We start from the raw sequence: 111,217 nt of genomic DNA on the forward strand, positions 1-111,217 counted from the left end.
TCGGGCGCGAGTGCTTCCTCAACGAGTTGATCTGGGCCTACGACTACGGCGCCAAGGCGCGGCGCCGCTGGCCCACGAAGCACGACACGATCCTCGTCTACGTGAAGGACCCCGAGCGGTACTGGTTCGACTCGTCGGCGGTCGACCGCGAGCCGTACATGGCTCCCGGACTCGTCACGCCCGAGAAGGCCGAGCTCGGCAAGCTGCCCACCGACGTCTGGTGGCACACCATCGTGTCGCCGACGGGGCGCGAGAAGACGGGCTATCCCACGCAGAAGCCCGAGGGCATACTGCGGCGCATCGTGCAGGCCTCGACGCGCGAGGGAGACTGGGTGCTCGACTTCTTCGCCGGATCAGGCACGACCGGCGCGGTCGCGGCGACGCTCGGCCGTCGCTTCGTGCTCGTCGACGAGAACCCCGAGGCCATTGCCGTGATGAAGGGCCGGTTCACGGATGTCGCCGGAGTCGTGTTCGAGGACGGCCGGGTCTCCACGGCGAACTGACGAGGGCTCGCCGCCATCGCCCGGCTCTCGGACGTCGCTGCGCGCCCCACGCCCCGGCATCCGTTGCCGAGGCACGCCGGTCAGGACGGGCGCGAGCGGCGCGTACAGCAGGACCGTGGCGAGTGCCCACGGTACGACGAGTGCCAGCGCGAACACGACCCAGGCCTCGACCTCGAGCCCGCGCATCAGGGCGAGCACGGCGCCATGGGTGAGGACGACCACGAACCCTCCGAGTGCGACGACCGAGACGACGCGACCGGCTCGCTCGGGAAGCCGGGCGAGGGCGGGGCGCGCCACGAGGATCAGCGCCCACGACACGAGGATCGCCGTGAGCACGCTCACGACCGGCGTGCCGAAGTCGCCCTTCTTCAGGTCGAGCGGCGCCGACGCGCCCGACACGATGAGCGCGACCGCGGCTGCGAGCATCACCGTGCCGGTGACGACGGGCCGCTCGATGCGGTGACGGATGACGCGCAGCGTGCGTCCCGCGACGATGAAGACGAGGCACGCGAGCCCGACTCCCGCATCGAGGGGCACCATGGCGATGACCGAGCTCGTCAGGTACCCGGCGGTGAGCAGCGCGAACGCGACCGCCCACTGCCCGGCGAGGGGCATCCGTTCGATCGCATCGGCGGCGACCACCGCCACGAAGAAGGCGGTCACGAACCAGAACGCGGTGAAGCCGCGCGGCGTGTACGTCCCGCCGGCGAGCAGTCGCAGCGGATCGTCGAGTGCGCCGAGCACGACCGCCAGGATGCCGAGCCAGGCGGCGTAGGGCACGAGCAGCGCCCGAGTCCGCCGCCGCAGGAATCCGGCCAAGGCCGCCAGGCCCGCCGCGCGCGTCGACGCCACGTACCCGCTCAGGACGAAGAACACCGGCACGTGCCAGGTGTAGGTCGACAGGTTCACGGCAGGCTCGAACCAGACGTGACCCGTCACCACGGCCACGATCGCGAGGATCCGAACCGCGTCGACCGACGCGTCCCGGCGCGCGACCCGCACCATCCTCCGCACGGTAGGGTTCGGGCCTGCGAACGCCGTGCACGGAGGCTGGGCGACCGGTGTGCGCGGCAGCTCAGGTGGATTCGCGCACCACGAGGCTCGTGGGGAGCAGCGTGACCTCGGGAACCTCCTCGCCCTCGATCAGCCGCACGAGCGTGCGGGCCATCTCGGCGCCCATCTCGACCGACGGCTGGTGCACGGTGGTGAGCGGCGGCATGGCGGTGGCGGCATAGCGGTCGTCGTCGAAGCCGACGACGGCGATGTCGTGCGGCACCGAGCGCCCGGCGTCGGCGATCGCCGAGTACGCCCCGATCGCCATCTGGTCGTTCGCGGCGAACACCGCGTCGATCGCCGGATCGCGTTCGAGCAGGCGACGCATCGCGACCGCGCCCGATGCCGGGCTGAAGTCACCGTGCTCGACGCCCGCCGGGGAGAGTCCGGCGCGCTCGAGCGCATCGGCGAACCCACGGAGCCGGTCGACCCCGGGCGGCATGTCCAGGGGGCCGGCGATCGTCGCGATCCGCCTGCGCCCGCGTTCGACGAGGTGCTCGGCGGCCTGCGTGGCTCCGCGCGTGTTGTCGACGTCGACCGTGTGGTTGACCCGCTCGGTGGAGTCGAGGGGTCGCCCGCCGAAGACGACCGGGAGCGAGCGCGACAGGTTGGCGTACGAGTGGTCGCCCGTGTGGTGGGAGACGACCAGCGTGCCGTCGACGTTGCCGCCGAGGAGGTAGCGGCGGGTCTTGTCGATGTGCGCCTCGGACTCGAGGAGCATCGAGAGCGTGTACTCGGTGTCGGCGAGCGCGAGCCCAACGCCCTGCACGAGGGTCGCGAAGAACGGGTCGTTGAAGACGCGCGCCGTCGACTCGGGCACGACGAGCGCGATCGCGTGCGTGCGCCGGCTCGCGAGCGAGCGGGCCGCCCGGTTGGGCACGTAGTTCAGCGCCGCGATCGCCTCGTGGACGGCACTGGCGACATCGGGGCTGACCTTGGGGGAGCCGTTGACGACCCGCGACACCGTGGCACGCGAGACTCCCGCGCGCGCCGCGACCATCTCGAGTGTCGGTGCCGAACCCGACGTCATGCTCGCGTTCATCGCGAACCCCCTTGTCGCGGTCGTCTTCACACCAAGATAATCGGCGTGCTCACCCGCGTCTGCCCGTTGCGCGAAGACGAGAAGGCGGTCCGGGGCCGGACGAAGGCCTTCGGCGTACACTCGAACGGTGTCCGCAGACGACCGCCGGGTCCCGTCCGATCGCGTGAGGCAGAACCGACGCCTCGCGATCGCCGGCATCCTGAGCCTGATCCTGATCGCGATCGCCGCGGTCGTGGTCGGCGCGGTCTCGGGCGGCGCGAGTGGCGGGTCGGCTGCCGCTCCAGAGACCGAGACGCCGGATCCGCCCCGTCCCTCTCCGGCGGCGGCGCCGCCGCCGGCGAGCGTCGACACGTTCAACCGCGCCGCGTTCTCCATCGACGACCCTGCGAGCCCATGGGTGGTCGTGAACAAGCTGCGGCCCATCAATCCCGAGGACTTCGAGCCCGACGACCTCGTCGAGGTGCCCGTGGAGTACACGAACGAGCCGCTGCTCCGGCAGGAGGCGGCCGACGCCGCGGTCGCGATGTTCGAGGCCGCGTTCGAGGAGGCCGGTCTCGAGCTCGCGTCGAACAGCGCCTATCGTTCGTTCTCCGCGCAGGAGAATGTGTACGACGGCGACGACCTGACGACCGCACGGCCCGGGTTCAGCGAGCACCAGACGGGTCTCACGATGGACATCGGCCCACTGTCGGGGGAATGCTCGCTCGAGGAGTGCTTCGCCGACACGCCCGAGGGCATCTGGCTGCGCGACAACGCCTGGCGATGGGGATTCATCCTGCGCTACCCGGCCGACAAGACCGAGGTCACCGGATACTCCTTCGAGCCGTGGCACTTCCGCTGGGTCGGCACCGACCTCGCCGCCGAGATGCGTGAGACGGGCATCACGACGCTCGAAGAGTTCTTCGGCCTCCCTCCGGCCCCCGACTATGCCTGAGCGGATGCCGCGACGAGCGGCCGGGCGAACGGCGGGGGCCGAGCGACCCGGTCCGACCACGGCGCGCACGTCGCGCCGCGGCGTTTCGCTCGCCGTGCTCATCGTCAACCAGCTGATCGCCGGCGTGGGCGTGGCCTCGGGGATCACGGTGGCCGCGATCCTCGTCGCCGAGCTCAGCGGGACCCCGGCACTCGGCGGACTCGCCCAATCCGCGAACGTGCTCGGCGCGGCGCTCACGGCGATCCCCCTCGCTCGCCTCGCGGTGCGGTCGGGTCGGCACGTCGCGCTCGCCGTCGGCTATGCGCTCGCCTGCATCGGCGCGGTGCTCGTCATCGTGGCAGCGGCCAGCGGTTGGTGGGTGCTCGTCTTCCTCGGGCTGGCCGCGTTCGGGGCGGGGGCGGCCGCCGGCCTGCAGGCGCGCTTCGCGGCAACCGAGGTCGCCGCCCCGGGATTCGAGGCCCGGGCCATGTCGCTCGTGCTGTGGGCCACGACCATCGGATCCGTCGCCGGCCCGCTCTTCTCCGAGGCGGGCGACGACTTCGGGCTGGCGCTGGGACTTCCGCCGCTCGTCGGCTCGTTCATCTTCTCGGGCATCGCGTTCGCGCTCTCGTCCGTGCTCGTCGCGACCCTGCTCCGCAGCCCTCGAGCGGGCCACCTGGCGACGGATGCGTCCGAGGCCGGCCCCGAGCCGGCTCCCGCACCTGTCGAAGGGCGCGACGCCGCGGCATCCGTGGGCCCCTCGAGCGACCCACGTGACGACGTGCGCACCGAGGCCCCCGAGCCGGTGGGCGCCCTGAGCGCACTCAAGACGGCCGCGCGCAACCCCACGGCACTCGTCGCGATCCTCGCGATCGTCTGCTCGCCCACCGTCATGGTGGGCGTCATGGTCATGACGCCGATCCACATGACCGAGCACGGCCTGTCGCTCACCCTCGTCGGCGTCGTGCTCAGCATCCACATCCTCGGCATGTTCGGCGCCAGTCCGATCATGGGCTGGCTCGCCGACCGCATCGGCTCCCTCCGCGTCATCATGATCGGCGCCGGCCTGCTGATCACGGCCACGATCATCGGCATTCTCGCCCCCGACGACGTAATCCTGCTGCCGCTCGCCCTGGGCATCCTCGGCCTGGGGTGGTCGGCGGGTCTCATCGGCGGGTCGACCCTGCTCACGACGACGGTCGACGAACGACTTCGAGTGCCGCTGCAGGGGGCGACGGATGCCGCGATGAACATCGCCGCCGCGGTGTCCGCCGCCTTCTCCGGGCTCATCCTCGGGCTCGGCGGCTACGCTGCCGTGAACGTCGTGGCGATCTTCGTGCTCGTGCCGCTGGCCGTCGCGGCGCTGCGGCTTCGGTCACTCCGTCGCGGCGCGCCCGCCTGATCGCTTCCGCTGGACCGCGCCCGCGCCGAAAACCGCGCGCCGTACGTGATATCGCTCTCACGCCTTTCCCAGCGTTCGGGCGGGAACCTCTCAAACCAGCATGATGGGCTTTCGTGTCCCCCTGACGCCCACACGGAATTTCCCTCGCCTTGCCCGAATCCCCCCTCCTCCCTGACGTTCGTCGCGCCACGTTCCGGGCGCCCGCCACCCCGTCGGCCTGCGCCCGCCGGGCGCGCCCCGTCACCCGAGCAGTCCCCGCCGCCGGCAGCGGTCCGCCGTGGTCCGCGTCATCGCGCGGAGCCGGTGCGCAACCGTCGTCCTCGCGGCACCGCGTTCCGCAGCTCGATCGCGGTCGGCTGCGTGTCGGCGATCATGGGCGTGAGCGCACTGGGCGCGATCGCGGCATCCGCCGACGCATCCCGCACCTCCGAACCGTCGGGGACCATCGGCGTGGCCGGCGCGACCGCTGAGCCGGCCGCACCCGCGGACACCCTGGCCGCCACCCAGGTCGCGCTCGACGACGGACCGGCGGTGACCAGCGAGCTCTCGGTCGCCGCCGCGCCCTTCACCGGAGGCACCCAGGTCTCGGTCGCGGGCGAGGAACTCGACCAGGTGGCTTCCGTCACCGTCGGCGGTGCGCCCGCCACCATCGTCGCGGCGGACGACGGCGCGCTCACCTTCACGGTGCCCGCTGTGGGTGCCGGCTCGCTCGGCGCCACTGCCGACGTGCAGTTCACGGATGCCGCGGGCGCGCCCGTCGACGTCGAGGCCCCGACCGCCGTGGTCGCCGCCGGCACATCCGTGGTGCAGCCGCTCGAGGGTGAGCTCACCGGCGCCCTCGAGGCGCCCGCCCCGACCGCGCCGCGGACCCTCACCCTCACGTACACGAGCGACCCCGCCATCGACGCGCAGGTCGGCTACGTGCTGGCCTACTGGAGCAGCTACAACTCCGACGTGTACCCGGTCATCCACGGCTACGACTGCGCCAACTTCGCGAGCCAGTCGCTCCTCGCCCGCGGTTGGACGATGGACGCCGGATGGTACGTCGACCTGTCGACCGGCGCGATGTCGCCGAGCTGGGCGAGCTCCACGGCGCTGCGGGACTACCTGTACACGCGCACCGACCGGGCCGTCGAACTCGACGATTCCCAGCGCGATCTCGTGAAGGCGGGCGACATCGCCCAGTTCGACTGGGACTCGTCGGGCGACCGCGATCACACCGCCGTCGTGACGAAGGTGGAGCACGCGGCCTCCGGCACGAGGGTCTGGGTCGGCGGACACACGAAGGACGCGGACTACTGGGATGTCGACACCGCCCTGGCCACCGGCGGCGGCTCGGTGACCTACTTCTCGATCAGCTGAGGCCGCTCTGCGGGTTGAGGAGGCGCGCAGCGCCGTCTCGGAACCTGCGACGCGCGGGCATCGGTTCGAGACGCCGGCTTCGCCGGCTCCTCAACCCGCACCGCTGTCGACGACGACGACCGAGCGCGCCGGGAGCACGAGGGCCTCGGCGGTGTCGGGCACGGCGTCGCCCGCGAGCTCGCCCGAGTGCAGCAGCACTCGACCCGCGAGCGTCGTCGCGGCGCCCGCCGGCCCCAGGTTCACCGCGATCACGAGCGGCCCGCGGTGCACGAGCACCGTGCGTGCCTCTTCATCGATCTCGACCCGGGTGCCCGACAGCAGCGGGTCCGTGAACTCGGACCGTTCCCGGCGCAGCCCGATGAGCCGGCGGTACCAGGCGAGCATCCGGGTGTGCAGGCTCGCCGCTGAGGCTTCCGGATACGGCTCGGTCCAGTCGAGCTTCGACCGCCGGAACGTCTCGGGATCCTGCGGATCGGGTACGACCGCCGGATCCCAGCCCATCCGCGCGAACTCCGCGATCCGGCCCTCGGCCGTCGCGCGTCCGAGTTCGGGCTCGGGGTGCGACGTGAAGAACTGCCAGGGAGTCGAGGCCGCCCACTCCTCACCCATGAACAGCATCGGGGTGAACGGCGACAGCAGCGTGAGAGCCGCGGCGATCGCGAGTCCGCCTTCATCGACGGATGCCGCGAGCCGGTCGCCCGTCGCCCGGTTGCCGATCTGGTCGTGGTCCTGGTCGAACACCACGAGCCGCCACGCGGGCGTCGAGGGGTCGAGCGGGCGACCGTGGGTGCGGCCGCGGAAGCTGGACCGGGTGCGGGCGTGGAAGAACCCGTGCTCGAACACCTCGCGCAGCGCGGTGAGCGGCGCGAAGTCCTGGTAGTACCCAGCGGTCTCACCCAACACCGCGACGCGCACCGCGTGATGGAAGTCGTCGGACCACTGCGCGGTCATGCCGAGCCCGTGCGCCTCGCGCGGCCGGATCATGCGTGGGTCGTTGAGGTCGGACTCGGCGATCAGCGACAGCGGTCGGCCGAGGTGCGCCGAGAGCGCGTCGACCCGTTCGGCCAGCTCCTCGAGCAGGTGCACGGCCCGATGATCGACGAGCGCGTGCACCGCATCGAGGCGCAGCCCGTCGACGTGATAGTCCTGCAACCACATGAGGGCGTTCCCGATGATGTGTTCGCGCACCCCGTCGGAATCGGGCCCGTCGAGGTTGAGCGATGAACCCCACGTGTTCCCCGGTCCCTCGCTGAGGTACGGGCCGAATTCGGGCAGGAAGTTGCCGCTCGGGCCGAGGTGGTTGTACACCACGTCCTGGATGACGGCGAGCCCGCGGGCGTGGCATCCGTCGACGAAGCGCTGGTACGCCGCCGGTCCGCCGTAGCTGTGCTGCACCGCATACCAGCCCACGCCGTCGTAGCCCCAGTTCCACTCGCCGTTGAAGGCGTTCACCGGCAGGAGCTCGACGAACGTGACGCCGAGCGCGACGAGGTGGTCGAGTCGCCCGATGGCAGCGTCGAGGGTGCCTTCCGGCGTGAACGTGCCGACGTGCAACTCGTACACGATGCCGCCGGCGAGCTGCCGGCCGGTCCACGCCCGGTCGCCCCAGTGATGCGTCGCCGCGTCGAACACGCGCGAGAGCCCGTGCACGCCGTCGGGCTGCCACCGCGAGCGAGGATCGGGCCGCGGCGTCTCGGAGTCGTCGATGAGGTACCCGTAGTCGCGTCCGTCGGCGGAGACCTGCCACCAGCCTCCGGGCCGCGACCCCATCGGATGCCGCTGGCCGTCGATGTGCAGCGTCATCCGCGTGGCCCGGGGCGCCCACACACGGAAATCGGTCACGAGCGATGCCCTTCGCGCACCAGCAGCGCCACGGGGTAGTCGCCCAGCAGCTCCTCCACCCGCAGCGAGCCGCCCTGAGAGGTGCGACGGCTGATGAGGTCCGCGACCAGCCCGTCGCCGACGTCGACCACCGTGTCACCCCATCCGTTGCGCGCGGCCAGGCCGACGGGCAGTCGCGTCCCGAGCGTGATCGCGCCGCCCCGGTCGAACGCGATGAGGTGATCGGCTGCGGGGCCGGATGCCGCGAGTGGCACGTAGTCGCGGAAGAGCTCGGGCCGGTCGCGACGCAACCGCAGGGCGCGCATCGTGACGAGCAGCTTCGCCGATCCGCTCGAGCCGACGCGGGGGATCTGGCCCGCATCGATCATGGCGAGGATGCGACGCCGCAGCCCGAAGTCGACGGGCCGCCGGTTGTCGGGGTCGACGAGCGACTGCTCCCACAGCTCGCTGCCCTGGTACACGTCGGGCACGCCCGGCATGGTGAGCTGCACGAGCTTGGCGGTGAGGGCGTTCGACCACCCGGGCCCGGTGAGCCGGTCGACGAAGGGGGCGAGGATCTCGCCGACGCCGTCGTCGTCGAACACCGCGTCGACGAGCGCGTGCATGCGCGACTCGAACGCCGCATCCGGTGCCGTCCAGGTCGTCGAGACACCCGCCTCGCGTGCCGCCTTCTCGGCGTAGGCGTGGAGGCGATCGCGGCTGAGCGGCCAGGCGCCGACCACGGCCTGCCACAGCAGGTTCTCGAGCGGCCCGTCGTCGAGCGTCACCACCTCGCGCAGCCGGTCGAGCGTCGCGGCCCACTCGTCGGGCAGCTCGGAGATCGCGGCGATGCGCGCTCGCACGTCCTCGCTGCGCTTGGTGTCGTGGGTCGAGAGCGTGGTCATCGACCGCGGCATCCGTTCGTGTCGCTCTCGCGCCCGCGCGTGGAAGGTCTCGACGTCGATCGAGAACTCGGCCGGGTCGCCCCCGACCTCGGTCAGGCTCGTCAGACGGGTGAAGCGGTAGAACGCGGTGTCCTCCACGCCCTTGGCCATGACCATGCCGCTCGTCTGCTGGAATCGCTGCGCTGCCGGGTGGCCCGGGTCGGAGAGGACCGGAACCAGGCGCTCGATCGTGGCTGCGAGGTCGGGACGATACCGGGACGCGAGCCAGGCCGCCTCGTGCAGGTGCTCGACCCCGAAGGGGAGGTACGAGCGGTACACGGGGAAGCACGCGAGCAGCTCGGCGACGGCATCGGCCACGGTCGCCTCACCGGCCGATCCGCCGAAGCTCGCCGCGAGTTCGCGATCGAGCCGGCGCACCTCCGAGTTCAGGATCCCGTTCGCGACGCCGAGCTTCGTGTCGTGGATCATCGTCGCCCAGTCCGCGGTCTCCCCGCCTCGCAGGCGCGTGTCGAGGTCGGTGAGCGCGGCCTCGGCGGCGGGATCGACGAGCACGCGGTCGACGGCGGCGAGGGCGTCGTACCCGGTCGTACCGGCGGTGGCCCAGCCCGGAGGCATCCGCTCATCGCCCTCGATGATCTTCTCGACGAGCACGAACGCGCCGTCCGTCGCCGCGGCGACCCGGTCGAGGTAGGCGCCCGGATGCCGCAGCCCGTCGGGGTGGTCGACGCGAAGTCCGTCGGCGAGCCCGTCGCGCACCCAGCGAAGCACCTCGACGTGGCTCTCGTCGAACACCCAGGGCACTTCGACGCGGATCGCCGCGAGCGTGTTCACCGCGAAGAACCGGCGGTAGTTCAGGTCGTGGTCGGCGCGTCGCCAGTCGATGAGCTCGTAGTGCTGGCGATCGTGCACGGCCAGCGGGTCGTCGTCGGGCGACGCGGTGCCGGATGCCACGGGGAACCGCTGCCCGTGATAGTGCAGCTCGAACGACCCGTCGTCGGCGCCGGCGGTCTGCACGAGCTCGACGGCGGCGAGATCGTCGTCGCTGCCGAGCACCGGCAGGCGAACGCGGCCGTCGCCGAACTCCCAGTCGATATCGAACGCCTCGGCATAGCGCGAGGCCCGCCCGTTGGCGAGGACGTGCCACCACCAGGCCATGGCCGCCGGGGTCGCGACGCCGACGTGGTTCGGTACGAGGTCGACGAGCACGCCCATGCCGCGCGAGCGGGCCGCGGCAACGGCTCGGTCCAGGCCCTCGGAGCCGCCGCGCGCCGTGTCGACCTGCGAATGGTCCACGACGTCGTACCCGTGTGCGGAACCGGCCTCCGCCTGCAGGAGCGGCGAGAGGTAGAGCCAGTCCGCGCCGAGGTCGTGGACGTAGTCGACCAGCTCCGCCACCGCGTCGAGGTCGAACGACTGCCGCACCTGGATCCGGTACGTCGAGGTCGGCGCGCGCATCACCCCACCGCCCTGCTCGGGGGCGATGGTGCTCCGCCGGAGACGCCCAGGACTGCGGGCGTGGTGGGGCTCGCCTGGCCTCCCTGGCCCGGCGGGCGGACCGTGAGCGATGCCGCCACGGCGGGGTCGGCTTCGGACTCGAGTTCGGCGGGGGCGCGAAGCACGAGCATCGATCTCCCTTCCAGCGCGATCGTGTCACCGCCGCGCCTCAGCTCGCTGTCGGTGGCCAGGCCGGCCGTGTCGATGACGACCTCCCACCGCTGGCGGGTGCGCGGTGGGATGGTGAACTCCGTGGCATCCGGCTCGGCGTTGTAGAAGAGCAGGAAGTCGACGTCGGTGATCGGCTCGCCGCGGGCGTCGCGCTGGCGGATGCCCTCGCCGTTCACGAACACGCCGACCGCACGGCCGAGCGGGGCGTCCCAATCCTCGGGCCGCATCGGGCTTCCGTCGGGACGGAGCCACACGATGTCGGGAAGCGGCGCCCCCTCGGGGCTCTCCTCGCTCTCGACCGGCCGCCCGTCGAAGAAGCGGCTGCGGCGGAAGGTGGGGTGGTCCTTGCGGAGTCGGGCGACCGCCGCGGTGAACTCGACGAGCGGGCGGTCGGCCTCGCTCCAGTGCACCCAGCTCAGCTCGTTGTCCTGTGCGTACGTGTTGTTGTTGCCGCGCTGGGTGCGGCCCAGTTCATCGCCGTGCAGCAGCATCGGCACGCCCTGCGACAGCAGCAGCGTCGCGAGGAAGTTGCGCTGCTGCCGGGCCCGCAGCGCCAGCACCTCCTCGTCGTCGGTCTCACCCTCGACGCCCGAGTTCCATGAGCGATTGTGCGATTCGCCGTCGCGGTTGTCCTCCCCGTTCGCCTCGTTGTGCTTCTCGTTGTACGAGACGAGGTCGCGAAGCGTGAACCCGTCATGGGCGGTGACGAAGTTGATGGAGGCGACCGGGCGGCGCCCGCTGTTCTCGTAGAGATCGGCCGAGCCGGTGATCCGCGACGCGAACTCGCCGAGACTCGACGGTTCGCCCCGCCAGAAGTCGCGCACCTCGTCGCGGTACTTGCCGTTCCACTCCGACCACTGCGGGGGGAAGTTCCCCACCTGGTAGCCGCCCGGGCCCACGTCCCACGGCTCGGCGATGAGCTTCACCTGCGACACGACCGGATCCTGCTGCACGAGCTCGAAGAAGCTCGACAGCCGGTCGACGTCGTAGAACTCGCGTGCGAGCGTGGCGGCCAGGTCGAACCGGAATCCGTCGACGTGCATCTCGAGCACCCAGTAGCGCAGGCTGTCCATGATGAGCTGCAGGGAGTGCGGATGCCGCACGTTGAGCGAGTTCCCGGTGCCCGTGTAGTCGGTGTAGTACCGCTTGTCGTTCTCCTCGAGCCGGTAGTACGCGGCGTTGTCGATGCCGCGGAAGGCGATCGTCGGCCCGAGGTGGTTGCCCTCCGCGGTGTGGTTGTAGACCACGTCGAGGATCACCTCGATGCCCGCGTCATGCAGCGTGCGCACCATGCTCTTGAACTCCTGCGCCTGCTGGCCGGTCTCGCCGGTCGAGGAGTACTCGTTGTGCGGCGCGAAGAATCCGATCGTGTTGTAGCCCCAGTAGTTGCGAAGGCCCTTCTCGAGCAGCGTCGAGTCCTGCACGAACTGGTGCACCGGCATGAGCTCGATCGCGGTCACGCCGAGCCGAAGCAGGTGTTCGATGACGGCGGGATGCGCGATTCCGGCGTAGGTGCCCCGCTGGTCCTCGGGGATGTCGGGATGCAGCTGCGTGAGGCCCTTCACGTGGGCCTCGTAGATCACGGTCTCGGAGTACGGCGTGTTCGGGTGCCGGTCGCCCGCCCAGTCGAAGAACGGGTTGATCACGACCGAGTGCATCACGTGGCCGGCCGAGTCGTCGTCGTTGCGGGAGTCGGGGTCGCCGAAGTCGTAGCTGAACAGCGACTGGTCCCAGTCGAACGACCCCGCCATGGCCTTCGCGTACGGGTCGAGCAGCACCTTGTTGGGATTGGCGCGCTGCCCGTTCGACGGGTCCCAGTGCCCATGGACGCGATATCCGTAGCGCTGCCCGGGCTGCACCTGCGGCAGGTACGCGTGCCAGACGAACGCGTCGACGTCCTGCAGTTCGACCCGGGTCTCGGTGCCGTCGTCGTCGAACAGGCAGAGCTCGACGCGATCGGCGGCCTCGCTGAAGATGGCGAAGTTCGTGCCGCTGCCATCGAACGTCGCGCCGAGCGGGTACGCCGAGCCGGGCCAGGCCTCCGTCGGGGTCATTCGACGCGCAGCGCTTCGGTCACCACGCGCTCGGCCTCGGCCTGAACCCGGGCGAGATGATCCGGTCCCTTGAACGACTCGGCGTAGATCTTGTACACGTCCTCGGTGCCGCTCGGCCTGGCCGCGAACCATGCGTCGGCCGTCTGCACCTTCACTCCGCCGATGGCCGCATCGTTCCCGGGGGCCCGTGACAGCTTCGCGGTGATCGGCTCGCCGGCGAGCTCGGTCGCGGCGATCGCGTCGGGCGTGAGCTTGCTGAGCGCCGCCTTCTGCGCCGGAGATGCCGCGGCATCCGTTCGCTCGTACGCCGGGTCGCCGAACCGTGCGACGAGGTCGGCGTACAGCTCGGAGGGCGACCTGCCCATGACCGCGCGGATCTCGGACGCGAGCAGGCACAGCAGGATGCCGTCCTTGTCGGTCGTCCAGACGGTGCCGTCGAAGCGCAGGAACGACGCGCCGGCGCTCTCCTCACCGCCGAATCCGACCGAGCCGTCGATGAGCCCCGGGACGAACCACTTGAATCCGACCGGCACCTCCCAGAGCCGACGTCCGAGCGATTCGGCGACGCGGTCGATCATCGAGCTCGAGACGAGCGTCTTGCCGATCGCGGCATCCGATCGCCAGTCGGGGCGGTGGGTGAAGAGGTACTCGATCGCGACCGCGAGGTAGTGGTTGGGATTCATGAGCCCTCCGTCGGGGGTGACGATGCCGTGCCGGTCGGCGTCGGCGTCGTTGCCCGTGAGGATGTCGAAGTCTGCGCCGTGCTCGAGCACCGAGGCCATGGCCGAGGGGCTGGAGGGGTCCATGCGGATCTTGCCGTCCCAGTCGAGCGTCATGAACTCCCAGCGCGGGTCGACGCGTTCGTTCACGACGGTGAGGTCGATGCCGAATCGGTCGCGGATCGCGGCCCAGTAGTGCACGGATGCCCCGCCCAGCGGATCGGCGCCGATGCGGATGCCGCTCTGCCTGATCGCCTCGAAGTCGATGATGTTCGCGAGGTCGTCGACGTAGGCGCCCCGGAAGTCGTAGGTCTCGACGCCGCTCGGCTCGGCCTGGTTGACCTCGCGAAGGCCGCCCTCGATGAGCTCGTTGGCGCGGTTCGCGATCCACGTGGTGGCGTCGGAGTCGGCCGGGCCGCCGTGCGGCGGGTTGTACTTGATCCCGCCGTCCTGGGGCGGATTGTGGCTCGGGGTGATGATGATGCCGTCGGCCTCGCCCTCGGCACGCCTGCCGGGATCGTTGTTCCATGCCAGGATGGCCCGGCTCAGGGCGGGCGTCGGCACGTAGTCGTCGTACTCGTCGGCGAGCGCGCGCACCCGGTTGCCCACGAGGACGTCGAGCGCGGTGGTCAGGGCGGGGCCGCTCAACCCGTGCGTGTCGGCGCCGATGAAGAGCGGCCCGGTGACGCCCTGCGCGGTGCGATAGTCGACGACCGCCTGCGTGACCGCGAGGATGTGGTGCTCGTTGAAGCTCGTGGTGAATGCGGATCCGCGGTGGCCCGAGGTGCCGAACACGACCCGCTGCTCGGGCACCGAGACGTCGGGTTGCTGCTCGTAGTACGCCCTGACGAGGGCTTCCACGTCGATGAGATCGGATTCGGTCGCCGGGGTCCCCGCTCGCTCATGCATGTCGACCAGTCTGTCCTGCCTGGGTTTCCGATTCCACAATTCAGGGGCAGGGGCGCGTCACTCGCCATTTCGTGCTAAGGCATTCGGCACCCGGCACCCGGTGGCGGAATTGCACCCCGGAACGCAGGGCGAGCAGGGCGGCTCAGCCGACGAGCGCCTGCGCGCCCGTCGCGATCGTGTAGATGACGAGCCCGGCGAGCGCACCCACGACGGTTCCGTTGATGCGGATGAACTGCAGGTCCCGTCCGACCTGCAGCTCGAGCTTCTCGGTCGTCTCCTGCGGGTCCCAGCGCTCCACCGTCTCGGTGATGACGTCGGCGATCTCGTGGCGGTAGTTGCGCACGACGTAGGTCGCGGCATCGGTCACCCATGCATCGACCTTGGCCGCGAGCTCGGCGTCGCCCGCGAGCCGGATGCCCACCTCGACCACCGCCGAGCGGAACCCGGCGCGCAGCTCGCTGCTGGGATCGGCGAGGGAGGCCGCGAGGGTCTCCTTCACGCTCGCCCACGCCTCGGCGGCGAACTCGCGCCCCCGCGGACTCTCGAGCAGGTCGATCTTCAGTCGCTCGAGCCGCTCGATCGTGGCGGGGTCGCGCTGGAGGTCGGTCGTCAGGTCGGTGAGGTAGCGGTCGATCGCCTGGCGAAGCGGATGCCGCGGATCGTCGCGCACCGCCCGAACGAAGGCGAGCACCTCGCGATGGGCTCGCTCGTCGACGATGCGTTCGACGATGTCGGGCACCCACCTCGGCAGGCGTCCGGAGACCAGGCCGCCGATCGCCTCGGGGTGCGCGTCGAGCCACTCCTCGGTCTTCTCGACCACGACGTCGACGGCCGCGCGGTGCTGGTCGGCGGCGACGAGCCGCTCGCCAAGGCGGCCGATGGCCGGGCCCCACTCGGGCTCGAACAGGTGACGGCGGGCGAGCTTCTCGATGACGTCCTCGACGTCGTCATCGCCGAGCAGCGTCAGGATGCCACGGGCGGCGACGGATGCCTCGGCGGTGAGTCGGTCGGCGTTGGCCGGTTGCGCGAGCCAGCCGCCGAGCCGGCGCGCGATGCCGATCGACCGGAGCTTGCCGAGCACGACATCGTCGGAGAGGAACTCGTGCTCGACGAATGCGCCGAGCGTCGCGCCGATCTCGTTCTTGCGCGTCGGGATGATCGCCGTGTGCGGGATGCGCAGTCCGAGCGGATGCCGGAACAGCGCGGTCACCGCGAACCAGTCGGCGATGGCACCGACCATCGCCCCCTCCGCGGCTGCGCGCACGTAGCCGAGCCACGGCACCTGATCCTGCAGCGCGAACGACACGGCGAACACCACGGCGGCGGCGGCGAGCAGGCTGGTCGCGACGCGCTTCATGCGGCGCAGCGCCGCGCGGCGCTCGTCGTCGGTCGGCATGGGGCGCGCGATCCCCGCGTTCGTACCGGCCGTCGTCTCTTCGGTCACCGTCATGAGCCGGCCCCCTCGCGTCGTCGGGATTGCGGTCGTCTCGACGCTAGCCGCTGCTGCGGCATCCGCTCACTAGGCTTGCGTTCATGACCGCAGGCGCCTCCACACCGCCCGAGGAGACCTATTCCTACCTGGGGCCGGCCGGCACATTCACCGAGGCGGCGCTCAAGCAGGTCCCCGAGGCGGCCGGCAAGCACTGGCGCAGCGTGAACAACGTGGGCGAAGCCCTCGCCGACGTCACGAGCGGCCGCGCCACCGCCGCCATGATCGCGATCGAGAACTCCGTCGAGGGCGGCGTCTCGGCGACGCAGGACGCGCTCGCGACGGTGCCCGGTCTGCGCATCGTCGGCGAGTACCTCGTACCCGTGAACTTCGTGCTGGTCGCCCGGCCCGGCACGGCCCTGCGCGACGTGCGCATCGTGAACGCGCATCCTGTCGCCTACGCCCAGTCGCGCGGCTGGCTGGAGCGCGAGCTGCCCGAGCACGGCCACATCCCCGCCGCGAGCAACGTGCAGGCCGCGGCATCCCTGTTCGAGAGCAGCCAGGCGGATGCCGCCGTCGCACCGCCCGGCATCACCGAGCATCTCGACCTCGAGGTGCTCGCCAGCGACATCGGCGACAACCCCAACGCGGTCACGCGATTCGTGCTCGTGTCGAAGAAGCGGACGCTCGCCGAGCCGACCGGTGCCGACAAGACGAGTCTGATCGTCGAGCTGCCGACCGACGAGCCCGGCGCGCTGCTGGCGATGCTCGAGCAGTTCTCCACCCGCGGCGTGAACCTGTCGCTGCTCGAGTCGCGTCCGATCGGCGACGCCCTCGGGCGCTACCGGTTCGTGGTCGACCTCGACGGGCACATCGCCGACGAGCGCGTGGCCGACGCGCTGCTCGGCCTGCGTCGCACGAGCCCGAACGTGATCTTCCTCGGCTCCTACCCCCGCGCCGACCGGCGCGAGGTCGCCTACCACTCGAAGTACGACGACGAGATCTTCATCGAGGCCCGCGATTGGCTCCGCGGGCTGCTCAGCGGCGAACCCGACGAGTGAGGTCGCGCGAGGGCCGTGGCCTACCGGTTCCGCTCCGATTGGCGATCGCCTGCAGGGCCGCCGACCTCCTCGGGCAGCTCGTCGACCAGCACGAGCACGAGGTCCTGCACCTTCCAGTCGAGGTCGATGCAGGCGTCGCGGGCGTCGGTGAGCGCCGACAATGAGGGGACCTGACGGTTCCGCGGCACGATGAACGACTCCACATGGAACACGTGACCCTGGTCGCGCACGCGTGAGCCCACCTCGTCGGTCCACGGCAGCTCGCGCAGGTAGTCGTCGATCCGGCCCGCGATGGGGTGCGGCCGGCCGTCGTCGAAGGTGGTCGCGCGGGTGTCCATGAGGTCGGTGATCGCGGCACGCATGTTCTTCACGCCGTCCCATAGGATGCTCGCCGCGATGAAGAGCGCCGCCGCGGCATCCGCCCACCACAGGCCGATGCCGATGCCGGCGACGCCGACGATCGACCCGACCGCGGTCATCCAGTCGGCCTTGTTCATGTCGGCGTCGGCGTAGAGCACCTTGTCGTGCAGGTCTTCGGCGAGCTTCATCTTGACCCGGCCGAAGTAGATCGGCAGCGGGATCGTGAGCGCCATCACGCCCATCATGAGCCAGCCGAGCCAGACCGTCTGCCCGAGGATCTGCACGGAGCCGATGGGGGGATGCTCCGCGCCGAGCAGTCCGGTGGCGGAGTCGACGATCAGGAACGTGCCCATCGCGAAGAGCGCGACGCCCGCGACGAGGTGCGCCACCCCGACCGATCGGTGGTACCCGTACGGGTAGCGGGGAGTGGGACGCTTGTCGATGATCCGCACCGCCAGCAGGAACGCGATCGGCGGCGCCAGCGAGAGCAGGTCTTCGATCCAGGCGGCCTTCATCGCCTGCGAGCTGCCCATCACGAGGTAGATCAGGACGATGGCGACGGCGAGGAACGCGATCGTCGCCCACTCGATCCTGATGGCCCGCTTCAGGCTCCGGGCCTGCTGCTCGGGAAGTTCGTTCCGGCCGAATCGTGCGGTCATCCTCGACCCTCCCGATCGAGGAAGCGCTCGAGCTCGACGAGGAATCGGTTCTCGCCCATCCTGACGAGCATGACGTGCTTCGTGCGCTCGCCGCGGTCGTCGATGCTCTCGGCGTAGGCGCGCGTCGCTGCGGCCCGCTCCGCCCACGGGGTGTCGTCGGCGATGCCTCCGATGACGACATCGAGCTCCCCGCGCTCGAGTGCCCGAACGAGCGCCGACTCGCCGCCTTCCGCCCATTCGACGTCGGCATCGAGTGCGGCCGCGAACTGCTCCACGAGCTCCACCTCGTCACCCGACGGCTCGCGGTCGTCGTACGTCTCGGTCCATGGCGGTTGGTGGGAGACCCCCACCCGCAGCTCACCGCCGCGCACCCGGTCCAAGGTGCCGTGCGGGTCCGCCGGAATGGCGATGCCGCACCCGCTGAGGAGCAGCGACGACACCGCCACCAACGGAATCACACGCCTCAGCCCGTTCATGGGCCTGACGATAGCCACGCTCGTCGCAATCCGAAGGCCCCTTCCGTTTCGGAACCGGTTGGGGTAGGCCGGCGGCGGGTGAGGACGCGGCGACACCGGCGTATCCTGAACGGCGAGCCCGGCACGAGGGAGTGGCGCATGAGCGAGACCGACGGGAGCCTCGACCCGCGGTACGACGCCCGCTTCCAGCGCGGCTACGTCGGCGACACCCGGTCGGATGCCGCGGCCGACGTGTCGGAAGGGGTCGAGACTTCGGGCGACGCGCTCCAACCACCTCACCCTGACGACGAGGCCCCGCAGCCGACGCCCGAGCCACCGGGGCCCGCGTCCGAGTCCGAGTCCGCCGAGCCGACCGCCGACCCGGCGGAGCCGTGGGCCGTCGCCGACCCCGTACCCGACTCCGAACCCGATCTCGTCCCTGCTCCCGGCGTCGCCGCGGATGCCGCCCTCGAACGGGGTCTCCGAGCTCCCGCGTCGGTCGATTCGACCCGCCCCGATCTCTGGTTCCTCGGCGCCTGGGGAGTCGCCCTCGCCGCGCTCGTGATCGGTGCCGCCCTCTACGGGAGCGCCATCATGGCTCAAGACTTCTTCGGCCCGTCCGACCAGTCCGACCGGCTGCTGCAGCTCACCGGATTCACGGTCGGGCCCGCGCTCGTGCAGGTGGGCCTGCTCGGCATCGTCGGCATGCTCGGCTGGGCAGGGGTGCGGCATGCGCGGGCGTCGGCTCGTGGGCCCCAAGCAGCAGGGGCGGTCGGCGAGCCGCCGATCGCGGCAGGCACGACCGCCGAGGGAGAGCGTCGGTGATCGCCCGGCTCGGCCGCAACCCGTATGCCATCGCGCTCCTGTCCATCGCGATCGTGGGAGCGATCGCCACGGCCTGGTCGCTGGCGCTGCTGCTCGACGAGCAGGGCTTCGGGTTCAGCGAGGAGCAGCTCTCGCGAGCGCGCCTCTCCCTGTTCGTGCAGGGCATCCCGGTGCCGGCCACGATGACGACGGTGGCCGCCCTGCTCGGCGTGCTCGTGATCGGCTCCGCCACCTCCGCTCGAGACCAGGGAAGTCGAGACGAGGGAAGAGGAAGCGACCCGCCTCATCGCCCGACGCGTACCACCACCGAAGCGGGATCCACCCGGACCCGCGCGGCCACGACGGTGCCGAACTCGTCGCCGTCGATCTCGACCTCCTCCGAGCCGCCGTCGATCTCGATGCCGCCCGAGCGCCCTCGCGAATAGACGCTCTCGCGTCGCCGGCCCCCGCCGGTCAGGTCGAGGAACTGGCGACCGAGCGACGTCTTGCGAAGCACCGCGTTCTCCCACGTGACCTTGCGCCAGATGAGGAGCCAGCCGAATGCGTTCCGAGGCTGGAGCACGACGACGTCGAGGTTGCCGTCGTCGATCTCCGCGTCGGGCACGAGCTCGATGTTGCCCGGCAGGTAGCCCAGGTTCGCCACGAGGATGCTCGAGACCCGAGACCGCATGAGCCGGCCGGCGTCGGTGCGGTACACCACGCGGAAGGGCTTCGAAACGGGGATCGCCCGGAGGCCGGCGTCGACGTACGCGAGCCACCCGACGCGCTTCTTCAACTCGGGATTCGTGTTCGCGATCATCGCCGCGTCGATGCCGATGCCCGCCATCACGAGCGACACGTGGGACTCGAGCGAGCCGTCGGGACGCGTGACCTCCACCGCCACGACGTCGACGGCCCGCTCATCGCCGGCGAACGCGAGGATGACGGCGTCGGTCGGGTCGTTGACGGGGATCGCGAGGTTGCGCGCGAAGAGGTTGCCCGTGCCGATCGGCACGAGGCCGAGTGGCACACCGCTGCCTCGGAGCCCGTCGGCGACCGAGCGCACGGTGCCGTCACCACCCGCGGCGACGACCAGGTCGACGCCGGCGCCGAGCGCCGCCTGCGCCATGCCCCGGCCCGGATCGTCCACCGACGTCTCGATCCACAGCGATGGCGCGAAGCCCTGCAGGTCCTCGGCCCTCGACACGGCGGCGCGCAGCGAGCCCAACCCGCTCTTGGTCGGGTTGAAGATCACGGCAGCTCGCGGAGCCGCGGCATCCGTCGTCGTCACCGCGTCGCGCCCTGCGTCCGCCCCACGAGGCAACGGTAATCCATGCGATGGCTAGACTGGCCCGGTGATCGACCCCGTGCTGCTTCGCGAGAACCCCGAGCTGATCAAGCGTTCCCAAGAGAAGCGCGGCGAGTCGACGGCGTTCGTCGACGAGGCGGTCGAGGCGGATGCCGCACGCCGTGCTGCGATCGCCCGCTTCGAGTCCCTCCGGGCCGAGCAGAACGCGTTCAGCAGGCAGGTGGCGAAGGCCCCGAAAGACGAGAAGGCCGCGCTCGTGGCGCAGGCGCAAGACCTCGCGGCGCGCGTGAAGGACGCGAACCAGCAGGTGACCGAGGCCGAGGCCGCGTTCACGACCGCGGTGCAGCGCCTCGACAACGTGGTCATCGACGCAGTTCCCGCCGGAGGCGAAGACGACTACATCGTGCTGCGCGAGGTCGGTGAGATCCCGGCCTTCGCGTTCGAGCCGCGCGACCACCTCGAGATCGGCGAGCTGCTCGACGCCATCGACATGCAGCGCGGCGCCAAGGTGTCGGGTGCGCGATTCCACTACCTCAAGGGCGTCGGCGCGCGGCTCGAGCTCGCCCTGATGACGATGGGGCTCGACCGAGCACTCGCCGCCGGGTTCACCCCGCTCATCACCCCTACCCTCGTGCGTCCCGAGGTGATGCAGGGCACCGGATTCCTCGGGGCCCACGCCGAGGACGTCTACTACCTGCCCGACGACGACCTGTACCTGACGGGCACGAGCGAGGTGGCACTCGCCGGCTACCACGCCGACGAGATCCTCGACCTGTCGGATGGCCCGCTGCGCTACGCGGGGTGGTCGACGTGCTCCCGCCGCGAGGCCGGCAGCCACGGCAAAGACACCCGGGGCATCATCCGCGTGCACCAGTTCAACAAGCTCGAGATGTTCAGCTACGTCGATCCCGCCGACGCCGAGGCCGAGCACGAGCGGCTGCTCGCCTGGCAGGAGGACATGATGCAGTCGCTCGGCCTCGCGTACCGCGTGATCGACACCGCCGCCGGCGACCTGGGCTCGAGTGCCGCCCGCAAGTACGACGTCGAGGCCTGGGTTCCGACGCAGGAGGCGTACCGCGAGCTCACCTCGACATCGAACTGCACGACGTTCCAGGCGCGCCGCCTCGACATCCGCCAGCGCACCGAGGGCGGCAAGACGTCGCCGGTCGCGACCCTGAACGGCACGCTCGCCACCACCCGCTGGATCGTCGCGATCCTCGAGACCCACCAGCGGGCCGATGGGTCGGTCGCAGTGCCCGAGGCGCTGCGCGGCTACCTCGGCGGACTCGAGGTGCTCGAGCCCGTTCGGCGATGAGCGAGCGCGAACGGGATCTCGACACGCGCCGCCCTGCCGGCGGCGCTCCTCGATCACCTGACTCCGCTGGTCGAGGAGCGCCCGGCGAAGCCGGACGCGTCTCGAGACCCGGCGACGCCGACCCGTGGCTCGTGGCGCTCGACGTCGACGGCACGATCCTGCATGAAGACGAGACGATCGACGACCGCGTCGCCGAGGCGATCATCGCGGCGCGCGACCGCGGACACGAGGTCACGCTCGCGACGGGGCGCTCGTGGGCCACGACGGCGCCCGTGCTCGAGCGCCTCGGCCTGAACCCCGAGTACGTGGTGTCGGCGAACGGCGCCATCACGATGCAGCGCGATGACTCGGCACCCGGTGGCTACACGCGCGCGCACGTCGAGACCTTCGACCCCACCGCGGTGCTCGAACGCATCCGCACGCACCTTCCGAGCGGGCGGTTCATGGTGGAGATGCCCGATGGGTACCGCCTCTACACCGAGGGCATGACCGACTGGAACCTCCAGAACGCGCGGGAGGTGCACTTCGACGAGCTCCTCGACCAGCGCGCGACGCGGGTCGTCGTGGTGTCGCCCGACCACGAGATCGAGGAGTTCCTGCGCATCGTCGAGGGCATGGGCCTGCACCAGGTGAGCTACTCGATCGGATGGACCGCGTGGCTCGACATCGCGCCCGACGGCGTGAGCAAGGCGACCGCGCTCGAGCGCGTGCGCGGCTGGCTCGACATCCCGATCGACCGGGTGATCGCGGTCGGCGACGGACGCAACGACATCGAGATGTTCACGTGGGCGGGCGCCGCCGGTCGGGCCGTCGCGATGGGCCAGGCGCCCGACGAGGTGCGCGCTGCAGCGGGCGAGACCGCCGCCGACATCCACGCCGGCGGACTGGCGCCTGTGCTCGACTCCCTGCCCTGACGCGCACCCGCCACGGGATCTGTTCGAGCCCACCTCGAAACCGGTTCCGCGGGTCTATGATCAGCGCATCGGGAGGGGCGCACCGTGAGCGGGCCATCTGGGGTCGATCCGCCCGTTGCGTATGCCTTTCCTCCCCGACACGGTCGGCTGCGCAGGCACGGCGCGTGGGTCACGGTCGCGAAGGCCGTGGCATCCGTCGTCGCGGTCGTGGCCGTCAGCGGTGCAGCCGTGGCGGCCTACGCGGCCCTCGACCTGCTGAGCACCGTGAAGCCACCGGTCGTGCTCGAGAGCGAGGTCGTGCTCGAGGACGTGCCGGACATCGGCGCCATGGAGGGCGGACTGAACTTCCTGCTCGTCGGAAGCGACAAGCGCACCGTCGACGGCGCCTTCGGTGATCCCGACATCGACTCCGCGGTGCTGAACGACGTCACGATGCTGCTGCACATCTCCGAGGATCACTCGCACGTCGAGGTGATCAGCTTCCCGCGGGACATGCTCGTGTCCGTGCCCGAGTGCCCGAACCCGTCCGATCCGCAGGGGGAGCCGCTGCCGGCGCTCGTCGAGGAGCGCATGAACGGCGTGTTGTCGTGGGGCGGATTCGGCTGCGTCGCCGCGACGATCGAGCAGCTGACGGGCGTGACGATCCCGGTCGGCGGCATCGTCGAGTTCTACGGGGTGGCGGCCCTGTCGGAGGCCGTGGGCGGCGTGGAGGTGTGCGTCGCCGAGCGCATCGACGACGAGTACACCGACCTGCACCTCGATCCCGGCGTGCATTCCCTGAGCGGCATGCAGGCGCTGCAGTTCCTCCGCGTGCGTCACGGGGTCGGCGACGGCAGCGACCTCGGCCGGATCTCCAACCAGCAGGTCTTCCTCTCCGCGCTCGTCCGCAAGATCCGCAGCGACGGCACGCTGGCCGATCCCCTGAAGCTGTACTCGATCGCGAAGGCCGCCCTCTCGAACATGACGCTCTCGTCGGCGCTGCAGGATCCGGCCCGGCTCATGGCGATCGCGCGCACCCTGCAGGACATCGACCTCTCGAGGATCGTGTTCATCCAGTACCCGACGGCGTACCTCGGCGACTTCTCGGCCGTCGTGCCCTCGGAGTCCGCGGCCGCCGTGAACGCGGCGTTGGTGGCGGATGTCCCGGTGCAGTTGGATCCGACGGCGACCGATCTCTCGGACTACGGCACCGTTCCCGACTCCAGCTCGCCACCGACGACGGGCACGGAGCCATCCCCGGCAGGCGAAGACGGGGCATCCGATGCGCCCACGCCCACGCCCACCGCGCCGGCCGTGCCGCCGTCCCTGCTTCCGACGGATGTCACGGGCCAGCCTGCCGACCAGGTGCGTTGCTCACGCGCGAACTCGGGGTGGTGAGCTCCCGACGCCCCCTCGACGCGCCGACCGCTTCAGCACCTTCACAGGCGGGACTGGAAGTCTGGCGGGAGCGCTCTCGGATAGAATCGGGGCCTGCCCAGCCCGGTGACGCCATGTGGAGACGCAGAGCGGTAGCGTGCTGGCGAGGAGGGCTGTCCGAGCGGCCGATGGAGCTGGTCTTGAAAACCAGTGGGCAGCAATGCCTCGTGGGTTCGAATCCCACGCCCTCCGCCACGCCCGCCCCCGCCAGCGGCATGCCCACGTACGACACGCAACACGGAGAGGAACACGGTGAACCACGAACTGCGCCACAGCTCGCGACGATCCGCGAAGGCCCCCTCCGTCGCCCGTCATGGGCGGCTGAAGCGCCATGGCACGCTGCAGACGCTGGCGAAGGCCGCGGCATCCGTCGTCGCCGTCGCCCTGGTCTCGGGCTCGGCGGTCGCAGCATACGCAGCGTGGGATCTGGCCGGCACGGCGAAGCCCACGGTCACCCTCGGCAACGAGGCCCTGCTCGACGGCGTGCCCGACGTCGGTGCGATGGAGGGCGGCGTGAACCTGCTCGTCATCGGCAGCGACAGCCGCGCAGGCCAAGGCGATGGGTTCGGCGATCCCGACGAGGAGACGGCCGTGCTCAACGACGTGAATCTCCTGCTCCACATCTCCGAGGACCACTCGCACACCTCGGTGGTCAGCTTCCCGCGTGACATGCTCGTCGACGTGCCGCAGTGTACCGACCCCGCCGACCCGACGGGCGACCCGCTCTGGGAGCTGTACGACGTGAAGATCAACTCCGTGCTCGAGCACGGCGGCATGCCGTGCGTCGTGAAGACGATCGAGCAGCTGACGGGCGTCTCCATCCCGTTCGCGGGAGTGGTGCAGTTCATGGGAGCGGCCGCCATCTCCGAGGCCGTCGGGGGCGTCGAGGTCTGCGTGGCCGAGCCGATCGAGGACGAGCACACGGACCTGTACCTCGAGGCCGGCACCCACGAGCTCAGGGGCCTCCCGGCGCTGCAGTTCCTCCGAACCCGGTACGGCGTCGGCGACGGCAGCGACCTCGGACGCATCTCGAACCAGCAGGTGTTCATGTCGGCGCTCACCCGCAAGGTGCAGGCCGACGGCACGCTCAACGACCCGGTCAAGCTGTTCTCGATCGCGAAGGCCGCACTGGCCAACATGCAGCTCTCCGACAGCCTGATGGACCCGACCCGCATGGTGTCGATCGCGAAGGCCGTGAAGGACATCGACCTCGCCAACATCGCGTTCATCCAGTACCCGACCGCGTACACCGACGGCTGGGCGGCGCTGGTTCCGACGGAATCGGCCGAGACCGTGAATCTCGCGCTGCAGAACGACACGCCCGTGGTGTTCGATCCGGCAGCCGGCGAGACCGACTTCGCGTCGGTGGACCCGAATGCGCCGCCGCCCACCGAGGGCGAGGAGCCGGTCGAGGGTGAGGAGCCGGTCGAGGGCGAGGTGCCGGCCGAAGGAACTCCCGTGCCCACCCCCGGCGTTGAGGCGCTGCCGAGCGACGTCAGCGGCCAGACCGCGGCCGACACGCGCTGCTCCGCGGGCCGCTCGCTCGACGACCAGTAGCGGGCACCCGATCGGTCGAATCGTCATCCGCCGCATGCGCGGGTTATGATGACAGTCGCGTGCGCGCAAGCGCTTCGCGAGGAGACGTCGCATAGTCCGGTCGAGTGCACCACCCTGCTAAGGTGGAGTCCCCGTAAGGGGACCGCGGGTTCAAATCCCGCCGTCTCCGCTCCGTCACGAATCGCGTGCGGCAGGTCATCTCCAGCCGACTCGGCTTGGAGGGCTGCATGGTCGACATCGTCGCGTCCGACGAGTTCGTTCCCCGCTACCTCGCCCGGATCGGATGGGATGCCCCGTGCCCGACGGTGCTCGACCGCGAGACGATCGCGGCGCTTGCCGAGGCGCACGTCGCCCGAGTGCCGTTCGAGAACCTGCGGCTGCATCCCACCGGTGCGATCCTCCTCGACGAGGCGGTCATCATCCGCCGGATCCTCGACGACGGCGAGGGCGGTCTCTGCTATGAGCTCAACACGTCGTTCGGGCGCCTCCTCGAGCACTTGGGCGCGCGGGTCGAGCTGGTCGGGGCAACGGTCGACATCCCGCGCGACGACTCGTCTCGTCGTGGCATCCCACTCAGCCATCTCGCGCTGCGCGTGACGACCAGCGCCGACCGGTTGCACGTCGACGTGGGGTTCGGCGGTCCGCACATCGTGCGCGCCGAGGCCGAGCACGGCGAGCGAGTCACGTCGGGAGACGGGCGGACGTACGTCGTCGACGCGACCGCTCGGCCCCTCGTGGACTTCACCGGGGCGGCGCAGTGGCACAGCTCGAGCCCCGATTCGCGATTCCAGCGATCCATCGTGTGCTCCGTCGTGCGAGGCGGCACGGCCGTCACCCTGTTCGGGACACCCGGCGAGCGCCCCGGCGCGCCCGCGGTGTGGGGCTTCTCGGAGGGTGGCGTGCGGCGCGAGGTCTCCGCCGATGAGGCGCGCGCGCTGCTGCAGAGCCGCTTCGGCATGACGAGGCCGCTGCCGACCGCCGTCCGCGCAGCCTCGGCGGCGGCCTAGAGCGGAGAGTCTACTCTCGAACCCGAGCGGCCCGACCCGAGCGGTGGAGGCCGATGGTCGGATCGATGAGAGGAACCACATGTACCTGCTGATGATCTTCCTGCACGTGCTCGGCGTCGTCGTCTTCGCCCTCGGGCACGGCACCTCGGTCGCGGTCGCGTTCCGGGTCCGTCGTGAGCGTGAGCATGCCCGAATCGCGGCCATGCTCGACGTCTCGTCCTGGAGCACTGGCCTCATGTACGCCGGGCTGCTGCTCACCATCATCCCGGGCGTCGTGCTCGGGTTCATGGGCGGTTTCTGGGGCGAGTGGTGGTTGTGGCTCTCGATCGGGCTGTTGGTGCTCGTGATGGGCGCGATGTACGCCATCGCCACGCCCGCATTCACCCGCCTCCGGTTCGCGACCGGGGCGACGATGCCCGAGTCATCCCGCAGGAAGGCAGCAGGGCTCAGCACCGACGGCGCCGTCGAGGCGATGGCCACGTCATGGCGACCGACGGCACTCGCCATCGTCGGCGGCATCGGCCTGGCGGTCATCCTCTGGCTCATGATCGCGCAGCCGGCCTGACGCGGCGCATTCCATCGACCCGGGATCATGACCTGCGATGCATGGCTCGAGATGGGTCAGGCTGTGTCACCGGGTACATCGTCACTCGGATCAGAGCCGGTCTGAAGGGCCGTCCGCACGGCATCGAGGAACCACCTCTGTGCGAATGACTCCCGCCCGCCACCCTCCCGCTGCGAGATGAGCCAGACGGCTGTAGAGGGCGAAGTGAACGGGAGTTCGAGCACCTTCACGTCGTCGGCACGAGCGAGTTCCCGGAACGCGTCGATCGGAACGATGGCCGCGAATCCGCACTCGGCGACGAGTTTGGGCAGCGAGGTGAAGCCCTGCACCTCCACGTGGGGCGAGTCCGAGAACACCCCGGGGCCCACGCGAGCCAGGACGTCGGTGATCGCCTTGTGCCCGGCTGACGGCCCGACCCGGACTTCGCGAAGCCGCCGGAGGTCCTCCAGGCGCACCTTTCCTCCATCCTCTGCGAAGCTTCCCGGTACGAGGCATCCGTATCGGTCATGGAACAGGACCTGCTCCCGGACGGGCCCGTAGACCCGGGCGCTTGCGATCGCCGCATCGACGCTGCCGCCGAGGACCTCAGCGGTGACCGTCGCGATGTCGAGCCGGACCACTTCGACACGAACCTCCGGGCCCGTGAGGGCCATGGTTCGGAGAATCCTCGGGAGGAGCGCGGCTTCACCCAGATCGGTGAGCGCGATGCGGAACCGCCGATTGGAGGTTCGCGAGTCGAAGCGAGTCTTCTCCTGCGAGATCGTCAGGATCTGGGATATCGGCCCGCCGACCTCCTCGTAGATCTGGGTGGCCAGGTGAGTTGGCTGCACTCCGTTCCTGGAGCGAACGAACAAGGGATCGCCGAAGTGCTCCCGGAGTCGCTTGATCGCATGGCTCACCGCGGGTTGCGAAAGCCCGAGAGTCTCAGCTGCAGCGGTGATATTGCGGGTGCGGTACACCACGGTGAACGAGTGGAGAAGGTTCAGATCGATATCGAGAGCCACGCCCTCTTATTTACAGCATGAATAATCGAGATCCTACTCATTCATTTGACGTAGGGTCACTGCTCACCTATGGTCATGTGTTCTGCAACTCAACGACGAAGTAGGCGGGATGCAATGACGCAACAGGTTCGGGTCTCGGAGGTCATCGCTCGAGTCCTTGCGGAACTCGGTGCTCGGACGGTGTTCGGCGTGATCGGCAGCGGCAACTTCCGCGTGACGAACGCCCTCCTCGACCATGGTGGGAGCTTCTACGCGGCACGCCACGAGATGGGCGCTGTGTGCATGGCCGATGCCTATTCGCGAATCACCAGCGAAGTGAGCATCGTCAGCCTGCACCAGGGCTGCGGCTTGACGAACGGTCTCACTGGCATCACCGAGGCGGCGAAGTGCCACACCCCGCTCATCGTCCTCGCCGCCGACACGGCGGTCGGTGATGTCACCTCCAACTTCTACATCGATCAGGATGCAGCGGTCGCGGCGGTCGGCGCAGTGCCGATGCGGATCCACTCCGCTCGGACGGCGGCCGCCGACGCCGCACGCGCCTTCCAGGTCGCCAGGCACGAGCGCAAGACGGTCGTGCTCTCGATGCCCGTTGACTTGCAGGATGAGCTGGTCGAGTATCCCGGCCCACGCGCGGTGGCCCCGCTTGAGGCATTCACGCGTGAGCCCGCCCCCAACGATGTGGCGCAGCTCGTCTCGCTGCTCTCCGAAGCATCGCGGCCGGTCGTGCTCGGCGGGCGAGGCGCGCGAGGCGCCAAGCACGAACTTCGCGAACTGGCCGACGCGGCGGGAGCCCTGCTCATCGCCTCCGGCGGTGCTCGCGGCATCTTCGAGGGTCACGAGTGGGCGCTCGACATCATGGGAGGATTCGCCACCGAGGAGGCCGCCGAACTGGTGCGAGACGCTGACCTCATCGTCGCGTTCGGCGTCGCGCTGAACAACTGGACGACTCGGGGTGGCACCCTGACGCAGAACGCGACCCTCGTGCAGATCGATGATCGGGCCGAGGCGATCGGCAAGCACCGGCTCGTAGACCTCGGGATTCTCGGCGACTCGGCGGCTGTCGCCCGGGCCGCTCGCGATCGGCTGCGCGCCGCCAGCAGCGCCGACCGCACCGGCTACCGGACGCCGGAGGTCGCGGAGCGCGTCGGACGGGGACGCTACTGGACCGACCAGCCCATCGAGCACGTCGACGAACCCGGCTACGTGGACCCCGCTGCCCTCACCAATGCGCTCGACGCGATGCTTCCGATGGAACGCGTAGTCTCCGTCGACGGCGGTAACGTGAATGCCTACCCAGGCGCACATTTCCGGGTGCCCGACGACCAGGGATACTGCCTCCCGCTCTCCTTCCAGTCCATCGGACTCGGATTGGCGAGCAGCATCGGCGCCGCCATCGCTAGACCCGACCGGATGTCCGTCCTGGGTGTCGGAGACGGCTCGCTCATGATGGCGGCCGCGGAGCTCGACACGGCAGTCCGCCTGAAGCTCGGGATGGTCATCCTCGTCTACAACGACAACGCTTATGGCGCCGAAGTCCACCTGTTCCCGGGCTCCACGCCCAAGGAAGAGGAGATCATCCGGTTCCCCGAGACGGACATCGCCTCGATCGCGCGGGGATACGGATGTGAGGCGATCACGGTCCGTTCACTGGACGACCTCGACCCCGTCTCGGAGTGGCTGGCGTCAGAGCGTGATCGACCGCTCGTCATCGACGCGAAGATCACCGGCAGGCCCTCATGGCTCATGGAGATGGGCCACGACTTCGCCGGCACCGGACACCCCTGAGCACACGGACGGAAACGCACGACCACCGAGAACACGCACGACCACACCAAGAGCACCTCGAGACAAGGGAGTTTCACCATGGGTCACATCACAGCCCGACGCGGCACCCGTTACGGGATCCTCGCTGCCGCCGCAGCAGCCGCGCTGGTACTCAGCGGATGCGCGGGTGGTGACACCGGCCAGGTCGATCCGACCTCGAACGGCGACGCCACCGCAGACCTCAGCGGCGTCATCCGAGTCGGTTACCTCGCGACGGGCTCGTCGCTGCCGCTGTTCGCCACGGCCGAGAAGTACGCGGAGGACGTCGGCATCGAGATCGAGATGATCGAGGTGAACAGCGGGAACGAGTCACTCACCGGTGTCGCCACGGGGCAGTACGACGTCGGCTTCGCCGGGATCGGATCGGCCGCCTACAACGCGTTCGACGAGGGGCTGCCGGTGCGCTATGTCGCGCCGATGCACGCCGGGTACCTGGAGGACTACTTCATCATCTCGTCGCAGCATGCCGGCAGCGCCGAGGAGGCCTCGGAACTCGCGGGGGACATGTCGCACCTGCAGGGCCAGTCGTTCGCAGCGAACGCTCCGGGCGTCGTGACCGAGGCGCTGCTGGGTTTCGCGCTCGAGGAGGTTGGCCTGTCGATGTCCGAGATCAACCTCGAGCACATCCCCTTCCCGGATCAGGTCGTCGCACTTGCGAACGGCGGGATCGTCGGCGGAATCCTGTCCGAGCCCTTCCCGACGCAGGCCGAGGAGAACGGCTCCGGGTACCGCCCGTGGGAGACGCCCGACACCGAGCCGCTGCCGTTCACCGGGATCATCTTCAACACGGACTGGGCTGACCAGAATTCCCAGCTGGCCGAGGCCTTCATGGAGGCGTACGCGATGGCTGCGGCCGACCTCGCGGAGAACGGTTGGGACACGCCCGAGATGCTCGACCTCGTCGAGCAGTACACCGGAGCCGACCCTGCGATCGTCGCGGCATCACGACAGCACCACATCACCGCCGACCTGAGCGTCGACCTCGACATGGTGCTCCGCTACCAGAAGTTCTTCATGGAGCAGAACTCGCTCAACTACGACGAGATCATTCCCGAAGAGGAGATCTGGGACTTCAGTTGGCGCGACGCGGTGCTCGGGAGCTAGAAGACGATGCCTGACACCGTCAAGGTTCGCCTTCAGGAGGTGACGAAGCGCTTTCCGGGCGCCACCGAGGTCACGGCTCTCGAAGACGTGTCCTTGGACATCGCGACGGGCGAGTTCGTCTCCATCGTCGGTCCGTCTGGATGCGGGAAATCCACGCTGCTGCGGCTCGTCGCAGGCCTGCACGAGCCCAGCAGCGGGACAGTGGAGATCGCGACGTCCAAGCCCGGTCGACCCAAGACGGCCATGGTCTTCCAGGAGCACGCCCTGTTCCCATGGCTCTCGGTGCGTGACAACGTGATGTTCGGGCCGCGCAACCGCCAGGTTCCCAAGCGGGAGGCGGCACAGATCGCGGACGAGCAGTTGGCCCGACTCGGTCTCGCGAAGTTCGGCGACTTCTATCCCCATCAGCTGTCGGGCGGCATGAAGCAGCGGGTCGGAATCGCCCGCGCGCTCGCCCAGGACGCCGAGATCCTCCTGATGGATGAACCGCTGGGCGCGCTCGATGCGCAGACGAGGACGCTCCTCCAGGAGCAGATCCTGGAGTTGCGTCAGGAGTCGCAGCCGACCGTACTCTACATCACCCACGCGATCGATGAGGCGGTCTTCCTCTCGGACCGCGTCGTGCTGATGTCCGCCCGACCGGGTCGGATCCGGGAGGTGATCGAGCTCGACTTCCCGCTGACTCGCGGTCCCGAACTGCGCGGCACCGAGGAGTTCGCGGCGCTGTCGCAGGGCATCTGGGAGCACCTACGCGTCGAAGTCCAGGCGGCGATGGCGGTGGAGGGAGCGTGACCTGGCGGATGCTGCGCGGGAAGTGGGTCTTCCTGGTGGGCCCGGTCGTCCTCCTGGGGGTGTGGGAGGTGCTCAGCCGCACGGGGATCCTGCGCCCGACGTTCTTCCCGCCGCCGACGGAGATCATTTCGCGCTCCTCGATCGTGCTCGAGGCAGGGCAGGGCATCGCCGACGACATCGGGATCACCGTCCTGCGGGTGCTTATCACGATCGGACTCGCTGTGGTCGTCGGAGTCGCGGTGGGAATCGCCGTGACCGCGTCGAGGTGGACGGAACGCGGCACGAGCACGGTGTTGGCGTTCATCTACCCGATCCCCGGTGTTCTCTTCTTCCCGTTCCTCGCCTTCCTGCTCGGTCGGAATGAGGCAGCGGTGCTCCTCACCGCCCTGGTCACGCCGCTCGTGGTGATGGTGCTCTACACCATCGCCGGCGTGCGCAGCATCGATCCACTCATCCTCGAGGTCGCTCGCAACTACGGAAGCCGCGGAGCGCGGTTCTTCCTCCGCGTGATCGTTCCCGGTGCGCTTCCCTCGATCGTCACGGGCATCCGGATCTCCCTCGGTTTCTCGCTCATCGCGGTGATCGCGATCGAGATGGTCGGAGCCCAGAACGGCCTGGGGAGATTCCTCTGGTCGAACTGGCAGATCCTCCGTGTCACCGACATGTACGTCGCCCTGTTGTGCATCGCGGTCCTGGGGCTCCTCAGTTCACTCGGGTTCGACGCCCTCGCCGACAAGCTCCTGCCGTGGCGGGCCGAGGTGCGGAGGAGATCATGAACAGGACAGCGCGCAACTGGGCCCAGATCTGGGTGATCCCGATCGTCATCGTCATCGTGTGGGAGACCGCCACGCGGATGCAGCTGCTGGACCCGCGGTTCTTCATCCCACTGGGCGATGTCGCCGTCACGACGGTCGATCAACTTGTCAACGGACGGTTGGGGAGCGACCTGCTCACGACCCTGAGCCGGCTCGGTCTGGCGTTCGCACTCGCGGCCGTCGCGGGCGTGGCGCTCGGCGTCGCATCAGGACACTGGCGCGTCATCGAGTGGCTCACCCGACCCATCACCGACACGCTCTACCCGTTGCCGAAGATCGCGATCCTCCCGTTGTTCCTGATCATCGTGGGGCGCGGGGAGTTGGCGTTCATCCTCACCGCATTCGCGACCGCGTTCTTCCAGATCATCATCAGTACGCGCGGCAGCGTGCGGAACGTCAGCCCCGAACTGATCGAAGCCGGACGGAACTTCGGCGCGAACGGCGCGAAGTACTTCACTCGGTTCCTGTTCCCGGCGATCGCCCCCGGCCTGTTCAACGGCCTGCGGCTCGGCCTTGCGACGTGTCTCATCACCCTCGTCGCAGCGGAATTCGTCGGTGCCGATTCAGGGCTCGGCTCGATGATCCACCGTGCCGGCCAGCAGTTCGCCGTCGATCAGATCTACGCCGGCCTCGTCCTGGTCGGAATGATCGGCCTGGTCGTGAACCTCGCTTTCCGCGCTCTGGAACCGCTGCTCCTTCCCTGGCAGAGGCACCACGCGAACGACGAGGGCAGCCTCATCACCTCCGGTGGGTGACCCGGATCACCCGATTCGCGTGATGCGTGCGGGAGACGAGCGCCGCTAGCGTTCCTCGGACGGGGGGTCGGTCGCGCGTGGTCGGTTCACCGCGCGAACGGAAGGCAAAGTGATGAACGAGACCAGCGGCTCAGTGATCGGCACCCCCCTCCCACCGGCACGCACGCTGCCGTTCCCGCCGGCCGCCTCGGGCAGTGTGGCCGGTCGCACGATGCAGGAGTCCACCTACAGCCCGAGACCGCACGAGCGTCATCTGCCGGCCGACGCACCGAACGTCCTGATCATCCTGATCGACGATGCGGGTCCGGCGCTTCCCAGCACGCTCGGTGGGCTGGTGCACACCCCCACGCTCGACCGGGTCCGTGCCAACGGTGTCGGGTACAACCGGTTCCACACGACCGCGATGTGTTCGCCGAGCCGTGCGTCGCTGCTCACGGGCCGGAACCACCATCGCGTCGGCAATGGGCAGATCGCCGAGCTCGCGAACGACTGGGACGGCTACTCCGGTCACATCCCCAAGAGCAGCGCGACCGTGGCGGAGGTCCTCCGACAGTACGGGTACGCGACGGGCGCCTGGGGCAAGTGGCACAACACTCCCGCGGAGGAGACGACGACGGCCGGGCCCTTCGACCGTTGGCCGACCGGCTACGGATTCGAGTACTTCTACGGGTTCCTCGCCGGCGAGGCATCCCAGTACGAACCGAACCTGGTTCGCAACACCACGTCGGTGCTGCCGCCGAAGTCCCCCGAGGAGGGCTACCACCTCAGCGAGGACATCGCCGACGATGCGATGGGATGGCTGCGCAACCACAAGGCGCTGAAGCCCGATCAGCCGTTCTTCATGTACTGGGCGACGGGCGCGCTGCACGGGCCGCACCACATCATGAAGGAGTGGGCAGACAAATACGCCGGGAAGTTCGACGACGGATGGGACGCCTACCGCGAGCGGGCGCACGAGGGCGCGAAAGCCGCCGGATGGATCCCCGAGGACGCCGTGCTCACCCCCCGCCCCGACAGCCTGACGGCATGGGACGACATCCCGGACGACCAGAAGCCGTTCCAGCGCCGCCTGATGGAGGTGGCGGCGGGATTCGGTGAGCACGCGGACGTGCAGGCCGGTCGGCTCATCGACGAGGTCGAGCGGCTCGGGTACGGCGACAACACGATCATCGTGTACATCTGGGGCGACAACGGATCGTCGGGCGAGGGCCAGAACGGCACGATCAGCGAGCTGCTGGCTCAGAACATGATCCCGTCGACCGTCGAGCAGCACATCGCGGCACTCGACGAGCTCGGGGGGCTCGAGGCGCTGGGGACTCCGGCGACCGACAACCAGTACCACGCGGCATGGGCGTGGGCCGGTTCGACGCCGTACCAGGGCATGAAGCTGCTCGCGTCGCACCTCGGCGGCACGCGCAACCCGATGTTCGTGCAGTGGCCCAGCCGCATCGAGCCCGATCCGGTGCCGCGGACCCAGTTCCACCATGTCATCGACGTCGTCCCGACGATCTACGAGATCGTCGGCATCTCGCATCCCGACTTCGTGAACGGGATTCCGCAGGATCCCATCGACGGCATCAGCCTGGCGTATTCGATCGACGACGCGGATGCCGCGGGCCGCCGCCGCACCCAGTACTTCGAGATCATGGGCAGCCGTGCCATCTACTCCGACGGGTGGATGGCGTCGGCGCTCGGTCCGCGACTGCCGTGGGTTCCCGGCGCCCCTCCCGGCATCCGGACCTGGACCCCCGACCAGGACACGTGGGAGCTCTACGACCTCGACCACGACTGGACGCAGGCGGAGGACCTGGCTGCGCAGCACCCGCAGAAGCTCGCCGAGCTGAAGGAGCTGTTCGCGATCGAGGCGGCGAGGAACGAGGCGTTGCCGATCGGCGGTGGGCTCTGGGTGCCGGCGCTGCACCCCGAAGACCGGATCAGTCCCCCCTACACCGAGTGGGAGATGAGCGGGGACACGGTTCGTGTACCCGAGTTCTGCGCCCCTGCGCTCGGGAATCGTCCCAACACGGTGACGATGCAGGTGCAGGTCGGCGAGCGGGCGAACGGGGTGCTCTACAAGCTCGGCGGAGCGGGCGGCGGGCTCACGTGCTTCTTCGCCGACGGGGTGCTCACCTACGAGTACAACCTCTTCCTGATCCAGCGCACCACGGTCGCGTCGGCCGACCCGATCCCGGCCGGCGACGTCACGATCGAGATCGAGACGAGTTACGTCGAGCCCCGGCCGGGCGGCCCCTTGCGGGTCGTGCTCCGCGTCGACGGCACGGAGGTCGGCTCGGGCACGGTTCCCGTGAGCGCGCCGCTGCTCTTCTCGGCCAACGACTGCCTCGACATCGGACGTGCCTACGGCGGGGCCGTGTCGCGTCACTACGCCGACCGGATGCCGTTCGCGTTCGACGGGCGCATCGACCGGGTGCACATCGCGTACTCGGTGCCGCAGGGTTCGTGATCGAAGGGGGTCGCCCGTCAGGCGTCTTCGTCAGTGGCCGTGCGTGGCGATGAGCCGGTTCCAGCTCGCTCGGTCGTCGTGAATCCGAGCGCCGCCAACGCCGAGGGGTTGAAGCCCTTGAACGTCATCCAGAGGCCGATCGTGAGCTCCCAGATGAAGATCGGAGCGAGCGCGATGGCCGCGAACACCGATTGGTCGTGGAGTCCGAACATCGCGGCGATCGCCGACGCCATGAGCAGGGGAGCTCCGATGAGTCCGAGGGCGGGGATCCCCCGCGGCACGAGCCGCGAACGGAACAGCACGTAGCCGAAGCACAGCGCATTGAGCGCCGGAACGAAGCCGGGTCCGAAGAGAGCCGTCTGGTCGCGGACCTCGATCAGGGCCTGGCCGACGGCGATCAGCGCGGCATCGTCGGTGCCGGCGGCGGCGCCGGCCTGGCGCAGGCTCACGATCGACATCAGGGCGATCACGCCGATGATCATCACGGCCGCTTCGAAGCTCCGAGTCGTCACGAAGCCCAGTGACGCGGCCTCGCTCTGCCGCCTCACCACCGGGAACACCGCGACGGCGGTGCCGATGCCCGCGAGCGCGGTGAGCATCTCGAGCACGGCGCCGAAGGCGATCCGCGTGTCCGCGCCACCGTCGCCGACGATATAGGCCGGATCGGTCAGCACGGGCTCGTAGAGGAAGAACGCCGGAATCGAGAAGGCGAACGTCAGCAGGTAGAGCACACCCGCTGCGAGCGCCAGTCGTCTGGTCCTGGTCACGACGATGTTCCTTTCCCCGACCCGAAGCCGAGCTCGAAGTCCGGAGCCCGAGCTGCGAAGCCCGAAGCCCGAAGCCCGAGGCAAGAGCTTGAAACGAGCATCGTGAGAGGCTCGAAGTACGTCAAGGCAGCGAAGCAGAACGAAGAGAGGAGCCGAACGATGGACGACACCCCCTCGAAGAAGCCGACCGCGGCCGCCGAGCCGAAGCTGTTGTCGGGCGGGAACCCGCAGATCCCGAAGGGAGACGGTGACGGTCCCGTGCAGGCGTACATCGCCGCAATGCCGGGATGGAAGCGCGACACCGGGGAGTACCTCGACCGGCTGATCGGAACGACCGTTCCCGGGGTGCACAAGGCCGTGAAGTGGAAGCAGCCGTTCTACGGGAACGAGCGCGACAGCTGGTTCCTCGCGTATCGCTGTTTCACCGAGTACGTGAAGATCACGTTCTTCCGCGGCACCTCCCTCGACCCGATGCCGCCTGAGGACTCGAAGCACCCCGAGCAGCGGCACTTCAGGATCTACGAGCACGACGACCTCGACGAAGCCCAGCTGGTGTCGTGGATCCGTCAGGCGGCCGACCTGCCCGGCGAGAAGCACTGATCCTCACGAACACCGACCTCGGCGCAGGGCAAGGGGCTCGCGTCGAGGCGCCATCCTCAGTTAGCGTCCGGTCAGTGGAGGTGGACCCGATGCGCGAACTGTCGTCACTCGACGAGCTCGTCGAGCTCGTGCGAGCCGAGCCGCCCCTGTACGTGCGCTACTCGGAGGGATACGACGCCGACAGCGAGCGCAACAGCATCGACACCGAGAGCGGCCTGGAGCTCCCCGGGCTCTCGGTCAACCCGCTCGAGGCGGAGCGATGGTGGACGCGTCCCCTCGAGGACTGGCTGGCGCGTCAGCTCTGCCAGTACCGGCACCTGCGTGAGGAGAACCCCGATCGATACCCGTGGGTCCTCACCGGAAGGACGGTCGCGAGGGGGCCCGACTCCGAACCGCTCCTCGCCGATGTCGAGCCGGTCGCTCGCATCTCCGACGAGCTGCTCGATGAGGCGCAGGCACGATACGAACGGAACTTCGACGCCGGTCGCGGCCCCGAGGGCTGAGCACACGGCACTCGGCGACGAGTGTCAATCCCGCGACATCCTCGACCGCTGCCGTTACGTTCGAATGGCAGAGTCGGCCGGGTGGCCGCCTGGGGAGAAGGGATGCCTCGTGTCTCGCAATGTCCGAGCCCTCAAGTGCTCACCCGACGCCGTCTTCGAGGTGCTCGCCGACGGCTGGCTGTATCCCGGATGGGTCGTGGGCGCTTCGCGCATGCGCAATGTCGACTCGAGCTGGCCGGCGCCGGGGAGTGAGCTGCATCATTCGGTGGGCGTGTGGCCGGCACTGATCGACGACGACACCGTGAGCCTCGAATGGAACCCGCCGCGCCGCGCCGTCGTGCGCGCGAAGGGCTGGCCCATCGGCGAGGCACGGGTCACGATCGACGTGCGGTCGCACGGTGACGGATGCCTCGTCCGCATCCAGGAGGAACCGGTCGAGGGTCCGGGCAGCTGGATCCCTCGGTTCCTCACCGATCCGATGCTGTACGTCCGGAACCGCGAGACCCTGCACCGCCTCGCGTACCTGGCCGAAGGCCGCGAAGAGAACGGAGACCGCTGATGGCTGTCGCAGTGGTCGTCGGCGGGTCCGCGGGTCTCGGCCGAGCCGTCGTGCGTGAGCTCGCCGACGCCGGCTGGGATGTCGCCGTCATCGCCCGTGAGATCCGCCGGCTGGCGGCGACCGTCGCCGAGGTGCAGGAGCGTGGGCGGCGGGGATTGTGGGTCTCGACCGACGTGGCCGACGGACACGGGGTGGAGGACGCGGCGCCCCGCATCGAGCGCGAACTCGGCCCCATCGACCTCTGGATCAACGGTCCGATCGGTGCCGTGCACGGCGAGTTCCTCGACGTGGACCCCGCCGACTTCGAGCGTGTGACCGATGTCACCTATCACGGGCTCGTGAACGGCACGCGGGCGGCGCTCTCCCGCATGGTGCCGCGCAATCGGGGGCACGTGATCCAGATCTCCTCGGCCCTCGCCCATCGCGGCCTCCCGCTCCTGTCGGCGTACTGCGCGGCGAAGGCGGCGAGCCGCATCTTCACGGAGTCGGTCACGACCGAGCTCCTGCACCATCGCAGCCGGATCCGCATCTCGCAGATCGACATGCCCGCGCTGGACACGCCGTTCTACAGCTGGTCCAAGAGCCTGATGCAGTGGCGCGCCCGGCCGGTTCCCATCGTGTTCGAGCCCGAGACGGCCGCTCGTGTGGTGATGACCGTGGTGCGGCATCCGCGTCGCCGAACCTGGGTGGGTGAGCCGACGCTGGCGGCCATCGTCGGCAACCGCCTGTCGGGGCGGACGCTCGACCGTCTCGCCGCGACCTTCGGGTACCGTGCGCAGAAGGCCACCGGTGAGCGCGATCCCATGCTGCCGCCCAACCTCAACCGGCCCGTGCCGGCCGATGTCGCCACGCGGGGCGCCTTCGGCGACAAGGCCGTCTCGATGTCGCCGCAGGTCTGGGCGATCACGCATCGACGCACGCTGTCCGCGGTCGGTGCGGCCGTCGCGGCAGCGGCGGTCGGGGCCGTCGCACTGCAAGGGCCGGTCGCGCCGCGGAGACGCAGATGACCGATGCCGACGCCGTCGTCGTCGGCGCCGGCCCGAACGGACTCGCAGCGGCGGTGACGCTCGCCCGCTCGGGCCTCAGGGTCCACGTGCTCGAACGCAACCCGACGATCGGCGGGGGTGCGCGGACGATGGAGGTCACGCTTCCCGGGTTCCGTCACGACATCTGCTCGGCGGTGCATCCGATGGCGGTCGCCTCGCACTTCTTCCGGGAGTTCCAGCTGGCGCGCCGAGTCGAGCTGCGGCATCCGCCCGTGGCCTTCGGGCATCCGCTCGACGGCGGACGCGCCGGGATCGCGTACCCCGACCTCGATCGCACGGCCGAGCGACTCGGCCGTGACGGGCCGGCGTACCGACGGCTCATGGCGCCGCTCGTCGCCCGTGCCGACGGGGTGGCCGAGTTCACCGGGAGCAACCTCGTCGGCGTTCCCAGCGACCTGCTCGCGGCGTCATGGTTCGCACTCCGTTCGCTCGAGCAGGGTTCACCGCTGTGGAACCTGCGGTTCGCCGACGACGTCGTGCCGGCGATGCTGACCGGCGTCGCCGCCCACACGATCCTTCCGATGCCGGGCCTCGCGCCGGCGGGTGCCGGCCTCGCCCTCGGCGCCTACGCGCACGCGGGCGGCTGGCCCATCCCGGTCGGCGGCAGCCAGGCGATCGTCGATGCCCTGGCCGACGACCTCCTCGCCCACGGCGGCTCCATCACGACCGATGCCGAGATCACCGACCTCGGCGACCTTCCGTCGGCACGCGCGGTGCTCCTCGACGTGACACCTCGCGCGCTGCTCCGGATGGCCGGTGATCGGATGCCGCGCCGGTACGCGCGCTCGCTGAGGCGGTTCCGCTACGGCAACGGCGTCGCGAAGGTGGACTTCGCGCTCGCAGGACCGGTGCCGTGGTCGAACTCCGAGCTGCGCTCCGCGGGCACCGTGCACGTCGGCGGAACGCGCGCCGAGATCGCGCAGGCCGAACGCGACGTCGCGCAGGGCCGGCACGCGGGTTCGCCGTACGTGCTCGCATCGCAGCCCTCGATCGTCGACGAATCGCGTGCACCCTCGGGTCAGCACGTGCTGTGGACGTACACGCACGTGCCTCGCGGGTCGGCGATCGATCAGCAGGAGGCCATCACCCGCCAGATCGAGCGATTCGCTCCCGGCTTCCGCGACCTCATCCTCGCCGCATCGAGTCGCACCGCCCTCGATGTCGAACGGTACGACCCGAACTACGTGCTCGGTGATATCGCCGCCGGCGCCCCGTCGCTCGGGCAGCTCGTGCGTCGACCGGTGGTCTCGACCGATCCCTGGCGCACGCCCCTGCCGGGCGTCTACCTCGCCTCGTCGTCGACCCCTCCCGGTCCGGGCGTCACCGGCCTCAACGGCTGGTACGCGGCACTCAGCGCCCTGCGGCACGAGTTCGGAACGCGCGCGCGGCCGAACCTCTCGGTCGGCTGACGGATGTCGCCGCCCCGACGGATGCCGCGGCATCCGTCAGTGCTCGGTGACGACGACGGGCGGCGGCGCGTGAACCGGGGGCCGGTCAGTGCTTCGTGGTGTACCCGGCGTCGACCGGGAGCGACACGCCAGTGACGTAGCGCGCCTTGTCGGAGACGAGCCACGCGATCGCATTGCTGATGTCCTCGGGCTCGATGACGGGAACGTCGAGCAGGTTGGCACGGTCGGTCGCGTATCGCCACTGGTCGGTGATCGGGCCCACCGTATCCATGAGCGCCTCGGCCATGGGCGTGTTGACGCCGGTCGGATGCACGGTGTTCACGCGGATCTTGTGCGGCGCGAGTTCGACCGCGAGGGTCTTCATCAGGTTGACCGTTCCCGCCTTCGCGGCACCGTAGTGGCCCCACGACGGGGTGGCGCGCAGGCCGTCGACCGATGACGTGATCACGATGGAACCGCCGCGGCCGCCCTCGATCATGTGCGGGACGACGGCGCGGATCGACTTGAAGACCCCGGTGAGGTTGGTGTCGATCATGGTCTGCCAGGAGGCGTCGTCGATCGTGTACGTGTTCTGGAAGATCCCGTGGATGCCAGCGTTGGCCAGCAGGATGTCGATGCGGCCGAACTCGGCCATGGCCGTGTCGGCGACGCGCTGCATGTCTTCCGTGTTGCGGACATCGGCCTTCACGGCGACCCCTCGGCGGTCGAGCGCCTCGACCTGGCGCACGGTCTCGGCGAGGTCTTCCTCGGTGGCGAGGCCGTACGACACGTTCCGCACCTCGGCCTCGCCGATGTCGGTCACGACGATGTTCGCGCCCTCTCGGGCGAGCGCGACGGCGTGCGAGCGGCCTTGGCCGCGTCCGCCGCCGGTGATCACAACTGTCTGGCCTTCAAGACTTCCCATGGTCATTCCCCTCTCGCTTGCGACGTCGCACTTTCGAAGCGGACGTCGGGCGGGCTGAACCGTCCATTATATGGCACTCAGTGCCACAATTCTGGGAAGGACGTGTGCGCCGGCTCTCGGCGCAGCGGAGTGAGCGCCTTCGCGCGTTGGACGCATGCCACGTGTGTCGGGATGCCGCGAGTGCGACGGATGCCGCGGCATCCGTCACTGCTCGGTCGGCTCCTCCTCGGAGACCGGCACGCGCACGGTGAGCCCACCCGGGTCGATCCAGGTGCGGAAGGCGTTGGCACGACCGAAGCTGTCGCCGTCGAGCTCCACCTCCTCGGGGCGGCTGAGCAGCACGTCGAGGCGCTTGCCCTTGACGTAGCGCAGGGCGTCGACGTCGCGGCCGACGAGCTTGCGGCCGAGCTTGGTGCGGCGCAGCACCCCGTTCTCCCAGATCACCTTCATCACGATCTGCAGCCAGCCCCAGGCGCTCTCGGGGCGGAGGAACACGGCCTCGAATCGGCCGTCGTCGATGGCCGCGGTGGGCAGCAGCAGGATGTTCGCGGGAAGGGACCCGCAGTTGCCGATGATCAGCGTGTGGGCCGAGACCGTGCGCGTCGGGCGTCCGTCGAGGCGGTACCGCATGCGCATCCGGTTCTTGTCGCGGAGCGCCTTGCGGATGGCATCGACGTAGGCGAGCCATCCGACCTTGGCCTTCAATTCCTCGTCGGTCTCCGAGAGCATCTTGGCGTCGAGTCCGAACCCGGCCATCACGAGGTAGGCGGCCCGATCGACGGAGCCGCCTTCGCGGCGGATCTCGGCCCAGGCGAGGTCGATCTTGCGGTCGGCACCGTCGAAGGCGACCCGGATCGAGTGCTCCATGTCGTCGAGGGTGAGGTCGAGGTTGCGCGCGAGGAGGTTGCCCGTGCCCGACGGCAGCAGCGCCAACGAGGCCGATGTGCCACCGAGCACCTGCGCGACGTTGCGGATGGTTCCGTCACCGCCCGCCGCGATGATCATGTCGGCGCCCGCCTCGAGCGCCTGCTCGGCCTGTCCGAGACCGGGATCCTCCACGGTCGTCTCGAACCACAGCGTCTCGGCCCACTCCGCCGTCGCCGGCTCGGCGGCCACCGCGGCTCGGAGCACCTCCGCGTCGACCTTCACCGGGTTGTAGATGATCGCGGCCCGACGCTGTCCGGTCGCGGACGAGGTCGACTCGCGGCCCTCGGTGCCGTGTTCCACCCCGGTCAGCGCTCGACGTCCTCTGGATCGAGGTCGACGTCGCCCGCGTCGTCGGGGCCGCCCGTGCCCGGCACGGCGTTGATCTGCGAGGCGTCGATGTCGGCGTCGTCGGCGATGGCATCGGGCAGCGGATCATCTTGCTTGGCGGCCGTCTCGGTCTCGCTGCCGGGGCTGTAGCTGACGTCCTTGCGGGTCTGCTCGCGGTCATCGAGTGGTGCGGGCTCGCCGCGACCCCGCTCGGGATTCGGGCGGGCGCCCGTCTCGTCAGGTGTACTCATGTGCCGAGCCTAGGTCGGCCGGCCCGAGGGGCGCAGCCCCTTGACAGGTGCCCGGATGCGCGACGTCGGCCCGAACGGGGGGTTGCGCGCAAGCCCTGATGGTGTCGGTGGCTGCTCGCTATGCTGTGCAGGTCTGCTGACACGAGGGGATCACATCATGCAACGAATCATGACGTCCGCCGCAATCGTCTTCACCGGGGCGCTGTTGTTCACCGGCTGCGCGGCCGGCGGCGGCGGTGGTGGCGAGACGGCGGCCACAGGATGCGACGCCATCAGCACCGAGGTGCGCGACATCTCGAACGGCGCCCAGAACGCCCTTGCCGCCGGAGGCGACCCGGCAGACGTGAACGACGCGCTCGAGGGCTACAGCGAACGGGTCGACGCCCTCGAAGAGGAGGCTGACGGCGACGTCTCCGAGGCGCTCGACGCGCTCGACGAGAAGATCGACGACGCGGCCGATTTCGCTGAGACCCTGCCCAGCGACCCCGAGGCCGAAGTCGATGACGAGGCCGTGGCCGAGCACCAGTCCGCCATCCAAGACGCGGCGACGGCCGTGAACGACGCCTGCAGCGACGAAGGCTGATCCAGCGCAGCACGCGACCCGACGGCGCGAGGCATCAGCACGACGGATGCCTCGCGCCGCCGCGTCTCAGGACGCCGCCTTCTTCTTCGCCGCCGTCGACTTCGAGCTCGACTTCTTCGCGGCGGGCTTCTTGGTGCCGCTCGACGCCGACGTCTTCTTCGCGGCATCCGACTTCGATGAACCCGAACCCGAGGCCGCACCCGAACCCGCGCCCGTTCCGCCCTCGCGCTTCGAGGCGATCGACTGGCGCAGCGCCTCCATGAGGTCGATGACCTCGCCGCCTTCCTCCTCGGGCTGCTCGCCGAACGTCGCGGCCGTGTCGACCGCATCGCCCTGCTCGAGCTTGGCCTTGATGAGCGTGCGGAGCTCCTGCTGGTACTCGTCGACGTACTGCTCGGGCTCGAAGTCGGCGACGAGGCTCTCGACGAGCTGCTTCGACAGGTCGAGCTCCTTCGTCGAGATCTTCACCGGCTCATCGAGCGACGGGAACTCGGCGGCACGCACCTCATCGCTCCACAGCAGTGTCTGCACGACCAGCACGTCATCGCGCACGCGAAGCGCTGCGAGCCGCGTCTTCTGGCGCAGTGCCATGCGCACGATCGCCGTACGGTCGGTCGACTCGAGCGTGCGACGCAGCAGCACGTACGCCTTGCTGGAGGCGGAGTCGGGTTCGAGGTAATAGCTCCGGTCGAACATGATCGGATCGATCTGCTCGGTCGGCACGAACTCGATCACCTCGATCTCGCGGCTGCGTTCAGCCGGAAGGGACTTGAGGTCCTCGTCGGTGATGATGACGGTGCGCTCGCCGTCGTCGTAGGCCTTGTCGATGTTCTTGTACTCGACGACCTCGCCATCGATCTCGCAGACGCGCTGGTAGCGGATGCGGCCACCGTCCGCGTCGTGAACCTGATGCAGGGACACGTCGTGGTCCTGGGTCGCGCTGTACAACTTGACGGGCACATTGACCAGGCCGAATGTGACCGCGCCTTTCCAGACGGCTCGCATGCCTACCAGTACACACCCCCGGATGCCGCGTGGGAACCCTCTTGCACCGGGGCTCGGCCCGCGGCCCCCGCCCCGCGCGCCCCCGCAGCCCGGCGTTTGTAGGACATCGGAGCCTCGGTAGGGCGCTGGGGGTCGCAGGAGTCCTACGAACCCGGGAATGTCCTACAAACCCGAAGTGGGATGAGCGTGCTGCGACGCTGCCCCGCTGCAAGGATGGAGGAATGGCCGAGACGCGCCAGATGGTGGAGGTCGACGGCCGGAGACTCCGGCTGACGAACCTCGAGAAGGTCATGTATCCCGAGACCGGCATGACCAAGGGCGAGGTCATCTCGTACTACGCCGAGGTCGCGCCCGTCATGGTGCCGCTCGTCGCGGGGCGTCCGGTCACGCGCAAGCGCTGGGTGCACGGCGTCGGGACTCCGGATGACCCGCAGTCGTCGTTCTTCGAGAAGAACCTCGAGCACGCGCCCGACTGGATCCGCACCGGTGTGATCCGCCACTCCGACGGGCCGAAGACCTACCCGATCGCGGGCGACCGGGCGACGCTCGTGTGGCTCGGGCAGCAGGCCGCGCTGGAGCTGCACGTGCCGCAGTGGCGATTCGATGCGAAGGGTGAGCCGGGGCATCCCGATCGGATCGTCTTCGACCTCGACCCCGGCGAGGGCATGGGGTTGGCCGAGTGCGCCGAGGCCGCCCGACTCGTGCGCGACCTGCTGGCCGGCATGGGCCTCGAGGCGATGCCCGTGACGAGCGGCAGCAAGGGCATCCACCTGTACGCGGCGCTGGACGGAAGGCAGACCTCGGATCAGGTCTCAGCGGTGGCGAAGGAGCTGGCGCAGGCGCTCGAGGCCGATCACCCCGAGCTCATCGTGTCGAGCATGCGCAAGACGCTGCGGTCGGGCCGGGTGTTCATCGACTGGAGCCAGAACAACGGCAAGAAGACGACGATCGCCCCGTACTCGCTGCGCGGGCGGTTCCGCCCGACGGTCGCGGCGCCTCGCACCTGGGAGGAGCTCGACGACCCCGACCTGCGGCACCTCGAGGCGCACGAGGTGCTCGAGCGCGTGGCATCCCGACCCGATCCGCTCGCCGTGATCACCGCGGCGTCGTCTGCGCAGGCCGGGCCGCTCGCCGAGTACCTCTCGATGCGCAAGCCGGGAGTCACGCCCGAACCTATGCCCGAGTCGAGCTGGGGATCGCCGGGCGACGGCGACCCGCGGTTCGTCATCCAGGAGCACCACGCCCGGCGCCTGCACTACGACCTGCGGCTCGAGCGCGACGGCGTGCTGAAGAGCTGGGCGGTACCGAAGGGGGTTCCGGATGACCCGGGCGTGAACCATCTCGCGGTGCAGACCGAAGACCACCCGATGGAGTACCTCGTCTTCGAGGGCACCATCCCGAAGGGCGAGTACGGCGCCGGATCCATGACGATCTGGGACACGGGCACCTACGAGACCGAGAAGTGGCGCGACGAGGAGGTGATCGTCGACCTGGCCGGGCAGCCCGGGGGGCCGCTCGCCGGGCGGGTCCGTCTCGCGCTGATCCGCACCGAGGGATCGGGGGAGAAGAGCAACTGGTTGCTCCACCGCATGAAGGACCAGCGACCCGGGCACTGGGCTTCCGGCGATCGAGGAGCGCCGCGCGAGGCGCGACGCGTCTCGGGATCGGAGGAGGAGGGTCTCGATACGCGTCCGCCTGCCGCTGGCGCTACTCGACCACCGGATGAGGATGACGACGAGGTCGTGCCGCCCATCCTCGAGCGACCCATGCTCGCGACATCCGGCACCCTCGGCCTCGTGCGCGGTGACGAGTGGGCGCTCGAATGGAAGTGGGACGGGATCCGGGTGCTCGCCCGCGTCGATGACGGGCGGGTGCGCCTGCTGAGCCGCAGGGGCAACGACGTGACGGCCACGTATCCCGAGCTCGCGGCGCTCCCGCGCGTCCTGCGGGGCGATGCGCTCGTCGACGGCGAGATCGTCGCCCTCGACGAGACGGGGCGTCCCAGCTTCGAGCGCATGCAGCAACGGATGAACCTCACGCGTCCTCGGGAGATCGAGCGGGTCGCGGCATCCGTCCCCGTGCGACTGCTGCTCTTCGACGTGCTCGAGATCGCGGGGTCATCGGTGATGCAGCTTCCGTACCGGCGGCGCCGGGAGCTGCTCGGGCGACTCGTGCGCCCGCGGCGGGGCCTGCCGATCGAAGTGCCATCCGCGGCATCCGGCACCCCCGAGGAGGCGTATGAGGAGAGCCGCCGTCTCGGCCTCGAGGGCCTCGTCGCGAAGCGCCTCGACTCGGTCTACCGGCCGGGGGTGCGAACCGACGACTGGCTGAAGCTCAAGCTCAGCCACACCCAGGAGGTCGGGATCGGCGGGTACCGAAGGGGCACCGGTACGCGCACCGGGCGCATCCGGTCGCTGCTCGTCGGCATCCCGGGACCCGACGGCCTCGAGTACGCGGGTCGCGTGGGCAGCGGCCTGCGCGAGGTCGAGTCCGAACGACTCCTCAGCGCCCTCGACGCTCGCCGACGCGACACGTCGCCCTTCATCGAGGTACCGGCACCCGATGTCGCCGACGCCGTCTGGGTCGAGCCCGAGCTCGTCGGAGAGATCGAATTCGGGGAGTGGACCCGCACCGGCGTCGCCCGACATCCGCGATGGCGCGGGCTGCGACCCGACAAGTCTCCCGGCGACGTCGTCAGGGAATCGTGATACCCCATTCGGGGGGAGTATTGAGTAGGCTCCAGATTGTGGGCACCCTCTACTATGGCGATTCTGGAACACCGATCGGCATCGAAGATCGTGCGCTTGCGCACCTGAAGATCGCGATCACGACGAAGTTGCGACGCGGTGAGAGCTTCACCCTGTCGTGGATGCATCCGACGGACCAGCCCCGCGGCCGCAGCACCCTGTGGTTGCACCCCTCGATCCCGCTCCGGTTCGTGTTCGACCTGCCCGAGCAGCCCGAACTCAGCCGGGACTGGGTCGAGGAGCTCATGCGGTCGGCGAACAGCACCGGCGGCATCATGCTCGTCGAGGAGCACATCGGCACGCAGGCCCCGGCGCGCGAGACCCAGCCCCTGTCCGCCGGCTGACGCAGAACCGCGCCGGTGGCCGGCGTCACTCGTCGATCGCCGCTCGTTCCTCACCATCGGCGCCGAGGAGCTCGAGCAGGGCGCGCTCCCGGCTGCCGCGCAGGCTGATGGTGCGCCCGCGTTCGTACTCCGAGATCACCCGTGGATCGACGTAGCTCGCCTTCGCAATCGTGGGCGTGTTGCCGAGTACCGAGCTCGCGTGCTCGATGGCGTCCCGGATGCCGCGTGCCCGCGCCCGCGCGGTGCTCTCGACGCCCAGCTGGGCGAGCGCGTCGGCGGCGGCGATGGTGCCCCGGAGCGTGCGGAAGTCCTTCGCGGTGAAGTCGCCGCCCGTGCGAGCCCGGATGTCCTCGTTCACGTCCGACGCCCCGACCGCGCGCATGCGCCGGCCGTCCTCCTTCCAGGCGTAGAGCCGTGCCGCTGCGGAGCGCTCGGTCATGCGGTCGACGAACGCCGCGAGCGAGGCATCCTCCATCTGCACCACCTGCGCGATCCCACCCTTGGCGCGGAATCGGAATCGCACCGTCTCGGAGCCCTCGAGCGAGGCGTTGCGCACCAGCAGCGTCGTGAGACCGCGACTGCGGAAGCCCGCGAGCGACTCCTCGGAACCGATGCGGATGGCCCCGAGGTCGAGCGTCCGGAAGGCGGCCGCGAGCACGCGCTCGCGGGGCAGCTCCTCGAGCTTGAGATCTCGCTGCACGCCCGGGCGTGCGAGGGGCAGAGCGCGGGCGAGTGCCGTCATGCGGAGGAACTTCTCGGCGTCCTGCTTCTCACGCCAGACGGGGTGGTAGATGTACTGGCGGCGGCCGGCCGCATCGACGCCCACCGCGAGCACGTGAGCGTTGGGAGCGTCCGCGATCCAGACGTTCTCCCACGCGGGTGGCACGGCCAGGTCGGCGATGCGAGCTCGCTCGGCCCGCCCGGCGGGGGTGCCGTCGGTGTGGACGTAGGCGAAGCCGCGTCCGCGTCGCACGCGCATGAAGCCGGGGGAGACGTACGGTTCGACCCGTTTCAGTCGCGGCATCCGCGGCTCAGTGGTTCCGAAGGGCCGAGATGAGCTCGGACTTGCGCTTCTTGCTGTACCCCGAGAGGCCCAGCTCCTTCGCGCGCTTCTTCAGCCGCTCGACCGTCCAGTCCTCGTAGTCTCCGGCCTTGCCGCCCTTTCGTCCGACCGCGCTGCGGCCGCGGTTGGCCGCGGCATTGGAGATGCGCGCGGCCTTCTCCTTCGACGCTCCGTCCTCACGGAGCTCCTCGTAGAGTTCGGGATCCTTCAGCGATGAGTTCTTGCGTCCGGGCATCGTTCTCTCCTTTCCTTTCGATTCACAGGCCGCGGCCGCCGGTGACCGGCAACACGGCACCCGAGACGTACGACGCCTCCTCCGACGCCAGGTACACGTACGCGCCGGCGAGTTCCGCGGGCTGGCCGGCACGGCCGAGCGGCGTGTTCCGGCCGAACTCGGGCAGCTTCTCGGGCCATCCGGTCGCCGGGATGAGGGGCGTCCAGATCGGACCAGGGGCGACGGCATTGACCCGGATGCCGCGTGGCCCGAGCTCCTCGGCGAGCGCCTTGGTGAACGCCCACAGCGCCGCCTTGGTCATCGCGTAGTCGACGAGTTCGGTCGAGGGATCGAAGCCCTGGATCGACGTCGTCGTGATGATGCTCGACCCGGGCTCCATCAGCGGAACGGCCGCCCGCGCCAGGAACACGGGCGCGAAGATGTTCACCCGCATCACGCTCTCGAAGTCGGCGGTGGGAATCTCGTCGATGCCGCCCCGGTTTCGTTGATGCGCCGCGTTCAGCACGAGCAGGTCGATACCGCCGAACGCCTGGTCGGTGTGTTCGATGAGCTCCTTGCAGTGCCGTTCGCTCCGCAGGTCGCCGGGCAGCAGGAGCGGGTCGCTTCCGGCATCCGTGATCCACTCGGCGGTCTCCTTCGCGTCGGCCTCCTCGCTCGGGAGATAGGAGATGGCCACCCGGGCGCCCTCCCGCGCGAACGCGATGGCGACCGCGCGACCGATGCCGGAGTCGCCGCCCGTGATGAGCGCGTGCCGGCCCTCGAGCCGTCGGCTGCCGCGATAGCTCTGCTCGCCGTGATCGGGCTGGGGGGCCATCCGCTCGGTGAGTCCCGGGGGAGCTTGCTCCTGTTTCGGGAACCGATCCGTGGTGTGCTTCGTGGTCGGATCGATGAGCTGCTCGTTCATCCACATCCCCTTCGCATCGCTGCCACGCTACGCCCGCCGGCGTGACCGCCGCAGGGGTTGACATGGCCGTCGGATGCCTCGGATCGCGTGGGCCCGCCGCCCGGGCATATGCTGTGAGTCGTGGGCACCCTCTACTACGGCGACTCCGGGACGCCGATCGGTATCGAAGACCGCGCACTCGCGCACCTCAAGATCGCGGTCACGACGAAGTTGCGCCGCGGCGAGAGCTTCACGCTGTCATGGCAGCACACCGACGACCAGCCACGGGGGCGCAGCACGCTCTGGCTGCATCCGTCGATCCCACTCCGGTTCGTGTTCGATGAGCCCGAAGCACCCGAACTCAGCCGCACGTGGATCGAAGACCTCATGCGGTCGGCCAACAGCACCGGCGGCATCCAACTCGTACCCGAGAACCTCGACAACGAGCCGATCGCCGCCCAGCCCGACCAGCCGGTGCAGGTCGGCGTCGACGTGCAGCAGGTCGAGAAGTCCGCAGGCGACGAGGCGAAGCCCGAGTAGGGCCCCGCCTCGTCGAGTTGCGTCGGTCGGGCGATCACACGTTCAGGCCGGTATCGCCACGGGTGGTCTCACCACCGTGGATCTCGCCTCGCCATGCGCCCGTAGGCGTGTAGCGCCGCTCGATGAACTCCTTGAATTTCTTCAGGTCGGACTTGACCTGCAGGTCGTCGAGCTGAAGCGCCGCGCCCGCGTGCTCCGTGAAGCCCTCAGGGTCCCACTCGATCTCGAGGTCCACGCGCGTCGAGTCGGTACCGGCGGGAGCGAACGTCACGCGACCGCGGTGCGTCACCTCGCCCACGCTTCGCCAGGTGACGTGCTTGTCGGGCACCTGGTCGCCGATCTCGGCATCGAATTCGCGTCGGACGCCGCCGATCGAGACCACCCAGTGCGTCAGCTCGTCATCGATCTGGGTGATGGATTCGACGCCGCCCATGAACTCGGGGAACGTCTCGAATTGCGTCCACTGGTCGTACGCCACGCGCACCGGCACATCGACGTCGATGGACGAGGTCAGGGTCGTGCTCATGTCTTACTCCCTTCCGGGCACCGGTCGGTGTCCGACCAGCCACGTTAGGCGTCGCCGCCGCCCGGCGGCCAAGGGGTTGCCGCCCCATCGAGCGGCTGCTAGACGTGAGGTGGACGAGGAGGACGGATGGACGCGACGCACGGTTCCTCGACACCGGGCCGAGTTGCGATCGAACGGTGGTGGCCCAGGCTGTCGATCGCTGCGAGGCATCGGGTGCTCGAGGATCTCGAGGCGGAACTCGATGACGAGACGGCCGCCGAGATCGAGTCGCTGACCGGCGAGCAGGCGCCCGATCGGCTGACACCGGGCGAACGGGCGTACATCCGCACCCAGATCGAGGCGGTCGACTGACGGCTCGCCTACTCGCCCTCGAGAGGTTCGTGCTCGGTGGGCTCGGGCACGAACTGCAGGCCCGAGGTGCTGTTGGCCGCCAGCAGCATCTGCTCGATCCACAACCGGTTCAGCGTCGGCGGGCGGTTCCCGCTGAAGACGAACTGGAGTGGGATGGACTCGTGCAGCCAGATCGTCGTTCGGCCGCTGCCCTGCTCCACTCCGTGCTCCCACGTCAGCGAGAAGCTCTCGGACCGTCGGAGCTTGTTGAGTATCGCCACGCGCAGGTGGGCGAGCGTGCGGTCGTCGATCTCGAGCTCGCGCGACGAGGAGTTGTAGATGAGCTTGCCCATGGCGGAACTCTAGCCCGCGACCGGCCCATCTGAGGAGTCGTCTGTCGGCCCGGGGGTGAGAAGCGCTTCTCCGGGAGAAGCGCTTCTGTCAAGCCCCTACCCCTGAGAAGCGCGCCGTCCGTACGTTTGCGCTGAGAGCCGGCCACAAGCCGGCGCCCGGCCGTGCGCCGGGCCGGGAAACGGAGGATGTCATGCACCGAGTTCGAAGCGGGTTGGCCCTGACCGCCGCGACCGCACTGCTCCTGACCGGCTGCGCCGTCGGCACGGGCGGGTCGGCGTCGGATGATGACACCGACTACGACCCCGACGCCGAACTGAGCGGCGAACTCTCGGTCATGGGGTTCTCGGGCGTCGACGAGGTCGCCACCTCGCGTGTCGAGTACACCGAGGGCGAGCTCGGAGACGTCGACGTGAAGCTCATCGAGGGCGACCTCGACATCCAGCAGTTCCTCTCGGCCGTGGCATCCGGCGAGCCGCCCGAACTCCTGTACGCCGACCGCGACCAGATCGGCTCGCTCGCCGCTCGCGGCGCGCTCCTCCCGCTCGACCGCTGCATCGACGGCGAGGGCATCGACATGGAGCAGTACCGCGAATCGGCGGTCGACCAGGTGACCCTCGACGGCCAGGTGTACGGCATCCCCGAGTTCAACCAGGTGCAGGTGACCATGGCCAACGCAGACCTGCTCAGCGCGGCCGGAGTCACCATCGAGGACGTGAACGGCTCCGACCGTGAGGCCATGACCGCCGCGAACCAGGCCCTGACCAAGTCGAACGGCGGCGCCCTCACGGTGATCGGCGTGGACTCCAAGCTTCCCGAGTTCCTCCCGCTCTGGGTGGCGGCATCCGGCGGGTCGCTCCTCTCCGAGGACGGCAGGACGGCGAGCCTCGACTCGCAGGAGGCGATCGACTCGCTCACGTGGGCGGTCGGGATCTACGACGATCAGGGCGGCTTCAGCAAGGTGAAGGCGTTCCGCGACTCGGCCGACTTCTTCGGTGCGGGCAACCAGTTCGCGACCAGCGTGCTCGGCGCCATGCCGATGGAGCAGTGGTACATCAACGTGCTGAACGAGGTGTCGCCCGATGCCCCGATGGCATTCGACACCGTGCGCACCACCGAGGGCGAGCCGATCGCCTTCGCCGGCGGCTCCGCGTGGGCGATTCCCTCGGGAACCCAGAATGCGGCGGCCGCGTGCCGGTGGGCCAAGCTCATGACGTCGGTCGACGCGTGGAAGGTCGCGGCGGACGCACGTCTCAGCGCTCGTGAGGCCGAGGGCAAGCCCTTCACCGGCATCCTCACCGGGAACACGGTCGCCGACGAGCAGATCCGCGAGATGGTGACGTCGGGAGGGGAGCCGTGGGATTCGGGCATCGAGGCGATGTACGAGGCCAACGACCACACGGTGTCGCTGCCGGCGAACCCTGCGGATGCCGAGTTCGAGCAGGCCATGCAGGACGCGGTGAACAGCGTGCTGAACGGTGAGGCCACACCCGAGGAGGCGCTCGCCAAGGCGCAGGAGACGGCGCAGAAGGCCCTCGATGAGGGCTGGCAGACCATCGAGGAACGCGGCGGAGAATGACCAGCGAGGCCATCCGCGCGGGCGGCCGGGTGTCTGAACGGCAGGTCGTCCCGCCGGAGGAGCGCGAGCGCAACCGCAAGCGGGCCAGCCGGCGGAACATCCTCTCGGCCATGCTGTTCCTGAGCCCGTGGATCGTCGGTTTCCTCGTCTTCACGGCTTGGCCGATGATCTACAGCGCGTACCTCTCGCTGACCGACTACGACGTCATCAACAACCCGAACTTCATCGGGTTCGAGAACTACGCCGAGATGATGTCGGACCCGAAGATCCTGCTCGCGTTGGGCAACACCGCGTTCTTCACGCTCGTGCAGGTGCCGCTCTACGTGATCGTCTCACTCGCGCTGGCGCTCCTGCTCGACCGGGCAGGACGCGCGTCCGGCTTCTTCCGCACCGTGTTCTTCCTGCCCAAGATGACGCCGCCGGTGGCGGTCGGCGTGCTGTTTCTGCTCCTCTTCAACGGGCAGACCGGGCTCGTCAACACCGTGCTCGGATGGTTCGGCATCAACGGCCCCGCCTGGACGACCGACCCGGCGTGGGTGAAGCCGGGACTGATCTTCATGTCGCTGTGGACGGTCGGGGCATCCGTCATCATCCTGCTCGCGGCGCTGCGCAACGTGCCCGAGACCCTGTACGAGTCGGCGAAGCTCGACGGTGCGGGGTTCTGGCGCACGTCGTTCAGCGTCACCCTGCCGATGATCAGCCCCGCCCTGTTCTTCATCATCATCGTGAACACGATCGCCGGGCTGCAGACCTTCGACGAGGCGTACACCGCGTTCTTCGGCGCCGGCAACACGACCTACAGCAATGACGCCGCGCTGTTCTACGTCATCTACCTGTTCCAGCAGGCGTTCGAGTTCCTGAACATGGGGTACGCGTCGGCGATGGCCTGGCTGCTGTTCCTCGTGATCATGATCGTCACGGCGATCCAGCTCCTCGTCTCTCGCAAGCTCGTCTACTACGAGGGGGACCGATGACCGGCATCGATGTCGACCTGCCGGTGGGCGGTGTCGCCGCCCCGGCACCGCGGCGGGAGCCCGCGCTGGCGACCGTTCCCACGGTCTCGACGCCATCCGAGGTCGAGCGGCTGCGGCACACGGGCCGGCGCCGGCCGCGGACCAAGGTCGGCCGGGTGCTGGCGTGGATCGCGCTGGCACTGCTCGGCCTGATCTTCGTCTACCCGTTCGTCTGGCTCGTGAGCGCCTCCTTCAAGCCGCGAACCGAGGTCTTCGACAATCGACTCATCCCGCAGAGCTTCACGTTCGACAACTACGTGCAGGTCTGGCAGGAGGCTCCCCTCGCCCTCTGGCTCATGAACACCGTGATCGTCACGGTGCTCGCCGCCGTCACGGTGACCCTCTCCAGCGCCATGGTGGCGTGGGGCTTCTCCTACTTCCGCTTCCGGGGCCGCGGTGCCCTGTTCGGCCTCGTGCTCGCCACGATGATGCTGCCGGGTGCCGTCACGATGATCCCGGTCTTCCTCATCTGGAACGGACTCGGCCAAGTCGGCACGCTCACCCCCCTGTGGGCCGGCAACCTGTTCGGCAGCGCGTTCTACATCTTCCTGCTGCGGCAGTTCTTCCTCGGGCTTCCGCGCGACCTGTTCGAGGCGGCCCGGGTCGACGGGGCATCCCAGTGGGGCATCTTCTGGAGGATCGCACTTCCGCTCTGCAAGCCCGCCCTCGCGGTGACGCTCGTCTTCGAGGTGCAGGCCGTGTGGACCGACCTCATGCGAGCGCTGATCTACCTTCGCGACTCCGCCACGTTCACCGTGCCGCGAGGCCTCAAAGCGCTCGTCGATGCCTTCGGCTTCGGAGGCGAGTGGCACTGGGAGATCATCATCACGGCAAGCGTGATCACCACCATTCCGATGATCATCATCTTCTTCGTCGCCCAGCGTCAGATCATCGACGGGGTCGCATCGACCGGAATCAAGGGCTGACGCCGAAGGGGCCCCGATCCGCTGGATCCGCCGCGGATCAGATCACGTGACTCCCGGGATCGAGCGGGTCATCGCTCGCGCGGCTCGGCTTCCTGGGGTCGAGCGGGTCCCTCACCGGGGGTGGCTCGATGGCGGCATCCGCGGGGTCGTCGTAGGCGGCCGCAGGCGTCACATCGCGCGCCACGTGATGGAGATCATCGGGTACGCCTACTTCGGGCCCCGCGGTCTCGGTCGTCGGCGCCTCGGTGCGGCCGGCCGACTGCTGCATGGTGTTGCTCCTCTCGTGCTCGCGGACGCTTCGGGGCATCCGCTCCTTCAGGCTAGGTCGGATGCCGCAGTGCGACGATGCCCTTGACGATCTCGCATCGCGTGCTATGAGGTTCCCTCAGTGCGAGCGCGGCGCCTCGCGCAACGATGGATCGAGGTGCTCGGCGCCGTCGCGGAGCGTGACCCGGCCCTCATCCACCACGGCGACGTCGCGCCAGTCGACGAGGAACATCCCCCGATGCAGCCACCGCTGCGGCCGCGCGACGATCGCCGGCGCATGCTCATCACGGCGCTCGAAGCCCCAGGTGGAGAACCGGCTCCTCGGGCTGACGAGGATGCCGACCACCACGGTGTCGGCGAGCAGCTGCCGCGGCCGGCCCGAGACCTCGAGGCGTACGTCGACGAGCGCACCGAGTCGACGCCCGTGCGCGTCGACGACGTCGGAGCCGAGGAGGTCACTCAGGATCATGTCGACCTCCCGGGATGCGACCGATGATGTGATCGCTGACCCATCGCTCGGCCCACGTCGCATCCAGCGTGTCGCCCGCGACGCCGAGCCGGATGGCCGTGCCGATCTCGGCGACCAGCTCCCAGGGGATGCGGACCCGCCGCGAGGGCGGCGGCCTGCCGCCGAAGATCCGCGTCGCGAGGTCCGATCCCGTGAGGATCGCCGTGACCCTCGGCGGCGCGGCATCCCGATCGATGGCCGCTCCGAGTTCGATGCCGACGAGCTCGAGGTCGTCCACGGTGGTCACCGGCACGTCGTCGCGGTCGAGCACCTGGCGGTCGAGCAGGTGCAGATGCGCGTCCAGCGCGCGTCCGATGGCTCGACGGTCGTTCATGCGCCCCCTCCCGTGATGATGAGCAGTGGGATGGCCGCGATCGCCGCGATCAGGATGATGACCAGGTACACCGTGCCGATGGCGTTCATGCCGCGGCCGTTCACCCGGTCGCCCATGTACTCGCGGTCGTTCGCGATGATCAGGATCGGCAGGTACGTGAGCGGCAGCGCGACCGCCGAGAACACCACCGAGAACTCGGTGACGACGATCGGGTCGACGCCGGTGGCGAGGATCGCGACGGCGACGAAGAGGCAGATGATCATCGACAGGTGGAACCGGGCCGCCTTCGCCGGCCTGCGGAACTTGCCCCACGACCACCCGAAGTACTGCGCCAACGTGTACCCGCTCGACAGCGTCGTCTCGAGGGCCGCGCCGAACGTCGCGGCGAGGATCCCGACGATCGCGAACGCCAACGCCACCTTGCCGCCGGCATCCGCGACCGGCAGCACGACCTGGCTGAGGCTCGTCACGTCGATCGACGCCGGCAGCAGCACCACCGCGGCGCAGCCGGCGATGGCGATCGAGAGCAGGCCGCCGAGCGGAAAGCCGACCAGCACGTTGAGGCGCGACGTCGCGAGGTCCTTCTCCGTCCACCGCTCCTCGATCGCGCCCGACGAGAAGAAGAACACCTCGTACGGGGTCATCGCCGCGCCGAACAGGGCGACCGCGAAGAACCAGTAGGTCGCGACCGGCTCATCCTGCGGCGTCCCGCGTTGCAGTGCCTGGCCCGCGAGCGCATTCCAGTCGGGCGCGAGCATGAAGAGCGCGACGGCGAACACGATGAGCGTGAGACCGAGCAGGCCGGTGACGTTCTCGAGCAGCCTGAAGCGCGCCCGCCACACGGCGATCCACACCCCGAATGCCGCGACGGGCATCCAGAGCAGTGGGTCGACGGATGTCGCGAGCTGCAACGCGAGCGCCACACCGCCGATCTCCGCCGTCAGCGTGAGGAGGTTGATCAGGAAGGAGGCGCCGAGGTTCGCGAGACCCGCCCGCGGGCCGAGCCGCTCGCGGATGATCTCGAAGGTGGCCCGCCCACTCACCGCAGCCACTCGGCCCGACATCTGGGCGAAGACGCAGATCCCGACCACGCCGACGAGCACGACCCACGCGAGGCCGAGTCCGAACCGCGACCCGACGACGGCGTTGGTGACCAGGTCGCCGATGTCGACGAACCCGCCGATGGCGGTGAGGATCCCGAGGGCGACGGAGAAGAGGCGCTTCATCGCGTACCACCCGGTGCGCCGAGGGCGTCGAGCGCCTCCTCGGCCTCGTCGAGGGCGGGCTCCACCGCGTCGAGGGTACCGATTCCCGCCATCGCGTCGAGCGCCTCGTTGACCGCCGTCACGCCGAGCGCGAGCGCGTCGAGCAGGTCGGCGCGGAGCGCGGCATCCGATGGGCTCTCGGCATCCGTCTCGGCGACGGCGCTCGCCGCGTCGACCAGCTCGCGGCGTGCGTCCTCGAGCGCCGTGGTGGTCGTGCTCGCGAACGTGCGGCCGTCGCGCTCCAACGCGACGGCGAGGCGGGCGGTCTCCACGGCGGTGGACCCCTGTTCGACGGCGCGATCGAACTCCGCCCCGGGATTCGTGCACGCGGTGAGCAGGGACGCCGCGACCGCGAACGTGACGACGATGACGGCTGCGTGGGGTCGTTCCCGTGCCGATGCGCGCCGGCTCCGCGACATCCGACCTCCAGTGTCCGATGACCCGATGCTGGCCCCCGCCGGGTCGTTCGGCAAGTGATCGACCCCGATCCCGTTCAGGGACGGCCGGCCGGCAGCAGATGAGCGTTCTCTCATACTCGGCCGTATGCGTCGCCGGTTTGATAGCAATGAGACATGGAGGAGGGGTCGGGAGGTCGCAACGCGCGACGGCAGCCGTCGTGGCTGCTCGTGGGGGTGCTCGTGGCCGCACTGATCGCCATGGTCGTGCTGAGTGTCACCAACGTGTTCGCGATCGCCGACAGCGGGGGGCAGCGCCAGGAGCGGATCGAGCCCGTCATCGGCGGAACGCCCACGCCCCTGCCGACCGATCCCGCATCCGGTCCGTCGTCGGCGACCCCGTCGCCCGTGCCGGCCGCGCCGCCCGTGGATGTCGACGACGACGATGACGATGACGACGATCCCGATGATGGCGGTGACGCTCCCGACGACGACCTCGATGGTTGATCGACGGACTCAGCCCAGTCGGTAGCCCATTCCCCGAACGGTCGTGATGCGGTCGTGGCCGAGCTTGCCTCGCAGGTAGCGCACGTACACGTCGACGACGTTCGACCCCGGATCGAAGTCGTAGCCCCACACCCGGCTCAGCAGCTGCTCCCGGCTGAGCACCTGACCCGGGTGGCGGAAGAACTCCTCTGCGAGCGCGAACTCGCGTGCCGACAGGTCGACCTCCCTGCCGTCGACCGAGACCCGGCGAGTGTGCAGGTCGAGCACGAGCCCGGCATGCTCCAAGCGGGATTCGGTCTCGGCCGGGGAGTCCGCGATCCGAAGCCGGATGCGCGCGAGCAGCTCGTCGAACCGGAACGGCTTCGGCATGTAGTCGTTCGCGCCCCCTGAGAGGCCTGCCACCGTGTCGGCCCCCGAGGTGCGCGCGGTGAGGATGATCACCGGGAGCGTCGACCCCTGCCCCCGAAGCTGCTCGAGCACCGTGAACCCGTCCATGCCGGGCAGCCCGATGTCGAGCACCATGAGCGCGTGATCGCCGGTCAGGGCGCGCTCGAGGGCCTCGCGTCCATCGGCGACACGCTGCGTGCTGAACCCTGCGGCGCGCAGGCCCTTCTCGACGAACGAGGCGATGCGCTCCTCGTCTTCGGCGATGAGGATGCTGCTCATGCCGAATCACCCGGGGGGTGGAGCGGCAGGACGAGCGTGAAGGTGCTGCCGAAACCGGGTGTGCTGACGAGGTCGACCCGGCCGCCGTGCGTCCTGGCGATCGCCTGAACGATCGAGAGCCCGAGACCGGAGCCCTTCACGCCACGACCAACGTCGACCCGGCCGAATCGTTCGAACACCGCTGCCTGCGCCTCCTCGGGGATGCCGGGCCCTCGATCGGCGACCGCGAACGCCACGGTCGACGGGCCGTCACCCTTCTCAACGATACGACTGCCGATGGTGATGTCGCCGCCGCCGTGCGTGGCGGCATTCGCCGCCAGCTGGAGGATCGCCTGCGTCACCCGCGCTGCATCGAGTGTCGCCGTGCCCTCGGCCACGGGGCCCTCCGTGACCCGTGCTCCATCGATCGCCTGGGCCTTGGCGATGACCGCTCGGGTGAGGGCGCCGACGTCGACGGGCTCGAGCACGAGGTTGCGCGTCGACCCGGCCTCGAGCGCGCTCGAGATGTCGGCCACGAGGTCGGCCATGCGGTCGAGCTCCTCGATGGCGAGTCCGCGCGTCTCCTCGACGTCGGCCGGCGACGACGGATCGAGCAGCTCGAGGTGCCCGCGCACGATCGTGATCGGCGTCTTCAGCTCGTGCCCGACATCGTCGAGCAGGCGACGCTGTCCCTCCAGCGCGCCGTCGAGGCGGTCGAGCATCTCGTTGAACGTCCGAGCCAACTGCGAGACGTCGTCGTTGCCGTGCACGTCCACGCGCTCCGACGATGCGGTCGCGGTGATGCGGGCCGCGGTCTCGCGCAGGCGTCGGAGGGGGCCGAGCAGCCGCCCCGAAACCAGCCACCCCACGACGGCGGCGGCGGCAACGGTGACCGCGGCTGAGATGGCGAAGGTGCGCGCCGCGGCATCCAGGTCTGCCAGCGAACCTCGCACGTCGTACGCTGCCACGAAGATGCCCTGCTGCGGGTCGTTCGCCAGCCGCACGGGCGTGGCGATGTAGCGCAGGGCGTCGTCGCCGCTGACGAACGTTCCCATGACGACGTTGCCGCCCGCGGTCTCGTCGACCACCCTCGGCACGAGCGAGGGATACGCGTCGAGCGGGACGTCGACGTTGACGCCGGGAACCAGCGCCGCTCGCCCGTCGATGATGCCCAGGGTGCCCTCGTTGCGATCGGGATTGATCTGCTGCACGACCGCGCGCAACGCCGGCTCCAGCCCGGTCCACTGGCCCTCGGTGACGACGATCCGCGCGTTCTCGACGGTGGTGGTGAGCCGGTCGTCGATGTTCGCGAGGATCCGCTCGCGCTGCACCACATGCGCGAACGCACCCGCCAGGAAGACGCCGATCGCGGCCACGATGACGACGATCCCGACGATCCGGGCTCGCACCGGGAACGAAGCGCGTCGGGGCGCCTGCGTCGCTTCGGTCTGGGCCATGCCCCTCATTATCTCGGCGGCTCTGCGGGCGGATGCCGCGCGCGCTCGAGGATGAGGAACCTCTCATGCGCGGCTCATGCGCCTCTCGCCTCGGATCGGTGACATGGAGAAGGTCATGAGGAACACGGAACCCACGGTCGCAGAACTCGTCGCCGAGGCGGTCGCCGCGGGCGGCGAGCGAGTGCGTTCGGCTGAGCTCGTCTCGACCGAGGTGTCGGACGACGCCCGCCTCAACGCCGTGTCGGTCGAGGTGGACGGCGCCGAGCCTCGCCTCTACTACGTACGCGAACCGGCCGACGGCGGCCTTCCGCAGCTCTGGCTGCATCCCGACGACCCGCGGCTGCCCGCGCTCCAGGCCGTCGCGTTCCCGCACGCGGTGAGCATCGTCCTCGGTCGGATGTCGCTGCCGACCCGAGTGGACGAGCTCGAGCTGCGCAGCTATCGGCCCGGTCGCCGCGCGGTGGCCCGCGTGGTGGTCGGCGGCCGGCTGCTCTGGCTCAAGGTGGTTCGCCCGACCCGGGTCGAGCGCATCGCCGCATCCCATCGGGCGCTCGCCGGCGCCGGACTCCCGGTGCCACCGCTCCTGTCGTGGTCGCCCGCCGGCCTGCTCGTGCAGGGCACGGCCGAGGGAGTGCCGATGGCCGACGTCACGCGCACCGCCTCCCCCGACGCGATCATCGCCGCCGTCGACCGCATGCGTGCCGGCCTGGCCGGCGCGACGCTCGACCATCCGGTCCGTCCGGTGGTGCGAGGCCGCAGCGCCTGGTATGCGGATGTCCTCGCGAACGTCTCCGGCGAGCTCGGTGCTCGCGCCGGGCGGCTCGCCGCATGGGTGGGCGACCGGGAAACGACATCCCCGGCATCCGTCGCCGTCCATGGCGACCTGCACCTCGGTCAGCTCTTCTCGCGATCGGCCGACGACCCCACGGTCGTCGGGGTCATCGACGTCGACACCGCCGGATTGGGCGACCCCGCCGACGACTCGGCCGCGTTCATCTCGAATGCGCTGGCTGCGGCCGGACTCAACGACGACCCGGGCGACTCGGCTCGGCTCACGGAGCTGGCGCGACACGCGTTCCGCGCCTGGACCGTCGGCACTGCCGAGGATCCCGAAGTCGCCGAGCGGGTTCGACGCTCGCTGGTCGAGCACCTCCTTGCCCAGGCCGCGCAGCTCGCCGACCTCGCCGACCGCCCCGGCCTCGCCGACCGCCCCGGCCTCGCCGACCGCCTGCTGGGGGACGCCGAGGCGATCGCGGCCGGCGACGAACCCGAGGGACCCCGAGGTGGTGGAGCCGGATGAGCGGAGATGAGGGCAGATGAGAGGCCTCTCAGACTGCTCTCCCCGCCACCTCATTCCCGCTCGAGATCCTGAACATGAACCCAGGCGGCCCCCCGAGACTCCGGCGGATCCGCCGCCAGCAAGGAAGAAAGAGGACATCATGCAAGCGAAGAAGTGGATCATCATCGGCGCGGCCGGCACCCTGGGTCTGGGCATCATCGCCGGCGGCGCGGCGGCGGTCGCCGACTCGATGGACTTGCGCGATGTGAGCGATGTCAGCACCGTGCAGCCGGTCGAGGGCACCACCACCGATGACCGGACCGACGGCGTGAAGACCGCCGTGTCGCCCAGCTCGTCCCCCGTCTCGACGCAGAGCCCCGCCACCCCGGTCTCGTCGCAGAGCCCCGCCACCGCGCCCACCGCGGCCGCGCCCACCGCGGTCACGCCGCCGAGTGCGCAGTCGCCGGCCACCGCGGCATCCGTCGCCTCGGCGAACTCGCCCAGCTGACGTCAGCCCCTGTGAACGGCGCTCGCCCCGGTTCTCCCGGAGCGAGCGCCGTTCTTGTGCGTCAGCGGCGTATGCTGTCGGCCGTGGCGCATCCGAGGGTGGTCGATCCCGGGCATCCGCTCGTCGAACGCGTGCGGGCCATCTGCTTCGAGTTGCCCGAGGTCGTCGAAATCGAGGCGTGGGGGCGGCCGACCTTCCGAGCCGCCAAGCCGATCTTCGTACACGTGGCGGCCACCGCGGAGCGGCCGCTGTCGATCGTCGTGAAGACCGACCCCGAGGAGCATCCCGCGCTCACCCAGGACGGCCGCTTCTACGGGGTTCCGTACTACGACCGCGCGCGCTGGATCGGGGCCGACCTCGACCGGCCCGACACCGACTGGACGCTGCTCGCAGAGCTCATCGAGACGTCGTACCGGCAGGTCGCCAACCGACGGCAGCTTCGCGTGCTGGATGCGTTGCGGCCCGAGCATGCGGCCGAGGGATCGCAGCCAGAACGGCGGTGACCGCTCCGCACGCTGGGCGCCCGCCGATTGGCGAGATCGAACCACGTGGGATAGAGTGACGTGGTTGCCTGATCGCCGATGAACGCTGGCGACATCGCACGCGCCCGTAGCTCAACGGATAGAGCATCTGACTACGGATCAGAAGGTTGGGGGTTCGAATCCCTCCGGGCGCGCTCTGTGTTGAGACAGGTGAGACGGCTCGCGAAAGCGGGCCGTTCTCATTTGCGCCGGTCGCTCATCGAGGTCGGTCCCGGTGCCCGCTCGCAGTTCAGCAGCGACCAGGGTCCGGATGTCATGTGTCATCGGACCATCACCGATGTCATCCGGCCCCGGTATGCTCACCACATCTGATTCCCGAAGTCGAGAGTCCGGATATGAGGGGTGTACGTGCCCGGCTCCGCCGGGTGACGTCGTGTCTGGGAGTGCCGCGCTTGCGCGGCGCGCCGACCGGCGAGTCCGGCCGCTGGGGGCGACCTAGGGCGGTCGGTGACCGCGTGTCGCCCGCCTTTCCCGCGGCTGCGATCATGCGCGTCGTGTACTCCACGCTCATCGCCGTCGCGGTCGCCGTGCTGCTCTTCCACGAGTTCACCACCGCGTTCGCCGGTCTCGACGCAGCCCCGACAACCGCTGGTGCAGCGCGCGGCGGCGGTGGGCTCGGCCCGGGGCACGTGGTCTGGGCGCTTCCGGCCATCGCCCTCGCGGCGGTCGTGGGCGCCGGCCTCGTCGTGGCATCCGGCACGCAATCGGGGCACTGGGTCCTCGAGAGGCTGGGCGTGCCGTGGCCGGTGCGCGATGCGCGACCCCAGGCCAACGGGCTGGCGTGGGCCGCGATCGGCGTGCTCGGCGTGTACTTCACCGATGAGGCCTTCGCAGCGTTCCCCGGCGGCTCGCAGGTGGCCGCGCTCACCCTCGGAGGGGTGCTGGGGTACGGCACCATGCGGCTGCACCGACATGCCATCGAGCACGAGGCGTACCGCACGTTCAACCTCGTGGCGATGCTGCTCGCCGCGGGCAGTCTCGCGAGCATGGGCACCACATCGACGGGCGCCTGGTGGACCGAGAACTTCAGCACCCTCGGCACGTCCGACGACCTCGCGGCCGCGTGCTTCAACGTCGGCATCGTGGTCTCGGGCGCCGGCATGGCCGTCATGTCGGGCTCGCTCACGAGGGCGATTCCCGAGGCACGCTTCGGGGCGCGCCGCGGCGGCGTGCTCGCCATGCGCGTGCTCATCATCGCGATCGGAGTGAGCCTCGTCGGCGTGGGACTCGTGCCCATCGACGGGGCCACCGATCTCCACAACCTGGCCGCCTGCGGTGCGGCAGGTTCGTTCGCCGTGCTCTGCCTCGGAATCCGGCTGTGGGCGCGCCGGCTGCCCCGGCCCTTGCTCATCGCCTCGTACGCGTCCATCGCGATCGAGGTGGTCGCGATGATCGCCTACGACGGGATCGGCCTCTTCAACCTCACGGTCTTCGAGATCGTGGCGTTCACCCTCGTGTTCGCGTGGTTGATCGCGCTGGTCGCGATCACTCATTCCTCCTCGTCGGGCGAGGCGACGGATGCCGCAGGCGAGGCGAAGCGTCGACGGCGACCGCCGCGATGCGAGCGCCGCCTCGTCTGCGTCGAGCATGAGGCTCCGGTGCGTCGGTTCCGCGGGCCGCCTCCCGCTCGCGCGCACCCGCCGCGCCGAGGGGATCCACGACCCCGACGCAACCCCGGGTGCCGACCGTGCTCCGCAGGCTATGGTCGAGGAACGTCCCGATCGTCGCAGGAGGAACATGAGCACCGAAGCGCAGCGCGCCGAGATCACGATCGAACGCAATGACGAGGCCCGCCGTTACGAGCTGAGACTCGACGGAGACCTCGCCGGCTATGCCCAGTTCCGCACCAACCCTCAACGCATCACGTTCACCCACACCGTGGTCCTGCCCGAGTACGGCGGCAAGGGGCTCGGGAGTCGACTCGCGAAGCACGTGCTCGACGACGCCGTGGAACGAGGCGACACCATCGTCCCCGTGTGCCCGTTCATCGGCCACTTCCTGAAGGAACACCCCGAGTACGAGGCGTCCGTCGACTGGCCCTGACCCCTCGAATTGCCCCCATTCGGGGCGATGCGCGACGACCAGTCGCGCCGTTACTCTTCGAAGAGCCCGAGTCGGCCCGAACCTGACGGGCTCGTCGCGCAACGACGAACTCCGGGATCGCGGTCTCCGTCGATCCCTCGGGACCTGCTCGCCGAGCTCTGTTCGGGTCGCTCGGCGGGGGAGGCCTCCTGGCGAGGCCCGCGGTGGGGTGGGAGGTAGGGTTCCCACCCCGCCGTCCCTCGCCCGTCAGGCGCGACGAACCGGCTCGTGCGGCTCCGCGACGCTGTGGCGCAGGCGGTCGCAGAGTTCGGTGAGCTGCTGCAGCTCGGCGTCGTCGAGCGCGTGCCCGACGTGGCGCTCGATCGCCTCGACGTGCTGCAGCGCCACGCGTCGGTAGAGCTCGAACCCCTCGGCGGTGATGCCCACGATCGTGCCGCGACCGTCGTCGGGGTCGTGCCGTTTCGCAACGAGGCCCCGAGCCACGAGTCGGTCGACGAGACGGCTGACGCTCGGCTGCGTGATGAGCACGTTGCGGTTGAGCTCCTTCAGGCGAAGCTTGCGCCCGGGCGCCCGGGCGATGTTGAAGAGCACGTCGTACTCATTCAGCGAGATGATCTCGCTCGGGAACTCCGCGGCAAGGGCGCGCATGATCGTGACCTGGGCGCGGAAGAGCGACTCCCAGGCGGCTACCGTGATCGCGCGATCAGCCACGCGGAGCTCCCTTCGACTGCGGCCGGCGAACGGCCGGTGCTCCAAGGATAGGGAACCTCGTCGCGAGGGCAGGGAACCTCGCCGGGGACGGTTGAGGGCCGGTCGTAGAGGCTGACGACCGGCCCTCTCCCTTGCACCAAGAGTGTCCTGCAATCACATTCCGCACCGACCGCCACAGCAAACAGTCGGTGCGTAACCGAATATATAACGGATCGGTAACGGCGTCTAGTTATCGTTCTGTGATTCTTTCCGAAGGTCGCTTCGGGTCGTCCGAACCCTCGTGAAGAACGACCAGGACCCTCGTGAAGAAGGACCAGGCCGGCCTGTGGGATAATGGATTCATCAATCCATCAATCCATCAACCGAACGGATGTCACGACGTGACCCCCGACTCCCAACTTCCGCTGTACGAGGTCAAGGCCAACCTCTTCAAGGGCCTCGCGCATCCGCTTCGCGTACGTGTGCTCGAGGTGCTGTCGTCGGCGTCCGAGACGTCCGTCTCCCAGTTGCTCGAGGCAACGGGGCTCGAGGCCTCGCACCTCTCCCAGCACCTGGCGGTGCTCAAGCGCAACCTCCTGGTGCGCGCCGACCGTCGCGGCAACCAGGTGTACTACCGGCTCGCCTATCCGCAGGTCGCCGAACTGCTGCGCGTCGCTCGGGCCCTGCTCGGGCAGATCCTCGAGACGACGGAACGTCAGCTCGTCGAGCAGGCCGCACTGCCCGAGATCCCCCCGCCGCCCCGGGAGGGCGCGGCCCGAGCGGCAGGACGCAGGTCATGATCCGGTCGGCCGCGCGTCGGGTCTCGAGGGTGTGGGAGCTCCTCCCGAGCCCCGCCGACTACCGCGACCTGCCCCGCACCTGGAAGGGCGACCTCGTCGCGGGCATCACGGTGGGCATCGTCGCGCTCCCACTGGCCCTCGCCTTCGGCGTGAGCTCGGGTGCGGGCGCCGAGGCCGGGCTCGTGACCGCGATCGTCGCGGGCGTCGTCGCGGCCGTCTTCGGCGGGTCGAACGTGCAGGTGTCGGGCCCGACCGGCGCCATGGTCGTCGTTCTCGGGCCGATCATCGCCCAGTATGGCCTCGCGGTGCTCGCGCCCGTCGGCGTGCTGGCGGGCGTGATCGTGCTCGTCGCGGGAATGCTGCGGCTCGGCCGCGCCGTGACGTACATCCCGTGGCCGGTGATCGAGGGCTTCACGCTCGGCATCGCGGTGATCATATTCCTGCAGCAGGTGCCGGCCGCCTTCGGCGCGGAGCCGGGCTCGAGCACCAACGCCCTCGTCGCGGCGATCCAGTCGCTCGCGACGGTGCAGTGGCCGGATGCCGCATGGGCCCTCGCGATCGTCGCGGTCGTCGTGCTCGTCATGGTGGGCGGCGCCCGGGTGCATCCCCGTATGCCCTGGTCGATCATCGCCATCGTCCTCGTGAGCGTGGTCGTCGCGCTCACGGGCATCCGCGTCGCGACCATCGGCGAGCTGCCGGTCGGGCTTCCGATGCCTACGGTGCCCCTCGTCGATTTGGCGACGCTCTCGGCGCTCGTCGGACCTGCGTTCACGATCGCCGCGCTCGCCGCCATCGAGTCGCTCCTGTCGGCTCGCGTGGCCGCATCGATCTCCGATACCGGGCCCTACGATGCCGACCGGGAGCTCGTCGGCCAGGGCCTGGCGTCGGTGGCAGCGGGGTTCTTCGGCGGCATGCCGGCCACGGGCGCCATCGCCAGGACGGCGGTGAACATCCGGTCGGGCGCTCGTACCCGTCTGGCCTCCGTGGTGCACGCCCTGCTGCTGCTCGTCGTGGTGTTCATCGGTGGCGCCGTGGTGGCCGTGATCCCGCTCGCGGCGCTGGCGGGCGTGCTCATGGTCACCGCGTTCCGGATGGTCTCGGTCGCCACCGTCCGTTCGGTGCTCGGCTCGACGCGCTCCGACGCCGCGGTGTTCGTCATCACGGCCATCATCACGGTGAGCTTCGACCTCATCTACGCGGTACTCATCGGCATCGCCGTCGCCGCGTTCTTCGCGCTTCGCGCGCTCTCGAACTCGAGCGGAGTGCACCGTGAGGAGCTCCCCGGCCCCGCTGAGCCGGGCGATGAGCGCATCGCGCTGTTCCGCCTCGACGGTGCGCTGTTCTTCGGCGCGGCGGAGCGCATGCTCGAGCGCGTCAGCGGCATCCGCGGCATCGAGGTCGTGATCATCCGGATGTCGCAGCTGCAGATCCTCGACGCAACCGGAGCCCAGGTCATCACCGAACTCATCCAGGCCCTCGAGCGCCGCGGCGTCACCGTGCTCGTGAAGGGCATCCAGTCACGCCACCTGTCGCTCGCGACGCGGGTGGGCGTGATCTCGTCGCTGCGGCACCAGAACCACCTCTTCGACGACCTCGACCTTGCCGTCGAGCATGCCCGGAGCCACGTCGCGCGGGCAGCGCGAGCCGGGTCGACGCCCGAACGCGCGCCTCAGTAGAGGTCGGGCGACGGCGTCGAGGCCTGCCGGATGGAGACATCCGCGTGGCGATCGAACCGGTACCCGACGCCGCGCACGGTCCGCACGATGTCCTGGTAGTGCGCGAGCTTCGCCCGAAGGCGACGCACGTGCACGTCGATGGTGCGTTCGCTCGGCGCGTCCTCGTCGGCTCGCCAGAGGGCGTCGATCAGCTGGTGGCGATCGATCGTGCGACCCTCGCGGAGCACGAGGTACTGGAGCAGCTCGAACTCCTTGTACGTGAGGCCGGCGGGCTCGCCGTCGAGCAGCACGCGCTTGCGGGAGATGTCGATGATGACCCCGTTGGGATGGCGATCGGTGTCGTCGCGAGTGCCCTGGTCTTCTCGCTGCTTGGCGAGGGCCGCCGGGTCCTGGAGGGCGAGGCGCACGACGTCCACGTCGCGCCCGCCCGCGCCCTCAGGGGCCAGGGCCACGGCAGCGTAGGTCTCGGCCGACGGCGCGACCTCGGTCGTGAGCTTGCGGAGCGCCTCGACGATCCGGTGCAGCGTGGTTCCGTCTGCGGCGGCCTTCGTCTCGTCGATACCGACGTAGAGCACGAAGCCTCGGGCCTCGGTGCCCTCGGGCACAGCGCGCACTCGAGGGGCCGTGGGGTGGGCCGCGGTTGCGGCATCCGTCACGTCGGCGGCGACCCGCGACGGGCCGTGGGCGATCGAGAGCGGGCGGCGGGCCGGAGCGTGGGGCAGCGACGGCGCGGTGCGGACGATGGAGGTGTTGGGGGTGGGTGCGAGAGCGAGAGACATGACGTCGGTCCTTGTGAAGTCGGTGCAGCGAGCAGACCCCTGGAGATGGCGGGGTCGGTGCGAAATGGCCGTTCGGCCGGGGAACCCCAAGCGGGGGTTCGGTGGAGTCCGAGCCGATCAGGATGTCGATCGGCGACGGGACTCGGCGGTCGGGTCGCGGTCAGCGGCACATTCGACAACACATGGGCGCACGCGCCGACATCATCATGTCGGCAGTCCTGGTCACCTCGCGGGCGGTCAGGGTGCGTGCGGTGTCAGTCATGGGCGTCAGTCAAACCCATGGCCCGATTCATGTCAATTCATGACGTGCAGATGACGGGGTATGACGCCGAAGACGATTCACGCCCCCGGCGAGTGCCCGGCAGGATCAGGTGAGCGGATGCCACGCCTGCAAGATCCTGCGACGAATCGCGAATCTGGAGAATCTTCTCGGTTCAATTCACGCTTCGGCGTGTTGCCCTCGAAGATCCTTCGTCATTACCACGGTTCAGACCGTGCCGTAGAGGCGATCGCCGGCATCGCCGAGGCCCGGCACGATGTATCCGTGCTCGTTGAGCCGCTCATCGACGGCCCCGACGACGATGCTGACCTCGTGGCCCTCGAGCGACTGCTCGACCGCAGTGAGGCCCTCGGGCGCGGCGAGGATGCAGATCGCCGTGACATCCGTCGCCCCTCGCTCGAGCAGGAACCGGATGGCCGCGCTGAGCGAGCCGCCGGTCGCGAGCATCGGGTCGAGCACGAAGCACTGGCGGTCTGACAGGTCGTCGGGGAGACGTTCGGCGTACGTGGTGGGCTCGAGCGTCTCTTCATCGCGAGCCATGCCGAGGAACCCGACTTCGGCGCTCGGCAGGAGCTTCACCATGCCCTCGAGCATGCCGAGTCCGGCGCGCAGGATGGGCACGATGAGCGGCCTCGGCTCGGCGATGCGGACCCCGGTCGTGGGCGCGACGGGGGTGACGATGTCGACCGGCTCCACCCGGACCCCGCGCGTGCCCTCGTATGCGAGCAGCGTCATGAGCTCCTCGACGAGTGCACGGAAGACCGGAGACGGGGTGTTCACGTCGCGGAGCACCGTCAGTTTGTGGGTGATGAGCGGGTGATCGGCAACGTGGACTCGCATAGGCTCGAGTCTATTGCCGACCCGATTCTCACCCGAGTTGCCCGAAGCTCGTGACGATCGGACACTCGGGAACGAGAACGCCGACGGGAGGGCCGCCGTGGACGTGCCGATCCACCGCGAATGGATGCGCCTCGCCCTCGCCGAGGCCGAGCAGGCGCCGCCGACGCGCGATGTGCCGGTCGGCGCCATCGTCGTCGACGGCGATGGAGTCGTCATCGCGGCGAGGCGCAACGAGCGCGAGCTCACCGGCGACCCGACCGCGCACGCCGAGGTGCTCGCCCTCCGCGATGCCGCGGAGGCGATCGGCGACTGGCGGCTGAACGAGTGCACCCTCGTGGTGACGCTCGAGCCGTGCGTCATGTGCGCCGGTGCCATCGTGAGCGCTCGGGTCGGCCGGCTCGTCTTCGGCGCGTGGGATGAGAAGGCGGGCGCTGCCGGCTCCCTGTACGACATCGTGCGCGACCGCCGGCTGAACCACCGGGTGGAGGTCTTCGCCGGGGTCGAGGCCGAGGCATCCGCCCGGCTGCTGCTCGAGTTCTTCGAGGATCCGCTGCGTCGTCCCTAGGCGACCCGACTGGTGCGGCCGGATTCGAGGCCGTCGAGGTACTCACCGAGCAGTGCAGCGGATGCCGCCTGCGCACGGGGACCGTACGTCGCTCGCTGCTCGCGCAACCGCTCGACCGTGAGCCCGTACTCGGGCAGCTCGTACCCCCACTGCCGCAGCCAGTCCTCGTGGATCTCGTCGGTCACCTCGGGGTGGAACTGCACCGCGAGCAGCCATTCGTCGATCGCGAAGGCCTGGTTCTCGTACTGCCCCGAGGTGGCGAGTCGCACCACGCCATCGGGCAGGTCGAACGTGTCGCCATGCCACTGCACGGTCGGAACGCCGGCGAAGTGCCGCACGGGCGAGTTCGAGCCGGCCTCCGTCGGGTCGACGGTGAGCCAGCCCACCTCCTTGCGTGGCCCCTTGCGCACGTCGGCGCCGAGCGTCTTCGCGAGCAACTGGGCGCCCAGGCACACCCCGAAGATGGGACGCTCGGCCTCGATGCGAGCGCGCAGCAGTTCGATCTCGTCGGCGAGGTACGGGTAGCGGTCGGTCTCGTATGCGCCCTCGTCACCGCCGAGCACGACGACCAGATCGGGCTCGAGGGGGTCGAGCGCCGTGACGTCGGCTTGCGGTGCATCGACGATCACGATCTCGTAGCCGTGCGCCTCGAGCGTGGGGCCGAGGTTGCCGAGGCCGATCGCCGAGTCGTGCCGGAGCACGAGGGCCGTGCGGCCGCCGCCCGTCACTCGAGTCCCTTGATGACGATCGCGTCGGTCGCGGGCGCTGTCGAGTCGGGATCGACGTAGACGTCGGGCTCGATGTAGATGATGCGCGCCGCCGGTACCGCTTCGCGCACGCGCTGCTCGATGACGTTGACCGCGGTCGAGACCTCGAGCAGCTTCTGGTCGGCCGAGAAGCCGACCTTCGCGGCCACGAGGAGCTCTTCGGGGCCGACGTACAGGGTCTTCATGTGGATGATGCGCTCGGCTTCGGGGCCCGCGAGGATCGCCTGCTCGATCGCCTGGAGGTCGTTGTCGTTCGCGCCCTCGCCGACGAGCAGGCTCTTCGTCTCGATGCCGAGCACGATCGCGACCACGATGAGCAGCGCACCGATGAACAGCGTGCCGATCGCATCGAACACCGGGTTGCCGGTGATGATCGTGAGGCCGACGCCGATGAAGGCGAAGACGAGCCCCAGCAGTGCCGCGATGTCTTCGAGGAGCACGACGGGCAGCTCGGGAGCCTTCGCGCGTCGCACGAACTGGATCCAGCTCAGCTTGCCGCGCACGTGGTTCGACTCGATGATCGCGGTGCGCAGAGAGAAGGACTCCATCACGATCGCGATCGAGAGCACGAGGATCGGCAGCCATGGCACGTCGAGCGGGTGCGGGTGCTGCAGCTTCTCGATGCCCTCGTAGATCGAGAAGACCCCGCCGAGCGAGAACAGGATGATGGCGACGACGAAGGCGTACACGTACCGCTCGCGACCATAGCCGAACGGATGCTCCTTGTCGGCCTTCCGTCGCGCTTGACGCCCGCCGAAGATGAGCAGCAGCTGGTTGCCGGCGTCGGCGACCGAGTGCACGGCCTCGGCGAGCATCGCGGACGACCCGGAGAAGAACCACGCGATGAACTTCGTCACGGCGATTCCGGTGTTCGCCAGGAATGCCGCCATGATGGCCTTGGTGCCGCCGGATGTGCTCATGGCGACAATCCTAGGATGGTCGTCATGAGCACCGATGCCCCCTTGCGCCTTCCCGCGATCGCCTTCCTGGGGGCCGGTTCGATGGCTCGCGCGATCATCGCCGGCCTGCTCCGGCCGGGCGTCGAGATCGACGGCGGCATCCGCACCACCAACCGGTCGGCCGAGCGGGCCGCCGAGCTGGCGGGGCTCGAGGGCGTGGTGGCCCACGCGACCGATTCGGATGCCGCAGCGAACGTCGCGGCGGTCGACGGCGCGAAGATCGTGGTCGTCGCAGTGAAGCCCGCGATGGTGCCCGACCTGCTCGACGAGGTCGCCCGAGCGCTCGAGCCGGGCACCGTCGTCATCTCCGTGGCGGCGGGAGTCACCGTGGCGACGTTCGAGTCGCGGCTGCCCGAATCCGTCTCCGTCATCCGGTCGATGCCGAACACCCCCGCCCTGGTCGGCCGTGCCGTCACGGGGCTCTCGGCTGGTACCCGGTCGAGCGAGGCCGATCTCGCGCTCGCCGTGTTGCTGTTCGAGACGGTGGGCGAGGTGCTCGTGGTCCCCGAGGAGCTACTCGACGCGCTCTCCACGATCTCGGGCTCGGGTCCCGCGTACGTGTTCTTCCTCATCGAGCAGCTCATGGCCACGGCGATCGACAAGGGCTTCACGCCCGAGCAGGCGGCCCTCATGGTGCAGGGCACGTTCCGCGGTGCGAGCGAGCTGCTCGCGGCATCCGACGACGACCCGGCCGAGCTCCGCAGGCGCGTGACGAGCCCCAGGGGAACCACCGAGCGAGCCATCGCCGTGCTCGAGCAGGCGCACCTCAAGGAGGTCTTCGACCGGGCGACGGATGCCGCGTTGGCACGCGCGCGCGAACTCGCCGCTCCGCCCGAAAATTCCTGAAGAGAGCCGATTTCCACCGTTCGCTGGGGTTCGCTCCGAGCGGACATGACTTCCCCTCGGAACTGGGCTATGGTCGCTGGAAGCCCGCCAGCTGAAGAAGGGAAGCGAGCTCGCATATGGCTGACAAGAACCCCCGTGGGAACTCCTCGAAGAAGCAGCCTCAGCTCTCCTTGAAGGAGAAGCGTGCGCAGAAGCGCGAGAAGGCCGAAGAGGGCATCGTGAAGGCGCGCAAGCGCTGATCCGAAGCGCTGGTTGAGGAGCGCCCGGCCCAGCCGGATGCGTCTCGAAGCCCGGGCGGCGACGGGCGCCTCCTCAACCCACCGCGCGTTCACGTCGGGCGGCTCGCAGCGCGCCGGCCGGCACTCGACCACCCGACGGTCCGCCGTCGGATACCGTGTGCTCCATGGAAGCGTCGGAGGTCGTCTCGGTGGTCGCCGAGGTGATCGGATGGATCGGCCTCGCCGGTGGTCTCGGATGCCTCCTGCTCGCCCTGCTCATCCGCCTCGCCGACGGGCGCTGGCTCCCCACCGAGGCCGTCGTGATCGACCAGGCGCACGGATCCACCATCCGCTGGTTCGCCGAGGGCGGCTTCCACCAGCGACGACTGAGCGACGACGAACGTGCGCACGTGCGTCATCCCGACGAGGAGCTCGCCTACTTCAAGCAGCGGGAGCCCGATCGGCTGCGCCTGCATGATCCGCCGCCAGGCCGGCGGATCCTCCGCAACGTGGGCATCATCATGCTGCTGATCGCCGCGATCGCGGGCGTCGTCGGTCTCGTGCTCATGTTCATCGAGTGATCAGCCCTCGCGGAGCTCCTCCCACTCGCGCATGAGGTCGGGCATGCGCGCGTCGATGAACCGGTAGAACCTCGCCATCTCCCGTGCGCGGGCCGCACCGATGTCGGACTCGTCTCCGATCGCGTCGGCAGCTCGATCGCCCAGGTCGGCGATGACGCCGTAGACGGGCGACTTCGCCATCAGGGCGGTGTACCAGGCATCGTCGAGGAACTCCCAGCGGTCGCGTCGACTACCGGGCTGGGGCACCCGGTGAAGGATGCCGATCTGGGAGAGGTAACGGACGGCGCCCGAGATCGCCGCAGCGCTCACGCCCAGCCGGTCGCCGAGTTCGGACGCGGTGAGCCCGCCCGCCTCCGCGACGAGCAGCGCCATGAGCACGCGTGCCGGCATCCTCGGGAAGCCCGCGGCGGTGAGGACCGCGGCGGACTGCTCGACCGTCGCCTTCAGGGCCTGCTCATCGCGCGGCATCCGCTCAGTCTCTCATCCGCCGCTCGCGAGCTCGCGCCGGCGCATGGACCACACTGCGGCCGCACCTGCTGCCAGGCCGATCGCCAGCATCCAGAATCCGCCGCTCCAGTCGGTGTCGTCGCCCGCCGGCACGGGCGAGTGCGCGAACGGCGAGAGGTCGACGACCCACGCGGGCATCTGCAGGATCGGCCCGAAGGTGCCGACGACGGCAGCGGCCCCGACGAGCGCCCAGCCGAGCGGGACCGTCGCCCGTGGCGCGAAGACGAAGACGAGGAGGGTGAGCCCGAGGAAGACGAGGCACGCGGGCAGCTGCGCAGCGGCCGCCTGGATCACGTCGGTCATCATCGTCTCGGGGTCGTCGGAGCGCGCGGCGCCGAGCAGGCCCGACAGACCGGCCACGGCGAGCACGGTCACGATCACGATGATCCCGACCAGCCAGTACTCGAGCAGCCACCGGACACGGGGCACACGGGTCGCGAGCACCTGCTCAGCCGTGCCGTGCGCCTCTTCCTGTCGCGCCCGGATGCCGACCTGCACCGCGCAGCACGCGGCGAGGATGCCGACGACGCCGTAGAACGTGGCGACGAACGCCTGCTCGATCGTCGCGTCACCTCCGACCGCACTGCGAAGGATCTCGGCGACCTGCGGCGTCTCGCCGGCGAGCTGGTTCACGACGGAGGAGAGGGAGGTCGCGAGCAGTCCGGTGACGATGCCACCGACGGTCCACGCGAGCAGGCTCGACGTGTTCAGCCGCCAGGCGAGTCCGAACGAGCTCGAGAGCGTCGGTCCCGCGGTGGCTCGCCCGGCACGCCCGGGCAGGAGGCTCGCGCCCTGGTCGCGTACCGATTGCAGCACGAACACCAGGGCGATGACCACGATGCCGAACGCGAGTGGGAGGAGCAGCGGCCGCAGGTCGTTCTCGGCGAAGGCGCCGGTGAACTGGCCGTAGCCGATGGGCGAAAGCCAGCTCGGCCAGGCGGGCGTCAGGTGCAGCAGGTCCTCCGACGGCGTGCCGGCCGCGTCGCCGACGCCCCGAAGCAGGTACGCGGCGAGCACGAACGCGACGGAGAGGCCGTTCGCCCCGCGAGAGGTGCGGAACAACTGGGCGGCGAACAGGCCGAATGCCAGGAACGCGATGCCGGTGGCGGCCAGTGCGGCACCGGTCACGAGCGAGCCCGCCACGTCGAGGCCCAGGGCGATCCACGCGAGGGCGACGGCCAGGCCGAGCACGACGTTCGCGAGCACGCCGTGGACGACGGTCGCCACCGTGGGCAGGATGCGCGCGGCCGGGGTCGCTGCCACGAGCTCGGTGCGTCCCTGCTCCTCGTCCATGCGCGTGTGGCGCACCGCGAGGAACGTGCTCATCAAGCCGCCCATGAGCGACAGCCAGGCGAACAGGAGGAAGAAGGCGAACGCGCCATCCTCGATGCCGTTCGGCGTGCCGCGGAACACGAGGATGGTCCGGGTCGCGATCGCGACGCCGAGGATCTCACGTCGGTCCTGCTCGTCGGCGAGCGTGTCGGACACCGCCGAGACGGCGGCGAATGCGAGCAGGCCGGTTCCGACGATCCACAGCGCCAGCTGCAGCCGGTCGCGCCGGAGGCGCTGCCGCAGCAGCGCGAGCAGCAGCGTCATGCCTGCGCCTCCGCCTCGACGGGGGCGAGCTCGTCGCCGTAGTGGCGCAGGAACAGGTCCTCGAGCGACGGCGGCGACACCGTGAGGCCCTGCACGTCCAACCGACCGAGATCGGGAAGCACGCCGGCCACGGCGTCGCTGTCGACGGTGAAGCGCACACGACCCTCGTCGATGACGAGGTCGTGGGCGTTCGGGATGGCGGCGACGTCGGCCTCCCGCGCCGGGTCGTGCACGAAGGCGATTTCAGTGCGGGTGAGGTGGCGCAGTTGGGCGAGCGTGCCGCTCTCGACGACCTTGCCCGCCCGGATGATGGTCACCCGATCGCACAACGCCTCGACCTCGGAGAGGATGTGGCTCGACAGCAGCACGGTCGCTCCGTTCCGGGCGACGCGGTCGATCTCGCGGTTGAACACCTGCTCCATGAGGGGGTCCAGGCCGCTCGTCGGCTCGTCGAGGACGTACAACTCGGCCGGGGTCGCGAAGGCGGCGACGAGCGCGACCTTCTGCCGATTCCCCTTCGAGTACGCACGTCCCTTCTTGCGCGGGTCGAGCTGGAACACCTCGAGGAGCCGCTCCTTGCGCTCGCGGTAGGCGCCCTTGTCGGTCATGCCGCCGCGAAGCCGCGTGAGCAGGTCGATGGCCTCCCCACCGGTGAAGTTCGGCCAGAGCGCCACGTCGCCGGGCACGTATGCGACACGGCGATGCAGCTCGGCGGCATCGGTCCACGGATCGCGGCCGAACAGGGTGGCTTCGCCTTCCGACGCGCGTGCGAGCCCCAGGAGGATGCGGATCGTGGTCGACTTCCCGGCGCCGTTCGGGCCGAGGAAGCCGTGGATCTCGCCGGCCTGGACGCCGAAGTCCAGGCCGTCGAGGGCGATGGTGCGCCCGAAGCGCTTCACGAGGCCTCGAGTGCTGATCACGGTGGTCATGAGCGCGATGCTACGCCCGATTCACAAATTTGTGAATCTTCTGGAATCGGATGCCACGCGCGGGCCTTGCTCGCGGCTGCGCTGGCGGCCCCGCCGCGGCAGGGGGTTGCGGCATCCGCCTCGCTATTCCAGCGCGGCGAATCGCTCGATGTCGCCCTCGGTGCCCGTCACGATGATGAGGTCGCGGTTGGAGACCACGGTGTTCTCGGTGGCGTACGTGAACGGCTTGCCGGGGCTCTTCACGCCGACCACCGTGACGTTGTGCCGCGTGCGGACGCCCGACTCCTTGAGGTTCTTGCCTCGGATGGGCTTCGGCGGGTACATCTTCACGAGCGCGAAGTCGTCGTCGAACTCGATGAAGTCGAGCATGCGTCCGCTCACGAGGTGCGCGGCGCGTTCGCCGGCCTCGCGTTCGGGATAGATCACGTGGTTGGCGCCGATGCGCTCGAGGATCTTGCCGTGCGAGGCCGAGATCGCCTTCGCCCAGATCTGGGGGATCTTGAGGTCGACGAGGTTCGCGGTGATGAGCACGGACGCCTCGATCGACGATCCGACCGCGCACACCGCCGTCGAGAAGTCCTGGGCGCCGATCTGGCGGAGCGCGTCGATGTTTCGGGCGTCGGCGACCACGGCGTGCGTCACTCGATCGGCCCACTTCTGCACGAGCGCCTCGCTGTCGTCGACGGCGAGCACCTCGCGGCCGAGGCGGTCGAGCTGGCCGGCGGTCGCGGCGCCGAACCGGCCGAGGCCGATGACCAGCACCGGCGCGTCGTGCTTGATCCGATCAACCAACGATGGGCCTCTCTTCCGCATGCTTGAACAGCTGCCGGCGCTGGCTGGCCGCCAGTGCTGCGGCCAGTGTCACTGTACCAACCCGGCCCATGAACATGGTGGCCGCCATGACGTACACACCCGCCGGCGGCAGGTCCGCCGTGATGCCGGTTGAGAGGCCGCAGGTCGCGAACGCCGAGATCACGTCGAACAGCACGTAGTCGAACGGCTCCTTCGTGATCTGCAGGATCGCGATCGACGCGGCGGCGACGATCGTCGCGCCCCAGAGCACCACGCTGACCGAGAGACGCAGCATGTCCCGCGGGATGCGGCGACCGAACGCCTCCATCGACTGGTTGCCGCGGGCCTCGGCGAACGCGGCGAGAAACAGCACGGCGAGGGTGGTCACCTTGATGCCGCCCGCAGTCGACGCGGAACCGCCGCCGACGAACATGAGCATGTCGGACACGAGCAGGCTCGACCCATTGAGGTCGTGCATGTTGATGGTCGAGAATCCGCCCGACCTCGTCATCGCCGACATGAAGAAGGACTGGAAGATCGTGTCGCCCGCGTCGAGCTGCCCGTAGGTCAGCGGGTTGTTGTACTCGAGGAGCAGGAACATCCCTGCACCCGCGACGAACAGGATCATGGTCGTGGTGAGCGTCAGCTTGACGTGCACGCTCCAGCGGCGCGGATTCCGCCAGGCGCGGGCGAGCGCGAAGATGACCGGGAAGCCGAGGCTGCCGAGGAAGACGCCGGCCATGAGGAGGAACTGCAGCCAGTAGTCGTGCGCGAACGCCGCGACGCCGCCGGCGTTCGGGCTGAAGCCGGTGTTCGTGAACGCCATCGCCGCGTAGTAGAAGCTGTACCAGACGGACTCGAGCGGGCCATATCCCTCGGCGAGCATGCTCGGGATCATGAGCAGCGCGATCGACACCTCGATCACGAGTGCACTGATCGCGACCGTCGCGAGGAGCCCGCCGACCTCGCCCAGGCGGACAGCCTGACGCTCCGCCACGGGCCCGACGTGGAGGCGAGACGGATTCGTGTCGCTTGCGGCGATGAGCTTCGCTCGGAGGCCGAGCCGTCGCGAGATGACGAGCCCGAGGATGGAGGCGAGCGTGAGTACGCCGACGCCGCCGATGTTGACGCCGATGAAGACGAGTGCGTTGCCGAACGGCGACCAATACGTCGCCATGTCGACCGTCGCCAGGCCGGTGACGCAGATCACCGACACGGCCGTGAACAGCGCATCATGCAACGGCGCGCTCGAGCCTTCGCCGGCTCGCGCGATCGGCAGGGAGAAGAGCAGGGTGAACACGAGCACGAGCGCGGCGAAGATGAGGATCGCGAACCGGGAAGGCGAACTCCGCACGATCGCGTCGAGTCCGTCGCGCAGCCGGCCGAGCCACGAACGTCGGTCGGATCGGCCGAGGCGCTCCACCGCCCGTGCGTGCATGGAGCCCCCTCTGACCGCCGCCACCGAATGCGTGTGTCATGGTACTCCTCGCCGGGAATGACTACCCTTGGGGCATGGCGGACATCTTCGACGTGGTGGCGGACACGACTCGGCGCGACATCCTGGCCGTCCTCCTCGACCGGGAGACGTCGGTGCCCGGTTCCGGCGGCGAGATCAGCGTCTCAGAGATCGTCGCGACCCTCGGCCTCAGCCAGCCCACGGTGTCCAAGCACCTGAAGGTGCTGCGCGAAGCGGGCCTCGTCGGCGTCCGCGAGAAGGGTCAGCACCGCTTCTACCACCTCGACCGGGGTCCGCTCGAGGTGATCGAAGACTGGCTCATTCCGTTCGTGTCATCCGATGCCGCAGCGGATGCCGCGACGCTCGCCGGTGCCGCGGCATCCGAGCCCGGCCTGAACGACGATCAGCTCGCCCTCGCCTCGCGCATCGGCAAGGCGTTCGCCGAGACCGCGCACCAGGTGACCTCCGTCGTCGGGCAGAAGAAGCGTCGCTGAGAGCGTCGCTCGTCGAGTAGCGCCCCTGCGACCGGCCCCGCTCGTCGAGTAGTGCCCGGCGTAGCCGGACACGTATCGAGACGGTGCCCGCGACCGGCCCTGCTCGTCGAGTAGTGCCCGGCGTAGCCGGACACGTATCGAGACGGTGCCCGCGACCGGCCCTGCTCGTCGAGTAGTGCCCGGCGCAGCCGGACACGTATCGAGACGGTACCCCGCAACCCCCGCTCGTCGAGTAGTGCCCGGCGCAGCCGGACACGTATCGAGATGGTGCCCGCGACCGGCCCCGCTCGTCGAGTAGTGCCCGGCGCAGCCGGACACGTATCGAGACGGTACCCCGCAACCCCCGCTCGTCGAGTAGTGCGCGGCGCAGCCGGCCCCGCTCGAGACGGTGCCCCGCGACCGCAACCGGCCCTCCCCAATTCCCCTCACTCGAACCCACCGGACCGCACGAGCGAATAGAGGACGGCATGCGCAACTGCAACCCAATATCAACGACATGGCATACCTCTACATCCTCGAATGCGCCGATGGCACCCTGTACGTCGGAAGCACGATCGACGTCGAACGGCGATTCGCCCAGCATCAACGCGGCGAGGGGTCGGCTTACACCCGTCGCCGGCTCCCGGTGCGACTGGTGTACACCAGGGAGTTCTCGCGCATCGGCGACGCCTTTGCGCTTGAGAAGCAGGTGCAGGGTTGGAGCCGGGCGAAGCGGCTCGCTCTGATCGAGGGCAGACTCGACGCGTTTCCAAGCCTCTCTCGCAAGCGGCGCCAACGAGGGATCGTCGAGCTGCGGGGCGGTGCGACGACTGAGCTCGGTTAGGAGTGCCAACGACATCACGGTGTCGGGGGCGTCTCGATACGCGTCCGGCTGCGCCGGGCGCTACTCGACGAGCGGGGGTGCTGGGTGGGGCGTCTCGATACGCGTCCGGCTGCGCCGGGCGCTACTCGACGAGCGGGGGCCGGGGCGCCGGGCGCTACTCGACGACCGAGGCGCGGGCCGCCAGGCACCTGCCCGAGGAGGAATCCACCGCTGCCCGCAGGGGTGCCCCGAGCACGGGGCCGGAGGGCGCCGCGGCGCCGCACACTGAACGAATGATCGGCGAGATCGACGACGCCATCCGCGCGCTCGTCAAGGCGTCCGACGGCATCGCCGCCGACATNGCCGCAAGCGCATGGCGAAGAAGAAGCACCGCAAGCTGCTTCGCAAGACGCGTCACCAGCGTCGCAACAAGAAGTAGTCGTCTTCGCACGACGGCAGAGCGTCAGGTCTGTGGCCTGGCGCTTTTCGCTGTCCCGGGTCGATTCGGCGGATCGCGGGCCTTCACGACCGTCGCACGTAGGCTGAGATCGTGACCCGAGACATCCGCCTCACCCTCATCGGCAAGCCCGGCTGCCATCTGTGCGACGACGCGCGCGAGGTGGTGCAGGCCGTCGTGGCCGAGGTGACGGCTCCCGATGATGCGCCAACCGTGAACCTCGATGAGCTCTCGATCCTCGACGACGCCGCGCTGGCGGAGCGCTATGCCGAGGAGATCCCGGTGCTGCTCATCGACGGCGAGGTGCATGACTTCTGGCGCGTGGACCCGGTGCGGTTGAAGACGGCGCTGCTCGCCGACTGACGCCGGGACGGTGGTCGTCGCCTGGTGGGAGAAAGTGCCGGTATCGGGCCATCCCGCACGATCCTCGGCCCATCGACCGGTCAACCAGTTGCCACCCGCGCACCGCTGGCGTTGACTGTGCCCATGACTTCGCTCTGGACGGCCGCCGCAATCCCCGACGAATCGGAGCCGACGCCCACATCACGGTACGAGGGCGTCGTCGACCCGGGGGAGCGGTTCGACGTCGCCGTGGTCGGGGCCGGCATCACCGGACTCGCAACCGCGATCATGCTGGTGCAGGGCGGGATGCGCGTCGTCGTCCTGGAGGCCGAGCGGGTGGCGGCGCTCGCGAGCGGGCTCAACACCGGCAAGGCGAGCGTGCTCCAGGGGGCGATGCTGCAGCGCATCCGCTCGACGCACTCGGCCCGCGTCGTCCGGGGGTACGCCGACGCCAACCTCGACGGCCAACGCTGGATCGCCGAGTTCTGCGAGCACCACGGCGTGCCCGTCTCGGTCGAGACCGCCTACAGCTACGCCCGGTCGGATTCCGGACTGCGCACGGTCGACCGCGAGGTCGAGGCCGCGATCGAGGCCGGCCTTCCAGCCGAGAGGGTCGACGCGCTCGACGTCCCCTTCCCGTTCTCGGGCGCCGTCGCGCTGCCCGGCCAGCTCGGGCTCGACCCCTACCGCCTCGTCGTGGCGATGGCCCGCACATTCGTCGCCGAGGGCGGCGTGCTCCTCGAAGGCATGCGGGTGCAGCACGTGCACGCCGACCGGCCCGTGGAGCTGCAGACGCCGCGGGGAGTGGTCCGCGCCGACGTCGCCGTCGTAGCGACGGGCGCGCCCACACTGCTGCGCGGCCTGTACTGGGCGAAGACGAGCCACAACCGCTCCTACCTCACCTCGTACCGAATCCCCGAGGAGCTTGCGGACGTGCTGCCGAGCGGACTGTTCATCTCGGTCGACTCGCCGACTCGCTCCGTGCGGACCACGCCCGATCCCGAGTCGGGCGTGCCCGATGCTGCGCCGCCGGTGCTCCTCGTCGGCGGCAACGGGCACCCGGTGGGTCGGATCCCGTCGAACGAGGAGCGGGTGCTCGACCTCGTCGACTGGACGGGACGCTTCTTTCCGGGCGCCGAGCTCACCCACCGATGGGCCGCCCAGGACTACACGTCGGCGAACCTCGTGCCATTCGTGGGCCGGATGCCGCGTGGCCGAGGCCGCATCTGGACGGCGACGGGCTACGCGAAGTGGGGTCTCACGAACGGCGCTGCCGCAGCGATCCGCATCTCGGAGGAGATCCTCGGAGTGCCGTGGATGCAGCGGCGCTCCTGGATCCGAGTGCTCGGCACCCGAGTGTCGGCACCGGCCGACCTCGGGCGCGGTGCCGCCGAGAACGCCCAGATCGCCGCGGAACTGACGGCCGGCTATGCGCGGGCCCAGCGGCATCCGGCCCCTGCTCGGAAGCCGGCCGAGGGCGAGGGTGTCGTCGTCTCGCGCGGCGGAGTGCCGTACGGGGTGTCCACCGTCGACGGCGTCACCTGTGCGGTACGGGCGGTGTGCACGCACCTCGGCGGTCCACTCACGTGGAACGACGCCGAGCATACGTGGGACTGCCCGTTGCACGCGTCTCGCTTCACGGCAACGGGAACGCGCATCGAGGGTCCCGCGGTGCGCGACCTGCACCGGGAGCGTCGTGGCGACTGAGCGGGCTGCGGCCCTCCTCGCCCTGCACTCCGGCCGCGGCTTCGTGCTTCCGAATGCGTGGGACGCGGGTTCCGCCCGAATCCTCGAGCAGGTCGGCTTTCCTGCCATCGCGACGACCAGCGCGGGGATCGCCTGGTCGTGCGGCCTTCCCGACGGCGAGGCGCTCGACCTCGAAACCATGTTGTCGAGGGTCGCAGCGATCGTCGCGGCGGTCGACGTTCCCGTCACCGCTGACCTCGAAGCGGGGTACGGGGACACGCCCGACGAGGTGGGCCGCACCGTCGCGCGGGCGGCGGAACTCGGCGTGGCGGGCGCCAACCTGGAGGATGTCGTCGGGGGCAGGCTCCTCGGCATCGACGAGGCCGTGGATCGGCTGGCCGCCGCTCGGGCCGCGGCTCCGGCCGGTACCTTCGTGCTGAACGCGCGCACCGACACGTACATGATGCGGACGGGCGACGACCCGTTCGGAGAGACGGTCGAGCGGGCTCGCCGGTACGTCGACGCGGGAGCCGACTGCATCTTCGTCCCGGGCGTGGACGAGGAGGAGTCGATCCGCCGTCTCGCGGCGGAGATCCCGGCCCCGCTCAACGTCGTGGCCGGATTCACCGCGCGCGTCATCGACGCTCCCACGCTCTTCTCGCTCGGCGTCAAGCGCGTGAGCATCGGCGGCAGCCTGGCTCGTGCTGCGCTCAGCGTCGTCGACCGCGCCGGTCGCGAGCTGCTCGAATCCGGCACGCTCGGGTTCATGGACGGAGCTCTCGCCTACGCCGAGGTGCAGCGGCGGTTCGGCGCCTGACCCAGCGTGGATCGACCGTGCGTCAGGCGTCGCGGACGCAGCGGAACCCGATGTGCGTCGTCGCCGTATCGTCGGCCTGCGGCGACCGGGCCGCCGGGCGGTAGCGGAGGCAGTACTCGGGTGAGCACAGGTGCGAGCCGCCCTTGAGCACTCGGCGCGGAATTCGCGACCCTGGCTCGGCGGATGCCGCGGCGAGCAGGTTCTCGCGACCGGCCGCGTCGACGGCGGCGACGTCGGGCGCGTCGTGCCGCGGCTTGTAGTAGTCGGTGGTCCACTCCCACACGTTGCCCGTGACGTCGTACAGCCCGTACCCGTTCGGCGGGAACGTCATGACGGGAGACGTGCCGACCCACCCCTCGGCACCGGTGTTCTCGTACGGGAAGCGCCCCTGCCACCGGTTCACCATGAGGCGGCCGTCGGGGTGCTCGGCGTCGCCCCAGGCGAAGCGTGCGCCGTCGAGACCGCCGCGGGCGGCGAACTCGAACTCGGCCTCGGTGGGCAGTCGCCGGCCCACCCACTCGGCGTAGGCCGCGGCATCCGCGAAGCTCACCTGCACCACCGGGTGCCTGGGCTTGTCATCGACCGACGAGCCAGGGCCGAACGGATGCCGCCAGCTCGCGCCCTCCCCCCAACGCCACCACTGGCGCCAGTCGCGCAGGTCGACGGGCCCCGAGGTCGGGGTGAACACGAGGCCGCCCGGCACGAGGTCGGACGGGACCGCGCCCGGGAAGTCGGCCGGATCGAGCGGACGCTCGGCGACGGTCACGTATCCCGTCGCCTCGACGAACGCGGCGAACTGCTCGTTCGTGACCGGATGCACATCGATGTCGAACGCGGCGAGGGTGCGCTCGTGCACCGGCGTCTCGTCGGCGTAGAACTCGTCGGATCCCATGCGGAACGTGCCGCCCTCGATGCGGACCATGCGCGTGGCATCCGTCACCCCTTGAGCCTACGCCCGCTCCGGTGATCGAGGAGGGCCGCGCGGAGCGCGTCCCGGCCTACGCCCGCCCCGGTGATCGAGTAGGGCCGCGCGGAGCGCGTCCCGTATCGAGATCCGCGTCTCGATACGCGACCGGCTGCGCCGGGCGCTACTCGACGACCGTGGCGCTACTCGACGACCGTGGCGCTACTCGACGGGCGAGATCCTACGGCAGCAGGCGCGTCGGGCCACGGAACAGGTACGTCGTCTCGCGGATCGAGTGCTCGTCGAGCATCAGCATGAGCACCCGGGCGAGGCCCATGCCGAAGCCGCCGTGCGGCGGAACACCGTAGCGGAAGAAGTCGAGGTAGAACTCGAGCTCCTCGGGGTCGAGTCCCTTCTCCTTCGCCTGCTCGACGAGCACGTCGATGCGGTGCTCGCGCTGCGCGCCGGTCGAGATCTCGACGCCGTTGTAGATGAGGTCGTAGCTCTTCGTGAGGTTCGGGTGCTCGGCGTAGCGCATGTGGTAGAACGGCCGCAGGCTGATGTCCCAGTCGGTGAGGAACACGAAGTCGTGGCCGTAGGTCTCGCGCACGTACGCCGAGATCTGTCGCTCGCCCTCGGGGTCGATGTCGGCATCGTCGCGCGGGATCACGTAGCCGCGGTCGGCGACGATCTGCTTCGCCTCCTCGAGCGGGATGCGCGGGAACGGCAGCGAGGGCACCTCGAGCTCGATGCCGAACACCTCGGCGATCTCGGCGCCGTGCTTCTGCTTGACGGCGGTGAACCCGGCGACGAGCAGCTCCTCGTGCATGCGCATGACGTCTTCGTGCGAGTCGATCCAGCTCATCTCGGCATCGATCGACGTGAACTCCGTGGCGTGCCGCGAGGTGAACGACGGGTCCGCCCGGAACGCGGGGCCGATCTCGAAGACCCGCCCGAAGCCCGAGGACTGCGCCATCTGCTTGAAGAACTGCGGACTCTGGGCGAGGTAGGCCGTGCCCTCGAAGTAGCCGACCTCGAAGAGCTCGGCGCGTGACTCGCTCGCCGACGCCATCAGCTTCGGCGTGTGGATCTCGACGAACTCGTTGTCGATCCAGTACTGCCGCAGCGCGTGCTCGAACGTGGTCTGGATTCGGAAGATGAGGTTCTGCTTCGGATGCCGCAGGTCGAGGAAGCGCCAGTCCATGCGCTTGTCGAGGCTCGAGTCGGCGGCGATGGGCGTCTCGGGATTCGCTTCGGTGACGACCTCGAGCGTGCCGATCTTCACCTCGATTCCGCCGAGCTTGACGCGCTCGTCGTGCTTCAGCTCGCCGGTGACGCGGATGAACGAGCCGTGTGCCAGCGCCGAGATCTGCTCGGTCATCGCGAGGGCCTCGGCCGCGCCGACGCTGACGCCTTCGGGGTCGAGGTCGCGGGTCGCGGGGTTCACGAGCTGCACCGCACCCGACTCGTCGCGGAGGATGACGAACTGCACCTTCTTCTGGTCGCGAACCGTCTCGACCCATCCGGCGACGGTCACGGGGCCGTCGGGAAGCGCGGCGAGGTTCTTGACGAGGGTGCGGGTACTCACGAGCGACCATCCTACCGGTGGCCCTCCTGCCGGTGATCGAGTAGCGCCGGGCGAAGCTCGACGCGTATCGAGATCGCGAGCCCGGTCTCGATACACGTCGCTTCGCGTCGCCACTCGACCACCGCCATCACGGACTCGGCGGTTTCAAAGGGAACCGCTCTCTAGACTGGAGACCGTGCCGGCCGAGCAGATCCATCTCGTGCGCCATGGCGAGGTGTTCAACCCCCAGGGCGTGCTCTACGGGCGGCTCCCCGGCTACGGGCTCTCCGAACTCGGGCGACGGATGGCACAGTCCGCCGCCGACGACCTCGCCGCGCGCGAGCGCACGATCGCCGCGCTCGTCTCGTCGCCGCTCCAGCGAACCCAGCAGTCCGCCGAGCCGATCGCGGCGGCATTCGGCCTCGAGGCATCCCTCGACGAGCGGGTCATCGAGCCCGAGAACCGTTTCGAGGGCCTGAAGATGCACGGCCGAGAGAGCGCCCTCCGCGACGTGCGCAACTGGACCTTCCTCGTGAATCCGTGGGAGCCGAGCTGGGGCGAGCCGTTCCGGTCCATCGCCACGCGGATGCTGCACGCGATGAACGATGCATGGGAGTCGGTCGACGCTGGTGACGTCGTCATCGTGAGCCATCAGCTGCCCATCTGGATGGTGCACCGCCGAGTCCGCGGCAAGTCGCTCGCTCACGACCCTCGTCGTCGCCGGTGCGCGCTGTCGAGCATCACGTCGTTCGAGCGCGCTTCGACGGACTCCGCAGCCGGCCGGTTCGTCGAGGTCGGCTATCGCAATCCCGCCGCCGGCCTCGCCGCGCAGGCCACCGACGTGGGGGCGGTGTGATGGGAGTCCGGTGGTCATGTAGGCCACGAAGCAGCCGTATCGAGACCGGCGAGAGGGGTCTCGATACGCGTCGTGCTGCGCGCGCCACTACTCGACCAGCGGTGGGGATCGCAGCGCTCGTCGCGACATCCGCCCTGCTGCTCACCGGATGCTCGAGCGACCCGCTCGCCGACCAGTATCGCGAAGGCAGCGGCAAGAACTACATCGCCGGCGACGGCACGATCTCGGAGTTCGCGGCAGACCAGCGCGGCGAGCCGATCGAGTTCTCGGGAGAGACCGTCGAGGGTGGATCGTTCGATTCGTCCGAGACGCTCGGCGATGTGACGGTCGTCAACTTCTGGTATGCGGGCTGCGCGCCCTGCCGCGTCGAGGCCCCCATCCTCGAAGAGGTGTCGCAGGAGTTCAGCGACGACGGCGTGAGCTTCGTCGGCGTGAACGTTCGCGACCAGGCCGGCACCGCGGCATCCTTCGAGAAGACGTACGGGGTCACCTATCCGTCGATCCTCGACGTGAACGAGGGCACGGCGCAGCTCGCGTTCGCGGGCGACGTGCCGCCCGCCGCCGTGCCGACCACGATCGTGCTCGACCACGACGGCCGCGTCGCCGCGCGCGTACTGGGGCAGCTCACCGAGGCGTCGATCCTCGAGTCGATCCTCGACTCCCTCCTCGCCGAGCAGGCGTCGGCGTAACGGAAGGCGAGGACCGGACTGTGGGCGGCGTCGGCGACATCGTGCTGAACGGGCAGTTGCTCGCGGCGGTGCCGATCGCGCTCGCCGCCGGCGTCGTGTCGTTCCTGTCGCCGTGCGTGCTGCCGCTCGTGCCCGGGTACCTGGGCTACCTCGGTGGGTTCACGGATGCCTCGGCCGAGGCATCCGAGGAACGACGCAACCGCCTGCGGCTGGTGCTCGGCGTGGGGCTCTTCATCGCCGGCTTCACGGTCGTGTTCGTGACGTTCAACCTGCTCGCGGGAGTCGCGGGTGCGTGGTTCAACGCGTACGGAGAGGCGATCACGCGGGCGCTCGGCGTGCTGCTCATCGTCATGGGGTTCGTGTTCATCGGCCAGTTCACGTTCCTGCAGCGCACGATCAAGCCGTCGTGGCGGCCGGCGACGGGTCTCGCCGGTGCGCCGCTGCTCGGCGTGGTGTTCGGCCTCGGCTGGACGCCGTGCATCGGCCCGACCCTGGCGGTCGTGCTGTCGTTGAGCGCGAACTCCGCCTCGGCGGGGCGGGCCGTGCTGCTCGGCCTCGCGTACTGCATCGGCCTCGGCATCCCGTTCCTCCTCGTGGCCCTCGGCTTCGGATGGGTGACGGGTTCGCTCGGGTTCTTCCGTCGGCACATCCGGGCCATCAACATCATCGGCGGAGCCCTCCTCATCGCGATCGGCGTCTTCATGGTGTCGGGGCTCTGGAGCATCTGGATGTACGAGCTGCAGGCGGTGATCACCGGCTTTGTCCCAGCGATCTGATCCCGACGCCCTGTCGCGCCCGGCCGACCACATCGACTCGGTCGAGCCCGCCGCCCCCGACCGCCCTACCGTCGACGGCGGCCCTGGCGCGGCATCCGTCACCCGACCGAAGCTCGGCCCGCTCGGCTGGCTGCGCTTCGCGTGGCGGCAGCTCACGAGCATGCGCACGGCGCTGCTGCTGCTGTTGCTGCTCGCCATCGCGGCCGTGCCCGGCTCGCTCGTGCCCCAGCGGTCGAGTGACCCGAACGGCGTCACCCAGTACTTCACCGACAATCCCGACCTCGCGCCGGTGCTCGATCGCTTCCAGTTGTTCGATGTGTACACGTCGGCGTGGTTCTCGGCGGTGTACCTGCTGCTGTTCCTGTCGCTCATCGGCTGCGTCATCCCGCGCACGAAGCACCACTTCGAGGCGCTGCGAGCCCGGCCGCCCTGGACTCCCGCACGCCTCTCGCGCCTGGCGGGCTACACCGAGCGGCCGCTGGTTTCGACGGACGATCTCGATACACCTTCGCCTGCGGCGAGCGCTACTCGATCAGCAGGGGAAGCGATCGACCGGGCGGCGGCCGAGCTCAAGCGCGCGGGCTACCGCGTCGAGCGCTACGACGTGCGCGGTGAGCCATCGGTCTCGGCCGAGCGCGGCTACCTGCGCGAGACCGGCAACCTCGTGTTCCACACGGCGCTCCTCGGGGTGCTCGTGGCCGTCGGCATCGGCGGCGGATTCGGGTTCTCGGGCCAGCGGGTCGTCGTCGAGGGGCAGTCGTTCGTGAACACGCTGGCCGCCTACGACTCGTTCAACCCTGGCCGCTTCTTCGACGACACGAACCTCGACCCCTATCGGCTCACGCTCGAGGAGCTCGATGCCGTCTACGAGACGCGCAACCAGCAGGCGATCGGCCAGCCCATCGACTTCACCGCACGGGTGTCGGTGCAGGGGCAGGGCGGTGCGCCGACGGATGCCACGGTCAAGGTCAACGAGCCGCTGCGCGTGTTCGGAACCGACGTGTACCTGCTCGGCAACGGGTACGCGCCGACGATCACGGTGCGCAACCCAGACGGCGACGTCGTGTTCACCGACTCGGTGCCGTTCCTGCCGCAGGACGCGAATCTCACGTCGATCGGCGTCGTGAAGGTGCCCGACGGCCTCGACGAGCAGCTCGGCATGGTCGGCTTCTTCTATCCGACGCAGACCACGCTCGGCTCGGGCGCCTATGCGTCGAGCTACCCCGACCTCGTGTATCCGGTACTGACCCTGAACGTCTACCAGGGCGATCTCGGCATCGACGAGGGCACGCCGACCTCGGTCTACACGCTCGATCCCACGTCGATGGAGCAGCTGACCGGTGGCGAGACGGGCGTGGACTCGATCGAGCTCATGCCAGGCGACACGGTGGAGCTTCCGAACGGCCTGGGATCCGTGACGTTCGAGGACGTCTCGCCCGACGCCGGGTCGGATGCCGCGGCCGACGTCTACTCGCAGAGCGTCTCGCGGTTCGCCAGCTTCGACATCCACGACGACCCGTCGCAGGGGTGGGTTCTCGCGTTCGCCGTGCTGATCCTCGCCGGGCTCCTCGTGTCGCTCTTCGTGCCGCGCCGACGGATGTGGGTGAAGGCCGCGCGCCGGCCCGACGGCACGGTCGTGCTCGAGTACGCGGGCCTCGCACGTGGTGAAGACCCGGGTCTCGAGGAGGCGGTGCGCGCCTTCGCCGACAAGCACGCCGGGAAGGCTCAGGATGGATCTGCGGATTGAGGAGCGGCGCAGCCGCGTCTCGAAACCTGTCACGATCGGGGTTTCGAGACGCCCGCTGGGCAGGCTCCTCAACACACAGCAGCAGGTCCCTCGACGTAAGGTGGAACGGTGACGCTCGACGAGATCTCCCTCACGCTCGTGTACTCGGCGATGGCCGTGTACGCGATCGCGTTCATCGCGTATGCGATCGACCTCGCGCGTCGCTCCGCGGTCGCCACCCAGGCAGCCGATGCCGCGGGGTCGACCGCTGCCCCCGCAGCTTCCGAGACCGCCGTCGGGGGCGCCGGTACGACGGTGGTCGCACCGCCGAAGCGAGACGCGGTAACAGTCGCGTACGGCCGCTCGCCATCGCTGCGCGTGGGCGTGGCGCTCACCGTCGTGGCCTGGCTGCTGCACGCGGCCGCCACCGTCACGCGGGGCATCGCCGCCGAGCGGGTTCCGTGGGCCAACATGTACGAGTTCGCGCTCACGGGCACGCTCATCATCACGTCCGTCTACCTGGTCGTGCTCGTCGTCTCCAAGCACGACCTGCGATTCCTCGGCACCTTCGTGACGGGGCTGGTGCTCGTCCTCCTCGGCGTCGCCGCCGTCAACTTCTACGTCAGCGTGGTCCCGCTGCCGCCGGCGCTGCAGTCGGCATGGCTCGTGATCCACGTGTTCGTGGCGACGAGCGCGACGGGCTTCCTCGCGCTCGGATTCGCGCTGTCGGTCGTACAGCTGCTGCAGTCGCGGCGCGAGACCCTCGCGGCATCCGCGAAGACCGTGAAGCAGAACTTCCTCGCCACGCTGCCCGATTCGTCGACCCTCGAGAACCTCGCGTATCGCGTCATCATCGTCGGCTTCATTCTCTGGACGTTCACGCTCATGGCCGGCGCGATCTGGGCCGAGGCGGCCTGGGGCCGATACTGGGGCTGGGACACCAAGGAGGTGTGGACCTTCATCATCTGGGTGGTCTACGCCGGGTACATCCATGCGCGTGCGACGCGCGGCTGGCGCGGTTCGCGGTCGGCGTGGCTCGCGATCATCGGCTTCTCGACGGTGCTCTTCAACTTCACCGTCGTCAACCTGTTCTTCAAGGGGCTGCACGCGTACTCGGGTCTCTGATCCGAGCGGGTCGTCGACGTACCATCGCTCTATGCGCAGGCAGCTGCTCGAGCGAGAGCGGGAACTCGCCGAACTCGACGAGGCGGTGCGCGCCGCCGTCGGCGGGCACGGCCGCGTGGTGCTGCTCCATGGCGAGGCGGGCATCGGGAAGTCGACGCTCGTCGGCGCGCTGCGCCAGCATCCTCCCGACGGATGCCGCGTGCTCGTCGGCGCGTGCGACGCGATGTCGACCCCGCGCACGCTCGGGCCGCTGCGCGACCTGATCCCGTTCGTGGGACCCCGCGCGGGGGAGGCGCTCCGCGCGGGTGACCGCGAGGAGGTCTTCGCCACGTTCCACGAGGAACTCGCTGCGTCATCCGGCACCGTGCTCGTGGTGGAGGACGTGCACTGGGCCGACGAAGCGACGCTCGATGTGCTCCGCTTCCTCGCGCGCCGCATCGACGAATTGCCCGCGGCGCTCGTGCTCACCTACCGTGACGAACTCGACCGGAACCATCCGCTGAGCCGTCTGCTCGGCGACCTCGGCCACGGCGGACACGTCGACCGGATTCCGCTGCGGCACCTGTCGGCAGCCGCGGTCGGGACGTTGACGGCCGGCAGCGGCCTCGACGCCGACCGCATCCATGCGATCACCGACGGAAACCCGTACTTCGTCACCGAGCTGGTCGCCTCGGCCGGCCAAGCCCGGGTGCCGCCGACCGTCGTCGATGCGGTGACCGGTCGGCTCCGACGGCTCGATGTCGCCACGCAGGAACACGTCGAGCAGCTCGCCGTGGTCCCCTCCGCGGTGGACCGCGACCTGCTCGCACGCCTGGTGCCCGAGGGTGAGGGTGCGCTCAGGGCAGCGGAGGAGGGAGGTCTGCTCGCCGTCAGTCCCGACGGCGTCCGGTTCCGGCACGAACTGACCCGGCATGCAGTCGTCGACGCCCTCCCCACGTCGCGGCGCATCCAGCTCGAACGACGGGTGCTCGCCGAGCTGCTCGCGTCGGGCGTCGCAGATCCGGCGCGATTGGTGCACCACGCGCTCGAGGCGGGCGACATCGATGCGGTCGTGGAGTGGGCGCCGCGCGCGGCTCGCGACGCGGCGGTGAGCGGCGCGCACCGGCAGGCGGCCGCACACTACCGCGCGGCCATCCAGCACGCTGACCGATACGACATCGCCGAACGCGTCGCGCTCCTCGAGGAGAACGCGATCGAGGCGTACATGCTCGGCGGCGAACCCGAGGCGGTCGCATCGCAGGAGGAGGTGATCCGTCTGCGGCGCGAGCTCGGAGACGCCGACGCCCTCGGCGCGAGCCTGCGGTGGATGTCCCGGTTCCAGTGGATCGCCGGGAATCGCCCCGCAGCCGAGGCCGCGGCCGCCGAGGCCTCCGCCGTGCTCGCGGAATCGGAGGACCACGGCCTGCTCGCGCTCGCCGTGAGCAACGAGGCGCAACTGGCCATGCTCGCCCACGACCTGCCCCGCGCCATCGACCTGGCAACGCGAGCCGTTGCGCTCGCGCGGGATTCGGGCGAACGACGTGCGCTCTCGCATGCGCTCAACAACCTCGGCACCGCCCACATGTTCGAGGACGACGACGAGGGCATCCAGGAGCTGCTCGAAGCGGCCGACATCGCAGCGACGGCGAACTTCATGGACGATGCGGCCCGCGCCCACGTCAACCTGGTCTGGGCCCTGCTCGACCAGTACCGCCTCCACCTCGCCGAGCGCTACCTCGAGCCGGCGATGGAGTTCTCGGAGCGCACCGAGGTGCTCGGGCTCTGGACCTACCAGCAGGTGGAGCGCGGTCGCCTGCACCTGGCGCGGGCACAGTGGGATGACGCGCTGGCGGCCGCCGCGTACTCCTCCGAGGTGCTGCCGCAGGCGCAGTGCGTCGCGCTCACGATCATCGGCACCGTCCGCACCCGGCGAGGGGATCCCGACGCGGAGATGGTGCTCGACGAGGCGAGGGACATCGCCGAGCGCTTGGGTGAGCTGCAGCGCACGGGGCCCGTGGCAGCGGCACGAGCCGAGGCCGCCCTGCTCCGCGGCGATCTCGGCGAAGTGCGAGCGATCGCACGGCCGGCCTACGACGAGGCGAGGCGACTCGAAGACCTGAACCTGCAGGCGGAGCTCGCCTGGCTGCTGCGCCGTGCCGGGGACGACGCCCAGCCACCCGCGACCGGCCATCCGTTCGCGGTGCAGGCGCGTGGGGACTGGGGCGGCGCCGCCCAGCTCTGGCGCGAGGCCGGCGCGCCGTACCACGAGGCGCAGGCCCTCGCGGAGAGCCCCGACGACTCCGACCTGCTCGCCGCGCTCGCCATCCTCGATCGCATCGGCGCCGCGCCGCTCGCGCGCGTGGTGCGTGCCGACCTCCGCGAGCGTGGCGTGCGGAGCATCCCGCGCGGCCCTACGACGCTCACGCGTCAGAACCCCGAGGGCCTCACGGATCGCCAGGTCGACGTGCTCCGGCTGCTCGCGAAGGGCCTGACGAACGCCGAGATCGCCGATCAGCTCGTGGTCTCGGTTCGCACCGTCGACAGCCACGTCGCCGCGATCCTCGCGAAGCTCGGCGTGCCCTCGCGGCAGGAAGCGGTCAGTGCCGCGCAGGGCCTCGGGATGCTCTCGGCCTGATGTCGGCAGATCTCGGTAGCGAGAATCGGTGATCTCGGTATCGGTCGCCGATGAATCGAACCTGCTTCGGCGGTGAACTGGGTTCACGGCTCGCACAGGGCGGGCTCGGCAGTCAGAAGGATTCATCATGGACACCGCACTCTCCATGAGCACCACCGCTCCCGCAGCCGAGGTCGGCGGACACGCGGCGCACGGCGTTGCCGGACTCGCGCACCGCGTCGGCATGCGACTGGTCGCCTGGGGCCGCGCCGACGAGCAGCGGCACGGCCGTGAGCACCTGGCGTACCTGCACGAGCGGCGGCTCGAGGCCGAGCGCCCGCGCAACGAGCGCTTCACCAGCGGGGCGTTGACGCGGCTCGGCTGACACTCGTTGGTCGGGCGCGGCGGCGCCCCGGTGGTCGAGTAGCGCCGGGCGCAGCCCGGTGGTCGAGTTGCGCCGGGCGCAGCCCGTCGCGTATCGAGACCCGGCGCGAGCACCCGGTGGTCGAGTAGCGCCGGGCGCAGCCCGTCGCGTATCGAGACCCGGCGCGAGCACCGGGTGGTCGAGTAGCGCCGGGCGCAGCCCGTCGCGTATCGAGACCCGGCGCGAGCACCGGGTGGTCGAGTAACGCCGGGCGCAGCCCGACGCGTATCGAGACCCGCCGACGCGTCTCGATACGCGTCGCCTGCGGCGGCGCTACTCGACGACCAGTGGCGCAGCCCGACGCGTATCGAGACCAGACGACGCGTCTCGATACGCGTCGCCTACGGCGGCGCTACTCGACGACCAGTGGCGCAGCCCGTCGCGTATCGAGACCAGGCGCCGCGTCTCCACGTGCTCTGGTGAGCATCCGTGATGCAGGAGATCGGGACGTCGGTTGCCTTCGGGCGAGGGCGACGTCCCGATCTCCTGCGTTGGTGCTGGCGGGAATCCTAGAACGGGAGCTCGAGGCCGCAGCTGTCGAAGCTGCTCATGATCTCCGCGCCGTGGGCCGCGAAGATCTCATCGATGCCCTTGCCGTCGCCAGCCTTGGTGTCGCGGTTCGGGTTGTTGGCGCCGATAGTGCCGCCCTGGCCGTTCGCGCCCTTCACCTTGATGGTGAACGACTGGGGCGCGCCGGTCGCCGCGTAGGCGTCGAGCACGCACGACGCGTCCGCCTCGGGCATGCCCGCCGTGAGCTCGGAGACGTGCACCGTGAACCAGGCCTGCGAGTTCGAAGCGCCGGCGTTGCCCTTGTCGGAGCGGTTGGGGTTGAAACACTCGTGCGCATAGGCGGCGGCGCCGGTGGCGAGGACACCCGCCGCGGCGAGCGCGACGCCGGCGGCGACGTTGGTCAGGGTTCGCTTGAACATGTGGATTTCCTCCGGGTTCTGGGGTCTGCGCGCCCGTTCGGACGCGCACGCCTTCAACCGTCGCGTCATCGTCGGCGCGAAGCATCCGTGCACACCCTGAGTACCGGAGTCGAGCCCCCGCTTTGCACCCCAGATGTGGGGGATTGACTACGAGTCGAAGGTCGGCGTCGGCGTCGGAGCTGATGCCGACGCAGGTGCGGCCCCCGCCAGCACCGCGTACGCCCGTCCGAGGCGTTCGAGCCACCAGTCCGTGCGCTGGGGGCCGACCGCGTATCGTGCGAGCAGGTCGGGGTCGGGCAGAACCCGTCCGACCGGGATCGACCCGTCGACCGGCACGAGCGGCGACCGCGTGACATCCGCCGCAAGCAGCGACGCTGTGCCGAGGCCGCAGTCGTAGTCGAGCTCGGTGACGGATGCCGCGAGCCGGGCTCCCATCGCCAGGCCCACGCTCGTGTCCAGTGCACTCGAGACGACCACGGGCAACCCGGTCTGCTCGACGATGCGGAGCGCCCGGTGGATGCCGCCCAGCGGCTGCGCCTTGATCACGAGCAGGTCGGCCGCGCCCGCCTCGGCGACGGCCAGCGGGTCATCCGCCCGGCGGACGCTCTCGTCGGCCGCGATCGGAATTCCCATGTACTTCGTACGGCGCCGGATCTCGGCGAGCTCCTCGATCGTCGCGCACGGCTGCTCGACGTACTCGAGATCGAATGGCGCGAGAGCGTGGATCGCATGCTCGGCCTCGTCGATGTTCCAGCCGCCGTTCGCGTCGACGCGTACCCGACCCTCGGGGCCGAGTGCTTCTCGCACTGCCCGGACGCGCGCGACATCCTCCGACAACGGGCAGTCGCCGCCCGCGACCTTGACCTTCGCGGTGCGGCAGCCCGGGAAGCGTGCGAGCACGGCGGTCACGCTGTCGGGGTCGACGCCGGGCACCGTCGCGTTCACGCGGACGCGATCGCGCAGGGCGCCCGGCGGCTCGCTCCAGCCGTAGTCGATCGCCGCAGCGAGCCATGCGGATGCCTCGTGGTCGTCGTACTCAGCGAAGGGCGAGAACTCCGTCCACCCCTCGGGTCCCTCGAAGAGCATCGCCTCGCGCACCTCGATACCGCGGAACCGGGTCACGAGCGGGAGCGCGACGACGCGCGCAGTGGCGGCGAGGTCGGAGAGCGGGGGCAGGTGCAGCGCGGCCGGGGGCACGGGCACGGCGTCGTCGTCGGTCACGACTCCATCGTGGCATCCCGACCGTCGCCCGGGTCCTCCCTCGTCGTTCTCGTCCGTCGAGCGGATGCCCCAGCGGCGTGCGGCGCACTCTGTTAGTGTGAGCCGACTTGGGGGTGCGCAATGCCAGACGATCTCGCGACACTCGGCGTCGAGGCCGAAGACGTGCAACCCGAGTCGACCGGCCGCAACGTGGCGATCGGCACTGTGGGCCTGGTGCTCGTGATCGCGGGGCTCGTCCCGCTCGCGATCGGGGCGATCTGGGTCGGCTCCTACGTGTGGGCGGCCGTGGCGTCGCTGCTCACGGGAGGGCCGGGCGTGCCGTCCGGCCTCTGACGCGCGCACGGATCAGCCGGAATAGGCTGGGAGGATGGCGCGCGAGGTCTCCGAACTGTTCGATGCGAACGAGTGGGCGGATGCCGCGGCATTCGTCACCGGCTCATCCGGTTTCACCGACATCACCTACCACCACTCGACCGACGGACGCATCGCCCGCATCGCGTTCGATCGGCCCGACGTGCGCAACGCGTTCCGCCCGCACACCGTCGACGAGCTGTACCGCGCCCTCGAGGACGCGCGCACCAACCCCCGCATCGGCGTGGTGCTGCTCACCGGCAACGGACCCAGTGCGAAGGACGGCGGCTGGGCCTTCTGCTCGGGCGGCGACCAGCGCATCCGCGGGCGCGACGGATACCGGTACGAGGAACCCGGTGGTCGAGTAGCGCCACCAAAGGCGACGCGTATCGAGACCCACGTTCCGGATCTCGATACGCGTCCTTCGGTGGCTACTCGATCAACGGATCTCGGGCGCCTGCACATCCTCGAGGTGCAGCGGCTGATCCGCTTCATGCCGAAGGTCGTCATCGCGGTGGTCCCGGGCTGGGCGGCCGGCGGGGGACACTCGCTCCACGTCGTCTGCGATCTCACGATCACGAGCCGTGAGCACGGGCGCTTCAAGCAGACGGATGCCGATGTCGGCAGTTTCGACGCCGGATACGGGTCGGCGTACTTCGCCCGTCAGATCGGGCAGAAGTTCGCCCGCGAGGTGTTCTTCCTCGCCGAGGAGTACTCCGCCGACCGCGCGTACGAGATGGGCGCCGTGAACCGGGTCGTGCCGCACGCCGACCTCGAGCGCGAGGCGCTGGCGATGGCGCGCACGATCCTGACGAAGTCGCCCACGGCGATCCGCATGCTGAAGTTCGCGTTCAACGCGGTCGATGACGGGCTGGTCGGGCAGCAGGTGTTCGCCGGAGAAGCCACGCGGCTCGCGTACGGTACCGACGAGGCCGTCGAGGGCCGCGACGCATTCCTCGAGAAGCGCGACCCCGACTGGGGAGCGTACCCCTGGCACTTCTGAGGATCCCGACGCGATGAAACCCCTTGTGCAGGTGTCGGCGACGGATGTCCCTGCGTTGGCCGCGGCGTTTCGGGTCGCGCTCGACGGCGGGCCGGCCGTGTGGCCGGTGCCATCCCCTCTGCGGGGTGAGGAGCCCGCGAAGCGGGCGTCTCGAAGCCCGTATGCGCCGGTGGGTCTCGAGACGGATGGCCTGCATCCTCCTCGACCTGCAGAGGTCGGGGACGGGGTCGCACTCGTCGTCGAGACGAGCGGGTCGACGGATGCCCCGAAGCGGGTGCTGCTCTCGCGAGACGCGTTGCGCGCCGCCGCGGCGGCGACCGAGGCTGCGCTGAGCGGACCGGGACAGTGGCTCCTGGCGCTGCCGGCCCACTACATCGCGGGCGCCCAGGTGCTCGTGCGGTCCATCCTCGCGGGCACCGACCCGGTGCTGCTCGAGGCGGAGCCCGAGGGTTCGGGCGGCGGCTTCCAACCGGCGGCGTTCGCCGCGGCATCCGCCCGACTCGATCGGCACCGCCCGCGCTACACGTCACTCGTGCCGGTGCAGCTCGCGCGGCTCGTCGAGGCGGCGCAGACCGACCGCGTCGTGGCCGACGCGCTTCGCACGTTCGATCGCATCCTGCTCGGCGGCCAGGCCGCACCGCCCGCCCTCATCGTCGCGGCCGACGCGATCGGCGCACGGGTGACCCGCACCTACGGCTCGAGCGAGACCGCCGGCGGATGCGTCTACGACGGCCGTCCCCTCGACGACGTGCGCGTACGGATCGATGACGCGTGGAGCGGCCCGGGGCGCGACGGCCAGGTGCTGCTGGGCGGGCCCATGATCGCCGACGGCTACCTCGACGACCCCGAGCGCACCGCCGCGGCCTTCACCGAGGACGACGCCGGCACGCGCTGGTACCGCACCGGCGACCTCGGCGAACTCCGACGCGACGGCATCCTGCGCATCCGAGGTCGGATGGACGACGTCATCATCTCGGGCGGCGTCAAGGTCGTGCTCGGCGAGGTCGAGCGGGCGGTGCGCCGGGTGCCCGGCTACGAGCATGCGATCGCGGTGCGTACCGAGGACACCGAGTGGGGCGAGCGGGTGGCGGTCGTCGCAGAGCGAACGGATGCCGCGGCATCCGGCGACCTCGAGACCCTCGCCGCGGCGGCCGATGCAGCGGGGCTCTCGCCCGCGGCGCGCCCCGTGCGCCTCGAGCTCGTCGACCGGATGCCGCTGCTGCCCTCGGGCAAGCCCGACCGCCGCGCCCTCGAGGGGAGGTTGCGCGGCGGCGGGCCTGCATAGGCGCGTCAAGACACGGGGGTCGCCGCCGTGTGGGCCGGCAGGGCCTCCGCGGCATCCGCTTCGACGTCGGCCTCGGCGAGCCGGCGTGCCTCGTCGAGGTGGGCCTGCACCTGAGCCCGGCTCGGCAGCAGCACGCTGGCGAGCGCGGCGAGCGCGAAGCCCGCGACCGCGACCCAGACCGACGCCTGCAGCGCCTCGAGCACGTGCTCGCGACTCCAGTCGTCGCCGGCAATCGTGAAGAACACGGTCGTCGACACGGCGACGCCGGCCGCTGCGCCGAGCTGCTGGAACGTGCTGTACGCACCCGATGCGGCGCCCGCATCGGCCACGGGCACGGTCGCGAGCGCGACGTCGACGAGCGGGATGATGAGCAGCGCCAGCCCGAGACCGGCCATGAGCATGGGCCAGACGGCGGCCCACCCCGTGAAGTCGGCCCCGGCGTCGGCCACGATGGCGAAGACCCACACGACGCCGGCCGCCATGATCACCGCACCGGTCGTCACGAGGTACTTCCCGACCTTCGCCACGAGCGGGATGACCGCACCCGTGCCGACGAGTGCGCCGAGGCTGAGGGCGAGCAGGTTGAGGCCGGCCGTGAGCGCGTCGAACCCGAGCGCGACCTGGAGGTAGATGATGAACGGCAGCGTGAAGGCGTTCAGCGCCCCTTGGAATGCCGCCTGGGTCACGATGCCGGCCGAGAATCCGCGATCGGCGAAGAGCGGCATGGGCAGCAGTGCCGAATGGTCGCGGCGCATGCGACGGTTCGAGTAGGCGACGAACGCCGCGAGCAGCAGCACACCGACGCCGACGGGGATCCAGAGCCAGGCCGGCCACCCGAGTGTCTGACCCTCGACGAGGGGCACCATGAACGCCAGCACGAGCGCGCTGAGCAGGGCGACGCCGACCAGATCGAGCCGCATGGGGCGCGAGGAGCGCGTCTCGGGTACGAACCGCGCAGCGAGCGCGAAGATCACGATGCCGACGGGAACGTTGATGAGGAACACGCTGCGCCACCCGAGGCCCCAGAGGTCGGCATCGACGAGCCAACCGCCGAGCACCGGGCCGGCGACGGCCGCGATTCCGGCCACGCCTCCGATGAGGCCGTACATCGGCGCGCGTTCGCGCGGGGAGAACAGCGCCTGCACTGACGCGAGCAGCTGCGGCACCATGAGCGCGGCGAACAGTCCCTGCGCGATGCGAGTGGCGACGAGGACGTCGCCCGACCACGCCGCAGCGGCGGCCGCGGACGCGAGCGTGAAGCCGGTGATGCCGACGAGGAACAGGCGCCGCCGGCCGTACAGGTCGCCGAGCCGCCCCCCGGTGATCAGCGCCACGGCGAATGCGAGCAGGTAGCCGCTCACGATCCATTCGAGCTGTGCCTCGGATGCCGCGAGGTCGGCGCCGATCGACGGCAGCGCCACCTGCACGATCGTGACATCGAGCAGGTCCATGAATGAGGCGAACAGGAGGATGCCGATGGCGAGCCCTCGGCGTGGAGTGGTGGCCATGCTCGTCGTCCCTTCGTAGAATGAGTTCGTTTCCGGTTCGGGATAGTCCCGACCTAGAATAATCCCACTTCGGGAACAATAGGGAGTCGCGATCGAGATGTCAAGCAAGTCGAAGGTCACCGAGCGCATCGTCGATCTCCTGCAGCTCGTGATCGCCTCCTCGGTCATGAGCAACGAGCGCATCGCGCGCTCCATGGGGCTCAACGTGGTCGACCTGCAGGCGCTGGGGTTCATCGCGCGCAACGACGGCGGGATGACCGCCGGAGAGGTGAGCCAGCAGACCGAGCTTCCGACCAGCACGACGACGCGCGTGCTCGACCGCCTCGAGCGGCAGGGCTTCATCGAGCGGTCCACGGACCCGAACGATCGACGTCGCGTGGTCGTGCGCGTCCGGCCCGATGCGGTGCGAGGCGCCGGCGAGGGCGGGGAGGACGACCCGTACGCCGACATCCTCGCCGGCATGAAGCGGATCCACGAGGGCTTCTCGGTCGACGAGCTCGAGGTCGTGGCCCGCTACCTCGACGCACTGAAGGACCTGCGCTGACCCCGACCGCGGAGGAGCCCCGGTGGCCGAGTAGCGCCGACGACGTCGACGCGTATCGAGACGCAGTGATCTCTCCGAACCAGCACTTCGTCTCGATACGCGTCCGCCTGCGGCGGGCGCTACTCGACGACCAAGCGCGAACTAGCATGGCCGTGTGGCACGCCCAAGACCTCAACGGATGAACCCCGACGACCTCGCGAAGCGTGGCGCCGCGCACCGGCGGTCGGGAAATCCGGCGAGGGCTGCAGCCGGCCCCACCGGGTCTCGCGGTCCGGCCACCGCGGCGGACTGGGTCGCCGGTGCCCGCATCCGCACGCTGCCGCTGGCGATCGCTCCGGTCGCACTGGGTACGGGCGCCGGTGTCGTCGCGATCCCCGATGGACCGTGGCATCCGGCCCGCGCCCTGCTCGCGCTCGTCGTGGCGCTCGCGCTGCAGATCGCCGTGAACTACGCGAACGACTACTCCGACGGCGTGCGCGGCACCGACGAGCATCGCGTCGGTCCCGCTCGCCTGACCGGATCGGGGGCCGCCAAGCCGCGGCAGGTGCTCGCGGTGGCGCTCAGCTTCTTCGCGATCGCCGCGGTCGCCGGCCTCGCGCTCGTCGTCGTGACCCAGCAGTGGTGGCTGCTCGTCGTCGGCGCAGTCGCCATCGTCTCGGCGTGGTTCTACACGGGCGGCAAGCGCCCCTACGGGTACTACGGGCTCGGCGAGCTCTTCGTGTTCGTGTTCTTCGGACTCGTCGCGACGGCGGGATCCGCGTACGTGCAGGCCCTCACGGTGAACCTCGAGGCCTGGCTCGGCGGCGCAGGCGTCGGCCTCCTCGCGTGCGCGGTGCTCATGTCGAACAACCTCCGCGACGTCACGCAAGACAAGGCAGCCGGCAAGCGCACCCTGGCCGTGCTCATCGGCCCGCTCGCCGGGCGCATCCTGCTCGTGGTCTTCCTGCTCGTGCCGTTCGCGATCGTCGGGTTCTTCGCGCTGTTCTACCCCACGGCGATCCTCGTGCTGTTCGCGCTGCTCCTCGCAGTGCCGGCGTGCGTCATCGCGCTCCTCGCGAAGACGCCACGGGAACTGCTGCTCGTGCTGCAGCTGGCGAGCATCACCGCCCTCGTCTACGGGGTCGGCCTGGGGCTCGTCTTCGCCCTCTAGGCGTCGGCGTTGTCGCGACGCTCGGAGGGAGTCGCGTCGACCGCGGCATCCTCGACCTCGTCATCGTCGCGCACGACGGGCGTCTCGCGGTGGCGTGCGGCGTAGAGCTCGCTCGACATGGTCTCGCGCGGGCGACGGAGGAAGACGAGCGACGCGCTGAGCCCGAACAGTGCGGCGACGGCCGCCGACACCCACGGGTTGACCCCCGCGAGCAGCAGCACCGCGAGTGGCACTGCGAACAGCAGGATGCGCAACGCGGTGTACCAGATCCAGACGGGCACGGATTTCACCATGCCAGTGTAGGTCGGCCCTGCCTGAACGCTCTCACAGCCGCAGTCGGGCGCGACGCGCCTAGACTGTGAGCATGGCCCGGCTGCTCTTCGGACTCGGCGTCGCTTACGTGGTCTTCACCATCTACGCCGTCGCCGACTGCGCCTTCTTCGACCGGTCGCGAGTCCGAGGGCTTTCGCGCGGCTGGTGGATCGTCGTGATCATGTTCGTCCCGATCATCGGCGGCGTGCTGTGGTTCATCATCGGCCGCGGCCGGGCGAATCGGGTGGGTCCGTCGCGAGGTGGCACGATGGCGCCCGACGACGATGCTGAGTTCCTGCGCCAGCTGCGCAACGATGCCGCGCAAGCCGAGCGCATCCGCCGCCTCGAGCAGGACCTCGCCGAGCTCGACGCCGACGACGCGCCGCGTGGAGCGCTGGGTCCGGGGCGCACGTCCGAGGGTGCCTCGGCCGCCGGCACCGCCGGCGCGGGAAGTGGCGCTGCGGCATCCGACGACCCCTTCGACCCCGGAGACGCCCTCGGCACCGAGCGCAAGCAGCGCCCCGATGCCCCCGATGCACCAGGGGAGGCCGGTCCCACCGGTCGACCGAATGCCTGAACCCGGTCCCGACGCGACGACGGAGCAAGGGAGTCCGGCGAGCGACGCTGCAATGGCGCTGCTCAGCGCCTTCGTCGCGGCCGGTGTGCGCGACGTCGTCGTCGCCCCGGGGTCGCGATCGCAGGCGCTGGCCCTCGCGGCGGCCGAGCTCGAGCGCGTCGGCGCCATCCGCCTGCACGTGCGCATCGACGAGCGTGGAGCGGGGTTCCTCGCGCTCGGCACGGCGGTGGAGTCCGGGTTTCCGGCCGTCGTGGTCACGACGTCGGGCACCGCGGTCGCGAACCTGCACCCGGCGGTGCTCGAGGCGCACCATTCCGGCGTGCCGCTGATCATCTGCTCGGCCGATCGCCCGGCGGAGCTCCGCGGCATCCGCTCGAACCAGACCACCATGCAGCCCGGCATCTTCGCCGGCGCCGTGCGGCTCGAACGCGACGTCACCGCCCCCGAGGGTGCAGCGGGCGAAACGGATGCCGCGGCGCGCCTCGCCCGTGACGCCGTCTCGGCGGCACTCGGCCGCGACAGCTCGGGCGAGCTCGTCCCACACCCCGGCCCCGGTCCGGTGCACCTCAACCTGCAGTACCGCGAGCCCTTGTCGGCCGTGCTGACGCTGGAGGGCGTGCCCGCTCCGAACGGCGGGAACGGTGGTCGGGTAGCGCCCGGCGAAGCCGGGAACGCTTCGAGAGCCGGGTCGAGAGGTCTCGATACGCGTGCTTCGCGCGCTCCTCGACCAGCAGACGTCGCGACCATCGAGCCCCGACCGCGCACCGTCGTGGTCGCGGGTGCGGGCGCCGGGCCGGTCGCGGAGGAGTTCGCACGTGCCGGTGGATGGCCCCTCATCGCCGAGGTCACGAGCGGGGCGCACTTCGGACCGAATCTCGTCGTGGCCTACCGCGAGCTGCTGCGCGAATCCGAATTCGGCGGTGCCGTCGAACGAGTCGTGGTGTTCGGCCATCCGACGCTGTCGCGCGAGGTGCCGGCGCTCGTGCAGCGCGACGGCGTCGAGACGATCGTCGTCGCGCCCACGGGCATCGAGTGGTACAACCCGGGTCACCGCGTGGCTCGGTTCGAGCGGGCGGTGCAGGCCGCCGACCACGCGCCGACCGCCGAGGAGCGTGCCTGGGTGCGTCGCTGGGTGCACGCGAGCCGCGTGCTCCTCGCCGAGGAATCGCCCGAGGCCCCCACCGTCAGGAGTGGGATCGGCGAGCACGGGCACGTCTCCGACTTCACCGCACAGCGCGAGTACATGCGCGCACAGCTCGCCATGGTGCGGGCGCCGGTCACCCGCCGCATGCTCGTCGACGCGGTGTGGGCGGCGACCTGGCCGCACGACCGGCTGGTGTTCGGGGCATCCCGCCTCATCCGCGACGCCGACCGGGCCGTGCCGGGCCGCCGCATCCCCGTGCACGCGAACCGCGGCCTCGCGGGCATCGACGGCACCGTCGCCACCGCGATCGGCATCGCCCTCGCGAGCCAATCGCCGCAGCCTCCGAGACCATCCCCGATGACAGGGCAGACGCCGACTCGGGGCACCGCCGACGGTGCGATGACGGATGCCGCGGCCGGCGTGACCCGTGCCCTCATCGGCGACCTCACACTGCTCCACGACGTGTCGTCGCTCCTCTTCGGGGATGGCGAACCGCGGCCCCGCATCCAGCTCATCGTCGGCAACGACGGCGGAGGCACGGTCTTCGATGCGCTCGAGGTCGCGGCATCCGCGTCATCCGAGGCGTTCGACCGCGTGCAGTACACGCCGCAGCACGTCGATCTCGCCGCGCTCGCGTCGGCCTACGGCTGGAGCTACGCGAGAGCGACGACCCGAGGCGAGCTCGATGAGGCGCTGACGAGTCGCATCGGCGGACCGCAACTGCTCGAGGTCCCGATCCCGCGTTGATGCTTGCCGCGGCATCCGCTCGGTCGGCAGGATGGAGTCCTGCGCGTCGCCGCGTCGCGTGAGGGGAGCGTGCCATGAGCCGCGAGTCGTTCTGGAGCGAGGATCCCAGCGAGGCACTGCGAGTGCAGCCCGGCTTCAGCCTGGTCGACACGCCGGCCGATACGACGCCGGGATGCGAGGGCGACAAGGACGAGGGCAAGGCCGCGCTCGAAGAGGGAGCGGCCGCGCTCGCCGAGCTGCAGGAGCAGCTCTACGCGAACGGGATCGCGGGCGATGACCCGCGGCGCATCCTGCTCGTGCTGCAGGCGATGGACACCGCGGGCAAGGGCGGCATCGTCAAGCACGTGATGGGGTCGGTCGACCCGCAGGGCGTCGAGCTCAAGGCGTTCAAGAAGCCGACCGAGGAGGAGTTGTCGCACGACTTCCTCTGGCGCATTCGCCGGGCCCTGCCCGGCCCCGGGAAGATCGGCGTCTTCGACCGCTCGCACTACGAGGATGTGCTCATCGGCCGGGTGCGCGGCCTGGCGCCGCCCGAGGAGATCGAGCGGCGCTACGGCGCCATCAACGCGTTCGAGGCCGAGGTCGCGGGCGAGGGCGCCACCATCATCAAGGTGATGCTGCACATCTCGGCGAACGAGCAGAAGCGCCGTCTGCTCGAGCGACTCGAGCGGCCCGACAAGCACTGGAAGTTCAATCCGGCGGACATCGAGGAGCGCGAGCTCTGGCCGCAGTACATGCAGGCCTACCAGATCGCCATCGAGCGCACCGCAACGCCGCTCGCTCCCTGGTACGTGATCCCCGGTGACCACAAGTGGTACGCGCGGCTCGTCGTGCAGCACCTGCTGATCCAGGCGCTCGAGAACATGCGGCTCGAGTGGCCGAAGGCCGACTACGACGTCGAGGAGCAGAAGGAGCGCCTGCTCGCCACCTGAGCGAGTCGCGATTGGCGAGCCGTGTCGCGACCGCCAGGCACCTCAGCCGCCGAATGCCTCGACGATCGGGCGGAACTTCATGTCGGTCTCGGCGAGTTCATCGGCCGGCACCGAGTCGTGCATTATTCCGCAACCGGCATATGCCGCCACGGTGCCGTCTGGCGACACCTGCGCGCATCGCAGTGCGATCGCCCATTCGCCGTCGCCACGGCCGTCGATCCAACCGACCGGTCCGGCGTAGCGCCCCCGATCGAAGCCCTCGAGCTCGGCGAGCACGCGCAGCGCAGCTCGTCGCGGGGTGCCCGCCACAGCCGCGGTCGGGTGCACCGCCCGCACGAGGTCGAGCGAGCTCGAACCGTCGCCGAGCGTGCCCTTCAGGTCGGTGGCGAGATGCCACAGGTTCGGCAGCTGCAATGTGAACGGCTCGGGGCTCGTGTCGAGCCGGGTGGTGTGCGGCGCCAGACGCTTCACGGCGCTCGCAACCGCCAGTGCGTGTTCGGCGAGGTCCTTCGGCGACGACGCGAGCGCCACCGCCCGTTCGCGGTCGGATGCCTCGCCGGCGCCTCGCGAGGTCGTGCCGGCGAGCACGCGCGCCGAGACCGTGCCGTGATCGACGCGCACGAGCGTCTCGGGGCTGGCGCCGATCAGGCCGTCGACCGCGAACACCCAGGTGTCGGGGTAGTCGTCGGCGAGTCGGTTGATGGTCGCACGGAGCCCGTCCTCCTCCTGCAGCTCGCCGACGAGCTGGCGCGCGAGCACGACCTTCTCGAGCTCGCCGTCGCCGATCCGGCGGACCGCCTCGGTGACGGCGGCCTCGTACTCGTCGGGGGGCACCGAGCCGGGCGTGAACGTCACGCGCGGCACGCGCCGCTTCGGGGTCGGCTCGGGGATCTCGAGGGTGGCGGCGTCCGATGCCGCGGCATCGGGGTCATCGCCCGACCAGAGCGTGATCCGGGTGACCCAGGCGCGGCCGTCGCGGCGCCCGAGCACGAGCTCGGGGACGATGAGCACGGAGGTCGAGGCCGACGACTTGGCGAACGCGAACGCGCCGAACGCCACGAGCCCCGTGCCGGGCAGCCCCACGCGATCGTCGACGTCGGCGTTCGCGGCGAGCGAGGTCCACGCCGCGGAGGCGTCCTCGATGCGGGTCGCACCGCTCGTCTCGATGCGCAGCGTCTCGCCGAGTCCCACGATGCCCTCGCCCCGTCGCATCCAGAGCAGCGGATGCCGCGGGTCGGCGCGCGGGATCAGGGGCGCCAGCTCGTCGACGGGCTGGGTGCGCACGACGAGGCGGGTTGCGGGCGCGGCCGACGCAGGGGCATCCGTCGAAGTCACCGCACCAGCCTACGTCTGACCGCGTCGCGCGGCGCCGCGCGCCCTGCGTGCCCCGTGACGACCTTTCGCCCGATGGAGGACCGTTGCTCGCGGTCGTGTGCCGTCGAAAGGTCGTGGCGAGGGGGAAGACCTCAGGCGGCGAGTTCCTCGACGACCTCGACGCCGTGCCAGAAGGCGACGTAGTCGGTGATCTCGGCGGCCGCCGCGAGCGGCGTCGGGTAGTACCAGGCGGCGTTCGGGTTGCGCTTGCCGTCGACCTCGACGTGGAAGTAGCTGGCCGTGCCCTTCCAGGAGCACACCGTGTGGTTCTCGCTGGGCACGAAGTAGCGCTCGTCGATCGACTCGCGCGGGAAGTAGTGGTTGCCCTCGACGACGATCGTGTCATCGGACTCCGCGAGCACTGCACCGTTCCAGATCGCCTGCATGTCTTCCTCTCATCGCGGCCGAAGCGGCCCGCTCATCGACATGGCGGCCGTTTCGACCGCCGCACTGGGTTCAACGAAGCGGGTCGAGGAAGCATTCCCATGCATGGAAACGAGCAGGGCTCGCCCAGGTTCGGCCGCGGCATCCGACCCTAGACTCGGAGGATGACGCGCCCAGACCTTGGCAAGGACCCCTCGCAGGTGTCGGCGATGTTCGACCGTGTCGCGGCGCGCTACGACCGCACGAACAACGTGCTCTCGGTCGGGAACGCGCCGCTCTGGCGGGTCGCGACCACCCGTGCGGTGGCCCCGAAGGCGGGGGAGCGCATCCTCGACGTGGCTGCGGGCACCGGCACCTCGAGCGCCAGCCTGGCCAGGTCGGGGGCATCCGTCGTCGCCGTTGATTTCTCACCCGGCATGATCGAGGTCGGACGCCGTCGTCAGACGGGCATGCCGAACATCGTCTTCGTCGAGGCGGATGCCACGGAGCTTCCGTTCGACGATGACGAGTTCGACGCCGTCACCATCTCATTCGGTCTGCGGAATGTGAACCAGCCGAAGCGGGCGCTCACAGAGTTCTTCCGCGTCACGAAGCCCGGCGGCCGGCTCGTGGTCTGCGAGTTCTCGCACCCCCCGGTCGGGTTCGTGCGCGCCGGATACCACGCCTACCAGCGCTACATCATGCCCCCGCTCGTGAAGCTGTCGAGCTCGAACGACACGGCGTACGAGTACCTCAACGAGTCGATCAACGCATGGCCCGACCAGCAGGCGCTCGCGGGGTGGATCCGCGATGCCGGATGGGTCGACGTCGAGTGGCGCAACCTCACGATGGGCGTCGTCGCGCTGCACCGGGCCCGCAAGCCCGCCGCCTCGGTCGTCGAGTAGCGCGGCACGCAGAGCGACGCGTATCGAGACGCCGTACCGGTCTCGATACGCGTGCCGCTTCGCGGCGCGCTACTCGACCACCGGGCGGCGTAGCGGTCTCGATACGCGTGCCGCTTCGCGGCGCGCTACTCGACCACCGGGCCGGCGGCGCGCTACTCGACCACCGGGTTCGCGGCGCGCTACTCGACCACCGGGCGGGGCCACCAGCGGGATCGGTAGGCTTGAGGGCGTGACTCCGAGCCAACCGGTCGCTCGTCGCGGCTCTGCGCTCGCCGCGAACCTCGGCCTGAGCGAACGCGTGTTCGCGTCGGCCGCCGACCGGGCGATGGCCCGGGCCATCGACGAAGGGATCGACCGGGTCGAAGCCGGGCTCCTGCGCGAGGTCGAGTTCGCCGGACCGATCGCGGATGTCTCGACCCGCTACCTGCTCGAAGCCGGTGGCAAGCGCGTGCGGCCGATGCTGACGCTGCTCACGGCCCAACTGGGTGCGGGCATCACCGACGACGTCGTGATGGCCGCCGAGGCGATCGAGATCACGCACCTCGGATCGCTGTATCACGACGACGTGATGGACGATTCCGACCGCCGTCGCGGCGTGCCGAGCGCGCAGACCGTGTGGGGCAACTCGGTGGCCATCCTCACCGGCGACCTGCTCTTCGCGCGGGCGAGCCAGCTCATGGCGAAGCTCGGCGAGCGCGCCATCCGCATGCAGGCCGACACGTTCGAGCGCCTCGTGCTCGGTCAGTTGCACGAGACCGTCGGTCCGAGCGAGGGCGACGACCCGATCGCCCACTACATCCAGGTGCTGGCCGACAAGACCGGCTCGCTCATCGCCGCCGCGGCCCAATCGGGCGTCGTCTTCTCGGGCGCCGACCCGGCCTACGAGGCGCCGATCATCGAGTTCGGCGAGAAGGTCGGCGTGGCGTTCCAGCTCATCGACGACGTCATCGACCTGTCGCCGCAGCCCGAGGAGACCGGCAAGGTACCCGGCACCGACCTGCGCGCGGGGGTCATCACGATGCCGTTGCTGAAGCTCGCAGAGCTCGCAGCGACGGATGCCGCATCCGCCGACCTGCTCCAACGCATCGAGCGCGACGTGGTGATCGTGACCGACCCGACCGTCGGCGGTGACCCGCTCGACACGAACACGCTCGCGTCGCGCATCGTGCCCTCGCGAGCCACGGTTGACGGGATCGTCGCCGAACTCCGGGAACACGAAGCCACGCGCGCTACGCTCGCCGAGGCCCACCGTTGGGCGCGTGACGCGGTCGCCGCCCTCGGCCCGCTGCCCGAGGGCGGCGTGAAGAAGGCGCTCACGCGATTCGCCGAGACGGTGGTGGAGCGACAGAGCTGAACCGGCCGACTGAACGGCGCGGATGGAACACGGCCAGACTGAAACGGCCAGAGTTATGGAGAGATCTCACCTGTGACGAGGAACAAGCTGCGACTCGCGATCGTCGGTGCCGGCCCTGCCGGCATCTATGCCGCCGACATCCTGTTGAAGGCCGAGCGGAACTTCGACGTCTCGATCGACCTGTTCGATCACCTGCCCGCGCCCTACGGGCTCGTGCGCTACGGCGTGGCACCCGACCACCCGCGCATCAAGGGCATCATCACGGCGCTTCGCGAGGTGCTCGACCGGGGCGACATCCGCATCTTCGGCAATGTGCGCTACGGCACGGACATCACCCTCGAAGACCTGAAGCATCACTACAACGCCGTCATCTTCGCCACCGGTGCGGTGCGTGATGCCTCGCTGAGGCTGCCGGGCATCGACCTCGACGGGTCGTACGGCGCGGCGGATTTCGTGAGCTGGTACGACGGACACCCCGACTACCCCCGCGAGTGGCCGCTCGACGCGCGCGAGGTCGCCGTGATCGGCAACGGCAACGTCGCGCTCGACGTCGCGCGCATCCTGTCGAAGCACGTCGAAGACCTCATGCCGACCGAGATTCCCGCCAACGTCGCCGCGGGCCTCGCCCAGTCGCCGGTCACCGACGTGCACATCTTCGGGCGCCGTGGGCCGACGTCGGTGAAGTTCACGCCGCTCGAGCTGCGCGAGCTCGGCGAGCTGCGCGACGTCGACATGATCCTGTACGACGAGGACTTCGACTACGACGACGCGGCGCGCGCTGCGGTGTCGGGCAACAAGCAGGTCTTCGTCATCGACAAGGTGCTGAACCAGTGGCGCCAGCGCGAGGTGGG

At 69.8% G+C, this 111,217-nt stretch carries 111 protein-coding genes, 3 tRNA genes and 2 pseudogenes (2 of these 116 running past the window's edge); 70 read left to right on the top strand and 46 right to left on the bottom strand.

What is annotated here, in order from left to right; translation table 11 throughout:
• Positions 1 to 503, top strand: the 3' portion of a protein-coding gene (locus HUS56_RS07050) for a site-specific DNA-methyltransferase (RefSeq protein WP_254431331.1). 415 nt of this gene lie to the left of the window's left edge; the window shows 503 of its 918 coding nt (coding positions 416-918); the start codon falls outside the window, past its left edge; the stop codon is at positions 501 to 503.
• Positions 504 to 629: 126 nt separating this feature from the next.
• Here HUS56_RS07050 and HUS56_RS17255 read toward each other — a convergent pair.
• Positions 630 to 1,508: pseudogene (locus HUS56_RS17255) on the bottom strand (acyltransferase family protein); the annotation flags it as partial.
• 70 nt (positions 1,509 to 1,578) lie between these two features.
• Positions 1,579 to 2,598: a LacI family DNA-binding transcriptional regulator gene (locus HUS56_RS07055; protein WP_173922692.1), complete on the bottom strand. Its 1,020-nt coding sequence runs from the start codon at positions 2,596 to 2,598 to the stop codon at positions 1,579 to 1,581.
• A gap of 127 nt (positions 2,599 to 2,725) precedes the next feature.
• On the opposite strand from HUS56_RS07055, the gene HUS56_RS07060 reads away from it, so the two are divergent.
• From HUS56_RS07060 to HUS56_RS07070, 3 genes are all read left to right on the top strand, one after another.
• Entirely contained in the window at positions 2,726 to 3,532 is an 807-nt protein-coding gene (locus HUS56_RS07060; RefSeq protein ID WP_254431332.1) for a M15 family metallopeptidase, read from the top strand.
• Between the two features lie 4 nt (positions 3,533 to 3,536).
• Positions 3,537 to 4,913, top strand: coding sequence for an MFS transporter (locus HUS56_RS07065; RefSeq protein WP_173922693.1), 1,377 nt, complete (start codon positions 3,537 to 3,539; stop codon positions 4,911 to 4,913).
• A 303-nt stretch (positions 4,914 to 5,216) separates the two neighbouring features.
• A complete protein-coding gene (locus tag HUS56_RS07070) occupies positions 5,217 to 6,275 on the top strand; it encodes an amidase domain-containing protein (RefSeq protein WP_173922694.1) in 1,059 nt (352 codons plus the stop codon).
• A 90-nt stretch (positions 6,276 to 6,365) separates the two neighbouring features.
• Here HUS56_RS07070 and treZ read toward each other — a convergent pair whose 3' ends face one another.
• The 5 genes from treZ to HUS56_RS07095 all read right to left on the bottom strand — a co-directional run bounded on the left by treZ (position 6,366) and on the right by HUS56_RS07095 (position 15,798).
• Positions 6,366 to 8,078: a malto-oligosyltrehalose trehalohydrolase gene (treZ, locus tag HUS56_RS07075; RefSeq protein ID WP_254431356.1), complete on the bottom strand. Its 1,713-nt coding sequence runs from the start codon at positions 8,076 to 8,078 to the stop codon at positions 6,366 to 6,368.
• 35 nt (positions 8,079 to 8,113) lie between these two features.
• The gene (treY, locus tag HUS56_RS07080) at positions 8,114 to 10,456 is read right to left on the bottom strand and encodes a malto-oligosyltrehalose synthase (RefSeq protein ID WP_173922696.1); all 2,343 of its coding nucleotides are present in this window, start codon (positions 10,454 to 10,456) and stop codon (positions 8,114 to 8,116) included.
• Positions 10,456 to 12,720 (bottom strand): glycogen debranching protein GlgX, encoded by a 2,265-nt coding sequence (glgX, locus tag HUS56_RS07085; RefSeq protein ID WP_173922697.1) that lies wholly within the window; start codon positions 12,718 to 12,720, stop codon positions 10,456 to 10,458. The genes treY and glgX overlap by 1 nt, the downstream gene beginning before the upstream one ends.
• Positions 12,717 to 14,348, bottom strand: a complete 1,632-nt coding sequence (pgm, locus tag HUS56_RS07090) for a phosphoglucomutase (alpha-D-glucose-1,6-bisphosphate-dependent) (RefSeq protein ID WP_173922698.1) — start codon at positions 14,346 to 14,348, stop codon at positions 12,717 to 12,719. Before pgm ends, glgX begins: the two co-directional genes overlap by 4 nt.
• Positions 14,349 to 14,490: 142 nt before the next feature.
• The gene (locus HUS56_RS07095) at positions 14,491 to 15,798 is read right to left on the bottom strand and encodes a DUF445 domain-containing protein (protein ID WP_173922699.1); all 1,308 of its coding nucleotides are present in this window, start codon (positions 15,796 to 15,798) and stop codon (positions 14,491 to 14,493) included.
• An 83-nt stretch (positions 15,799 to 15,881) separates the two neighbouring features.
• Here HUS56_RS07095 and pheA point away from each other — a divergent pair, with 83 nt between their 5' ends.
• Entirely contained in the window at positions 15,882 to 16,838 is a 957-nt protein-coding gene (gene pheA / locus HUS56_RS07100; protein WP_173922700.1) for a prephenate dehydratase, read from the top strand.
• 20 nt (positions 16,839 to 16,858) lie between these two features.
• Here pheA and HUS56_RS07105 read toward each other — a convergent pair whose 3' ends face one another.
• Both HUS56_RS07105 and HUS56_RS07110 read right to left on the bottom strand, forming a co-directional pair.
• Positions 16,859 to 17,857: a cation transporter gene (locus HUS56_RS07105; RefSeq protein WP_173922701.1), complete on the bottom strand. Its 999-nt coding sequence runs from the start codon at positions 17,855 to 17,857 to the stop codon at positions 16,859 to 16,861.
• Entirely contained in the window at positions 17,854 to 18,333 is a 480-nt protein-coding gene (locus HUS56_RS07110; protein ID WP_173922702.1) for a transporter substrate-binding domain-containing protein, read from the bottom strand. The genes HUS56_RS07105 and HUS56_RS07110 overlap by 4 nt, the downstream gene beginning before the upstream one ends.
• 138 nt (positions 18,334 to 18,471) lie before the next feature.
• Between HUS56_RS07110 and HUS56_RS07115 the strand changes: the two genes are divergently transcribed.
• Positions 18,472 to 19,137: a hypothetical protein gene (locus tag HUS56_RS07115; RefSeq protein ID WP_173922703.1), complete on the top strand. Its 666-nt coding sequence runs from the start codon at positions 18,472 to 18,474 to the stop codon at positions 19,135 to 19,137.
• A gap of 283 nt (positions 19,138 to 19,420) precedes the next feature.
• Here HUS56_RS07115 and HUS56_RS07120 read toward each other — a convergent pair whose 3' ends face one another.
• Positions 19,421 to 20,407 (bottom strand): diacylglycerol kinase family protein, encoded by a 987-nt coding sequence (locus tag HUS56_RS07120; protein WP_173922704.1) that lies wholly within the window; start codon positions 20,405 to 20,407, stop codon positions 19,421 to 19,423.
• 64 nt (positions 20,408 to 20,471) lie between these two features.
• Here HUS56_RS07120 and serS point away from each other — a divergent pair, with 64 nt between their 5' ends.
• The 8 genes from serS (at position 20,472) to HUS56_RS07160 (ending at position 27,199) form a co-directional block, all read left to right on the top strand.
• Complete coding sequence (serS, locus tag HUS56_RS07125) at positions 20,472 to 21,740, top strand: serine--tRNA ligase (protein ID WP_173922705.1); 1,269 nt, start codon at positions 20,472 to 20,474, stop codon at positions 21,738 to 21,740.
• Positions 21,737 to 22,654 (top strand): HAD family hydrolase, encoded by a 918-nt coding sequence (locus HUS56_RS07130; RefSeq protein WP_173922706.1) that lies wholly within the window; start codon positions 21,737 to 21,739, stop codon positions 22,652 to 22,654. The genes serS and HUS56_RS07130 overlap by 4 nt, the downstream gene beginning before the upstream one ends.
• Before the next feature lie 84 nt (positions 22,655 to 22,738).
• Complete coding sequence (locus HUS56_RS07135; protein WP_173922707.1) at positions 22,739 to 24,031, top strand: LCP family protein; 1,293 nt, start codon at positions 22,739 to 22,741, stop codon at positions 24,029 to 24,031.
• A 146-nt stretch (positions 24,032 to 24,177) separates the two neighbouring features.
• Positions 24,178 to 24,265, top strand: a tRNA-Ser gene (locus HUS56_RS07140).
• A 57-nt stretch (positions 24,266 to 24,322) separates the two neighbouring features.
• Positions 24,323 to 25,627, top strand: coding sequence for an LCP family protein (locus tag HUS56_RS07145; protein ID WP_173922708.1), 1,305 nt, complete (start codon positions 24,323 to 24,325; stop codon positions 25,625 to 25,627).
• A gap of 80 nt (positions 25,628 to 25,707) precedes the next feature.
• A tRNA-Ser gene (locus HUS56_RS07150) sits at positions 25,708 to 25,796 on the top strand.
• A gap of 58 nt (positions 25,797 to 25,854) precedes the next feature.
• Complete coding sequence (locus HUS56_RS07155; RefSeq protein ID WP_173922709.1) at positions 25,855 to 26,634, top strand: arylamine N-acetyltransferase; 780 nt, start codon at positions 25,855 to 25,857, stop codon at positions 26,632 to 26,634.
• Positions 26,635 to 26,713: 79 nt separating this feature from the next.
• Positions 26,714 to 27,199, top strand: a complete 486-nt coding sequence (locus HUS56_RS07160) for a DUF2269 family protein (RefSeq protein ID WP_173922710.1) — start codon at positions 26,714 to 26,716, stop codon at positions 27,197 to 27,199.
• Between the two features lie 56 nt (positions 27,200 to 27,255).
• Here HUS56_RS07160 and HUS56_RS07165 read toward each other — a convergent pair whose 3' ends face one another.
• The gene (locus HUS56_RS07165; protein ID WP_173922711.1) at positions 27,256 to 28,203 is read right to left on the bottom strand and encodes a LysR family transcriptional regulator; all 948 of its coding nucleotides are present in this window, start codon (positions 28,201 to 28,203) and stop codon (positions 27,256 to 27,258) included.
• A gap of 114 nt (positions 28,204 to 28,317) precedes the next feature.
• Here HUS56_RS07165 and HUS56_RS07170 point away from each other — a divergent pair, with 114 nt between their 5' ends.
• The 6 genes from HUS56_RS07170 (at position 28,318) to HUS56_RS07195 (ending at position 35,960) form a co-directional block, all read left to right on the top strand.
• Positions 28,318 to 29,991 (top strand): thiamine pyrophosphate-binding protein, encoded by a 1,674-nt coding sequence (locus HUS56_RS07170; protein ID WP_173922712.1) that lies wholly within the window; start codon positions 28,318 to 28,320, stop codon positions 29,989 to 29,991.
• A gap of 78 nt (positions 29,992 to 30,069) precedes the next feature.
• Positions 30,070 to 31,134 carry an ABC transporter substrate-binding protein gene (locus HUS56_RS07175; protein ID WP_173922713.1) on the top strand — a complete coding sequence of 355 codons (1,065 nt, stop codon included), beginning with the start codon at positions 30,070 to 30,072 and terminating at the stop codon, positions 31,132 to 31,134.
• Positions 31,135 to 31,140: 6 nt separating this feature from the next.
• Entirely contained in the window at positions 31,141 to 31,926 is a 786-nt protein-coding gene (locus tag HUS56_RS07180; RefSeq protein WP_173922714.1) for an ABC transporter ATP-binding protein, read from the top strand.
• Positions 31,923 to 32,702, top strand: coding sequence for an ABC transporter permease (locus HUS56_RS07185; protein WP_173922715.1), 780 nt, complete (start codon positions 31,923 to 31,925; stop codon positions 32,700 to 32,702). Before HUS56_RS07180 ends, HUS56_RS07185 begins: the two co-directional genes overlap by 4 nt.
• On the top strand, positions 32,699 to 33,496 hold the full coding sequence (locus tag HUS56_RS07190; RefSeq protein ID WP_173922716.1) for an ABC transporter permease: 798 nt from the start codon (positions 32,699 to 32,701) through the stop codon (positions 33,494 to 33,496). Before HUS56_RS07185 ends, HUS56_RS07190 begins: the two co-directional genes overlap by 4 nt.
• A gap of 112 nt (positions 33,497 to 33,608) precedes the next feature.
• A complete protein-coding gene (locus HUS56_RS07195) occupies positions 33,609 to 35,960 on the top strand; it encodes an arylsulfatase (RefSeq protein ID WP_173922717.1) in 2,352 nt (783 codons plus the stop codon).
• A 17-nt stretch (positions 35,961 to 35,977) separates the two neighbouring features.
• Here the strand turns inward: HUS56_RS07195 and HUS56_RS07200 are convergent, their stop codons facing one another.
• Entirely contained in the window at positions 35,978 to 36,727 is a 750-nt protein-coding gene (locus tag HUS56_RS07200) for a DUF4386 domain-containing protein (protein WP_173922718.1), read from the bottom strand.
• A 159-nt stretch (positions 36,728 to 36,886) separates the two neighbouring features.
• On the opposite strand from HUS56_RS07200, the gene HUS56_RS07205 reads away from it, so the two are divergent.
• From HUS56_RS07205 to HUS56_RS07225, 5 genes are all read left to right on the top strand, one after another.
• On the top strand, positions 36,887 to 37,327 hold the full coding sequence (locus HUS56_RS07205; RefSeq protein ID WP_173922719.1) for a DUF1801 domain-containing protein: 441 nt from the start codon (positions 36,887 to 36,889) through the stop codon (positions 37,325 to 37,327).
• A gap of 89 nt (positions 37,328 to 37,416) precedes the next feature.
• A complete protein-coding gene (locus HUS56_RS07210) occupies positions 37,417 to 37,830 on the top strand; it encodes a DUF6098 family protein (protein WP_173922720.1) in 414 nt (137 codons plus the stop codon).
• Positions 37,831 to 37,939: 109 nt separating this feature from the next.
• Positions 37,940 to 38,389, top strand: a complete 450-nt coding sequence (locus tag HUS56_RS07215) for an SRPBCC domain-containing protein (RefSeq protein ID WP_173922721.1) — start codon at positions 37,940 to 37,942, stop codon at positions 38,387 to 38,389.
• Positions 38,389 to 39,396 (top strand): SDR family oxidoreductase, encoded by a 1,008-nt coding sequence (locus HUS56_RS07220; protein WP_173922722.1) that lies wholly within the window; start codon positions 38,389 to 38,391, stop codon positions 39,394 to 39,396. The genes HUS56_RS07215 and HUS56_RS07220 overlap by 1 nt, the downstream gene beginning before the upstream one ends.
• Positions 39,393 to 40,844, top strand: a complete 1,452-nt coding sequence (locus HUS56_RS07225; protein ID WP_173922723.1) for an NAD(P)/FAD-dependent oxidoreductase — start codon at positions 39,393 to 39,395, stop codon at positions 40,842 to 40,844. Before HUS56_RS07220 ends, HUS56_RS07225 begins: the two co-directional genes overlap by 4 nt.
• Before the next feature lie 85 nt (positions 40,845 to 40,929).
• Here HUS56_RS07225 and HUS56_RS07230 read toward each other — a convergent pair whose 3' ends face one another.
• The 3 genes from HUS56_RS07230 to HUS56_RS07240 all read right to left on the bottom strand — a co-directional run bounded on the left by HUS56_RS07230 (position 40,930) and on the right by HUS56_RS07240 (position 43,253).
• Complete coding sequence (locus HUS56_RS07230) at positions 40,930 to 41,748, bottom strand: mycofactocin-coupled SDR family oxidoreductase (RefSeq protein WP_173922724.1); 819 nt, start codon at positions 41,746 to 41,748, stop codon at positions 40,930 to 40,932.
• 204 nt (positions 41,749 to 41,952) lie between these two features.
• Positions 41,953 to 42,975 carry a diacylglycerol kinase family protein gene (locus tag HUS56_RS07235; RefSeq protein ID WP_173922725.1) on the bottom strand — a complete coding sequence of 341 codons (1,023 nt, stop codon included), beginning with the start codon at positions 42,973 to 42,975 and terminating at the stop codon, positions 41,953 to 41,955.
• A gap of 5 nt (positions 42,976 to 42,980) precedes the next feature.
• A complete protein-coding gene (locus HUS56_RS07240; protein ID WP_173922726.1) occupies positions 42,981 to 43,253 on the bottom strand; it encodes a hypothetical protein in 273 nt (90 codons plus the stop codon).
• A gap of 169 nt (positions 43,254 to 43,422) precedes the next feature.
• Here HUS56_RS07240 and HUS56_RS07245 point away from each other — a divergent pair, with 169 nt between their 5' ends.
• A complete protein-coding gene (locus HUS56_RS07245) occupies positions 43,423 to 43,836 on the top strand; it encodes a hypothetical protein (protein ID WP_173922727.1) in 414 nt (137 codons plus the stop codon).
• Between the two features lie 66 nt (positions 43,837 to 43,902).
• Here HUS56_RS07245 and HUS56_RS07250 read toward each other — a convergent pair whose 3' ends face one another.
• The gene (locus HUS56_RS07250; RefSeq protein ID WP_173922728.1) at positions 43,903 to 44,841 is read right to left on the bottom strand and encodes a Ku protein; all 939 of its coding nucleotides are present in this window, start codon (positions 44,839 to 44,841) and stop codon (positions 43,903 to 43,905) included.
• Positions 44,842 to 45,062: 221 nt separating this feature from the next.
• On the opposite strand from HUS56_RS07250, the gene HUS56_RS07255 reads away from it, so the two are divergent.
• Together HUS56_RS07255 and HUS56_RS07260 are read left to right on the top strand one after the other, a co-directional pair.
• Positions 45,063 to 47,549 (top strand): ATP-dependent DNA ligase, encoded by a 2,487-nt coding sequence (locus tag HUS56_RS07255; RefSeq protein ID WP_173922729.1) that lies wholly within the window; start codon positions 45,063 to 45,065, stop codon positions 47,547 to 47,549.
• 38 nt (positions 47,550 to 47,587) lie between these two features.
• A complete protein-coding gene (locus HUS56_RS07260; protein ID WP_173922730.1) occupies positions 47,588 to 47,932 on the top strand; it encodes a hypothetical protein in 345 nt (114 codons plus the stop codon).
• Between the two features lie 25 nt (positions 47,933 to 47,957).
• Here HUS56_RS07260 and HUS56_RS07265 read toward each other — a convergent pair whose 3' ends face one another.
• The 3 genes from HUS56_RS07265 to HUS56_RS07275 are packed head-to-tail and all read right to left on the bottom strand — an operon-like array spanning position 47,958 to position 50,134.
• Positions 47,958 to 48,956: a DNA topoisomerase IB gene (locus HUS56_RS07265; protein WP_173922731.1), complete on the bottom strand. Its 999-nt coding sequence runs from the start codon at positions 48,954 to 48,956 to the stop codon at positions 47,958 to 47,960.
• 7 nt (positions 48,957 to 48,963) lie between these two features.
• Entirely contained in the window at positions 48,964 to 49,230 is a 267-nt protein-coding gene (locus HUS56_RS07270) for a Rho termination factor N-terminal domain-containing protein (protein WP_173922732.1), read from the bottom strand.
• Positions 49,231 to 49,252: 22 nt separating this feature from the next.
• The gene (locus HUS56_RS07275) at positions 49,253 to 50,134 is read right to left on the bottom strand and encodes an SDR family oxidoreductase (RefSeq protein WP_173922733.1); all 882 of its coding nucleotides are present in this window, start codon (positions 50,132 to 50,134) and stop codon (positions 49,253 to 49,255) included.
• Between the two features lie 120 nt (positions 50,135 to 50,254).
• Here HUS56_RS07275 and HUS56_RS07280 point away from each other — a divergent pair, with 120 nt between their 5' ends.
• Positions 50,255 to 50,653: a hypothetical protein gene (locus tag HUS56_RS07280; protein ID WP_254431333.1), complete on the top strand. Its 399-nt coding sequence runs from the start codon at positions 50,255 to 50,257 to the stop codon at positions 50,651 to 50,653.
• 34 nt (positions 50,654 to 50,687) lie between these two features.
• Here HUS56_RS07280 and HUS56_RS07285 read toward each other — a convergent pair whose 3' ends face one another.
• Positions 50,688 to 51,179, bottom strand: coding sequence for an SRPBCC family protein (locus tag HUS56_RS07285; protein WP_173922734.1), 492 nt, complete (start codon positions 51,177 to 51,179; stop codon positions 50,688 to 50,690).
• Between the two features lie 126 nt (positions 51,180 to 51,305).
• On the opposite strand from HUS56_RS07285, the gene HUS56_RS07290 reads away from it, so the two are divergent.
• Positions 51,306 to 51,530: a hypothetical protein gene (locus HUS56_RS07290; RefSeq protein WP_173922735.1), complete on the top strand. Its 225-nt coding sequence runs from the start codon at positions 51,306 to 51,308 to the stop codon at positions 51,528 to 51,530.
• Between the two features lie 8 nt (positions 51,531 to 51,538).
• Here the strand turns inward: HUS56_RS07290 and HUS56_RS07295 are convergent, their stop codons facing one another.
• Positions 51,539 to 51,862: an ATP-dependent DNA ligase gene (locus HUS56_RS07295; protein WP_173922736.1), complete on the bottom strand. Its 324-nt coding sequence runs from the start codon at positions 51,860 to 51,862 to the stop codon at positions 51,539 to 51,541.
• 191 nt (positions 51,863 to 52,053) lie between these two features.
• Here HUS56_RS07295 and HUS56_RS07300 point away from each other — a divergent pair, with 191 nt between their 5' ends.
• The 3 genes from HUS56_RS07300 to HUS56_RS07310 are packed head-to-tail and all read left to right on the top strand — an operon-like array spanning position 52,054 to position 55,378.
• Positions 52,054 to 53,439, top strand: coding sequence for an ABC transporter substrate-binding protein (locus tag HUS56_RS07300; protein ID WP_173922737.1), 1,386 nt, complete (start codon positions 52,054 to 52,056; stop codon positions 53,437 to 53,439).
• Positions 53,436 to 54,413, top strand: a complete 978-nt coding sequence (locus tag HUS56_RS07305) for a carbohydrate ABC transporter permease (RefSeq protein ID WP_173922738.1) — start codon at positions 53,436 to 53,438, stop codon at positions 54,411 to 54,413. Before HUS56_RS07300 ends, HUS56_RS07305 begins: the two co-directional genes overlap by 4 nt.
• Complete coding sequence (locus HUS56_RS07310; RefSeq protein WP_173922739.1) at positions 54,410 to 55,378, top strand: carbohydrate ABC transporter permease; 969 nt, start codon at positions 54,410 to 54,412, stop codon at positions 55,376 to 55,378. The genes HUS56_RS07305 and HUS56_RS07310 overlap by 4 nt, the downstream gene beginning before the upstream one ends.
• Positions 55,379 to 55,415: 37 nt before the next feature.
• Here HUS56_RS07310 and HUS56_RS07315 read toward each other — a convergent pair whose 3' ends face one another.
• The 5 genes from HUS56_RS07315 to HUS56_RS07335 form a co-directional block, all read right to left on the bottom strand.
• Positions 55,416 to 55,646 (bottom strand): hypothetical protein, encoded by a 231-nt coding sequence (locus tag HUS56_RS07315; RefSeq protein WP_173922740.1) that lies wholly within the window; start codon positions 55,644 to 55,646, stop codon positions 55,416 to 55,418.
• Positions 55,647 to 55,763: 117 nt separating this feature from the next.
• Entirely contained in the window at positions 55,764 to 56,114 is a 351-nt protein-coding gene (locus tag HUS56_RS07320; RefSeq protein WP_173922741.1) for a PRC-barrel domain-containing protein, read from the bottom strand.
• On the bottom strand, positions 56,101 to 56,487 hold the full coding sequence (locus HUS56_RS07325) for a hypothetical protein (RefSeq protein WP_173922742.1): 387 nt from the start codon (positions 56,485 to 56,487) through the stop codon (positions 56,101 to 56,103). Before HUS56_RS07325 ends, HUS56_RS07320 begins: the two co-directional genes overlap by 14 nt.
• Complete coding sequence (locus HUS56_RS07330; protein WP_173922743.1) at positions 56,484 to 57,713, bottom strand: NRAMP family divalent metal transporter; 1,230 nt, start codon at positions 57,711 to 57,713, stop codon at positions 56,484 to 56,486. Before HUS56_RS07330 ends, HUS56_RS07325 begins: the two co-directional genes overlap by 4 nt.
• Positions 57,710 to 58,171, bottom strand: a complete 462-nt coding sequence (locus tag HUS56_RS07335; protein WP_173922744.1) for a hypothetical protein — start codon at positions 58,169 to 58,171, stop codon at positions 57,710 to 57,712. The genes HUS56_RS07330 and HUS56_RS07335 overlap by 4 nt, the downstream gene beginning before the upstream one ends.
• Positions 58,172 to 58,324: 153 nt before the next feature.
• Between HUS56_RS07335 and HUS56_RS07340 the strand changes: the two genes are divergently transcribed.
• Entirely contained in the window at positions 58,325 to 58,654 is a 330-nt protein-coding gene (locus tag HUS56_RS07340) for a hypothetical protein (protein WP_173922745.1), read from the top strand.
• A 9-nt stretch (positions 58,655 to 58,663) separates the two neighbouring features.
• Here HUS56_RS07340 and HUS56_RS07345 read toward each other — a convergent pair whose 3' ends face one another.
• The gene (locus tag HUS56_RS07345) at positions 58,664 to 59,320 is read right to left on the bottom strand and encodes a response regulator transcription factor (protein ID WP_173922746.1); all 657 of its coding nucleotides are present in this window, start codon (positions 59,318 to 59,320) and stop codon (positions 58,664 to 58,666) included.
• A complete protein-coding gene (locus tag HUS56_RS07350; RefSeq protein WP_173922747.1) occupies positions 59,317 to 60,756 on the bottom strand; it encodes a HAMP domain-containing sensor histidine kinase in 1,440 nt (479 codons plus the stop codon). The genes HUS56_RS07345 and HUS56_RS07350 overlap by 4 nt, the downstream gene beginning before the upstream one ends.
• 115 nt (positions 60,757 to 60,871) lie before the next feature.
• On the opposite strand from HUS56_RS07350, the gene HUS56_RS07355 reads away from it, so the two are divergent.
• The 6 genes from HUS56_RS07355 (at position 60,872) to HUS56_RS07380 (ending at position 65,128) form a co-directional block, all read left to right on the top strand.
• Positions 60,872 to 62,056, top strand: coding sequence for a phosphotransferase family protein (locus HUS56_RS07355; protein ID WP_173922748.1), 1,185 nt, complete (start codon positions 60,872 to 60,874; stop codon positions 62,054 to 62,056).
• Between the two features lie 139 nt (positions 62,057 to 62,195).
• Positions 62,196 to 62,543 carry a hypothetical protein gene (locus tag HUS56_RS07360; RefSeq protein ID WP_173922749.1) on the top strand — a complete coding sequence of 116 codons (348 nt, stop codon included), beginning with the start codon at positions 62,196 to 62,198 and terminating at the stop codon, positions 62,541 to 62,543.
• Between the two features lie 83 nt (positions 62,544 to 62,626).
• Entirely contained in the window at positions 62,627 to 63,046 is a 420-nt protein-coding gene (locus HUS56_RS07365) for an MmcQ/YjbR family DNA-binding protein (protein WP_173922750.1), read from the top strand.
• A gap of 100 nt (positions 63,047 to 63,146) precedes the next feature.
• Positions 63,147 to 63,219, top strand: a tRNA-Arg gene (locus HUS56_RS07370).
• Positions 63,220 to 63,570: 351 nt separating this feature from the next.
• On the top strand, positions 63,571 to 64,869 hold the full coding sequence (locus HUS56_RS07375) for a hypothetical protein (protein ID WP_173922751.1): 1,299 nt from the start codon (positions 63,571 to 63,573) through the stop codon (positions 64,867 to 64,869).
• Positions 64,823 to 65,128: a GNAT family N-acetyltransferase gene (locus tag HUS56_RS07380; protein ID WP_173922752.1), complete on the top strand. Its 306-nt coding sequence runs from the start codon at positions 64,823 to 64,825 to the stop codon at positions 65,126 to 65,128. The genes HUS56_RS07375 and HUS56_RS07380 overlap by 47 nt, the downstream gene beginning before the upstream one ends.
• Before the next feature lie 246 nt (positions 65,129 to 65,374).
• On the opposite strand, the gene HUS56_RS07385 is transcribed toward HUS56_RS07380, so the two are convergent.
• Positions 65,375 to 65,839 (bottom strand): MarR family winged helix-turn-helix transcriptional regulator, encoded by a 465-nt coding sequence (locus HUS56_RS07385; protein ID WP_371808300.1) that lies wholly within the window; start codon positions 65,837 to 65,839, stop codon positions 65,375 to 65,377.
• Between the two features lie 380 nt (positions 65,840 to 66,219).
• Here HUS56_RS07385 and HUS56_RS07390 point away from each other — a divergent pair, with 380 nt between their 5' ends.
• Both HUS56_RS07390 and HUS56_RS07395 read left to right on the top strand, forming a co-directional pair.
• Positions 66,220 to 66,618, top strand: coding sequence for a metalloregulator ArsR/SmtB family transcription factor (locus tag HUS56_RS07390; protein ID WP_173922753.1), 399 nt, complete (start codon positions 66,220 to 66,222; stop codon positions 66,616 to 66,618).
• Positions 66,615 to 68,294: a SulP family inorganic anion transporter gene (locus HUS56_RS07395; protein ID WP_173922754.1), complete on the top strand. Its 1,680-nt coding sequence runs from the start codon at positions 66,615 to 66,617 to the stop codon at positions 68,292 to 68,294. Before HUS56_RS07390 ends, HUS56_RS07395 begins: the two co-directional genes overlap by 4 nt.
• Here the strand turns inward: HUS56_RS07395 and HUS56_RS07400 are convergent.
• Positions 68,288 to 69,073 (bottom strand): winged helix-turn-helix domain-containing protein, encoded by a 786-nt coding sequence (locus tag HUS56_RS07400; RefSeq protein ID WP_173922755.1) that lies wholly within the window; start codon positions 69,071 to 69,073, stop codon positions 68,288 to 68,290. The two genes, HUS56_RS07395 and HUS56_RS07400, sit on opposite strands and share 7 nt — an antisense overlap.
• A 487-nt stretch (positions 69,074 to 69,560) precedes the next feature.
• On the bottom strand, positions 69,561 to 70,193 hold the full coding sequence (upp, locus tag HUS56_RS07405; RefSeq protein WP_173922756.1) for a uracil phosphoribosyltransferase: 633 nt from the start codon (positions 70,191 to 70,193) through the stop codon (positions 69,561 to 69,563).
• A gap of 124 nt (positions 70,194 to 70,317) precedes the next feature.
• On the opposite strand from upp, the gene tadA reads away from it, so the two are divergent.
• Positions 70,318 to 70,758: a tRNA adenosine(34) deaminase TadA gene (tadA, locus tag HUS56_RS07410; RefSeq protein ID WP_173922882.1), complete on the top strand. Its 441-nt coding sequence runs from the start codon at positions 70,318 to 70,320 to the stop codon at positions 70,756 to 70,758.
• Here tadA and HUS56_RS07415 read toward each other — a convergent pair.
• The gene (locus tag HUS56_RS07415) at positions 70,755 to 71,486 is read right to left on the bottom strand and encodes a gamma-glutamyl-gamma-aminobutyrate hydrolase family protein (protein ID WP_173922757.1); all 732 of its coding nucleotides are present in this window, start codon (positions 71,484 to 71,486) and stop codon (positions 70,755 to 70,757) included. The two genes, tadA and HUS56_RS07415, sit on opposite strands and share 4 nt — an antisense overlap.
• Positions 71,483 to 72,445, bottom strand: coding sequence for a cation diffusion facilitator family transporter (locus tag HUS56_RS07420; protein WP_173922758.1), 963 nt, complete (start codon positions 72,443 to 72,445; stop codon positions 71,483 to 71,485). Before HUS56_RS07420 ends, HUS56_RS07415 begins: the two co-directional genes overlap by 4 nt.
• A 24-nt stretch (positions 72,446 to 72,469) precedes the next feature.
• On the opposite strand from HUS56_RS07420, the gene proC reads away from it, so the two are divergent.
• From proC to HUS56_RS07430, 3 genes are all read left to right on the top strand, one after another.
• Positions 72,470 to 73,330, top strand: coding sequence for a pyrroline-5-carboxylate reductase (gene proC, locus HUS56_RS07425; protein WP_173922759.1), 861 nt, complete (start codon positions 72,470 to 72,472; stop codon positions 73,328 to 73,330).
• 116 nt (positions 73,331 to 73,446) lie between these two features.
• Entirely contained in the window at positions 73,447 to 73,569 is a 123-nt protein-coding gene (locus tag HUS56_RS17410; RefSeq protein WP_256368791.1) for a hypothetical protein, read from the top strand.
• A gap of 164 nt (positions 73,570 to 73,733) precedes the next feature.
• Positions 73,734 to 74,129, top strand: a complete 396-nt coding sequence (locus HUS56_RS07430) for a hypothetical protein (protein ID WP_173922760.1) — start codon at positions 73,734 to 73,736, stop codon at positions 74,127 to 74,129.
• On the opposite strand, the gene HUS56_RS07435 is transcribed toward HUS56_RS07430, so the two are convergent.
• From HUS56_RS07435 to HUS56_RS07455, 5 genes are all read right to left on the bottom strand, one after another.
• Positions 74,130 to 74,597 carry a GbsR/MarR family transcriptional regulator gene (locus HUS56_RS07435; RefSeq protein ID WP_173922761.1) on the bottom strand — a complete coding sequence of 156 codons (468 nt, stop codon included), beginning with the start codon at positions 74,595 to 74,597 and terminating at the stop codon, positions 74,130 to 74,132. It abuts the gene before it with no gap.
• 12 nt (positions 74,598 to 74,609) lie between these two features.
• On the bottom strand, positions 74,610 to 76,232 hold the full coding sequence (locus HUS56_RS07440; protein WP_173922762.1) for an ABC transporter permease: 1,623 nt from the start codon (positions 76,230 to 76,232) through the stop codon (positions 74,610 to 74,612).
• Entirely contained in the window at positions 76,229 to 77,161 is a 933-nt protein-coding gene (locus HUS56_RS07445; RefSeq protein ID WP_173922763.1) for an ABC transporter ATP-binding protein, read from the bottom strand. The genes HUS56_RS07440 and HUS56_RS07445 overlap by 4 nt, the downstream gene beginning before the upstream one ends.
• A gap of 123 nt (positions 77,162 to 77,284) precedes the next feature.
• Positions 77,285 to 77,953: a TrkA family potassium uptake protein gene (locus HUS56_RS07450; RefSeq protein ID WP_173922764.1), complete on the bottom strand. Its 669-nt coding sequence runs from the start codon at positions 77,951 to 77,953 to the stop codon at positions 77,285 to 77,287.
• On the bottom strand, positions 77,946 to 79,391 hold the full coding sequence (locus tag HUS56_RS07455) for a TrkH family potassium uptake protein (protein ID WP_173922765.1): 1,446 nt from the start codon (positions 79,389 to 79,391) through the stop codon (positions 77,946 to 77,948). Before HUS56_RS07455 ends, HUS56_RS07450 begins: the two co-directional genes overlap by 8 nt.
• Before the next feature lie 74 nt (positions 79,392 to 79,465).
• On the opposite strand from HUS56_RS07455, the gene HUS56_RS07460 reads away from it, so the two are divergent.
• The 6 genes and pseudogenes from HUS56_RS07460 to HUS56_RS07480 all read left to right on the top strand — a co-directional run bounded on the left by HUS56_RS07460 (position 79,466) and on the right by HUS56_RS07480 (position 84,007).
• Entirely contained in the window at positions 79,466 to 79,903 is a 438-nt protein-coding gene (locus HUS56_RS07460) for a helix-turn-helix transcriptional regulator (protein WP_173922766.1), read from the top strand.
• A gap of 496 nt (positions 79,904 to 80,399) precedes the next feature.
• A complete protein-coding gene (locus tag HUS56_RS07465) occupies positions 80,400 to 80,726 on the top strand; it encodes a GIY-YIG nuclease family protein (RefSeq protein ID WP_173922767.1) in 327 nt (108 codons plus the stop codon).
• A gap of 343 nt (positions 80,727 to 81,069) precedes the next feature.
• Positions 81,070 to 81,144 (top strand): annotated as a pseudogene (locus tag HUS56_RS17260) (30S ribosomal protein bS22); the annotation flags it as partial.
• Positions 81,145 to 81,255: 111 nt separating this feature from the next.
• On the top strand, positions 81,256 to 81,525 hold the full coding sequence (locus HUS56_RS07470) for a glutaredoxin family protein (protein WP_217423958.1): 270 nt from the start codon (positions 81,256 to 81,258) through the stop codon (positions 81,523 to 81,525).
• A 123-nt stretch (positions 81,526 to 81,648) separates the two neighbouring features.
• Positions 81,649 to 83,211, top strand: a complete 1,563-nt coding sequence (locus HUS56_RS07475; protein ID WP_173922768.1) for an FAD-dependent oxidoreductase — start codon at positions 81,649 to 81,651, stop codon at positions 83,209 to 83,211.
• Positions 83,201 to 84,007 carry an isocitrate lyase/phosphoenolpyruvate mutase family protein gene (locus tag HUS56_RS07480; RefSeq protein WP_217423959.1) on the top strand — a complete coding sequence of 269 codons (807 nt, stop codon included), beginning with the start codon at positions 83,201 to 83,203 and terminating at the stop codon, positions 84,005 to 84,007. Before HUS56_RS07475 ends, HUS56_RS07480 begins: the two co-directional genes overlap by 11 nt.
• Positions 84,008 to 84,029: 22 nt before the next feature.
• Here the strand turns inward: HUS56_RS07480 and HUS56_RS07485 are convergent, their stop codons facing one another.
• Together HUS56_RS07485 and aspS are read right to left on the bottom strand one after the other, a co-directional pair.
• Positions 84,030 to 84,929: a formylglycine-generating enzyme family protein gene (locus HUS56_RS07485; RefSeq protein ID WP_173922885.1), complete on the bottom strand. Its 900-nt coding sequence runs from the start codon at positions 84,927 to 84,929 to the stop codon at positions 84,030 to 84,032.
• Between the two features lie 223 nt (positions 84,930 to 85,152).
• A complete protein-coding gene (gene aspS, locus HUS56_RS07490; protein WP_173922769.1) occupies positions 85,153 to 86,499 on the bottom strand; it encodes an aspartate--tRNA(Asn) ligase in 1,347 nt (448 codons plus the stop codon).
• 175 nt (positions 86,500 to 86,674) lie between these two features.
• Here aspS and HUS56_RS07495 point away from each other — a divergent pair, with 175 nt between their 5' ends.
• The 7 genes from HUS56_RS07495 (at position 86,675) to HUS56_RS07525 (ending at position 94,628) form a co-directional block, all read left to right on the top strand.
• Entirely contained in the window at positions 86,675 to 87,334 is a 660-nt protein-coding gene (locus HUS56_RS07495) for a histidine phosphatase family protein (protein ID WP_173922770.1), read from the top strand.
• Positions 87,335 to 87,435: 101 nt separating this feature from the next.
• Positions 87,436 to 88,023, top strand: coding sequence for a TlpA disulfide reductase family protein (locus HUS56_RS07500; RefSeq protein WP_254431335.1), 588 nt, complete (start codon positions 87,436 to 87,438; stop codon positions 88,021 to 88,023).
• A 20-nt stretch (positions 88,024 to 88,043) separates the two neighbouring features.
• Positions 88,044 to 88,799, top strand: a complete 756-nt coding sequence (locus HUS56_RS07505; protein WP_173922772.1) for a cytochrome c biogenesis CcdA family protein — start codon at positions 88,044 to 88,046, stop codon at positions 88,797 to 88,799.
• 10 nt (positions 88,800 to 88,809) lie between these two features.
• Complete coding sequence (locus HUS56_RS07510) at positions 88,810 to 90,546, top strand: cytochrome c biogenesis protein ResB (RefSeq protein ID WP_173922886.1); 1,737 nt, start codon at positions 88,810 to 88,812, stop codon at positions 90,544 to 90,546.
• A 150-nt stretch (positions 90,547 to 90,696) separates the two neighbouring features.
• Positions 90,697 to 91,650 carry a c-type cytochrome biogenesis protein CcsB gene (ccsB, locus tag HUS56_RS07515; protein ID WP_173922887.1) on the top strand — a complete coding sequence of 318 codons (954 nt, stop codon included), beginning with the start codon at positions 90,697 to 90,699 and terminating at the stop codon, positions 91,648 to 91,650.
• Positions 91,651 to 91,681: 31 nt separating this feature from the next.
• Positions 91,682 to 94,264 carry an AAA family ATPase gene (locus HUS56_RS07520; RefSeq protein ID WP_173922773.1) on the top strand — a complete coding sequence of 861 codons (2,583 nt, stop codon included), beginning with the start codon at positions 91,682 to 91,684 and terminating at the stop codon, positions 94,262 to 94,264.
• Positions 94,265 to 94,391: 127 nt separating this feature from the next.
• Complete coding sequence (locus tag HUS56_RS07525) at positions 94,392 to 94,628, top strand: hypothetical protein (protein ID WP_173922774.1); 237 nt, start codon at positions 94,392 to 94,394, stop codon at positions 94,626 to 94,628.
• A 548-nt stretch (positions 94,629 to 95,176) separates the two neighbouring features.
• Here the strand turns inward: HUS56_RS07525 and HUS56_RS07530 are convergent.
• Both HUS56_RS07530 and HUS56_RS07535 read right to left on the bottom strand, forming a co-directional pair.
• Positions 95,177 to 95,596, bottom strand: coding sequence for a hypothetical protein (locus HUS56_RS07530; RefSeq protein WP_173922775.1), 420 nt, complete (start codon positions 95,594 to 95,596; stop codon positions 95,177 to 95,179).
• Positions 95,597 to 95,743: 147 nt separating this feature from the next.
• Positions 95,744 to 96,778: an o-succinylbenzoate synthase gene (locus HUS56_RS07535; protein ID WP_173922888.1), complete on the bottom strand. Its 1,035-nt coding sequence runs from the start codon at positions 96,776 to 96,778 to the stop codon at positions 95,744 to 95,746.
• Positions 96,779 to 96,937: 159 nt separating this feature from the next.
• Between HUS56_RS07535 and HUS56_RS07540 the strand changes: the two genes are divergently transcribed.
• Genes HUS56_RS07540 through HUS56_RS07550 form a run of 3 tightly spaced genes read left to right on the top strand, consistent with a single transcriptional unit; the run spans position 96,938 to position 99,456 of the window.
• Positions 96,938 to 97,150 (top strand): hypothetical protein, encoded by a 213-nt coding sequence (locus HUS56_RS07540; protein WP_173922776.1) that lies wholly within the window; start codon positions 96,938 to 96,940, stop codon positions 97,148 to 97,150.
• Positions 97,151 to 97,184: 34 nt separating this feature from the next.
• Positions 97,185 to 98,171, top strand: coding sequence for a 1,4-dihydroxy-2-naphthoyl-CoA synthase (locus HUS56_RS07545; RefSeq protein ID WP_173922777.1), 987 nt, complete (start codon positions 97,185 to 97,187; stop codon positions 98,169 to 98,171).
• 13 nt (positions 98,172 to 98,184) lie between these two features.
• Complete coding sequence (locus tag HUS56_RS07550) at positions 98,185 to 99,456, top strand: AMP-binding protein (protein ID WP_173922778.1); 1,272 nt, start codon at positions 98,185 to 98,187, stop codon at positions 99,454 to 99,456.
• A gap of 5 nt (positions 99,457 to 99,461) precedes the next feature.
• Here the strand turns inward: HUS56_RS07550 and HUS56_RS07555 are convergent, their stop codons facing one another.
• Positions 99,462 to 100,964 carry an MFS transporter gene (locus HUS56_RS07555; protein ID WP_173922779.1) on the bottom strand — a complete coding sequence of 501 codons (1,503 nt, stop codon included), beginning with the start codon at positions 100,962 to 100,964 and terminating at the stop codon, positions 99,462 to 99,464.
• A gap of 97 nt (positions 100,965 to 101,061) precedes the next feature.
• On the opposite strand from HUS56_RS07555, the gene HUS56_RS07560 reads away from it, so the two are divergent.
• Both HUS56_RS07560 and HUS56_RS07565 read left to right on the top strand, forming a co-directional pair.
• Positions 101,062 to 101,508: a MarR family winged helix-turn-helix transcriptional regulator gene (locus HUS56_RS07560; protein ID WP_173922780.1), complete on the top strand. Its 447-nt coding sequence runs from the start codon at positions 101,062 to 101,064 to the stop codon at positions 101,506 to 101,508.
• A gap of 178 nt (positions 101,509 to 101,686) precedes the next feature.
• Positions 101,687 to 102,658: a 1,4-dihydroxy-2-naphthoate polyprenyltransferase gene (locus HUS56_RS07565; protein WP_173922889.1), complete on the top strand. Its 972-nt coding sequence runs from the start codon at positions 101,687 to 101,689 to the stop codon at positions 102,656 to 102,658.
• On the opposite strand, the gene HUS56_RS07570 is transcribed toward HUS56_RS07565, so the two are convergent.
• Positions 102,655 to 102,948 carry a DUF4229 domain-containing protein gene (locus HUS56_RS07570; RefSeq protein ID WP_254431336.1) on the bottom strand — a complete coding sequence of 98 codons (294 nt, stop codon included), beginning with the start codon at positions 102,946 to 102,948 and terminating at the stop codon, positions 102,655 to 102,657. The two genes, HUS56_RS07565 and HUS56_RS07570, sit on opposite strands and share 4 nt — an antisense overlap.
• 74 nt (positions 102,949 to 103,022) lie before the next feature.
• Here HUS56_RS07570 and HUS56_RS07575 point away from each other — a divergent pair, with 74 nt between their 5' ends.
• From HUS56_RS07575 to HUS56_RS07585, 3 genes are all read left to right on the top strand, one after another.
• Positions 103,023 to 103,547, top strand: a complete 525-nt coding sequence (locus HUS56_RS07575) for a PLD nuclease N-terminal domain-containing protein (RefSeq protein WP_173922782.1) — start codon at positions 103,023 to 103,025, stop codon at positions 103,545 to 103,547.
• Positions 103,548 to 103,599: 52 nt separating this feature from the next.
• Positions 103,600 to 105,438: a 2-succinyl-5-enolpyruvyl-6-hydroxy-3-cyclohexene-1-carboxylic-acid synthase gene (menD, locus tag HUS56_RS07580; protein WP_254431337.1), complete on the top strand. Its 1,839-nt coding sequence runs from the start codon at positions 103,600 to 103,602 to the stop codon at positions 105,436 to 105,438.
• 74 nt (positions 105,439 to 105,512) lie between these two features.
• Positions 105,513 to 106,370, top strand: a complete 858-nt coding sequence (locus HUS56_RS07585; protein ID WP_173922784.1) for a PPK2 family polyphosphate kinase — start codon at positions 105,513 to 105,515, stop codon at positions 106,368 to 106,370.
• A gap of 42 nt (positions 106,371 to 106,412) precedes the next feature.
• Here the strand turns inward: HUS56_RS07585 and HUS56_RS07590 are convergent, their stop codons facing one another.
• Complete coding sequence (locus tag HUS56_RS07590) at positions 106,413 to 107,705, bottom strand: isochorismate synthase MenF (protein ID WP_254431338.1); 1,293 nt, start codon at positions 107,703 to 107,705, stop codon at positions 106,413 to 106,415.
• 131 nt (positions 107,706 to 107,836) lie between these two features.
• Positions 107,837 to 108,130 (bottom strand): DUF427 domain-containing protein, encoded by a 294-nt coding sequence (locus HUS56_RS07595; RefSeq protein ID WP_173922785.1) that lies wholly within the window; start codon positions 108,128 to 108,130, stop codon positions 107,837 to 107,839.
• Between the two features lie 162 nt (positions 108,131 to 108,292).
• On the opposite strand from HUS56_RS07595, the gene HUS56_RS07600 reads away from it, so the two are divergent.
• From HUS56_RS07600 to HUS56_RS07610, 3 genes are all read left to right on the top strand, one after another.
• Entirely contained in the window at positions 108,293 to 109,012 is a 720-nt protein-coding gene (locus HUS56_RS07600; RefSeq protein ID WP_173922786.1) for a class I SAM-dependent methyltransferase, read from the top strand.
• A 229-nt stretch (positions 109,013 to 109,241) separates the two neighbouring features.
• Positions 109,242 to 110,366 (top strand): polyprenyl synthetase family protein, encoded by a 1,125-nt coding sequence (locus HUS56_RS07605; RefSeq protein ID WP_254431339.1) that lies wholly within the window; start codon positions 109,242 to 109,244, stop codon positions 110,364 to 110,366.
• Between the two features lie 72 nt (positions 110,367 to 110,438).
• Positions 110,439 to 111,217, top strand: partial view of an FAD-dependent oxidoreductase gene (locus tag HUS56_RS07610; RefSeq protein WP_173922788.1) — the 5' portion only. It continues 601 nt past the right edge of the window; the window shows 779 of its 1,380 coding nt (coding positions 1-779); the start codon lies at positions 110,439 to 110,441; its stop codon lies off the right edge, out of view.

The organism is Agromyces sp. Marseille-P2726 (assembly GCF_902809835.1).
Taxonomy (GTDB): domain Bacteria; phylum Actinomycetota; class Actinomycetes; order Actinomycetales; family Microbacteriaceae; genus Agromyces.

What these genes read in the sequence shown, in the direction of transcription:
- HUS56_RS07055 (WP_173922692.1), bottom strand. Translation starts at nt 2,598, where the DNA reads ATGAACGCGAGCATGACGTCGGGTTCGGCACCGACACTCGAGATGGTC.
- HUS56_RS07065 (WP_173922693.1), top strand. Translation starts at nt 3,537, where the DNA reads ATGCCGCGACGAGCGGCCGGGCGAACGGCGGGGGCCGAGCGACCCGGT.
- treZ (WP_254431356.1), bottom strand. Translation starts at nt 8,078, where the DNA reads ATGACGCTGCACATCGACGGCCAGCGGCATCCGATGGGGTCGCGGCCC.
- treY (WP_173922696.1), bottom strand. Translation starts at nt 10,456, where the DNA reads ATGCGCGCGCCGACCTCGACGTACCGGATCCAGGTGCGGCAGTCGTTC.
- glgX (WP_173922697.1), bottom strand. Translation starts at nt 12,720, where the DNA reads ATGACCCCGACGGAGGCCTGGCCCGGCTCGGCGTACCCGCTCGGCGCG.
- pgm (WP_173922698.1), bottom strand. Translation starts at nt 14,348, where the DNA reads ATGCATGAGCGAGCGGGGACCCCGGCGACCGAATCCGATCTCATCGAC.
- HUS56_RS07095 (WP_173922699.1), bottom strand. Translation starts at nt 15,798, where the DNA reads ATGACGGTGACCGAAGAGACGACGGCCGGTACGAACGCGGGGATCGCG.
- pheA (WP_173922700.1), top strand. Translation starts at nt 15,882, where the DNA reads ATGACCGCAGGCGCCTCCACACCGCCCGAGGAGACCTATTCCTACCTG.
- HUS56_RS07105 (WP_173922701.1), bottom strand. Translation starts at nt 17,857, where the DNA reads ATGACCGCACGATTCGGCCGGAACGAACTTCCCGAGCAGCAGGCCCGG.
- HUS56_RS07110 (WP_173922702.1), bottom strand. Translation starts at nt 18,333, where the DNA reads ATGAACGGGCTGAGGCGTGTGATTCCGTTGGTGGCGGTGTCGTCGCTG.
- HUS56_RS07115 (WP_173922703.1), top strand. Translation starts at nt 18,472, where the DNA reads ATGAGCGAGACCGACGGGAGCCTCGACCCGCGGTACGACGCCCGCTTC.
- HUS56_RS07130 (WP_173922706.1), top strand. Translation starts at nt 21,737, where the DNA reads ATGAGCGAGCGCGAACGGGATCTCGACACGCGCCGCCCTGCCGGCGGC.
- HUS56_RS07155 (WP_173922709.1), top strand. Translation starts at nt 25,855, where the DNA reads ATGGTCGACATCGTCGCGTCCGACGAGTTCGTTCCCCGCTACCTCGCC.
- HUS56_RS07160 (WP_173922710.1), top strand. Translation starts at nt 26,714, where the DNA reads ATGTACCTGCTGATGATCTTCCTGCACGTGCTCGGCGTCGTCGTCTTC.
- HUS56_RS07170 (WP_173922712.1), top strand. Translation starts at nt 28,318, where the DNA reads ATGACGCAACAGGTTCGGGTCTCGGAGGTCATCGCTCGAGTCCTTGCG.
- HUS56_RS07175 (WP_173922713.1), top strand. Translation starts at nt 30,070, where the DNA reads ATGGGTCACATCACAGCCCGACGCGGCACCCGTTACGGGATCCTCGCT.
- HUS56_RS07180 (WP_173922714.1), top strand. Translation starts at nt 31,141, where the DNA reads ATGCCTGACACCGTCAAGGTTCGCCTTCAGGAGGTGACGAAGCGCTTT.
- HUS56_RS07190 (WP_173922716.1), top strand. Translation starts at nt 32,699, where the DNA reads ATGAACAGGACAGCGCGCAACTGGGCCCAGATCTGGGTGATCCCGATC.
- HUS56_RS07195 (WP_173922717.1), top strand. Translation starts at nt 33,609, where the DNA reads ATGAACGAGACCAGCGGCTCAGTGATCGGCACCCCCCTCCCACCGGCA.
- HUS56_RS07205 (WP_173922719.1), top strand. Translation starts at nt 36,887, where the DNA reads ATGGACGACACCCCCTCGAAGAAGCCGACCGCGGCCGCCGAGCCGAAG.
- HUS56_RS07210 (WP_173922720.1), top strand. Translation starts at nt 37,417, where the DNA reads ATGCGCGAACTGTCGTCACTCGACGAGCTCGTCGAGCTCGTGCGAGCC.
- HUS56_RS07220 (WP_173922722.1), top strand. Translation starts at nt 38,389, where the DNA reads ATGGCTGTCGCAGTGGTCGTCGGCGGGTCCGCGGGTCTCGGCCGAGCC.
- HUS56_RS07225 (WP_173922723.1), top strand. Translation starts at nt 39,393, where the DNA reads ATGACCGATGCCGACGCCGTCGTCGTCGGCGCCGGCCCGAACGGACTC.
- HUS56_RS07230 (WP_173922724.1), bottom strand. Translation starts at nt 41,748, where the DNA reads ATGGGAAGTCTTGAAGGCCAGACAGTTGTGATCACCGGCGGCGGACGC.
- HUS56_RS07240 (WP_173922726.1), bottom strand. Translation starts at nt 43,253, where the DNA reads ATGAGTACACCTGACGAGACGGGCGCCCGCCCGAATCCCGAGCGGGGT.
- HUS56_RS07245 (WP_173922727.1), top strand. Translation starts at nt 43,423, where the DNA reads ATGACGTCCGCCGCAATCGTCTTCACCGGGGCGCTGTTGTTCACCGGC.
- HUS56_RS07250 (WP_173922728.1), bottom strand. Translation starts at nt 44,841, where the DNA reads ATGCGAGCCGTCTGGAAAGGCGCGGTCACATTCGGCCTGGTCAATGTG.
- HUS56_RS07255 (WP_173922729.1), top strand. Translation starts at nt 45,063, where the DNA reads ATGGCCGAGACGCGCCAGATGGTGGAGGTCGACGGCCGGAGACTCCGG.
- HUS56_RS07265 (WP_173922731.1), bottom strand. Translation starts at nt 48,956, where the DNA reads ATGCCGCGACTGAAACGGGTCGAACCGTACGTCTCCCCCGGCTTCATG.
- HUS56_RS07270 (WP_173922732.1), bottom strand. Translation starts at nt 49,230, where the DNA reads ATGCCCGGACGCAAGAACTCATCGCTGAAGGATCCCGAACTCTACGAG.
- HUS56_RS07275 (WP_173922733.1), bottom strand. Translation starts at nt 50,134, where the DNA reads ATGAACGAGCAGCTCATCGATCCGACCACGAAGCACACCACGGATCGG.
- HUS56_RS07285 (WP_173922734.1), bottom strand. Translation starts at nt 51,179, where the DNA reads ATGAGCACGACCCTGACCTCGTCCATCGACGTCGATGTGCCGGTGCGC.
- HUS56_RS07290 (WP_173922735.1), top strand. Translation starts at nt 51,306, where the DNA reads ATGGACGCGACGCACGGTTCCTCGACACCGGGCCGAGTTGCGATCGAA.
- HUS56_RS07295 (WP_173922736.1), bottom strand. Translation starts at nt 51,862, where the DNA reads ATGGGCAAGCTCATCTACAACTCCTCGTCGCGCGAGCTCGAGATCGAC.
- HUS56_RS07300 (WP_173922737.1), top strand. Translation starts at nt 52,054, where the DNA reads ATGCACCGAGTTCGAAGCGGGTTGGCCCTGACCGCCGCGACCGCACTG.
- HUS56_RS07305 (WP_173922738.1), top strand. Translation starts at nt 53,436, where the DNA reads ATGACCAGCGAGGCCATCCGCGCGGGCGGCCGGGTGTCTGAACGGCAG.
- HUS56_RS07310 (WP_173922739.1), top strand. Translation starts at nt 54,410, where the DNA reads ATGACCGGCATCGATGTCGACCTGCCGGTGGGCGGTGTCGCCGCCCCG.
- HUS56_RS07315 (WP_173922740.1), bottom strand. Translation starts at nt 55,646, where the DNA reads ATGCAGCAGTCGGCCGGCCGCACCGAGGCGCCGACGACCGAGACCGCG.
- HUS56_RS07320 (WP_173922741.1), bottom strand. Translation starts at nt 56,114, where the DNA reads ATGATCCTGAGTGACCTCCTCGGCTCCGACGTCGTCGACGCGCACGGG.
- HUS56_RS07325 (WP_173922742.1), bottom strand. Translation starts at nt 56,487, where the DNA reads ATGAACGACCGTCGAGCCATCGGACGCGCGCTGGACGCGCATCTGCAC.
- HUS56_RS07330 (WP_173922743.1), bottom strand. Translation starts at nt 57,713, where the DNA reads ATGAAGCGCCTCTTCTCCGTCGCCCTCGGGATCCTCACCGCCATCGGC.
- HUS56_RS07335 (WP_173922744.1), bottom strand. Translation starts at nt 58,171, where the DNA reads ATGTCGCGGAGCCGGCGCGCATCGGCACGGGAACGACCCCACGCAGCC.
- HUS56_RS07340 (WP_173922745.1), top strand. Translation starts at nt 58,325, where the DNA reads ATGGAGGAGGGGTCGGGAGGTCGCAACGCGCGACGGCAGCCGTCGTGG.
- HUS56_RS07345 (WP_173922746.1), bottom strand. Translation starts at nt 59,320, where the DNA reads ATGAGCAGCATCCTCATCGCCGAAGACGAGGAGCGCATCGCCTCGTTC.
- HUS56_RS07350 (WP_173922747.1), bottom strand. Translation starts at nt 60,756, where the DNA reads ATGGCCCAGACCGAAGCGACGCAGGCGCCCCGACGCGCTTCGTTCCCG.
- HUS56_RS07355 (WP_173922748.1), top strand. Translation starts at nt 60,872, where the DNA reads ATGAGGAACACGGAACCCACGGTCGCAGAACTCGTCGCCGAGGCGGTC.
- HUS56_RS07360 (WP_173922749.1), top strand. Translation starts at nt 62,196, where the DNA reads ATGCAAGCGAAGAAGTGGATCATCATCGGCGCGGCCGGCACCCTGGGT.
- HUS56_RS07375 (WP_173922751.1), top strand. Translation starts at nt 63,571, where the DNA reads ATGCGCGTCGTGTACTCCACGCTCATCGCCGTCGCGGTCGCCGTGCTG.
- HUS56_RS07380 (WP_173922752.1), top strand. Translation starts at nt 64,823, where the DNA reads ATGAGCACCGAAGCGCAGCGCGCCGAGATCACGATCGAACGCAATGAC.
- HUS56_RS07395 (WP_173922754.1), top strand. Translation starts at nt 66,615, where the DNA reads ATGATCCGGTCGGCCGCGCGTCGGGTCTCGAGGGTGTGGGAGCTCCTC.
- HUS56_RS07400 (WP_173922755.1), bottom strand. Translation starts at nt 69,073, where the DNA reads ATGTCTCTCGCTCTCGCACCCACCCCCAACACCTCCATCGTCCGCACC.
- upp (WP_173922756.1), bottom strand. Translation starts at nt 70,193, where the DNA reads ATGCGAGTCCACGTTGCCGATCACCCGCTCATCACCCACAAACTGACG.
- tadA (WP_173922882.1), top strand. Translation starts at nt 70,318, where the DNA reads ATGCGCCTCGCCCTCGCCGAGGCCGAGCAGGCGCCGCCGACGCGCGAT.
- HUS56_RS07420 (WP_173922758.1), bottom strand. Translation starts at nt 72,445, where the DNA reads ATGAGCACATCCGGCGGCACCAAGGCCATCATGGCGGCATTCCTGGCG.
- proC (WP_173922759.1), top strand. Translation starts at nt 72,470, where the DNA reads ATGAGCACCGATGCCCCCTTGCGCCTTCCCGCGATCGCCTTCCTGGGG.
- HUS56_RS17410 (WP_256368791.1), top strand. Translation starts at nt 73,447, where the DNA reads ATGGCTGACAAGAACCCCCGTGGGAACTCCTCGAAGAAGCAGCCTCAG.
- HUS56_RS07430 (WP_173922760.1), top strand. Translation starts at nt 73,734, where the DNA reads ATGGAAGCGTCGGAGGTCGTCTCGGTGGTCGCCGAGGTGATCGGATGG.
- HUS56_RS07435 (WP_173922761.1), bottom strand. Translation starts at nt 74,597, where the DNA reads ATGCCGCGCGATGAGCAGGCCCTGAAGGCGACGGTCGAGCAGTCCGCC.
- HUS56_RS07440 (WP_173922762.1), bottom strand. Translation starts at nt 76,232, where the DNA reads ATGACGCTGCTGCTCGCGCTGCTGCGGCAGCGCCTCCGGCGCGACCGG.
- HUS56_RS07445 (WP_173922763.1), bottom strand. Translation starts at nt 77,161, where the DNA reads ATGACCACCGTGATCAGCACTCGAGGCCTCGTGAAGCGCTTCGGGCGC.
- HUS56_RS07455 (WP_173922765.1), bottom strand. Translation starts at nt 79,391, where the DNA reads ATGCACGCACGGGCGGTGGAGCGCCTCGGCCGATCCGACCGACGTTCG.
- HUS56_RS07460 (WP_173922766.1), top strand. Translation starts at nt 79,466, where the DNA reads ATGGCGGACATCTTCGACGTGGTGGCGGACACGACTCGGCGCGACATC.
- HUS56_RS07465 (WP_173922767.1), top strand. Translation starts at nt 80,400, where the DNA reads ATGGCATACCTCTACATCCTCGAATGCGCCGATGGCACCCTGTACGTC.
- HUS56_RS07475 (WP_173922768.1), top strand. Translation starts at nt 81,649, where the DNA reads ATGACTTCGCTCTGGACGGCCGCCGCAATCCCCGACGAATCGGAGCCG.
- HUS56_RS07485 (WP_173922885.1), bottom strand. Translation starts at nt 84,929, where the DNA reads ATGGTCCGCATCGAGGGCGGCACGTTCCGCATGGGATCCGACGAGTTC.
- ccsB (WP_173922887.1), top strand. Translation starts at nt 90,697, where the DNA reads ATGGCCGTGTACGCGATCGCGTTCATCGCGTATGCGATCGACCTCGCG.
- HUS56_RS07520 (WP_173922773.1), top strand. Translation starts at nt 91,682, where the DNA reads ATGCGCAGGCAGCTGCTCGAGCGAGAGCGGGAACTCGCCGAACTCGAC.
- HUS56_RS07525 (WP_173922774.1), top strand. Translation starts at nt 94,392, where the DNA reads ATGGACACCGCACTCTCCATGAGCACCACCGCTCCCGCAGCCGAGGTC.
- HUS56_RS07530 (WP_173922775.1), bottom strand. Translation starts at nt 95,596, where the DNA reads ATGTTCAAGCGAACCCTGACCAACGTCGCCGCCGGCGTCGCGCTCGCC.
- HUS56_RS07540 (WP_173922776.1), top strand. Translation starts at nt 96,938, where the DNA reads ATGCCAGACGATCTCGCGACACTCGGCGTCGAGGCCGAAGACGTGCAA.
- HUS56_RS07545 (WP_173922777.1), top strand. Translation starts at nt 97,185, where the DNA reads ATGGCGCGCGAGGTCTCCGAACTGTTCGATGCGAACGAGTGGGCGGAT.
- HUS56_RS07550 (WP_173922778.1), top strand. Translation starts at nt 98,185, where the DNA reads ATGAAACCCCTTGTGCAGGTGTCGGCGACGGATGTCCCTGCGTTGGCC.
- HUS56_RS07555 (WP_173922779.1), bottom strand. Translation starts at nt 100,964, where the DNA reads ATGGCCACCACTCCACGCCGAGGGCTCGCCATCGGCATCCTCCTGTTC.
- HUS56_RS07560 (WP_173922780.1), top strand. Translation starts at nt 101,062, where the DNA reads ATGTCAAGCAAGTCGAAGGTCACCGAGCGCATCGTCGATCTCCTGCAG.
- HUS56_RS07565 (WP_173922889.1), top strand. Translation starts at nt 101,687, where the DNA reads ATGAACCCCGACGACCTCGCGAAGCGTGGCGCCGCGCACCGGCGGTCG.
- HUS56_RS07575 (WP_173922782.1), top strand. Translation starts at nt 103,023, where the DNA reads ATGGCCCGGCTGCTCTTCGGACTCGGCGTCGCTTACGTGGTCTTCACC.
- menD (WP_254431337.1), top strand. Translation starts at nt 103,600, where the DNA reads ATGGCGCTGCTCAGCGCCTTCGTCGCGGCCGGTGTGCGCGACGTCGTC.
- HUS56_RS07585 (WP_173922784.1), top strand. Translation starts at nt 105,513, where the DNA reads ATGAGCCGCGAGTCGTTCTGGAGCGAGGATCCCAGCGAGGCACTGCGA.
- HUS56_RS07595 (WP_173922785.1), bottom strand. Translation starts at nt 108,130, where the DNA reads ATGCAGGCGATCTGGAACGGTGCAGTGCTCGCGGAGTCCGATGACACG.
- HUS56_RS07600 (WP_173922786.1), top strand. Translation starts at nt 108,293, where the DNA reads ATGACGCGCCCAGACCTTGGCAAGGACCCCTCGCAGGTGTCGGCGATG.